Origin of the sequence: Variovorax sp. DAIF25, assembly GCF_050711835.1 — a bacterium.
Classification (GTDB): domain Bacteria; phylum Pseudomonadota; class Gammaproteobacteria; order Burkholderiales; family Burkholderiaceae_C; genus Variovorax.
On the sequence record NZ_CP136636.1, the window covers coordinates 6,852,250 to 6,965,830 of the forward strand.

At 70.4% G+C, this 113,581-nt stretch carries 102 protein-coding genes (2 of these 102 running past the window's edge); 48 read left to right on the forward strand and 54 right to left on the reverse strand.

Features of this window, described 5'->3' with window-relative positions:
• Positions 1–266: the 3' end of a sterol desaturase family protein gene (locus R0232_RS31685; protein WP_431510605.1), read on the forward strand. It extends 685 nt beyond the left edge of the window; 266 of the gene's 951 nt are visible here — the last part of the coding sequence; its start codon lies off the left edge, out of view; its stop codon occupies positions 264–266.
• A gap of 10 nt (positions 267–276) precedes the next feature.
• Positions 277–1,188, forward strand: a complete 912-nt coding sequence (rocF, locus tag R0232_RS31690; RefSeq protein WP_057594021.1) for an arginase — start codon at positions 277–279, stop codon at positions 1,186–1,188.
• Here the strand turns inward: rocF and R0232_RS31695 are convergent.
• From R0232_RS31695 to R0232_RS31715, 5 genes are all read right to left on the reverse strand, one after another.
• Positions 1,185–2,192, reverse strand: a complete 1,008-nt coding sequence (locus R0232_RS31695; protein WP_431510606.1) for an FUSC family protein — start codon at positions 2,190–2,192, stop codon at positions 1,185–1,187. The genes rocF and R0232_RS31695 overlap by 4 nt on opposite strands.
• Positions 2,193–2,196: 4 nt before the next feature.
• Positions 2,197–2,874, reverse strand: coding sequence for a DUF2242 domain-containing protein (locus tag R0232_RS31700; protein WP_296796248.1), 678 nt, complete (start codon positions 2,872–2,874; stop codon positions 2,197–2,199).
• A 112-nt stretch (positions 2,875–2,986) separates the two neighbouring features.
• Positions 2,987–3,616 (reverse strand): nucleoside/nucleotide kinase family protein, encoded by a 630-nt coding sequence (locus R0232_RS31705; RefSeq protein WP_431510607.1) that lies wholly within the window; start codon positions 3,614–3,616, stop codon positions 2,987–2,989.
• Between the two features lie 118 nt (positions 3,617–3,734).
• Positions 3,735–4,256, reverse strand: a complete 522-nt coding sequence (locus tag R0232_RS31710) for an alpha-ketoglutarate-dependent dioxygenase AlkB family protein (protein WP_431510608.1) — start codon at positions 4,254–4,256, stop codon at positions 3,735–3,737.
• 57 nt (positions 4,257–4,313) lie between these two features.
• Positions 4,314–5,588, reverse strand: a complete 1,275-nt coding sequence (locus R0232_RS31715) for a Glu/Leu/Phe/Val family dehydrogenase (protein ID WP_296787372.1) — start codon at positions 5,586–5,588, stop codon at positions 4,314–4,316.
• Positions 5,589–5,878: 290 nt separating this feature from the next.
• Between R0232_RS31715 and R0232_RS31720 the strand changes: the two genes are divergently transcribed.
• Positions 5,879–6,349, forward strand: coding sequence for a hypothetical protein (locus R0232_RS31720; protein ID WP_431510609.1), 471 nt, complete (start codon positions 5,879–5,881; stop codon positions 6,347–6,349).
• 28 nt (positions 6,350–6,377) lie between these two features.
• Here R0232_RS31720 and R0232_RS31725 read toward each other — a convergent pair whose 3' ends face one another.
• Positions 6,378–9,353, reverse strand: a complete 2,976-nt coding sequence (locus R0232_RS31725; protein ID WP_431510610.1) for an L-glutamate gamma-semialdehyde dehydrogenase — start codon at positions 9,351–9,353, stop codon at positions 6,378–6,380.
• Positions 9,354–9,463: 110 nt separating this feature from the next.
• Between R0232_RS31725 and R0232_RS31730 the strand changes: the two genes are divergently transcribed.
• Positions 9,464–9,931: an Lrp/AsnC ligand binding domain-containing protein gene (locus tag R0232_RS31730; RefSeq protein WP_057594014.1), complete on the forward strand. Its 468-nt coding sequence runs from the start codon at positions 9,464–9,466 to the stop codon at positions 9,929–9,931.
• A 10-nt stretch (positions 9,932–9,941) separates the two neighbouring features.
• Here the strand turns inward: R0232_RS31730 and R0232_RS31735 are convergent, their stop codons facing one another.
• A complete protein-coding gene (locus tag R0232_RS31735) occupies positions 9,942–10,643 on the reverse strand; it encodes a YggS family pyridoxal phosphate-dependent enzyme (RefSeq protein ID WP_398492322.1) in 702 nt (233 codons plus the stop codon).
• A 51-nt stretch (positions 10,644–10,694) separates the two neighbouring features.
• Between R0232_RS31735 and R0232_RS31740 the strand changes: the two genes are divergently transcribed.
• On the forward strand, positions 10,695–11,738 hold the full coding sequence (locus R0232_RS31740; RefSeq protein ID WP_093354394.1) for a type IV pilus twitching motility protein PilT: 1,044 nt from the start codon (positions 10,695–10,697) through the stop codon (positions 11,736–11,738).
• 22 nt (positions 11,739–11,760) lie between these two features.
• Positions 11,761–12,897 (forward strand): PilT/PilU family type 4a pilus ATPase, encoded by a 1,137-nt coding sequence (locus R0232_RS31745; protein ID WP_057594011.1) that lies wholly within the window; start codon positions 11,761–11,763, stop codon positions 12,895–12,897.
• A 146-nt stretch (positions 12,898–13,043) separates the two neighbouring features.
• On the opposite strand, the gene R0232_RS31750 is transcribed toward R0232_RS31745, so the two are convergent.
• A complete protein-coding gene (locus R0232_RS31750; RefSeq protein WP_431510611.1) occupies positions 13,044–14,594 on the reverse strand; it encodes an MFS transporter in 1,551 nt (516 codons plus the stop codon).
• Positions 14,591–15,076, reverse strand: coding sequence for a MerR family transcriptional regulator (locus tag R0232_RS31755; RefSeq protein WP_296796227.1), 486 nt, complete (start codon positions 15,074–15,076; stop codon positions 14,591–14,593). Before R0232_RS31755 ends, R0232_RS31750 begins: the two co-directional genes overlap by 4 nt.
• A gap of 104 nt (positions 15,077–15,180) precedes the next feature.
• On the opposite strand from R0232_RS31755, the gene R0232_RS31760 reads away from it, so the two are divergent.
• Positions 15,181–16,089 carry an NAD(P)-dependent oxidoreductase gene (locus R0232_RS31760; RefSeq protein WP_431510612.1) on the forward strand — a complete coding sequence of 303 codons (909 nt, stop codon included), beginning with the start codon at positions 15,181–15,183 and terminating at the stop codon, positions 16,087–16,089.
• 67 nt (positions 16,090–16,156) lie between these two features.
• Here the strand turns inward: R0232_RS31760 and R0232_RS31765 are convergent, their stop codons facing one another.
• From R0232_RS31765 to R0232_RS31780, 4 genes are all read right to left on the reverse strand, one after another.
• Entirely contained in the window at positions 16,157–16,951 is a 795-nt protein-coding gene (locus tag R0232_RS31765) for a BON domain-containing protein (RefSeq protein ID WP_256223022.1), read from the reverse strand.
• A 198-nt stretch (positions 16,952–17,149) separates the two neighbouring features.
• Positions 17,150–19,972, reverse strand: a complete 2,823-nt coding sequence (locus R0232_RS31770; RefSeq protein ID WP_431510613.1) for a CehA/McbA family metallohydrolase — start codon at positions 19,970–19,972, stop codon at positions 17,150–17,152.
• Positions 19,973–20,154: 182 nt separating this feature from the next.
• Positions 20,155–20,799 carry an SIS domain-containing protein gene (locus R0232_RS31775; protein ID WP_057594006.1) on the reverse strand — a complete coding sequence of 215 codons (645 nt, stop codon included), beginning with the start codon at positions 20,797–20,799 and terminating at the stop codon, positions 20,155–20,157.
• A 217-nt stretch (positions 20,800–21,016) separates the two neighbouring features.
• The gene (locus R0232_RS31780; protein ID WP_093354381.1) at positions 21,017–21,400 is read right to left on the reverse strand and encodes a YraN family protein; all 384 of its coding nucleotides are present in this window, start codon (positions 21,398–21,400) and stop codon (positions 21,017–21,019) included.
• A 54-nt stretch (positions 21,401–21,454) separates the two neighbouring features.
• On the opposite strand from R0232_RS31780, the gene rsmI reads away from it, so the two are divergent.
• Complete coding sequence (gene rsmI / locus R0232_RS31785; protein WP_431510614.1) at positions 21,455–22,408, forward strand: 16S rRNA (cytidine(1402)-2'-O)-methyltransferase; 954 nt, start codon at positions 21,455–21,457, stop codon at positions 22,406–22,408.
• Here the strand turns inward: rsmI and R0232_RS31790 are convergent.
• Positions 22,405–23,187: an IclR family transcriptional regulator gene (locus R0232_RS31790; protein ID WP_093354375.1), complete on the reverse strand. Its 783-nt coding sequence runs from the start codon at positions 23,185–23,187 to the stop codon at positions 22,405–22,407. The genes rsmI and R0232_RS31790 overlap by 4 nt on opposite strands.
• A 158-nt stretch (positions 23,188–23,345) precedes the next feature.
• On the opposite strand from R0232_RS31790, the gene R0232_RS31795 reads away from it, so the two are divergent.
• From R0232_RS31795 to R0232_RS31815, 5 genes are all read left to right on the forward strand, one after another.
• Positions 23,346–24,353, forward strand: a complete 1,008-nt coding sequence (locus R0232_RS31795) for a TRAP transporter substrate-binding protein (protein ID WP_431510615.1) — start codon at positions 23,346–23,348, stop codon at positions 24,351–24,353.
• A 26-nt stretch (positions 24,354–24,379) separates the two neighbouring features.
• On the forward strand, positions 24,380–24,823 hold the full coding sequence (locus tag R0232_RS31800) for a type II 3-dehydroquinate dehydratase (protein ID WP_093354370.1): 444 nt from the start codon (positions 24,380–24,382) through the stop codon (positions 24,821–24,823).
• A gap of 67 nt (positions 24,824–24,890) precedes the next feature.
• Positions 24,891–25,445, forward strand: a complete 555-nt coding sequence (locus tag R0232_RS31805) for a TRAP transporter small permease (RefSeq protein ID WP_296796209.1) — start codon at positions 24,891–24,893, stop codon at positions 25,443–25,445.
• On the forward strand, positions 25,442–26,722 hold the full coding sequence (locus tag R0232_RS31810) for a TRAP transporter large permease (protein ID WP_296778968.1): 1,281 nt from the start codon (positions 25,442–25,444) through the stop codon (positions 26,720–26,722). The genes R0232_RS31805 and R0232_RS31810 overlap by 4 nt, the downstream gene beginning before the upstream one ends.
• The gene (locus tag R0232_RS31815) at positions 26,722–28,164 is read left to right on the forward strand and encodes an ELWxxDGT repeat protein (RefSeq protein ID WP_431510616.1); all 1,443 of its coding nucleotides are present in this window, start codon (positions 26,722–26,724) and stop codon (positions 28,162–28,164) included. Before R0232_RS31810 ends, R0232_RS31815 begins: the two co-directional genes overlap by 1 nt.
• 83 nt (positions 28,165–28,247) lie before the next feature.
• Here the strand turns inward: R0232_RS31815 and pqqA are convergent, their stop codons facing one another.
• The 3 genes from pqqA to R0232_RS31830 form a co-directional block, all read right to left on the reverse strand.
• Positions 28,248–28,322 (reverse strand): pyrroloquinoline quinone precursor peptide PqqA, encoded by a 75-nt coding sequence (gene pqqA / locus R0232_RS31820; protein WP_093354476.1) that lies wholly within the window; start codon positions 28,320–28,322, stop codon positions 28,248–28,250.
• Between the two features lie 53 nt (positions 28,323–28,375).
• Positions 28,376–30,592, reverse strand: coding sequence for a PQQ-binding-like beta-propeller repeat protein (locus tag R0232_RS31825; protein WP_431510617.1), 2,217 nt, complete (start codon positions 30,590–30,592; stop codon positions 28,376–28,378).
• A 117-nt stretch (positions 30,593–30,709) separates the two neighbouring features.
• Positions 30,710–31,750: a ThuA domain-containing protein gene (locus R0232_RS31830; protein WP_281078201.1), complete on the reverse strand. Its 1,041-nt coding sequence runs from the start codon at positions 31,748–31,750 to the stop codon at positions 30,710–30,712.
• A gap of 793 nt (positions 31,751–32,543) precedes the next feature.
• Between R0232_RS31830 and R0232_RS31835 the strand changes: the two genes are divergently transcribed.
• Complete coding sequence (locus R0232_RS31835; RefSeq protein ID WP_431510618.1) at positions 32,544–34,454, forward strand: sialate O-acetylesterase; 1,911 nt, start codon at positions 32,544–32,546, stop codon at positions 34,452–34,454.
• Between the two features lie 76 nt (positions 34,455–34,530).
• On the opposite strand, the gene ssb is transcribed toward R0232_RS31835, so the two are convergent.
• Positions 34,531–35,070, reverse strand: coding sequence for a single-stranded DNA-binding protein (ssb, locus tag R0232_RS31840; RefSeq protein WP_296797105.1), 540 nt, complete (start codon positions 35,068–35,070; stop codon positions 34,531–34,533).
• 138 nt (positions 35,071–35,208) lie between these two features.
• On the opposite strand from ssb, the gene R0232_RS31845 reads away from it, so the two are divergent.
• The 9 genes from R0232_RS31845 to R0232_RS31885 all read left to right on the forward strand — a co-directional run bounded on the left by R0232_RS31845 (position 35,209) and on the right by R0232_RS31885 (position 45,929).
• Positions 35,209–36,576, forward strand: a complete 1,368-nt coding sequence (locus tag R0232_RS31845) for a chloride channel protein (RefSeq protein WP_093354358.1) — start codon at positions 35,209–35,211, stop codon at positions 36,574–36,576.
• A 47-nt stretch (positions 36,577–36,623) separates the two neighbouring features.
• The gene (gene uvrA, locus R0232_RS31850) at positions 36,624–39,719 is read left to right on the forward strand and encodes an excinuclease ABC subunit UvrA (protein WP_431510619.1); all 3,096 of its coding nucleotides are present in this window, start codon (positions 36,624–36,626) and stop codon (positions 39,717–39,719) included.
• 62 nt (positions 39,720–39,781) lie between these two features.
• A complete protein-coding gene (locus tag R0232_RS31855) occupies positions 39,782–40,669 on the forward strand; it encodes a DMT family transporter (RefSeq protein ID WP_431510620.1) in 888 nt (295 codons plus the stop codon).
• 94 nt (positions 40,670–40,763) lie between these two features.
• Entirely contained in the window at positions 40,764–41,003 is a 240-nt protein-coding gene (atpE, locus tag R0232_RS31860; RefSeq protein WP_057594681.1) for a F0F1 ATP synthase subunit C, read from the forward strand.
• A 233-nt stretch (positions 41,004–41,236) separates the two neighbouring features.
• A complete protein-coding gene (locus tag R0232_RS31865; protein ID WP_296797118.1) occupies positions 41,237–42,430 on the forward strand; it encodes an ABC transporter substrate-binding protein in 1,194 nt (397 codons plus the stop codon).
• A 166-nt stretch (positions 42,431–42,596) separates the two neighbouring features.
• Complete coding sequence (locus tag R0232_RS31870; protein ID WP_057594683.1) at positions 42,597–43,517, forward strand: branched-chain amino acid ABC transporter permease; 921 nt, start codon at positions 42,597–42,599, stop codon at positions 43,515–43,517.
• Entirely contained in the window at positions 43,514–44,464 is a 951-nt protein-coding gene (locus tag R0232_RS31875) for a branched-chain amino acid ABC transporter permease (protein WP_431510621.1), read from the forward strand. Before R0232_RS31870 ends, R0232_RS31875 begins: the two co-directional genes overlap by 4 nt.
• Entirely contained in the window at positions 44,461–45,216 is a 756-nt protein-coding gene (locus R0232_RS31880) for an ABC transporter ATP-binding protein (RefSeq protein WP_057594685.1), read from the forward strand. The genes R0232_RS31875 and R0232_RS31880 overlap by 4 nt, the downstream gene beginning before the upstream one ends.
• The gene (locus R0232_RS31885) at positions 45,213–45,929 is read left to right on the forward strand and encodes an ABC transporter ATP-binding protein (protein ID WP_281078207.1); all 717 of its coding nucleotides are present in this window, start codon (positions 45,213–45,215) and stop codon (positions 45,927–45,929) included. Before R0232_RS31880 ends, R0232_RS31885 begins: the two co-directional genes overlap by 4 nt.
• 7 nt (positions 45,930–45,936) lie before the next feature.
• Here the strand turns inward: R0232_RS31885 and R0232_RS31890 are convergent, their stop codons facing one another.
• Together R0232_RS31890 and R0232_RS31895 are read right to left on the reverse strand one after the other, a co-directional pair.
• Positions 45,937–46,548 carry a class I SAM-dependent methyltransferase gene (locus R0232_RS31890; RefSeq protein ID WP_431510622.1) on the reverse strand — a complete coding sequence of 204 codons (612 nt, stop codon included), beginning with the start codon at positions 46,546–46,548 and terminating at the stop codon, positions 45,937–45,939.
• Between the two features lie 82 nt (positions 46,549–46,630).
• A complete protein-coding gene (locus R0232_RS31895) occupies positions 46,631–47,848 on the reverse strand; it encodes a multidrug effflux MFS transporter (protein ID WP_431510623.1) in 1,218 nt (405 codons plus the stop codon).
• Between the two features lie 75 nt (positions 47,849–47,923).
• Here R0232_RS31895 and R0232_RS31900 point away from each other — a divergent pair, with 75 nt between their 5' ends.
• Positions 47,924–48,874, forward strand: a complete 951-nt coding sequence (locus tag R0232_RS31900; RefSeq protein WP_431510624.1) for a cupin domain-containing protein — start codon at positions 47,924–47,926, stop codon at positions 48,872–48,874.
• A gap of 6 nt (positions 48,875–48,880) precedes the next feature.
• Here the strand turns inward: R0232_RS31900 and R0232_RS31905 are convergent, their stop codons facing one another.
• From R0232_RS31905 to R0232_RS31960, 12 genes are all read right to left on the reverse strand, one after another.
• Positions 48,881–50,338, reverse strand: a complete 1,458-nt coding sequence (locus tag R0232_RS31905; protein ID WP_431510625.1) for a SulP family inorganic anion transporter — start codon at positions 50,336–50,338, stop codon at positions 48,881–48,883.
• 319 nt (positions 50,339–50,657) lie between these two features.
• Positions 50,658–51,368 (reverse strand): SDR family oxidoreductase, encoded by a 711-nt coding sequence (locus R0232_RS31910; protein WP_431510626.1) that lies wholly within the window; start codon positions 51,366–51,368, stop codon positions 50,658–50,660.
• 340 nt (positions 51,369–51,708) lie between these two features.
• Complete coding sequence (locus R0232_RS31915) at positions 51,709–52,317, reverse strand: glutathione S-transferase (RefSeq protein ID WP_431510627.1); 609 nt, start codon at positions 52,315–52,317, stop codon at positions 51,709–51,711.
• A 22-nt stretch (positions 52,318–52,339) separates the two neighbouring features.
• Positions 52,340–54,055 carry an FAD-dependent oxidoreductase gene (locus tag R0232_RS31920; RefSeq protein WP_431510628.1) on the reverse strand — a complete coding sequence of 572 codons (1,716 nt, stop codon included), beginning with the start codon at positions 54,053–54,055 and terminating at the stop codon, positions 52,340–52,342.
• A complete protein-coding gene (locus tag R0232_RS31925) occupies positions 54,055–54,801 on the reverse strand; it encodes an SDR family NAD(P)-dependent oxidoreductase (RefSeq protein ID WP_431510629.1) in 747 nt (248 codons plus the stop codon). The genes R0232_RS31920 and R0232_RS31925 overlap by 1 nt, the downstream gene beginning before the upstream one ends.
• 24 nt (positions 54,802–54,825) lie before the next feature.
• A complete protein-coding gene (locus tag R0232_RS31930) occupies positions 54,826–55,575 on the reverse strand; it encodes an SDR family NAD(P)-dependent oxidoreductase (RefSeq protein WP_057594692.1) in 750 nt (249 codons plus the stop codon).
• 28 nt (positions 55,576–55,603) lie between these two features.
• Positions 55,604–56,323 (reverse strand): ABC transporter ATP-binding protein, encoded by a 720-nt coding sequence (locus R0232_RS31935; RefSeq protein WP_057594693.1) that lies wholly within the window; start codon positions 56,321–56,323, stop codon positions 55,604–55,606.
• Entirely contained in the window at positions 56,316–57,092 is a 777-nt protein-coding gene (locus tag R0232_RS31940; protein WP_431510630.1) for an ABC transporter ATP-binding protein, read from the reverse strand. The genes R0232_RS31935 and R0232_RS31940 overlap by 8 nt, the downstream gene beginning before the upstream one ends.
• On the reverse strand, positions 57,089–58,054 hold the full coding sequence (locus tag R0232_RS31945; protein ID WP_208507741.1) for a branched-chain amino acid ABC transporter permease: 966 nt from the start codon (positions 58,052–58,054) through the stop codon (positions 57,089–57,091). The genes R0232_RS31940 and R0232_RS31945 overlap by 4 nt, the downstream gene beginning before the upstream one ends.
• 2 nt (positions 58,055–58,056) lie before the next feature.
• A complete protein-coding gene (locus R0232_RS31950) occupies positions 58,057–58,959 on the reverse strand; it encodes a branched-chain amino acid ABC transporter permease (protein ID WP_208507742.1) in 903 nt (300 codons plus the stop codon).
• 16 nt (positions 58,960–58,975) lie between these two features.
• Positions 58,976–60,187, reverse strand: a complete 1,212-nt coding sequence (locus R0232_RS31955; RefSeq protein ID WP_208507743.1) for an ABC transporter substrate-binding protein — start codon at positions 60,185–60,187, stop codon at positions 58,976–58,978.
• Positions 60,188–60,246: 59 nt separating this feature from the next.
• Positions 60,247–61,026: an SDR family NAD(P)-dependent oxidoreductase gene (locus R0232_RS31960; protein WP_203203137.1), complete on the reverse strand. Its 780-nt coding sequence runs from the start codon at positions 61,024–61,026 to the stop codon at positions 60,247–60,249.
• A 148-nt stretch (positions 61,027–61,174) separates the two neighbouring features.
• On the opposite strand from R0232_RS31960, the gene R0232_RS31965 reads away from it, so the two are divergent.
• Positions 61,175–61,897 (forward strand): GntR family transcriptional regulator, encoded by a 723-nt coding sequence (locus R0232_RS31965; RefSeq protein ID WP_431510631.1) that lies wholly within the window; start codon positions 61,175–61,177, stop codon positions 61,895–61,897.
• Between the two features lie 16 nt (positions 61,898–61,913).
• Here R0232_RS31965 and R0232_RS31970 read toward each other — a convergent pair whose 3' ends face one another.
• The 7 genes from R0232_RS31970 to gtdA all read right to left on the reverse strand — a co-directional run bounded on the left by R0232_RS31970 (position 61,914) and on the right by gtdA (position 69,480).
• Entirely contained in the window at positions 61,914–62,804 is an 891-nt protein-coding gene (locus R0232_RS31970; protein WP_431510632.1) for an acyl-CoA thioesterase, read from the reverse strand.
• A 126-nt stretch (positions 62,805–62,930) separates the two neighbouring features.
• Positions 62,931–64,271, reverse strand: a complete 1,341-nt coding sequence (locus R0232_RS31975) for an FAD-dependent oxidoreductase (protein WP_431510633.1) — start codon at positions 64,269–64,271, stop codon at positions 62,931–62,933.
• 8 nt (positions 64,272–64,279) lie between these two features.
• Positions 64,280–65,254, reverse strand: coding sequence for a Bug family tripartite tricarboxylate transporter substrate binding protein (locus R0232_RS31980; RefSeq protein WP_431510634.1), 975 nt, complete (start codon positions 65,252–65,254; stop codon positions 64,280–64,282).
• A gap of 68 nt (positions 65,255–65,322) precedes the next feature.
• Positions 65,323–66,309 carry a Bug family tripartite tricarboxylate transporter substrate binding protein gene (locus tag R0232_RS31985; RefSeq protein ID WP_431510635.1) on the reverse strand — a complete coding sequence of 329 codons (987 nt, stop codon included), beginning with the start codon at positions 66,307–66,309 and terminating at the stop codon, positions 65,323–65,325.
• A gap of 60 nt (positions 66,310–66,369) precedes the next feature.
• Entirely contained in the window at positions 66,370–67,623 is a 1,254-nt protein-coding gene (locus R0232_RS31990) for a 3-hydroxybenzoate 6-monooxygenase (protein WP_431510636.1), read from the reverse strand.
• Positions 67,624–67,634: 11 nt separating this feature from the next.
• Positions 67,635–68,339, reverse strand: coding sequence for a fumarylacetoacetate hydrolase family protein (locus tag R0232_RS31995; protein ID WP_431510637.1), 705 nt, complete (start codon positions 68,337–68,339; stop codon positions 67,635–67,637).
• Positions 68,340–68,403: 64 nt separating this feature from the next.
• A complete protein-coding gene (gtdA, locus tag R0232_RS32000) occupies positions 68,404–69,480 on the reverse strand; it encodes a gentisate 1,2-dioxygenase (protein WP_431510638.1) in 1,077 nt (358 codons plus the stop codon).
• A gap of 180 nt (positions 69,481–69,660) precedes the next feature.
• Between gtdA and R0232_RS32005 the strand changes: the two genes are divergently transcribed.
• The 8 genes from R0232_RS32005 to R0232_RS32040 all read left to right on the forward strand — a co-directional run bounded on the left by R0232_RS32005 (position 69,661) and on the right by R0232_RS32040 (position 75,871).
• Entirely contained in the window at positions 69,661–70,575 is a 915-nt protein-coding gene (locus R0232_RS32005; RefSeq protein ID WP_431510639.1) for a LysR family transcriptional regulator, read from the forward strand.
• 139 nt (positions 70,576–70,714) lie between these two features.
• Positions 70,715–71,164: an acyl-CoA thioesterase gene (locus tag R0232_RS32010; protein WP_203203155.1), complete on the forward strand. Its 450-nt coding sequence runs from the start codon at positions 70,715–70,717 to the stop codon at positions 71,162–71,164.
• 118 nt (positions 71,165–71,282) lie between these two features.
• Positions 71,283–71,804 (forward strand): phasin family protein, encoded by a 522-nt coding sequence (locus R0232_RS32015; RefSeq protein ID WP_296795332.1) that lies wholly within the window; start codon positions 71,283–71,285, stop codon positions 71,802–71,804.
• Between the two features lie 180 nt (positions 71,805–71,984).
• A complete protein-coding gene (locus R0232_RS32020) occupies positions 71,985–72,689 on the forward strand; it encodes a TetR/AcrR family transcriptional regulator (RefSeq protein WP_093354255.1) in 705 nt (234 codons plus the stop codon).
• Positions 72,690–72,725: 36 nt separating this feature from the next.
• Positions 72,726–73,544, forward strand: a complete 819-nt coding sequence (locus R0232_RS32025) for a hypothetical protein (protein WP_281078242.1) — start codon at positions 72,726–72,728, stop codon at positions 73,542–73,544.
• Positions 73,545–73,595: 51 nt separating this feature from the next.
• Positions 73,596–74,180, forward strand: coding sequence for a lipocalin family protein (locus R0232_RS32030; RefSeq protein WP_431510640.1), 585 nt, complete (start codon positions 73,596–73,598; stop codon positions 74,178–74,180).
• A gap of 58 nt (positions 74,181–74,238) precedes the next feature.
• The gene (locus R0232_RS32035; protein WP_431510641.1) at positions 74,239–74,913 is read left to right on the forward strand and encodes a helix-turn-helix domain-containing protein; all 675 of its coding nucleotides are present in this window, start codon (positions 74,239–74,241) and stop codon (positions 74,911–74,913) included.
• A gap of 55 nt (positions 74,914–74,968) precedes the next feature.
• The gene (locus tag R0232_RS32040; protein ID WP_431510642.1) at positions 74,969–75,871 is read left to right on the forward strand and encodes a DMT family transporter; all 903 of its coding nucleotides are present in this window, start codon (positions 74,969–74,971) and stop codon (positions 75,869–75,871) included.
• A 96-nt stretch (positions 75,872–75,967) separates the two neighbouring features.
• Here the strand turns inward: R0232_RS32040 and R0232_RS32045 are convergent, their stop codons facing one another.
• The 6 genes from R0232_RS32045 to R0232_RS32070 all read right to left on the reverse strand — a co-directional run bounded on the left by R0232_RS32045 (position 75,968) and on the right by R0232_RS32070 (position 86,348).
• A complete protein-coding gene (locus tag R0232_RS32045) occupies positions 75,968–80,683 on the reverse strand; it encodes a LamG-like jellyroll fold domain-containing protein (protein WP_431510643.1) in 4,716 nt (1,571 codons plus the stop codon).
• 163 nt (positions 80,684–80,846) lie between these two features.
• Positions 80,847–81,710, reverse strand: a complete 864-nt coding sequence (locus R0232_RS32050; protein ID WP_431510644.1) for a class I fructose-bisphosphate aldolase — start codon at positions 81,708–81,710, stop codon at positions 80,847–80,849.
• A 51-nt stretch (positions 81,711–81,761) separates the two neighbouring features.
• Complete coding sequence (locus tag R0232_RS32055; protein WP_057592539.1) at positions 81,762–82,742, reverse strand: aldo/keto reductase; 981 nt, start codon at positions 82,740–82,742, stop codon at positions 81,762–81,764.
• Entirely contained in the window at positions 82,739–83,668 is a 930-nt protein-coding gene (locus R0232_RS32060; protein WP_208509805.1) for an ABC transporter permease, read from the reverse strand. The genes R0232_RS32055 and R0232_RS32060 overlap by 4 nt, the downstream gene beginning before the upstream one ends.
• Positions 83,669–83,775: 107 nt before the next feature.
• On the reverse strand, positions 83,776–85,299 hold the full coding sequence (locus tag R0232_RS32065) for a sugar ABC transporter ATP-binding protein (RefSeq protein WP_431510645.1): 1,524 nt from the start codon (positions 85,297–85,299) through the stop codon (positions 83,776–83,778).
• Positions 85,296–86,348, reverse strand: a complete 1,053-nt coding sequence (locus R0232_RS32070) for a substrate-binding domain-containing protein (RefSeq protein ID WP_431510646.1) — start codon at positions 86,346–86,348, stop codon at positions 85,296–85,298. Before R0232_RS32070 ends, R0232_RS32065 begins: the two co-directional genes overlap by 4 nt.
• A 177-nt stretch (positions 86,349–86,525) precedes the next feature.
• Between R0232_RS32070 and R0232_RS32075 the strand changes: the two genes are divergently transcribed.
• The 4 genes from R0232_RS32075 (at position 86,526) to R0232_RS32090 (ending at position 90,905) form a co-directional block, all read left to right on the forward strand.
• Positions 86,526–88,052: an FGGY family carbohydrate kinase gene (locus R0232_RS32075; protein ID WP_093354240.1), complete on the forward strand. Its 1,527-nt coding sequence runs from the start codon at positions 86,526–86,528 to the stop codon at positions 88,050–88,052.
• Positions 88,049–89,806: a glycerol-3-phosphate dehydrogenase/oxidase gene (locus R0232_RS32080; RefSeq protein WP_296779095.1), complete on the forward strand. Its 1,758-nt coding sequence runs from the start codon at positions 88,049–88,051 to the stop codon at positions 89,804–89,806. Before R0232_RS32075 ends, R0232_RS32080 begins: the two co-directional genes overlap by 4 nt.
• On the forward strand, positions 89,803–90,558 hold the full coding sequence (locus R0232_RS32085; protein ID WP_208514000.1) for a GntR family transcriptional regulator: 756 nt from the start codon (positions 89,803–89,805) through the stop codon (positions 90,556–90,558). Before R0232_RS32080 ends, R0232_RS32085 begins: the two co-directional genes overlap by 4 nt.
• An 89-nt stretch (positions 90,559–90,647) precedes the next feature.
• Complete coding sequence (locus R0232_RS32090; RefSeq protein WP_057592544.1) at positions 90,648–90,905, forward strand: acyl-CoA-binding protein; 258 nt, start codon at positions 90,648–90,650, stop codon at positions 90,903–90,905.
• A gap of 13 nt (positions 90,906–90,918) precedes the next feature.
• Here R0232_RS32090 and R0232_RS32095 read toward each other — a convergent pair whose 3' ends face one another.
• On the reverse strand, positions 90,919–92,169 hold the full coding sequence (locus tag R0232_RS32095; RefSeq protein WP_431510647.1) for a CaiB/BaiF CoA transferase family protein: 1,251 nt from the start codon (positions 92,167–92,169) through the stop codon (positions 90,919–90,921).
• Positions 92,170–92,509: 340 nt separating this feature from the next.
• Between R0232_RS32095 and R0232_RS32100 the strand changes: the two genes are divergently transcribed.
• From R0232_RS32100 to R0232_RS32130, 7 genes are all read left to right on the forward strand, one after another.
• Positions 92,510–93,409 (forward strand): helix-turn-helix domain-containing protein, encoded by a 900-nt coding sequence (locus R0232_RS32100; RefSeq protein WP_093354231.1) that lies wholly within the window; start codon positions 92,510–92,512, stop codon positions 93,407–93,409.
• Between the two features lie 112 nt (positions 93,410–93,521).
• Complete coding sequence (locus tag R0232_RS32105; RefSeq protein ID WP_431510648.1) at positions 93,522–94,442, forward strand: ABC transporter substrate-binding protein; 921 nt, start codon at positions 93,522–93,524, stop codon at positions 94,440–94,442.
• Positions 94,443–94,468: 26 nt separating this feature from the next.
• Entirely contained in the window at positions 94,469–95,986 is a 1,518-nt protein-coding gene (locus R0232_RS32110) for a sugar ABC transporter ATP-binding protein (RefSeq protein ID WP_431510649.1), read from the forward strand.
• Entirely contained in the window at positions 95,983–96,963 is a 981-nt protein-coding gene (locus tag R0232_RS32115) for an ABC transporter permease (protein ID WP_431510650.1), read from the forward strand. The genes R0232_RS32110 and R0232_RS32115 overlap by 4 nt, the downstream gene beginning before the upstream one ends.
• Before the next feature lie 131 nt (positions 96,964–97,094).
• Positions 97,095–98,231, forward strand: a complete 1,137-nt coding sequence (locus R0232_RS32120) for an alcohol dehydrogenase catalytic domain-containing protein (protein WP_431510651.1) — start codon at positions 97,095–97,097, stop codon at positions 98,229–98,231.
• Positions 98,228–99,754, forward strand: a complete 1,527-nt coding sequence (locus tag R0232_RS32125; protein ID WP_431510652.1) for an FGGY-family carbohydrate kinase — start codon at positions 98,228–98,230, stop codon at positions 99,752–99,754. Before R0232_RS32120 ends, R0232_RS32125 begins: the two co-directional genes overlap by 4 nt.
• Before the next feature lie 163 nt (positions 99,755–99,917).
• Positions 99,918–100,655: an SDR family oxidoreductase gene (locus tag R0232_RS32130; RefSeq protein WP_431510653.1), complete on the forward strand. Its 738-nt coding sequence runs from the start codon at positions 99,918–99,920 to the stop codon at positions 100,653–100,655.
• Between the two features lie 12 nt (positions 100,656–100,667).
• Here R0232_RS32130 and R0232_RS32135 read toward each other — a convergent pair whose 3' ends face one another.
• Genes R0232_RS32135 through R0232_RS32145 form a run of 3 tightly spaced genes read right to left on the reverse strand, consistent with a single transcriptional unit; the run spans position 100,668 to position 104,186 of the window.
• A complete protein-coding gene (locus R0232_RS32135; protein WP_057592553.1) occupies positions 100,668–100,982 on the reverse strand; it encodes a polyhydroxyalkanoic acid system family protein in 315 nt (104 codons plus the stop codon).
• The gene (locus R0232_RS32140; protein ID WP_398499200.1) at positions 100,975–102,105 is read right to left on the reverse strand and encodes an aminopeptidase; all 1,131 of its coding nucleotides are present in this window, start codon (positions 102,103–102,105) and stop codon (positions 100,975–100,977) included. Before R0232_RS32140 ends, R0232_RS32135 begins: the two co-directional genes overlap by 8 nt.
• Positions 102,102–104,186, reverse strand: a complete 2,085-nt coding sequence (locus tag R0232_RS32145) for a molybdopterin-containing oxidoreductase family protein (protein WP_431510654.1) — start codon at positions 104,184–104,186, stop codon at positions 102,102–102,104. The genes R0232_RS32140 and R0232_RS32145 overlap by 4 nt, the downstream gene beginning before the upstream one ends.
• 81 nt (positions 104,187–104,267) lie before the next feature.
• On the opposite strand from R0232_RS32145, the gene R0232_RS32150 reads away from it, so the two are divergent.
• Positions 104,268–105,395: an ABC transporter substrate-binding protein gene (locus tag R0232_RS32150; RefSeq protein WP_093354213.1), complete on the forward strand. Its 1,128-nt coding sequence runs from the start codon at positions 104,268–104,270 to the stop codon at positions 105,393–105,395.
• A gap of 24 nt (positions 105,396–105,419) precedes the next feature.
• Here the strand turns inward: R0232_RS32150 and R0232_RS32155 are convergent, their stop codons facing one another.
• The 4 genes from R0232_RS32155 to R0232_RS32170 form a co-directional block, all read right to left on the reverse strand.
• Positions 105,420–106,532, reverse strand: coding sequence for a M14 family metallopeptidase (locus R0232_RS32155; protein ID WP_431510655.1), 1,113 nt, complete (start codon positions 106,530–106,532; stop codon positions 105,420–105,422).
• Positions 106,529–107,731, reverse strand: coding sequence for a M20 aminoacylase family protein (locus tag R0232_RS32160; protein ID WP_296779144.1), 1,203 nt, complete (start codon positions 107,729–107,731; stop codon positions 106,529–106,531). The genes R0232_RS32155 and R0232_RS32160 overlap by 4 nt, the downstream gene beginning before the upstream one ends.
• Positions 107,732–107,804: 73 nt before the next feature.
• Positions 107,805–108,308 carry a nucleoside deaminase gene (locus R0232_RS32165; RefSeq protein ID WP_431510656.1) on the reverse strand — a complete coding sequence of 168 codons (504 nt, stop codon included), beginning with the start codon at positions 108,306–108,308 and terminating at the stop codon, positions 107,805–107,807.
• A gap of 30 nt (positions 108,309–108,338) precedes the next feature.
• The gene (locus R0232_RS32170; protein ID WP_431510657.1) at positions 108,339–109,670 is read right to left on the reverse strand and encodes a nucleobase:cation symporter-2 family protein; all 1,332 of its coding nucleotides are present in this window, start codon (positions 109,668–109,670) and stop codon (positions 108,339–108,341) included.
• 109 nt (positions 109,671–109,779) lie between these two features.
• Here R0232_RS32170 and R0232_RS32175 point away from each other — a divergent pair, with 109 nt between their 5' ends.
• Positions 109,780–110,694, forward strand: coding sequence for a LysR family transcriptional regulator (locus R0232_RS32175; RefSeq protein WP_208514015.1), 915 nt, complete (start codon positions 109,780–109,782; stop codon positions 110,692–110,694).
• A 6-nt stretch (positions 110,695–110,700) separates the two neighbouring features.
• On the opposite strand, the gene R0232_RS32180 is transcribed toward R0232_RS32175, so the two are convergent.
• Positions 110,701–111,906, reverse strand: coding sequence for a glycerophosphodiester phosphodiesterase (locus R0232_RS32180; protein WP_431510658.1), 1,206 nt, complete (start codon positions 111,904–111,906; stop codon positions 110,701–110,703).
• 103 nt (positions 111,907–112,009) lie between these two features.
• Between R0232_RS32180 and argE the strand changes: the two genes are divergently transcribed.
• On the forward strand, positions 112,010–113,176 hold the full coding sequence (argE, locus tag R0232_RS32185) for an acetylornithine deacetylase (RefSeq protein ID WP_093354197.1): 1,167 nt from the start codon (positions 112,010–112,012) through the stop codon (positions 113,174–113,176).
• Between the two features lie 10 nt (positions 113,177–113,186).
• On the forward strand, positions 113,187–113,581 hold the 5' end (the start) of the coding sequence (locus R0232_RS32190) for a DUF445 domain-containing protein (protein ID WP_431510659.1). 871 nt of this gene lie beyond the right edge of the window; 395 of the gene's 1,266 nt are visible here — the first part of the coding sequence; it begins with the start codon at positions 113,187–113,189; its stop codon lies beyond the right edge, outside the window.

Below are 113,581 nucleotides of genomic sequence, written 5' to 3' on the forward strand. Positions count from 1 at the left end.
ACTCGCGCTCGCCGGCCGAGGGCAACCGCAACTACGGCGAGAACCTGGTGCTCTGGGACCTGCTGTTCGGCACCTGGTACCGCCCGGCGCGGCGGCCGCCGGCGGACATCGGCATCGACGGCGAGATCGCGGCCGGCTTCCTGGCGCAACTGGCGCAGCCCTTCACCGCGTCGGGCACGCGGCGGATCATGGGCCTGTCACCGGTTCCTCGGCACAATGGTCCGCCGAGCCCCCCGGATGCCGGGGACCGGATCGGCAGGACATGAAGGCCCACGCATGAACCTCACCCTCGAACTGATCGGCGCTCCCACCGACGTCGGCGCCAGCGTGCGCGGCGCGGGCATGGGCCCCGACGCGCTGCGCGTGGCGGGGCTGGCGGAGGCGCTGGTGCGCCAGGGCTTCGCGCTGGTCGACCGCGGCAACCTCGCGGGCCCGGCCACGCCCTGGGCGCCGCCGGCCAACGGGCTGCGCCATCTCGACGAGGTGATCGCCTGGAACCGCGCCGTGTACGCGGCGGTCGACGAGGTGCTGGGCGCGGGCCACGTGCCGCTGATGCTGGGCGGCGACCACTGCCTGGCGATCGGCTCGATCAGCGCCGTGGCCTGGCATGCGCGCAAGCGCGGCCGCAAGCTGCGCGTGCTGTGGCTCGACGCGCACTCCGACGTCAACACCGAGACCACCAGCCCCAGCGGCAACCTGCACGGCATGCCGGTGTCGTGCCTGCTGGGCCACGGGCCCGCGGTGCTGACCGGCTGGAGCGGCGAGCGCGCGGCGCTGCCGCCCGAGGCGATCCGCTTCATCGGCATCCGCAGCGTCGATGCCGACGAGAAGGAGGCGATCCGCACGCTGGGCCTCAACGTGTTCGACATGCGCCACATCGACGAGCACGGCATGCGCACCACCATGACAGAGGCGCTGCAGGACGTGGACGAGGACACGCACCTGCACGTGAGCTTCGACCTCGACTGCCTCGACCCCAACATCGCGCCCGGCGTGGGCACCGGCGTGCGCGGCGGACCGACCTACCGTGAGATGCAGCTGTGCATGGAGATGATTGCCGACACCGGCCGGCTCGGCTCGGTCGACGTGGTCGAGCTCAATCCCGCGCTCGACGTGCGCAACCAGACGGCCGAGATCGCGGTGGAACTGATCGAGAGCCTGTTCGGCAAATCGACGCTGGTGCGTTAGGCCGCAACGCGCGTGGCCTGCAGCGCGCGCACATCCTCGAGCAGCAGCGCGAGCGGCGCCGCCAGCAGCGGCCGGGCCGCATCGTCGCGCGACGCATGGCGCGCCGCGAGCCGCTCGAGCACCGACAGATCGGGCGCCATGGCCTTGCCTTCGAGCGCGTCCGCCAGCGCGGCGAGCGCGCCGGCCGAGGCGCGCGCGGCCTTCGCGGTCTCGTCGTGAGAGGCCGGCGGCTGCTGCCCGATCGCGCGGCCGAGCAGCGCCACGTCCTGCATCAGGCGTGCCATGGTGCGCGCGCGCTGCCGGTGCGCGTCCTTCGGCGCGCCGACCGTGCGGTGGCGCCAGGGCCAGCGCGATTCGAGGTCGGCACCGCCCGCCAGCACCGTGAGCCGCGCGAGCGCGGCGCGGGCACGCTCGCCGTCGCCCTCGGTCGCATCGCCCGCGGCCAGCGCCAGCAACCGCTTCGCCATGCCGCGCAGCAGCGCCGCGCAGCCCGCGTCGAAGCGCGCGCCGGCCCGGTACTCGGCCGTCACCAGCGCCATCGCGAGCGCCACGCCCACGCCGATGCCCATCTGCGCCATGCGCAGCAGCGCCACCTGCAGCGCCGAATGGCCCGGCAGGCTGCCGGCCGAGAGGATGATCAGCGCCGCCACCGGCGCGCTGCGCAGCCCCGGCACGGCGGCGCCAACGAAGGCCAGCAGCAGCACGATCGCGAGCGCGTCGGCCTGCATCGGCACGCCATGGTGCGCGAGCCACACGCCCGCGAGCCCGGCCAGCGCGCCCGCGAAGGTGCCGCGCACGCGGTCCCAGCCGGCCTCGAGCGTGGAACCGGCGCTCGGCCGCATCACGATCAGCACGCTCATCACGGCCCAGAAGCTCTCGGGCAGCCCGATCCCGCGCGACACGCTCCAGGCGATGGCGACCGCCGCCGCGAGCTGCGCGCCCGCGCGCCAGCGGCCGGGCTCGCGCAGGAAGGCCAGCCGGTCCGCGAACGGGAGGGTGGCCATGCCGTCAGCCGCGGTTGGGCGAGGTCGGCACCGGGAAGGTGGTGGCCGGGGCCGGGGACGGGGCCGGGGTGGCGGCGGGTGCCGGCGGCGCGGGCTCGGGCAGGTCCTCGGGCTCTTCCGCGCCCGGCTCCTGCCCTTCGAGGAAACGGTCGAGCAGCGCGAAGAAGCGGTCGTAGAAGCGCTCGTCGGTCAGCGTCTGGCTCGCCACCTTGACCATCGCGTCGTCGCTGCCCGTCAGCGGCAGCGACAGCGAGCCGAAGGCGCCCACGCCCAGGCTCGCCGAGTTGTTGACCTTCTTGAGGCCGTAGCGGTCCTGCAGCGCGGTCGCGAAAGCCACCGTGCTCTTCGGCCTGGCGCCCTTGCCGCCCCGGCCGCCCTCGGCCGCGCAGACCACGCGGAACTCGACCTCGACGTGCACCTCGGCCGCCGGCTGGAAGCTCTTGCGGCCGGTCACCAGGTCGGCATTGGCGGCCGTGACCATGTAGCCCTGGCTCAGCAGCGCGCGGCGCGCGGCCTCGCAGGTCTGGGCCTCGGTGGCCTCGTAGCTGCGCGTGTGGGTGGTGGTGGAGTCGAATTCCTCGGTGTCGTAGGCGACGCGGCGCGCACTGCTGCCGCAGCCCGCGAGCACCAGCGCCGACAGCAGCACCGGCAGGAGGACGAAGGAGCGGGAGCGAAGGGGCATCGAAGGCAGGGTCGGCATGGCGTGGCGGATGCTAACCGGCGGACGGCCGGCCTGCCTTCGAGCGCGATGAGGGCCGCGCGTTCCCTCGGCGATCCCCCGGATCAGGCGCCGGTCAGGAAAGCACGACGACGTGGTGCGCCCGCGCGCGCGTGGCCGCGATCAGCCGCGCGTTCGGCGCATCGGTCTGCGCCACCCACGCGCGCGCAGCCTCGGCGCTGCGGCCGAACTGCTCGTGCCGGCGCACCAGCCGCGCCTCGCGCAACGCGTCGTCGATGTCCACGTACCAGACCTCGTCGAGCAGCGCGGCCGCGCCGGCCCAGGGCCCGGTGTCGTGCAGCAGGTAGTTGCCCTCGGTGATCACGAGCTGCGTTTCCGGCAGCACCGCGATCGCGCCCGCCACCGGCTCCTCGATCTCGCGCCGGAACTCGGGCGCATAGACGATGTCGCCACCGGGCCGCTGCGCGCGCAGCCGCTGCAGCAGCGCCACGTAGCCGGCGCTGTCGAAGGTGTCGGGCGCGCCCTTGCGGTCGGCGCGGCCGAGCCGGCGCAGCTCGACGTTGGCGAGGTGGAAACCGTCCATCGGCACCACCTGCGCGCGCTCGGCGCCGAGCGCGTCGCGCAGCAGCGCCGCGAGCGTGGACTTGCCGGCGCCGGGGGCGCCGACCAGGCCGAGCAGCTTGCGCTGGCCGCCGGCAAGGAGTTTCTGGATGCGCGCGTTCTCGACGGAGCCAAGTGTGTTCACGAAATGAGCCTCGGGGGAGATGCCATTCAGGCAGGATGTCTCGGTGGTTTCGCCACCCCGCCGACGATAGCGCACCGCCCGTCGCACGCCGCCGATGCCCGCCGAATTCAGGCCGGATTCATCGGGCGATGGATCTGAAGGTGAGGCTGATCCGCTCGCCGACGCCTTGGACCTTGGGGATCGCGTGCAGCCAGTCCTGCTGGACGGCGTCCGACATGTACAGCAGCGATCCGTGCGGCAGCGGGAAGTCGTGCCGGACGCTGCTGTCGGCCTTGCTGCGGTAGACGATCGAACGCTCGCTGCCCACCGACACGATGGCCACGCCCGTGCCCGGGGAAAGAACCTCGGTGTCGTCGGAGTGGAAGCCCATCGACGAAGCGCCGTCGGGATAGTGGTTCAGCAGGCAGTTGTTCGGACGGAACCCCAGCCTCGCCTCGATCCGCTCGCAGAGATCGTCGAGCACGGACGGCAACGGCACTGCCTCGTAGCTGATCTGCGAATAGTCGTACGGCACGCCGAAGCTGGCCGTCTTGCGCGCCTTCATGCGCTCGTCCCACGTCACCGCGGCCTGGAGCCACCCGAGCAGGGCATCGGGCGACGCGACGAACGCGGGGTCGAGGTAGATCGGCGGACGGTTCATGAGCCCGCAGGATACAGACGCCGAGGCCGGCAACGGCCTCGGAACGACAGGCGTCGCTCAGGGGTACAGACCGCGCTCCTGCCGCGCCATCAGGATCCGCTCGCAAGCCACCGCGTAGGTCGCGGTGCGCAACGTGATCTTGTGCTTGTCGGCCGTGTCCCAGATCTGGTTGAGTGCGTTCATCATGATGCGGTCGAGGCGCACGTTGATCTCGTCCTCGTCCCAGAAGAAGGACGAGAAGTCCTGCACCCATTCGAAGTAGCTGACGGTCACGCCGCCGGCATTGCAGATCACGTCGGGCACCACCAGCACGCCGCGCTCGGCGAGGATGTCGTCGGCCTGCGGCACGGTGGGGCCGTTGGCGCCTTCGAGCACCAGCTTGGCGGTGGTCTTCTTCGCGCGATCGGCCGTGAGCTGGCCTTCGAGCGCGGCGGGGATCAGGATGTCGCAGGCGATGTCCCAGAAGTCCTCGTTCGGCACGATGTCGCCGCCGGCCTTGAAGCCGACCACGCCGTCGGTGCGCGAGATCGGCACCAGCTTCGCGAGGTCGAGACCCTTGTCGTTGACGATGGTGCCGGTGTGGTCCTGCACCGCGACGATCTTGGCGCCCGCTTCGGCGAACAGCTCGGCCGCGACCGAGCCCACGTTGCCGAAGCCCTGCACCGCGATGCGCGCGCCGCGCAGGTCGAGGCCGAGGCGGCGCGCGGCTTCGCGGCCGGTGACGAACACGCCGCGGCCGGTGGCCTTGACGCGGCCCAGCGAGCCGCCCAGGTGCAGCGGCTTGCCGGTGACGACGCCGGTGGCGGTGCCGCCGACGTTCATCGAGTAGGTGTCCATCATCCACGCCATGATCTGGGCGTTGGTGTTGACGTCGGGCGCGGGGATGTCGGTGTGCGGGCCGATGATGATGCCGATCTCGCTGGTGTAGCGGCGCGTGACCTTCTCGAGCTCCTGCAGCGAGAGCTTCTTCGGGTCGACGCGGATGCCGCCCTTGGCGCCGCCGTACGGCAGGTTGACGGCGGCCGTCTTGATGGTCATCCAGGCCGACAGGGCCATCACTTCCTCGAGCGTGACGTCGGGGTGGAAGCGCACGCCGCCCTTGCCCGGTCCGCGGCTCATGTTGTGCTGCACGCGGTAGCCCTCGAAGTGGGCGATGGTGCCGTCGTCCATCTCGATCGGCACGTCGACGATCAGCGCGCGCTTGGGGCGCTTGAGGGTTTCGACCCAGCGCGCGAGCGGGCCCAGGTAGGGCACCACGCGATCGACCTGCGACAGGTACGTGCCCCAGGGGCTGTTGGCCGTCGGCGTGACGAAGGAGAGTTTTTCGCTCATGAGAGTCCCTTGGTTGGAATGATGGGCGAACGATAGTCCCGTCTCGCGCGCCGCGCCATGGCTTATGCATGCCGCGACAGGCGGTTATGCAAGAGTCGCTTGACGCCCCCGCGCGGGGCTTTTTTGCGGCGGCGCGGCAGATGACGAAATCGTCATCGACGGGTTATCGATCGCCGGTTTGCCCTCCCTAGAGTCGGTGGCAAGGAAAGACGAAGACCACGAGGCCCACCGGCCCGCTTCGCTCCCACCGGGTTCAACCACCACGTCCCACCACTGAAAGGAACGACGACATGAAGACCTCGCAACACCGCACCGTCCGCACCACCCGCCTGCTGGGCACCGCCGCCTTCGCCGCGCTGCTGGCCGCCACCGCCGCGCCGAGCTTCGCGGGCAACTACGCCGAGGGCGATCCGCGCCCCGCGTCGTTCAGCTCGTCGACGACGCGCGAAGCCGTGACGGCCGAAGCGCGCCAATGGCTCAAGACCGCGCCCACGCAGGGCTACACCGACGGCACGCCGCAGCAGCAGGTGGCCACGGTGTCGGCCAACAGCCGCGCCGCGGTGGCCGCCGACACGCGGCTGTGGATGCAGTCGGGCCTGGCCGCGAAGCAGTCGGGCGAAGCGGGTGCCGACCCGACCCGCGCGGGCTATCGCCAGGCGCAGGCCGAATACACGCGGCTGCGCGCCAGCCCGGCCTACGGCGCGCTGATCGAGCAGCTCGATCGCCAGGCCGCCGCGCACGGCCAGAGCACGGTGCGCTGAGGTCGCGCGGTGGCGTGGCGCGACGGCGCTACGCCACCGTGCTCAGCAGCGCCGCATTGCCGCCCGCGGCCGTCGTGTTGACCGTCACGGTCTGCTCGGCACAGAAGCGCGGCAGGTAGTTCGGCCCGCCCGCCTTGGGCCCGGTGCCGCTGAGCCCTTCGCCGCCGAAGGGCTGCACGCCGACCACCGCGCCGATGATGTTGCGGTTGACGTAGACATTGCCCACGTGGGCGCGCACGGCCAGCGCCTGGGCGCGCGAATCGATGCGCGTCTGGATGCCGAGCGTGAGGCCGTAGCCGAGCGCGTTGATGCGCTCGATCACCTCGGCCGGATCGCTCAGCGCGCCCGAGCCCCAGCGCACGATCTGCAGCACGGGGCCGAAGATCTCGCTGCGCACGTCCTCGATGGCACCCACTTCATAGGCCGCCGGCGCGATCAGGGTGGACGACGCGTCGTCCGTTGCCGTGGGCGCCAGCACGCGCTTCGCTTCGCGGTCCAGCCGCACCAGGTGGCGGCGGATGTTGTCGGCCGCCTCGCGGTCGATCACCGGGCCGACGTCGGTCGCGAGCAGCGCGGGATCGCCGGCCGACAGCTCGGCCGCCGCGCCGCGGATCATCTCGATCACGCCGTCGGCGATGCCCTCGTGCAGCACCAGAAGCCGCAGCGCCGAGCAGCGCTGGCCGGCCGAGCGGAAGGCGCTCTGCACGACGGCATCGGCCACCTGCTCGGGCAGCGCGCTCGAGTCGACCAGCATCGCGTTGATGCCGCCGGTCTCGGCGATCAGCGGAACGATCGGACCGTCCTTGCCCGCCAGCGCGCGATGGATGATCTTCGCCACCTGCGTCGAGCCGGTGAACGCCACGCCGGCCACGCCGGGCGCGGCCACCAGCGCGGCGCCCACGGTCTCGCCGGGGCCGTGCAGCAGCTGCAGCGCGTCGGCCGGAATGCCCGCGGCCTGCAGAAGCGCGACCGCTTCGCGCGCGATGGCCGGCGTCTGCTCGGCGGGCTTGGCCAGCACGGTGTTGCCGGTGGCGAGCGCGGCCGCGACCTGGCCCGTGAAGATGGCCAGCGGGAAGTTCCACGGGCTGATGCAGACCCAGGGCCCGCGCGCGGTGAGCCGCAGCTCGTTGCGCTCGCCGGTCGGGCCGGGCAGCAGCACGGGCTGCATCAGGCGCTCGGCCTCGTCGGCGTAGTAACGCAGGAAGTCGATCGCCTCGCGCACCTCGGACACCGCGTCGCCCCAGGTCTTGAAGGCCTCCTTGACGAGCAGCGCGCACAGGCGCGGCAGTTGCGCCTGGAAGGCATCGGCCGCGCGGCGCAGCGCGGCGGCGCGCGTTGCCACCGGCGTGTTGCGCCAGGCGCGGAAGGCCGTCGCGCTCGTGGCCACGGCGCGCGCGGCGCTCGCGGGATCGGCCTCGGGCACGACCGGCACCGCGGTCGCGGCCAGCGCCGCGAACAGCGGCGCGCGCATGGCGTCGACCGTGAGGTCGAGCCCGTCGCTGTTGCGCCGCGCGGGCGCCGGGCCGTAGAGCAGCGGCGGCAGCGGCAGTTGCGGGCTCTCGCGTTCCAGCCACAGCGGCGAGACCAGCAGCGTGGCGATGGGCACGCCGGGGTCGCCGAGCTGGTTGACGAAGGAGGAGTTGGCGCCGTTCTCGAGCAGGCGGCGCACCAGGTAGGCCAGCAGGTCCTTGTGGCGGCCGACCGGCGCATACACGCGCACCGAGGCGCCGGTGTGCTTCATGACCTCGCGGTAGACGCCCTCGCCCATGCCGTGCAGCCGCTGCAGCTCGAACGGCGCGCCCTGCCGCTGCGCCATCTGCAGGATGGCCGCGATGGTGCCCGCGTTGTGGGTGGCGAACTGCGGATAGATCGCGTCGGGCGCGGCCAGCAGCGCCTGCGCGCAGGCCAGGTAGCTGACGTCGCTGTGGTGCTTGTGGGTGAACACGGGGTAGTGCGGCAGGCCGAGTTCCTGCGCGCGCTTGATCTCGGCGTCCCAGTAGGCGCCCTTGACCAGCCGGCACATCAGCCGCAGGCCGTAGCGGCGCGCGATCGCGGTGACGTGTTCGATCAGCTCGAGCGCGCGCGTCTGGTAGGCCTGCAGCGCGAGGCCGAAACCGCGCCATTGCGGATGCTCGGCCGCGACACGGGTCGCGAGCGCGTCGAACACGTCGAGCGAGAGCTCGAGCCGGTCGACCTCCTCGGCGTCGATGGTGAGGTTGATGTTGGCCGCGGCCGCGCGCTCGCACAGCAGCCACACGCGCGGCACCAGCTCGCGCAGCACGCGGTCGCGCTGCGCGTCCTCGTAGCGCGGATGCAGCGCGCTGAGCTTGATCGAGATGCCGTCGTTGCGCTCGGGCGCGGCGGTGGGATCGGCGCCCTGGGCGATCGCGGCGATGGCGCGGGTGTAGCTCTCGAGGTAGCGCAGCGCGTCCTCGTCGGTGCGCGCGCCCTCGCCGAGCATGTCGTAGCTGAAGCACAGGGCGGACTGCTTGCGGTGGGCGGCACGGGCCTCGTCCATCGCCTCGGCGATGGTCTGGCCCAGCACGAACTGCCGGCCCAGCAGTTGCACCGCGCGCAGCGTGGCGGCGACCACGGTGCGCGCGCCGAGCCGGGCCATCAGGCCGGGCGGATGGTCGGCCTCGGGCAGGAAGCGCTTCGACATCGCGATCGCGGCCGACGACAGGCGCGACAGCGTGGAATCGGCCGCGCCCTCGAAATCGGCGCGGCCGAGCTGGTCGGCCGTGAGCGCGATGGCGGTCTCGGCATCGGGCACGCGCAGCAGCGCCTCGGCCAGCCGCATCAGCGCGAGGCCCTCGGCGCTCGAGATCGGGTATTCGCGCAGCAGGCTCTCCATGGCCCAGAACGGCGGCGGATGGTCGCGCACCGCCTGCACCCAGGGCGTGGCAACGGTCGAGGCCGCGGTCCAGTCGAGCGCGCCCTCGAGCAGGGCGAGTCGATGGGCGACGACCTCGGTCTCGGGTCGGTAGGGGTCGGGCAGGCGCATGTCTTCTCCTTGGTTGGATTGGCTATGGTCCATGCCTTGATGACGAATCTTTCACCAAAATTCGACAGCATTTCCGGATAATTCACCAGAACCCTTGCCATCCCACTTCCATGACCGACCTGGACCGCGTCGATCTCCGGCTGCTGAAGATTCTTCAGGAAGACGGCCGCATCACCAACCTCAAGCTGGCCGAGGCGGTGGCGCTGTCGCCGACGGCGGTGCTCGCGCGCGTGCAGCGGCTCACGCGCGAAGGCTTCATCCAGGGCTACGAGGCGCGCCTCGACGCCGAGCGGCTGGGCCGCGGCTTCACGGTCTTCGTCGAGGTGCTGCTGGACCGCACCACGCCCAACGTGTTCGACCAGTTCAAGGCCGCGGTGCAGGTGCGCGAGGAGATCGTCGAATGCCACATGGTGGCCGGCGGCTTCGACTACCTGCTGAAGACGCGCATGGCCGACATGGCGGCCTACCGCGACTTCGCGGGCACGGTGCTGTGGCAGTTGCCGGGCGTGCGCGAGACGCGCACCTATGCCGTGATGGAGGAAGTGAAGAGCAGCGCGCGGATCCCGCTCGGGATCTGAGCCTTGCCGCTCAGGCCGCCTTCTTCGGGCGGCCGCCGAAGATCGCCGTGCCGATGCGCACCATCGTGCTGCCCGCGCTGACCGCCGCCTCGAGGTCGGCGCTCATGCCCAGCGACAGGGTGTCGAGCGCGATGCCGGCGCCGCGGATTTCATCGAACAGCGCCTTCGCGCGCAGGAACAGCGCGCGCTGGGCCTCGAAATCGGGTGCCGGTTCGGGGATCGCCATGAGCCCGCGCAGCACCAGCTGTGGCAACGCCGCCACAGCGCGCGCCAGCGGCAGCGCCTCCTCGGGCGTCACGCCGGACTTGTTGGCGCCGCCGTCGACGTTGACCTGCAGGCAGACCTGCAGCGGCGGCAGATGGGCCGGGCGCTGGGCCGAGAGCCGCTCGGCGATCTTGAGCCGGTCGATGCTGTGCACCCAGTCGAACTGCTCGGCCACGGGCCGCGTCTTGTTGCTCTGCAGGGGGCCGATGCAGTGCCATTCGAGGCCGGCGCGCAGGTCGGCCAGCGCGGCGATCTTGTCCAGGCCTTCCTGTACGTAGTTCTCGCCGAAGGCCGACTGGCCGGCCGCCTGCGCCTCGCGCACCGCCTCGGGCCCGAAGGTCTTCGATACCGCCAGCAGCCGCACCGCGCCGGGGTCGCGGCCGGCGTCGGCGCAGGCCTTCGCGATCCGCTGCCGCACGTGCTGGAGGTCGTCGCCAATCATCGTCATAATCGTCCAAATTCGTATCAAAACGTCACCGAAACCCGATCGAGGAGCCCCGTGGACATCACCCAACTGCTCGCGTTCAGCGTCAAGAACAAGGCTTCCGACCTGCATCTGTCGGCCGGCCTGCCGCCGATGATCCGCGTTCACGGCGATGTGCGCCGCATCAATGTCGATGCGCTGGACCACAAGGCGGTGCACGCCATGGTCTACGACATCATGAGCGACACCCACCGCAAGCACTACGAAGAATTTCTGGAGGTCGACTTCTCGTTCGAGATCGACGGCCTGGCGCGCTTCCGGGTCAACGCCTTCAATCAGGCGCGCGGGGCGGCCGCGGTGTTCCGGACCATCCCCTCGAAGATCCTCACGCTCGAGCAGCTGAATGCACCCAAGATTTTCGGCGAACTCGCGCTCAAGCCGCGCGGCCTGGTGCTGGTGACCGGCCCCACGGGCTCGGGCAAGTCGACCACGCTGGCCGCGATGGTCAACTACCTCAACGAGAACGAGTACGGCCACATCCTCACGGTGGAGGACCCGATCGAGTTCGTGCACGAGTCGAAGAAGTGCCTGATCAACCAGCGCGAGGTCGGGCCGATGACGCTGTCGTTCGCGAACGCGCTGCGCTCGGCGCTGCGCGAGGACCCCGACGCGATCCTGGTCGGCGAAATGCGCGACCTCGAGACCATCCGCCTCGCGATGACCGCGGCCGAGACCGGCCACCTGGTGTTCGGCACGCTGCACACCTCGTCGGCCGCCAAGACCATCGACCGGATCATCGACGTGTTCCCGGGCGAGGAGAAGGAGATGATCCGCGCCATGCTGTCGGAGTCGCTGCAGGCGGTGATCTCGCAGACCCTGTGCAAGACCAAGGACGGCCTGGGCCGCGTGGCGGCGCACGAGATCATGCTGGGCACTCCGGCCATCCGCAACCTGATCCGCGAGGCCAAGGTGGCGCAGATGTACTCCACCATCCAGACCGGCCAGGGCCAGGGCATGCAGACGCTGGACCAGAACCTCACGGATCTGGTGCGGCGCAATACGATCTCCGCCGCGGAAGCCCGCAGCAAAGCGAAGATCCCCGAAAACTTCCCCGGCTGACCCCAGCCCTCCGGAGCCCCTCATGGAACGCGATCAAGCCAGCCAGTTCATCAACGACCTGCTCAAGCTCATGGTGAGCCGCAACGGCAGCGACCTGTTCATCACGGCCGACTTCCCGCCCGCGATCAAGGTCGACGGCAAGGTCACCAAGGTCTCGCAGCAGGCGTTGGGTGCGCAGCACACGCTGGCGCTCACGCGCTCGGTGATGAACGACCGCCAGACGGCCGAGTTCGAGCGCACCAAGGAGTGCAACTTCGCGATCTCGCCGACCGGCATCGGCCGCTTCCGCGTCAACGCCTTCGTGCAGCAGGGCAAGGTCGGCATGGTGCTGCGGACCATCCCGGCCAAGCTGCCGACCATCGACGACCTGGGCATGCCGCAGGTGCTCAAGGACGTGTCGATGACCAAGCGCGGCCTGTGCATCCTGGTGGGCGCCACCGGCTCGGGCAAGTCGACCACGCTGGCCGCGATGATCGACTGGCGCAACGAGAACTCCTTCGGCCACATCGTCACGGTGGAGGACCCGGTGGAGTTCGTGCATCCGCACAAGAACTGCGTGGTGACGCAGCGCGAGGTGGGCATCGACACCGACAGCTGGGAGGCGGCGCTCAAGAACACGCTGCGCCAGGCGCCCGACGTGATCCTGATGGGCGAGATCCGCGACCGCGAGACCATGGAGCACGCCGTGGCCTTCGCCGAGACCGGCCACCTGTGCATGGCCACGCTGCACGCCAACAGCGCCAACCAGGCGCTCGACCGGATCATCAACTTCTTTCCCGAGGAGCGCCGCGCCCAGCTCTTGATGGACCTGTCGCTGAACCTGCGCTCGCTGGTTTCGCAGCGCCTGGTGCCGACCGAGGACGGCCTGGGCCGCGTGGCGGCGGTCGAGATCCTGCTGAACACGCCGCTGATCTCCGACCTGATCTTCAAGGGCGAGGTCGGCGAGATCAAGGAGATCATGAAGAAGAGCCGCAACCTCGGCATGCAGACCTTCGACCAGGCGCTGTTCGACCTGTTCGAGGGCCACGCGATCAGCTTCGAGGATGCGCTGCGCAATGCCGACTCGGCCAACGACCTGCGGCTGCAGATCAAGCTCAACAGCCAGCGCGCGCGCAGCACCGACCTGGCCGCGGGCACGGAGCACTTCGCGATCGTCTGAATTCGGGAGCGGACAGCCGAACGCAGAAGGAAGACCAAAGAGCGCAGAAGTCGCAGAAAAGAATTTTTAGAATTCTTCCTGCCTTCTTCTGCGACTTTCGCGAGACCTTCGCGCCCTCTGCGTTCGGCTGTCCGCTTCCGCTTTGGTCAGTCGATCTGCCGCTGCCAGGCGGCGAACACGCCCGCCGCGAGCGCGACCACGGCGATCGCCGTGAAGCCGTCGAGCGAGGCCATGAAGGTGGCCTGCTGCTCGAGCGTGCGCCACAGGGTGCCGAGCGCCATCGCATGCGCCTCGCCGGCCGCATGGCCGAGCGCCGCGAAATTGCGCGTCAGCGCCTCGAGCGCCTGCATGAAGCCCGCGTTGCCGGCGTTGGCCGATTCGGCGAGCCGGGTTTCGTGCAGCGCGAGCCGGTGCTGCTGCAGCGCGATCACGCTCGAGGTGGCGAAGGAGATCGCGAGCTGCCTCACCAGGTTCTTGAGCCGGTAGCCGTGCGCGAAGTCCTCGGCCGCGAAGGGCCGGAAGGTGAGGTTCGCGACCGGCAGCACCACGAACAGCATCAGCAGGCCGCGCAGCAGCAGCGGCCCGACCAGCGCCTCGCGCCCCGACTGCGGCGTGACGCGCGCGAGCCAGGCGGAAGCCAGCGCGGCGATCGCGAAGCCCGCGACGATCAGCCACTTCTTGTGCGCGAGGCGCGCCGAGTAGCGCAGGTAGACGAACACCAGCAGCCCGGTGGCGAGCGACATCGCGCCCGTGAAGTAGCCGGTGTTGCCCACGCTGAAGCCGAGCCCGCCTTCCATCAGCCGCGGCAGCAGGTAGCTGAAGCCGGTCGACAGGTAGTAGTAGACGACGTAGAGCGCGAGCCCGACGCGAAAGCCCGGCTGCCGCAGCGCATGCAGCCGCACCAGGGGCGCGGGATGGTGCCACTGGTGCCAGCCGAACCAGGCGAGCCCCGCGAGGCCGGCCAGCGCCAGCCCCACGAGCGCGGGCGAACCGGTGAACAGCTCGAAGTGGGTGCGCGTGAGCACCACCTGCAGCGCCGCCTGCGCCAGCGCGAACACCAGGTAGGGCGCATGGTGCGGCGCGGTACGCTCGTGCGGCTCGACGTCGCCGAGGTCGGGCAGCGCCCACAGCACCAGCAGGCCGATCAGCACCGCCGCCGGCACGGTGCAGCCGAACAGCCAGCGCCAGTCGAAGTTCGAGACCAGGAAGGCACCGGCCACCGGCGCCAGCGCGCCGCCGAAGACGATCAGCACCATGAAGGCCTTGAGCGCCTTGGCGCGGCGCTCGGCCGGCAGGCCGATCTGGATCAGGATGCGGCAGGCGCCGAGCATCGGCCCCACGAAGTAGCCCTGCACGCCGCGCGCCAGCGCGAGCTGGGTGGAACTGTCGGACCAGGCGGCGCCGAGGCCGCCCGCGGCGAAGGCGAACATGCACAGCGCGAGGTAGCGCCGGTAGCCGAGCCGCTCGATCCACGCATGCTGCTGCAGGATGCCGAGCACCGCGCCCAGCGCGTAGGCGCTCGAGGCCCACACCAGTTCGTCGGGCGAGGCGTTGACGCCGCCCGCGATGTAGCTCGCGAAGAACGCGAACAGCGCGTTGTCGAAGTAGTCGACCGCCGTGACCAGCCCGATCGCCCAGGGCATCCACGCCACGGCCGAGAGGCCGCGCGGTTGCCGGGCGAGGGCCGGTGCGTTCATGACGCCGGGCGCTCCGCGCGCCGCTGCGCGAGGGCCTCCTCCACCGGTTCGCCGGCCAGGCGGCGTTCGACGTAGTCGAGGTCGCGGCGCAACTGGGCCTGCAGGGCCGCGGCTTCCTTGAGCTCGCGGCGCACCTGGGCCACGCGCGCATCGAGCGTGGCGAGCTGCGCGCCCAGCGTCTCGCGCAGCGACTTGAGCGAGGCATTCGACAGCCGCGGCCGGCCGCCCTCGGCCGGCGCCTCCATCGGCTGGCGCAGCATCTCGGTGATGGTGGTGAGCGAGAAGCCCAGCGAGCGCATGCGCAGCACGCGCGCGAGCCGCTCGAGGTCGGCCGGTTCGTAGAGCCGGTAGCGGCCCTCGCTGCGCACCGGCACCACGATGCCCAGTTCCTCGTAGTACTTGAGCGTGCGCGGCGTCACGCCGAGCTGCGCCGCGGCATCGCGAACGGTGAGGGACTTGGGCGGGGGGGCCGGGGAGCTCATGGGGCGATTCTACTCCAACGTGTACGTTCACGTACAGGTTTGCACCGGCACGGCCATGTCCCCCAGGGTGCAGGCTGTCGCCGAATGGCTTTAAGCTCGGGCCCATGAGCAGCATCAACCCCCGCACCTACGAATCCACTCCCGCGCAGACGGTGGCCTTCCTGGGCCTCGGCGTCATGGGCGGGCCGATGGCCGGCCACCTGGCCAAGGCCGGCCACAGCGTCACGGTCTACAACCGCACCGAGGCCAAGGCCCGGGCCTGGGTCGACGAGTTCGGCGCCCCCGGCCGCCACGCGGCCACGCCGCGCGAAGCGGTGGCCGGCGCCACCCTCGTGTTCTGCTGCGTCGGCAACGACGACGACCTGCGCTCGGTGGTGCTCGGCGACGACGGCGCCTTCGCCGGCATGGCGAAGGGCGCGGTCTTCGTCGACCACACGACCGCCTCGGCCGACGTGGCGCGCGAGCTCTCCAAGGCCGCGCTCGAGCGCGGCCTGCAGTTCATCGATGCGCCGGTGTCGGGCGGCCAGGCCGGCGCCCAGAACGGCGCGCTCACCGTGATGTGCGGCGGCGACGCGGCCGCCTTCGATCGCATCAAGCCGGTGGCCGCGGCCTTCGCGCGCGCGGTCACGCTGCTCGGCGAGAGCGGCGCGGGCCAGCTCGCGAAGATGGTCAACCAGATCGCGATCGCGGGCCTGGTGCAGGGCCTGTCGGAAGCCATCGCCTTCGGCCAGCGCGCGGGGCTCGACATGCAGGCGGTGCTCGAGGTCATCGGCAAGGGCGCCGCCCAGAGCTGGCAGATGGACAACCGCGGCAAGACCATGATCGAGGGCAAGTTCGACTTCGGCTTCGCGGTCGACTGGATGCGCAAGGACCTGGGCCTGGTGCTCGACGAGGCCAAGCGCAACGGCGCGCGCGTGCCCGTGACCGCGCTGGTCGACCAGTTCTATGCCGACGTGCAGCAGTCGGGCGGCCAGCGCTGGGACACCTCGAGCCTGATCACGCGGCTGAAGTGACGACGTACACCCCGTGAATGACAAAGGCCCCTGAACGGGGCCTTTCTTCTTGGGGCACCGATACGCTTCAGCGGATCGGGCTGGTCGTCACGCCACCGGCCGGCGCGGGCGCCGGTGCCGACGAAGACGGCAGCGGCTCCATCGGCGGCAGCGGCACGCGCGACGAGGTGCCGGGCTGCGGCTGCGAGGCCGGCACCACGGGCGCGGGCGCGGAAACCCCGGTGCCGCCGCGCTGCGCGCCGGTCAGGTCGGCCTCGCTCACGATCTCGACCACGCGCACCACCTTCTGCACGCCGGTCACGCTGCGCACCACCTCGGTCGCGCGATCGGTCTCGCGGCGCGTGGCGATGCCCATCAGGTAGACCGTGCCGCGCTCGGTCACGACCTTGAAGGAGTTGGCGAAGATGTCCTTGGCGTCGAGCAGCGAGGCCTTGACCTTGCCGGTGACGTAGAGGTCGTTGGAGCGGTCCTGGAAGGTGCTCGGCGTGCCCAGCGTGAGTTCGTTGACCACAGAGCGCACGTTCTCGGCGCCGCGCACCACGTCCTCGACGCGGCGGCGATCGGCCTCGTTGCCCACCGCGCCGGTCAAGAGCACCTGGCGGTTGTAGCTGGTCACGCTGACGTACATCTGGTCGTTGGCGATGTCGCGCACGCGGGCCGCGGCGCGCAGCTCGATGCCCTGGTCGTCGAGCTGGGCGCCCGAGCTGCGGCGATCGGTCGCCACCATGCCCACGCCCACCGCCGCCGCGCCGCCGACCACCAGCGGCACGCAGGCCGAGAGGCCCGCGACCAATGCCGCGCCCGAGGCGAGTGCGAGAACGAGGCGGTGCATGGCGCGAGGCGTCGAGGCGGTCTTCTGCATGTGTGATTTCCCTGGAATGGAGGTGCGAGATGGGCGCTGCCGCGAGGCCCTGGCCCGGGTTCGCGGCGAGTTTAGCCCAGCGGATTTGCCGCTCCGTTACGGCTTGTTGGTAGAAATGAAGACGGCCGCGGAGTTCCCGAGGAACGCCGCGGCCCGCGCCGGATGCGGCCGCCGCCGCTTCTTCAGTTCGTCTTCAGCTCAGGGCTTCGCGAGCGACAGCAGGAACACCTGCTGCGTCGGATCGCGCTGCAGCCGCTGCGCATTGCGCGTGCTGGCGAACGCCACCTGGCCGCCCGCGGTCACGGGCCAGGTGTTGTTGCCGCGGGCCATCAGCAGGGTGCCGGGCTCCCAGCCGCTGTCGGGGCGGAACACCGCGGTCATCACGCGCCAGCGCCAGTCGGCCGAGCGCGAGTCGTACCAGACCGCGCGCACCGCGCCGTCGGCATCGACGCCCAGGCGCGGCCGCTCGCTCATGGTCTTGTCGTCGGCGCCGACCACCACCGGCGCCGCGAAGGACTTGCCGCCGTCGCCCGAGACCGCGGCGCGCACCGAGAGGTTGCGCCCGCTCGCGGCGAGCTCCTTGCTCTCCCAGACCGCGACCAGCTCGCCCTTGGCGCCGAACGCGATCTGCGGATGGCGGTCGGCGCGGTCCGAGGTGCCGATCTCGGCCGGCTTCGCGGCCCAGGCGCCACCGGCTTCGCGCACCAGCACCTGCACCTGCCAGTCGTCGGGCGTGGTGCCCTCGCCGTAGCTCGCGGCGCCGGTCCAAAGCGGATCCTTGTCGCTGCGGTCGTCCTGCCACGCCACGGCGACGCGGCCGTCGGCCGCCACCGCCACCGAGGGCAGCACCGAGGCCGGATAGCGCGGGGTGCGCGTGTCGCTGGCGATGCCCGGATCGGTCACCTTGCCGGCGGCCGACAGGTTGCGCGGCTGGACGTCGGTGCCGATCTCCTGCGCCATGATGTCGAAGGCCTGATGGGCCGCGATCTCCTGCCATGCGAGCACGGGCTTGCCGCCGGCCGACAGCGCGATCGCCGGATGCTCGGCGCGTCCCTCGACCGCGCGCACGGTCACGGTGGCGTCCCAGTTGGCGCCGCCGTCGGCCGAATGCCGCAGCTTGATCTCGGGCCGGTGCGGCACCTGCACCGCGTCCTCCTCCCAGGCCACCCAGACCTCGTTGCCGCGCGCGGCCACGCGCGGAAAGCGCGCCTGGCCCTGGCCGCTGAGCGTGCGGCCCGCGTCGCGCCACACGCCCTTGGCATCGCGCTGGCGATAGACCACGGTGCTGCTCGAGGCGCCATGCAGCTCGGCCACGAAGTGCAGCGCGCCGTCGGCGACCGCGATGTCGGGGAAGCCCGCGAAGCCGCCGCGCGCACCCGCCACGCGCAGCGCGCCGTCCTCGGTGCCGGCATCGGCGGGAATCGGCGTCGCGGGCTTGGCCTCGACCGGCGCGGGCGAGACGAAGATCGGCGACACGGTGGCCTTGACCTCGTCGACCGACACCGGCGCCCAGGGCTGCGGCGTGCTCATGCCGCGCACCTCGGCGCGGTACCAGTCGGGCTTGTCGCCGGCCGCGATGTCGACGATGAAGCTCTCGGCATCGGTCTTGGGCTTGAAGCTCTTGAGCGGGCCGGCGCTCTTGCCGGGCGCGCGGTAGACGAACACGTCCAGGCCCGCGGCGCGGCGCACGTCGATGCGCAGGTGGCCGGCGGTGCCGGCCGGCACGAACACCTCGTCGCCGCCGATCGCGGTGTAGCCGCCGCCGCGCAGGTCGGTGGCGATCGAGACGAAGGGGCCGTTCGGGTCGTACGAGAGGCTGGTGTGGCCGCGCTGCAGCGCCTGCACGATGGCGCGCTCGTTGTAGGCCCTGGACAGCAGTTGCGTGGCCGGCATGCCGGGATTCGAGATCGGATAGACCGTGCCCTCGCCGTCCCACAGCTCGCGCATGTGGCTGTCGCTCGCGCCCGCGATGCCGAAGCGGAAGCCCGTGTTCCACAGCTTCTCGGCATAGGCGTCGGCCAGCACGGTCTCGGGGCTCGGCGTGCCGTTCCAGGTCTCGACCAGGTCCACGCCCTGCACGTTGGCATAGGCATTGAACGAGCCGTCGGCATTGGTCTCGCCGTCGTTGGGATGCGCCACGGTCCAGTTCGCACCCTGGCTGTGCGCGTCCCAGATCGACTGCTGCAGGTGCGTGAAGGGCTGGCGGTCGGCGCGCGCGGCGCCCTGCACGATCGAGTCGACGCCGCCCTGCACCGTCGCGTGCGGGCTGCCGTTGGCCTCCTCGCCGCGCACCAGCAGCAGCGAGGGCGACTCCCAGTTCCAGTCGTAGTGCTGGTCGTAGGTGCGGTGGTCGGTCAGCGGCATGAACTCCAGGCCCATGCGCGTGCCCTGCCCGATCTGGTCGGCGACGCCGGTGTTGCCCGGCCCCTTGTCGTCGTTGAGCTGGCGCGCCGCACTGCCGTCGGACGAGTGGTCGTCGTGCACGTGCGTGTCGCCCTTGAGCCAGGTGCCGGCGGGGATCGACGGCGCGGCCTGCGTGAACTTCGCGGCGATGCGCTGCGCGGCCTTCACGGTCACGACGCAGCGCGTGTCGCCGCTCTCGCACGAGGTGCCCTGCCAGCCCGCGAACACGAAGCCGTGCGCGGGCGTGGCGTTGAGCGTGACGGTGCTGCCTTCGGCGTAGTCGGCGCTGGCGCCGGTGCAGCTGCCGGGGCCGCAGGCCAGCCTGGCATCGAGCGATTCGACGTCGCCGCTGCCCTCGACCGCGAGCGACAGCGCGAAGCTCGCGGGCTGCGCGCCGCCGTCCTGGCCGTTGTCGCCTTGCGCGGGGCCGCCGCCCGAGGGCGGCGCGAAGCCGAAGAAGCCGCCGCCGCCACCGCTGCCGCCACCGCAGGCACTCAGTGCCAGCACGCAGACGGCGCTCAGGGTGGCCAGCGCGGCGCGTGGCGTGCGGCGCGTGGAAGGGGCCGATGACAGCCTGCCGCGGACCGCGGGCAGGGAGGGGAAGTTCGGGAGTTTCATGGGGGGCGGCGCGCCGGAGAGTTGAGGAGCGAGCGCGCTCGGCCGCGATGCTAGGAAGCCGCCATGTCAATCACGTGAACTTTGTTCAACACATTTATGAAATCGTTCTGAGAAAAACTCAGACCCCGGCGCAGCGAAACGCATGCCCCCCCGCGCGCCGGGGAGCGTCATGCGTGAAGGGTTCAGCTCGACGGCGACAGCACGTCGCTGTCCGGATCGCCGAGCAGCTGCGCGTCCACGCCGTCGCACAGGCAATGCAGCGCGAGCAGGTGGATCTCGTGGATGCGCGCGCCGCGCTCGTGCGGCACGCTGATCTGCACGTCGGTCTCGCGCAGCGCGCGGCCGATCACGCCGCCGGTGCCGGGCGCGGCCGAGGCGCCCGCGTTGGCATTGCCGAGCAGCGCCACCACGGTCATGTCGCGCTCGTGCGCGGCATGCACCGCCGCGAGCACCGGGGCCGACTGGCCGCTGACGCTGAGCGCGAGCAGCACGTCGCCGGCCTGGCCGAGCGCGCGCACCTGGCGCGCGAAGCGGTCGCCGTCGACGGCATTCGCGCCGTCGGCCGCGGGGTCGGTGCTGTCGCCGGGCAGCGCGATGGCCGCGAGCTCGGGCCGCTCGCGCTCGAAGCGGCCGACGAACTGCGAGGCGAACTGCGTGGCCAGCAGGCCCGACACGCCCGACCCGCAGGCCAGCACCTTGCCGCCGCTGGTCACGCACGCCAGGATCGCCTGCATCGCCTGCGAAATGGGTTTGCTCAGAATCGGGCCGGCCTGGTACTTGAGGTCGGCGCTGTCGATGAAGTGCTGCTGAATCCGTTGCTCGAGCATGGGGCGGGATGATAACTGCGGGGATGCAGCGAAAGACCCCGCGCTGTGATCCGCCCTACACCTTCATGCATCGCGCGCCGGTGCGCGGGCCGCTCACAAGGTGTGAAGAAACCGTAGCGAGCGCCCCGAGGTCGCGCCGAGGACCGCAGCCGTACTCACGTACGGTGAGGACCACAGGTGCGAGATCGGGGCGCGCAGCAGGTTTATTCACACCTTGTCAGCCCGCGTCGAAAGCCGCGCGCAACCACGTGATGCGCTCCTCGACCAGCACCACGTCGAAGCGGCACGGCGGCGGCTCGCGCAAACGGGCGAGATAGTGGCGCGCCGCGAACACGATGCGCCGCTGCTTGGCCGCCGTGATGCTGCCGGCCGCGCCGCCATGGCCGGTGGAACTGCGCTGGCGCACCTCGACGAACACCAGCGTGCGGTCGCGCGGATCGCGCATGATCAGGTCGATCTCGCCGCCGCCGCGGCCCGGCGTCCGATAATTGCGCGCGACCAGCTGCAGCCCCGCGCGCTCCAGGTGCGCCAATGCGGCGTCCTCGGCCGCGTCGCCGCGGCCCTTGGTCGTGACGGCCGACGCCGTCGTCGTGGTCTTCATGACCGCTCCCTGTTCCCGTTTGTTCTTGTGTCGACGTCCCTCGGAGAAAAGCGCTTGGCCTCACTCGCACCCGCCTCTTTCGGTGCCGCCCTCGGGGCCGCGCGCGACGCCGCCGGTGCGCAGCATTATCCGCAGGGCACCCTCTACGTGGTCGCCACGCCGATCGGCAACCTGGCCGACATCACCTTGCGCGCGCTGCACGTGCTGCAGCTGGTCGACGCCGTCGCCTGCGAGGACACGCGCCACACGCAGAGCCTGCTGCGCGCCTACGGCATCGACCGCCCCGGCGCGCAATTGCTCGCGCTGCACCAGCACAACGAGGCCGAGGCCGCGCAGGCCGTGGTCGCGCGGCTCGCGCAGGGCGAGCGCATCGCCTACGTCAGCGACGCCGGCACGCCGGGCGTGAGCGACCCCGGCGCACGGCTGGTGGCCGCGGTGCATGCCGCCGGCCTGCGCGCGCTGCCGCTGCCGGGCGCGAGCAGCGTCACCACGCTGGTCGGCGCGGCCGGGCTGGTGTCCGATGGCAGCGGCGACAGCGCGAGCAGCGCCTTCGTGTTCGCGGGCTTCCTGCCGAGCAAGGCCGGCGAGCGCGACAGCGCCGTGCAGGCGCTCGCGCAAGAACCGCGCGCCGTGGTGCTGCTCGAGGCCCCGCACCGCATCGAGCCGCTGGCGCGCGCGCTGGCCGTGCTCGGCGAGCGCCGCGTCACCGTGGGCCGCGAGCTCACGAAGCAGTTCGAGGAGATCGCGACGCTGGCGGCCAGCGCCCTGTCCGGCTGGTTCGCGGCCGAGCGCGACCGCACGCGCGGCGAGTTCGCGCTGGTGCTGCACCCGGTGGCGGTGGCGGCCGACGACGGCGCCGAGGGCGAGCGCGTGCTGCGCCTGCTGCTGGCCGAACTGCCGGTGAAGACCGCCGTGAAGCTCGCGGCCGAGATCACGGGCGCGCCGCGCAACACGCTCTACGACGCGGCGCTGCGGATCCGCAACGCATCGGACGAAGACGCCGACTAAGCGCGCTTCTTGAACAGCGCCGAGGCCCCGCTCGCCGTGGCCACCTCGGCCGCCGCCTGCATCAGCGTGGGCCCGAGCGTCTCCATGCGCTGCGCCGTCAGCCGCACCGCGGGACCGGCGATGGTGATGACGCCGATGGCCGGGCCGGACGGGCCGAAGACCGGTGCCGCCATCGCGGTCATGCCGGGCGCGAACACCTCGTTGATCAGGCTGAAGCCGCGCTGGCGCGCCGCCTTCACGTAGACCATCACGGCCTTGAGCGTGGTCGGCGCCTTGGGGCCGAAGTCCTCGGGCTTGCCCAGGCCCTTCTTCGCGACCAGCGCCATCGCGTCGTCCTCGGGCAGGGTCGAGAGCCAGGCATGGCCGGCCGCGCTGCACGACAGCGCCACCGACAGGCCCATGTCCGGGTCGTAGCGCAGACCGTGGGTCGCACCCTGCGCCTTGGCCACGAAGGTGAGCTCGTCGCCGTCGACCACCGCGAGGCGCACCAGCTCGCCCGAGGCCTTGGCGAGCTGGTCGAGCAGCGGCTGCGCGACGTCGACCACGCCCGAGTTGCTGAGGAACGAGAGGCCGATCGACACCAGCTTGATGGTCAGCACGTAGTGGCCGTCGCGCTGCTCCTGCCGCACATAGCCGTAGCGGATCAGCTCCGTCAGCAGGCGGTGCGAGGCGCTCAGCGGGATCTGCAGATCGCCCGCCAGCAGGGACAGGGGCACGCCCTCGGGATGGGACGCCAGATATTCCAGCACCCTGAAGCTGCGTCCCAGCATTTCGCTCATGTCAGTACTCCCGGTTCATGTCGCGGACCGATGGCGACAGCCGAACTCTATCAGATGAAGGGAAGGGATTTCCATAGTGGAAAGATTTTCCGATTCGCCACAGAATTCCTCCCATCGCATCGGCCATGCCGTCTTCCGTCCTTCCCTGGAGCCCACCCGTGAAACTTCTTCGCACCTTCGCCCTCGCCAGCCTCTGCATCGGCCTCGCCGCGCCCGCCCTGGCGCAGCAGGAGCGCACCATCCGCTTCGGCCACCTCAACAACACCGACCATCCGGTGAGCCTGGGCGTGAAGCGCTTCGCCGAGCTGCTCGCGGCCAAGAGCGGCGGCAAGATGAAGGTGCAGGAGTACCCGGCCAACCAGCTCGGCAACGAGATGCAGCAGCAGTCGGCGCTTCAGGGCGGCGTGCAGCAGATGTCGGCGCCCGCGACCACCTCGCTCGCGGGCATCGTCAAGGAGTTCGGCCTGGTCGACTTCCCGTTCGCGGTCGCCAGCTTCGAGCAGGCCGACCAGCTGCTCGACGGACCGCTGGGCCAGGCGCTGATCGCCAAGCTGCCCGAGAAGGGCCTGGTGGCGCTCGGCTACTGGGACCTGGGCTTTCGCAACGTGACCAACAGCAAGCACCCGATCACCAGGGCCGAGGACCTGCAGGGCCTGAAGATCCGCGTGATCCCGAACCCGGTGTTCCTCGACACCTTCAAGGCCTTCAAGGCCAACCCGGTGCCGATGCCCTTCGCCGAGCTCTACGGCGCGCTCGAGTCGAAGGCGGTCGACGGCCAGGAGAACCCGTTCGCCGTGATCCTGTCGAACAAGTTCTACGAGGTGCAGAAGTTCGTGAGCGCCACCAACCACGTGTACGCGGCCAACATCGTGCTCGTGAGCAAGAAGTTCTGGGACCAGCTCTCGCCGACCGAGCAGAAGTGGATGCGCGAGGCCGCCGACGAGGCGCGCGGCTACCAGCGCCAGGCCAGCCGCACCGCGGCGCAGAAGGCCGTGGGCGAGCTGCAGGCCAAGGGCGCGCAGTTCAACGAGGTGGCGCCGAAGGAGCAGGTGCGCATGCGCGAGATCGCGCAGCCGGTGATCGACAAGTTCGCGGCCCAGTACGACCCGGCCATCGTCAAGCTCTACAACGACGAGCTCGCGCGCATCCGCGGCGCCAAGCAGTGAGCGCACCGCAACCGCGAGCATCCATCATGAAGTTCCTCGTCCTGCACGGTCCCAATCTCAACCTCTTCGGCCGCCGCGAGCCGCACATCTACGGCCGCACCACCCTGGCCGAGATCGACGCGCGCATCGACAAGCTCGCGCACGAGCTCGACATCACGGTGGCGACGATCCAGTCGAACCACGAAGGCGCGCTGGTCGACTTCCTGCACCAGCACATCGACGAGGCACAGGGCGCGCTGGTCAACCCCGCGGGCCTCACGCAGCACGGCGTGCCGCTGCACGACGCGATCAAGGCCATGCCGTTCCCGACCATCGAGGTCCACATGTCGAACATCGCGGCGCGCGAGGCCTGGCGCGCGCACTCGATCATCTCGCCGGCGGTGCGCGGCACAGTGCAGGGGCTCGGGCCGCAGTCCTATCTCGCGGCGCTGCGCGCGCTGGTCGAGATCGTGCGCGACGGCAAGCAGTGAGCCCGCGCGTGCGCCCAGTGCGCCCCGTGCACGGCGCACGCCCACCGACTGGATTGAAGAGGACGACATGAATCGATGGATCGATCGCGCCTGCCGCGTGGTGGAGGCGCTGATCGCGACCTTCCTGGCCGTGATGGTGGTGCTGGTGTTCGGCAACGTGGTGCTGCGCTACGGCCTCAACTCGGGCATCACCGTGTCCGAGGAGGTCTCGCGCTGGCTGTTCATCTGGATCACCTTCCTGGGTGCGCTGGTGGCGCTGCGCGAGCATGCCCATCTCGGCGTGGACATGGTGGTCGGCCGGCTGCCGCCGCTGGGGCGCAAGCTGTGCCTGGGCGCGAGCCACCTGCTGATGCTCTACATCCTGTGGCTGCTGTTCCAGGGCAGCCTGGCACAGACGCGGATCAACTGGGACGTGGAGGCGCCGGTCACGGGCGCCTCGATGGCCGTGGTCTATGCCTCGGGCCTGGTGTTCTCGGTGCTGGCGGCGGCGCTGCTGCTGATCGAGTTGCTGCGCCTGCTCACGGGCCAACTGGCCGACGACCAGCTGGTGGCGATCCAGGAATCGGAAGAAGCCGCCGCGCTCGCGCAGGTGCTCGAGGCCGAACGGGAGCGCCGCGCATGACGATCGCCGTCTTCCTCGGATCGCTGCTGCTGGCCATGGCACTCGGCATGCCGATCGCCTTCGCGCTGCTGGCCAGCGGCGTGGCGCTGATGTGGCAGCTCGACCTGTTCGATGCCCAGATCCTGGCGCAGAACCTGATCGGCGGCGCCGACAGCTTCCCGCTGCTGGCCGTGCCCTTCTTCATGCTCGCGGGCGAGATCATGAACGCGGGCGGCCTGTCGCGCCGCATCGTCGCGCTGGCGCTCGCGCTGGTGGGCCACGTGCGCGGCGGCCTGGGCTACGTGACGATCATGGCGGGCTGCCTGCTGTCGGCGCTGTCGGGCTCGGCCGTGGCCGACGCGGCGGCGCTGACCGCGCTGCTGCTGCCGATGATGGTCTCGGCCGGCCACGACCGCGCCCGCGCGGGCGGGCTGATCGCGGCCACCGGCGTCATCGGCCCGGTGATCCCGCCGAGCATCGGGCTCGTGATCTTCGGCGTGGCGGCCAACGTCTCGATCTCCAAGCTCTTCCTCGCGGCGATCGTGCCCGGCCTGCTGATCGGCGGCGCGCTGTGGGTGACCTGGGCCTGGCTGGTGCGGCACGAGAAGATCGAGCCGCCGCCGCGCCAGTCGGGCCGCCAGATCGTCGCGGCCGCGCGCGAGGCCGGCTGGGCGCTGCTGCTGCCGGTGATCATCCTGGTGGGCCTGCGCATGGGCGTGTTCACGCCCACCGAGGCGGCCGTGGTGGCCGCCGTCTACGCGCTCTTCGTGGCCACCGTGGTCTACCGCGAGCTGCGCTTTCCCGATCTCTACAAGATCTTCGTGAGCGCCGCCAAGACCAGCGCGGTCGTGATGTTCCTGATCGCCGCCGCGATGGTCAGCGCCTGGCTGATCACGGTGGCCGACCTGCCCGCCAAGGTGGTTGCGCTGCTCGAGCCCTTCATGGGCAACAAGATCGTGCTGATGATCGCGATCATGCTGCTGGTGATGGCGGTGGGCACGGCGATGGACATGACGCCGACCATCCTGATCCTCACGCCGGTGCTGATGCCGGTGGTGGTGGCGGCCGGCATCGACCCCGTCTACTTCGGCGTGATGTTCATCATCAACAACTCGATCGGGCTGATCACGCCGCCGGTGGGCGTGGTGCTCAACGTGGTGGCGGGCGTGGGCCGCATGCGCATGGACGAGGTCACGCGCGGCGTGCTGCCCTTCATGGTGGCGGAGTTCGCGATCATGTTCCTCATGGTGCTGTTCCCGCAGCTGGTGACGGTGCCCGCCAAATGGTTCGGCGGCTGATGCGCGCGCCCGCCCTCCTCCCTGCGCGCTGCCGGCTGCGCGCGCTCTGTGCCGCGCTCGCGCTGCTCGCCCCGCTGGCGGCGTCGGCACAGGATCCGGCGCGCGACGTGCTGCCCGAGCAGCTGCAGCCGCGCGCCTTCGTCGGGCCGACCGGCCTGGTGCGGCTGGGCCCGCGCGTGCTGTTCTCGGCCTTCCACGTGGCCACCGGGCAGGAGCTCTGGAGCAGCGACGGCACCACTGCCGGCACCGTGCTGCTGAAGGACATCCGCCCCGGCTTTCGCGGCGCCTTCCCGAGCTGGCAGACGCGCTTCGGCGCGCATGTCTACTTCACCGCCACCGACGGCGAACACGGCCTCGAGCTGTGGCGCAGCGACGGCACCGCGCGCGGCACGCAGCGCGTGACCGACCTGAACCCCGGCGAGGCCGACGCCATGCCGGCCGAACTGACGGCCTGGCGCGATGCGCTGTACTTCGTCGCCAACGACGGCCGCCACGGCTTCCAGCTCTGGAAGACCGGCGGCGATGCGCGCAGCACGCAACGCGTGTCCTCGGTCGACGCGGGGCCGGGCGCGGTGGTGCGCCAGCTCACCCCGGCCGGCCCGCGGCTGTTCTTCACCGCCACCAGCCGCGCGCACGGCCACGAGCTCTGGGTCAGCGAGGGCACGCCCCAGAGCACGCGGCTGGTGAAGGACATCCGCCCCGGCGCGGAGGACGGCAACCTCGAGAACCTCGTGGCGATCGGCGACCGGCTCTGGTTCACCGCGAGCGACGGCCGGCATGGCATCGAGCTCTGGACCAGCGACGGCAGCGAGGCCGGCACGCGCATGGTCAAGGACATCCGGCCCGGCGAGGGCGCGTCGCGGCCCGCGCATCTCACGGCCGTGGGCGGCACGCTCTACTTCGCGGCCGAGGACGGCACGCATGGCATCGAGCTCTGGCGCAGCGACGGCACCGAGGCCGGCACGCGGCTGGTGAAGGACCTGCGGCCCGGCGCCGCGAGCTCGGTGCCCGGCCCGCTCGCGGCCTTCGGCGGCCGGCTCTACTTCGCCGCCACCGACGGCGAGACGGGCGCCGAACTCTGGACCAGCGATGGCAGCGCCGCCGGCACCCGGCGCGTGAAGGACCTGGGGCCGGGACCCGGCAGCGGCTCGCCCGCACGTTTCGCGCAGGCCGGCGGCCGGCTGTGGTTCTCGGCGAACGACGGCGTGCACGGTGTGGAGCCCTGGTCCACCGACGGCAGCGCGGCCGGCACGCGGCTCGCGGCCGATGTCGCGCCCGGACCGCGCCATGCGATGCCGCTGGGCTTCGTCGCGCTCGGCGACGCGGTGCTGTTCGTGGCCGACGACGGCCTCGGCAACGAGCGCCTGTGGTCGCGCAGCACGAAGGGCGACGCGCGCCGCGCCACGCTGATCGGCGATCCGCTGCGCGAGCGGCTGCGCTGAACCGCGCCGTCTCGTCGGCCCCTTTCCTGCGCCAACGAAAAAGGCCCCGGTTCGCACCGGGGCCTTCGTTCGTTGCGCCGCGCTCAGCGCGCGGCGATGTACATCGTGATCTCGAAACCGAACCGCAGGTCCACGAACGCGGGCTTGCTCCAGGTCATCGCTTTGCTCCTTTCTAGGTGGGGGGAAATGAGGAAGAGGAACGCCCGCAGGCTCAGTACACGACGATCTTGCCGGTCGGTCGCGCGCTGTGGCAGTCGTTGTAGAAGTACTCGCCGGGCGTGTCGAAGCGGTGCTGCGCCGACTGGCCCGGTGCGAGCTTGAAGTCGAAGCGGCCCTCGAAGAACTGCGTGGCGCAGTGCTGGTTGGCATTGCCGGCGGGGTTGGTGAAGGTCACGGTGGTGTTCGCGGGCACGCGCATCCAGGTCGGCGTCATCGCGTTGACCGCGGTGCTCTCGCTGGCGCCGGGCGCGTTGGCCGCGGTCTGCACGCGCGCGAGGAACACGGTGTTGGGCGTGGGCAGCGCCGCGCCTTCCACCGGCTGGCCCGACACCGGCCGGCGCACCTCGGGCGGCTTCGGCGTGGCCGCCGGCGCCACCGTGCCGCCGACCTTGAAGGCCCAGAGGTAGTCGCCGCGCGGCGCCGAGTCGCCGTAGGGAATGCTGGTGCCGCCCGCATAGACCGCGATGTACTGCTCGCCGTCGACCTCGTAGGCCACCGGGCTCGCGGCGATGGCCGCGCCGGTCTGGAAGCGCCACAGCTCGCTGCCGTCGCCCGCGTCGAGCGCGAGCAGGTTGCCGTCGGGCTGGCCGATGAACAGCAGGTCGGCGGCCGTGCTCAGGATGCCGTTGCCGTGCGCCAGCGAATAGGGCATGAGCTTCTTCCACTTGACCAGGTTGGTGCTCGGGTCGACGGCCACCACCGCGCCCGTCATGTAGGTGCCCGGCGGGCGCAGGCCGTTGCTCGACTCGGTCAGCGAGTGCGCGGCCGAGACGTAGCCCATGCCGGTGTAGACCAGGCCGGTGCGCGGGCTGAAGGACTGGTGGTTCCAGTTGGCGCCGCCGCCGTGGCCCGGGATCGACAGCAGCGGCACGTCCCAGTGCGCGTCGTAGAGGCAGCCCTTGAGGTAGTTGGGCACGGCGCGGTTCGGGTCGCCGGGGATCGCGGTGCCCAGCGGCTGGTCGACGATGCAGGTCTCGGTCCAGGCGCCCTGGCGCGGGAAGGGCTGGGTCGGCCAGCTCGCCTGCCGGGCGTCCTGCTTGACCGGCATCTCGTCGATGCCCAGCGGCGCGCTGCCGTCCTTGCGGTCGAGGATGTAGTACATGCCGGTCTTGCTGCCGTAGATCACGACCTTGCGCTCCTGGCCCGCGATCCTCACGTTGGCCAGCACGGGCGACATCACGTTGTCCATGTCCCAGATGTCGTGGTGCACCGACTGGAAGTGCCACTTGTACTCGCCGGTCTTGAGGTCGAGCGCGACGATCGAGTTGGCGAACAGGTTCAGGCCCGGCCGCGTGGAGCCGTTCTGCGAGGAGCCGCCGCGCACGTTGCCGAAGGTCCAGTAGACGAGCCCCAGCTCGGGATCGACCGCGGGGTGGATCCACGGCGTGGCACCGGTGCGGTCCGACTCGGGCGCGCCGCCCCAGGTGTCGTAGCCGCGCTCGCCCGCGCGCGGCACGCCCCAGAAGGTGGAGAGCACCTTGCCGGTGGCCGCGTCGGCCGAGAAGGCGGCGCCACGGTTGCCGTCGTTGGTGCCCACGTAGAGGCGCTTGTCGTGATAGACCAGCGCCACCTTCTGCACCGCGCCCTGGTAGTCGGCGTCGGTGGCGCTGCTCGGGTACTGCTTGATCCAGACCGGCTTGCCGGTGTTCGTGTCGAGCGCCACCAGCCGGTTGCCCGTGGCCACGGTGTAGACCAGGCCCAGGTCCTTCGCGACCGCCGCGCCGCGGCGCGTGATCGCGCCGTAGGGCGTGGTCCATTTCCACTTGGTGACGCCGGTCTTGCCGTCGACCGCGATCAGGTTGCCGAGCGCCGATTCGATGTAGATCACGCCGTCGACCACCACCGTGGTGCTCTGGCTGTTGCCGGTGCTGGTGCCGCCCTCGATGCGGTTGAGCCAGGCACCGCCGAGCTGGCCGACGCGCGCCTTGTCGATCTTCGCGAGGCTCGAGTAGTTCTGGTTGCCGAGGTTGCCGCCCACCTTGGGGAAGTCGCGGTCGCCCGCGGTGCAGCAGTCGGCCAGTTCGGCGGCCGAGGGGCCGGCCGCGGGCGGTGCCGGTGGCGGGGCCGGCGGATTGGGTGCCGGCGGGGGCGCCGAGAACCAGGGAAAGGCGCCGCCGCCCGAGTCGCCGCCGCCGCAGCCGGAAAGCAGCAGGGGCGCGCCGATCGCGCCGCAGGCGAGCAGCGTCGCTGCCAGTGATGTGAGTCGCATGGTGAAGATCTCCGCTCCGAAGGAAGGGTTGTCCGCGATGGAAAGAGGAAGGCGGCACGCAGCACCGCGCGCACGGCGCCGGGGCGCCGTGCGGGCCACGAGGCCGGTGGGGTCGGGTCAGGTGCAGAAGGGCGTCAGGCCCATGGCCGACTTCACGCCCTGCACCACCAGCTTCTGGAACTGGTCCGCGCCGGGCCCGGTCGAGCTGGCGCTGAACGAGTGGTCGTTGTGGCCCAGCGTGCTGAGCCAGGCGCGGCCGCCGTCGTAGTACTGGCACCAGGCCACGGGATGGAAGTCCGCATGGCCCGGATGCGGCGGCGAGGTCAGCGGCTTGAGCGTGGAGGTGTCGACCTTGGCGAGGAACTTCACGTTGGTCGGGAAGGGCGCGAGGTTGTACCACTCGTCCTGGAAGGTGAAGCGCTTGGGCAGGTCCACGGTGGAGGGATCGTCGGCAATGATCTCGACGTCGCCCGAGCGGTTGGGCCCGTGGTTGTAGAAGTTGGCGTTGCCCAGCAGGCCTTCGTAGTAGGGCCAGTTGTATTCGGCGCCGAAGGCGTTGTGCAGCCCGACGAAGCCGCCGCCGCGGCGCATGTAGTTGCGCAGCGCCGTGCGCGCGGCGTCGTTGCTGGTCGCGACCGAGCCGTTCCACAGCGTGTCGCGGTTCGAGCTCGCGAAGATCACGGCCTTGTAGTTGTTGATGCGGCTGCCGAGCACCGCCACGTCCTCGGTCCAGTCGGCCGTGATGCCCGCGTCCTTGAGCATGCGCACCAGGCCGGCCTGCATCACGTTGTCGGGGTTCATGACCGGGTTGAGGCCCGTGCCCATCGGCGTGCCGAGGTTGGCATGGCGCGGCCCGGCGGTGCGCGAGTAGATCAGCACGCGGTCGGGCGTGGTGGCGAAGGCGCCCCAGTCGTTGTAGCACTTGGGGTCGGTGCCGCGGCAGACGTTGTAGTAGGTGTCGAAGCTGGTGTCGGGCGCCTCGGCCACGGGATCGGTGGGACGGTCGTCCACCGGTTCTTCGGGCGCCGCGGGCGGCGGCGCCACCGCGACCGGCACGAAGCCGGCACCGCCGCCGCTGCCACCGCCACAGGCGGTCAGGACCAGGGCGAGCACCGCGCTCGACACGAGGCCGAGGGTCAGGGAATGAGCTGATTTCAACGAAGTCTCCTACTTGTAGTCGTGGCCGGGGCCGCGCGGACGCGCCCTGCCGGGATGGCTCGGCTGCTTCCGGTGGCCGGGGAAGCAGCCGACGAAGCACCAAGGAATGCCGGCCTCAGACGGGAAAGCGGCGCCCTGCCTCGACCGGATGCAGCAAGCCGTCCTCCCTCGGCGAACGAAGGAAGCTGCGGTTGCGACGGCGGAAGAGGCGCGCGAAAGACGCGCGGGGACGCGGGCGAACGCTCAGGACGGCGCGTTCGGCACGCGCCGCAGATCGGACACGGACAACGGGCGAGGCAGTGGCACGGATCGTCTCCAGGGCAGGGAGTCAGGGCCGGAGGGCCCGACTGCGGGGAATCATAAGCAGAACTGGAAAATATTTCCAGTATAGAAATTCATTCCTATCTCCATGCTTACCCTCCTCTGCCCGGGTGGCTCGGGATGGTTGCGAGCCCGCGGCGGCGTTTCCGCATCCCCGCAGCGCGGATGCCTGGCGTGGGCCGGTCGGTCTCCCGATGTCCTCGGCCGCGAATTCGATCGTGGCTCGATCCAAGTAATTTCTTTTGGGAATGCAAATCGGATTTTAAAGAGCCGGATTTACCGCCTGCCACCAGCACCACCGATATCCAATGCAATTCGGACAGGCAGCGGAATTCAATCCCCAAGGAATCAATTCGAACCAGTAAGAAGACCGTCAGCCAATTGCCAAAGACTCCCGACCTCCAAAAAGGCCGCTTTTCGAATTCGAAAAAAGCGGCCCGCCGTATTGATCGGTAGCAAAAGGAGGCAAATCGTGAAATCTCTCAGGAATATTCTGGTCCGCGCGGCCGCATGCCTGATCCTTGCAGGATGCGGCGGCGGTGATACGAGCTTCGTCCCGATGCCCATCGCCGTGGCGCCGAATGGCGGCGATACCCGCGACCCCTGGCCGGGAACCGGCACGACGACCGATCCGGCGGTTCCGGAAACTGCAGCCGAAACAGGATTCGACGTCTTCCTGCTCGCCGGCCAATCGAACATGGTCGGCTGGGACAGGAATTTCGATCCGGTGCTGGATGCACCGGATCCGCGCATCCAGCAATTGGGCTTCTGGAACAACCACAGGAATTTCGTCATTCCCGCACTCGATCCGCTCGACCATCCGCAACGCGACAACGGAGTGGGCCTGGCCATGCAGTTTTCCAGGGCCTATCTCGAGACCCTTCCCAAGGGCCGCGGCATCCTGCTGGTGCCGTCGGCTTTCGGCGGCACCGGCTTTTACCAACAGCGCTGGAATCCCGGAAACGACCTGTTCGAACAAGCCGTGGAACGGGCCAATGCGGCCATGGCCACGCATCCGAACAACAGGTTCGCGGGCATCCTCTGGCATCAGGGGGAAGACGATGTCCGCTTCTGGGGCTCGCAGCCGGCCCGCTATGCGGCGGCGCTCGACGCGGCCATCTACGGGTTCCGGGCTCGCATCGCCGGGGCCGCTTCGGCGCCGATGATCCTGGGCAAGTTCACCGACAGCTGGGGACTGGTCGACACCACCTTCAACGCGGCCGGCGAAACGACGGCGGCCAAGGCGAACATCATGCAGGCCATCGACGAGACGCCGCGGCGCGTTCCGTTCACCGCCGTGGCCTCGTCCACCGGCCTGGCCTCTCCTCCCGGCGACCCCATCCACTTCAGCGCGGCGGGCCAACGGGAACACGGGCGGCGCTACTTCGCCCAACTGCCGCCGGCCCTGGCCAATGCCCCGACGGCCTTCACGCTGCCCGCGGCACCGACGGCCTTGAGCACCACCGCGGGAGCCACCTGGATCGAGTTGCGCTGGACCGCGCCCGCCCTGTCGGGCCGCAATGCCATCACGGGCTACCGGATCGCCCACCGCCTGTCCGGCGAGGCCGCCTGGACCGACACGGGATTCGCCACCAGCCTGGCAACCTCCATCACGCTGAGCGGCTTGAAACCCGACGCGAGCTACTCGGTGCGCATCGCCGCCGTGGGCCAGGCCGGCCTGGGCACCGCGGCCCAGCTGGATGCCGTGGCCACCTTGCCGGCGCAGACGGTCGGCGTGCCGCCGGCGGCTTTCGAATACACCTTCGAGGCCGGCAACCTGGCGAACACCGGCTCGCTGGGCGCCGCGATGAACGGCACGGCCGCCGGCAAGGGCGTCGGCTTCGTGGACGACGCCGTGCGCGGCAAGGTCATGCGGCTGTCGCAGGACACGGGCACGCCGGGATGGGTCACGGTGCCGCGCGCGATCAACGCCACGGCCTATACCAAGTCGGTGTGGGTGAAGTTCAGCAGCTACGCGGGCGCCCAGAACCTCGTGTCGAGCGACAACCAGGGACGGGCCGCCGGCCAGCACGCCTTCTTCCTGCCCCAGGGCAGGACGGTGTCGGCCGGCGGACATGGCCAGGGATTCGAGCTGGTGGCGGACCCGCTCGGTCCCCCCGCACTCGGCAACTGGTACCAGTTCGTCGCCACCTATGACGCGGCTGCCTCCGGCGGCATGCTGCGGCTCTACAGGAACGGCGTGAAGGTGTCGGAAAAGACGGGGGTCGCCGCCCTGCGCGACTCCGCCGGCGTCTTCACGATCGGCGCCTTCATGAACGCCAACGGGCTGGACGACGGCTTGCTCGACAACGTGCGCGTCTACGACAGCGCGCTCGACGCCGGCACCATCAGCGATGTCTACGCGAAGGAACGCCGCCCCTGAGCGGCAGCGCCCGGCAAGAAAAAAGGCCGGCTCCCTGGAGAGCCGGCCTTTGCCTTGGAAGGGATGACCCTTCGGATCAGAACGGAATGTCGTCGTCCATGTCGTCGAAGCCCGACGACGACTTGGCCGGTGCCTGGCGCGGTGCGGGCGCCGGTGCGCGCGGCGCGGCGGCCGGAGCACGTGCCGGTGCGGGGGCGTAGCCGCCACCACCACCGCCGCCGCCATTGCCCTGCGAGTAGCCGCCGTCGTCGTAGCCGCCGCCCGACGGGGCGCCCTGGCCCTGGCGGCTGCCGAGCATCTGCATCTGGTCGACGCGGATGTCGGTGGCGTACTTCTCGACGCCGTCCTTGTCGGTGTACTTGCGCGTGCGGATCTGGCCTTCGACGTAGATCTGCGAGCCCTTGCGCAGGTACTGCGCGGCGATTTCCGCCAGGCGGCCGTTGAACACGAGACGGTGCCACTCGGTGGCTTCGCGCATCTCGCCGCTTTGCTTGTCCTTCCACTTGTCGGTGGTCGCGAGGGTCGCGTTGCAGACCTGGTCGCCGCTCGGGAAGGTACGGGTTTCGGGATCGCGGCCGAGATTGCCGACGAGGATGACTTTGTTGACCGATGCCATGTGCGCTGCCCCTGATGAATGAGTAAGAGGAGGTTTGAAGGAAAAAGAAGGACACGCATTGTGCCCGATGGGCCGGGCGACGCGGCCTCCGCTGGCACGGCGGCCGGATACCGCGCGGCAGAATGGCGGGCTGGACCGATGAATCACGAGCCCGACTTCCTGCAGAACCTGCGCGCCGAGTTTTCGGGCTGGCGCCTGTGGATCGACCGCGCCATCGTGCTCGGCTACGCGGTGCTCGCGGGCCTGTTCGTGGTCGGTTTCACGCACGCAGCCGAATGGGCCTTCGCGCTGTTCGAGGGCCTGTTCCGGCGCCATCCCTGGGCCGTGCTGCTGTGGACGCCGGCGCTCACGGCCGCCATCGTCTGGGCCACGCGGCGCTGGTTCCCGGGCGCGGCGGGCTCGGGCATCCCGCAGATCAAGGCCGCGCTCGATCCCGATCTGCCCTCGGAGCGGCGCGGCCTGTTCGCCTCGCTGCGGCTGACGCTGGCCAAGATCGGGCTCGGCGCCGCGGGCTTCGCGGCCGGCCTGTCGGTGGGGCGCGAAGGGCCGTCGGTGCAGGTGGCGGCCGGCGTGATGCAGCACGCGAAACGCTGGCTGTCGCCCGGCAGCACCATCGACATGCGCGCGCTGCTGGTGGCCGGCGGCGCGGCCGGCATCGCGGCCGCGTTCAACGCGCCGCTCGCGGGCGTGGTGTTCGCCATCGAGGAGCTGTCGGGCCGGCTCGAGGCACGCGCCAGCGGCGTGATCATCACCGGCATCGTGCTCGCCGGCCTGGTGGCGGTGTCGGCCTTCGGCAACCTCAGCTATTTCGGCGTGATCCGCGTGCCGCACCTGGACTGGAGCCTGCTCGGCCCGGGCCTGGCGGTGGCGCTGCTCAGCGGCGTGGCGGGCGGGCTGTTCGCGCGCCTGCTGATCGCCTCGCTGACCGGCGCGCCGCAGCGCCTGAACCACTGGCGCCGGCGCTATCCGGTGCGCTTCGCGGCCGCCTGCGGGCTGGCCGTGGCCGTCATCGGCCTGGCCACGGGCGGCGTCACCTACGGCGCGGGCTCGGAGGCGGTCAAGCGGATGCTGCATGGCGAGGCCCCGCTCTCGCCGCTCTACACGCTGCTGAAGTTCATCGCCACCTGGCTCACGGCCTGGAGCGGCGCACCGGGCGGCATCTTCGCGCCCTCGCTGTCGATCGGCGCCGGCATCGGCGACGCCATCGCGCGGCTCGCGAGCCCCGAGTTCGGGCCGGCGCTGATCGCGCTCGGCATGGCCGGCTTCCTGGCCGCGGTCACGCAGGCGCCGCTGACGGCCTTCATCATCGTGATGGAGATGGTCGACGGCCACGCCATGGTGCTGAGCCTGATGGCCTCGGCCATGCTCGCGAGCCTGGTCTCGCGCATGATCAGCCGGCCGCTGTACGAGACGCTGGCCGAGCACATGGTGGGCGTGGCCACCGGGCGGCTCGCGGCGCAGCCGCAGGAGCCCGTCGCCCGCGAAGAACCGCCCCGCTCGCCATGACATCCCGGGCGGTCTATCATGTCCGGTTGCCCTCGGACGATCGCCCCTTGAATTCAAAAGCCACCGAAGACACTGCGCAAGCAGAAGCTGAACGCGAAAGCGAGCGCGACGCCCAACGCGAAGCGTACCTGGGCGCCGTGCTGGCCCAGCAGCGCATCAGCATCCGCGGCGCGCGCACCCACAACCTCAAGAACGTCGACCTCGACATCCCGCGCAACAAGCTGGTGGTGATCACCGGCCTGTCGGGCTCGGGCAAGTCGAGCCTGGCCTTCGACACGCTCTATGCCGAGGGCCAGCGGCGCTACGTCGAGAGCCTGTCGGCCTATGCGCGGCAGTTCCTGCAGCTGATGGACAAGCCCGACGTCGACGTGATCGAGGGCCTGTCGCCCGCGATCAGCATCGAGCAGAAGGCCACCAGCCACAACCCGCGCTCCACCGTGGGCACGGTGACCGAGATCCACGACTACCTGCGCCTGCTCTATGCGCGCGCCGGCACGCCCTTCTGCCCCGACCACCACCTGCCGCTGCAGGCGCAGACCGTCTCGCAGATGGTCGATGCGACCCTGGGCCTGGGCGAGGAACCGCGGCTGATGATCCTCGCGCCGGTGGCGCGCGAGAAGAAGGGCGAGTTCGTCGAGCTGTTCGCCGAGATGCAGGCCGCGGGCTACATCCGCTTTCGCGTCGATGGCCAGACCTACGAATACAACGACCTGCCCAAGCTCAAGAAGACCGAGAAGCACGACATCGACGTGGTGATCGACCGGCTGCGCGCACGCCCCGACATGCAGCAGCGCCTGGCCGAGAGCTTCGAGGCCGCGCTGCGCCTGGCCGAGGGCCGCGCGCTGGTGCTCGAGCTCGGCGGCGAGGGCCAGCCCGACCGCGAGCACCTGTTCAACGCCAAGTTCTCCTGCCCGATCTGCCACTACTCGCTGGCCGAGCTCGAGCCGCGGCTGTTCTCGTTCAACTCGCCCGTGGGCGCCTGCCCGAGCTGCGACGGCCTGGGCCACAGCGAGGTGTTCGACGCGGCGCGCGTGGTGGCCTTCCCCTCGCTGTCGCTGGCCAGCGGCGCGATCAAGGGCTGGGACCGCCGCAACGGCTACTACTTCAGCATGATCGAGAGCGTCGCGAAGCACTACAAGTTCGACGTCGACGCGCCCTTCGAATCGCTGCCGGCCTCGGTGCAGCAGGTGCTGCTGCACGGCTCCGCTGGCGAGGAGATCAAGTTCAACTACACCATGGAGTCGGGCAACTTCGCGGGCAAGAAGCTCACGAAGAAGCATCCCTTCGAGGGGATCATCCCGAACATGGCGCGGCGCTACCGCGAGACCGATTCGGTGATGGTGCGCGAGGATCTCGCGCGCTACCGCAGCTTCCAGCCCTGCCCCGAATGCGGCGGCTCGCGGCTGCGGCGTGAGGCGCGCAACGTGTTCCTGGTCGACGAGTCGGCACGCCCGGCCGATGGCGGCGAGCCGCCGCGCATGGCGATCTTCGAACTGAGCCGCCTGACCCTGCGCGACAGCCTCTCGTGGTTCCAGCGCCTGCAGCTGCGCGGCGCCAAGGCCGAGATCGCCGACAAGGTGGTGCGCGAGATCGGCCTGCGCCTCAAGTTCCTCAACGACGTGGGCCTCAACTACCTGAGCCTGGACCGCAGCGCCGAGACGCTGTCGGGCGGCGAGGCGCAGCGCATCCGCCTCGCCTCGCAGATCGGCTCGGGCCTGACCGGCGTGATGTACGTGCTCGACGAGCCCAGCATCGGCCTGCACCAGCGCGACAACGACCGCCTGATCGGCACGCTCAAGCATCTGCGCGACATCGGCAACAGCGTGATCGTGGTCGAGCACGACGAGGACATGATCCACGCCGCCGACCACGTGATCGACATGGGCCCGGGCGCCGGCGTGCACGGCGGCCGCGTGATGGCGCAGGGCAGCTTCGCGCAGGTGGCGGCCAACCCCGAATCGCTGACCGGCCAGTACCTGTCGGGCGCGAAGAAGATCGAGGTGCCGAAGCGCCGCACGCCGTGGCTGCCGGTGGTGAAGAAGGAAGTGCCCGCCGAGCCGCGCAAGGCCTCGCGCTTTCCGCAGAGCCCCGCGGCCGAGCGCCGCGCCGCGCGCGAGGCCGCGCACCTCGCCTCGCAAACCGCGCTGCAGGAGATCCGCGTGGTCGGCGCCAGCGGCAACAACCTCAAGAACGTGAGCGTGGCCTTTCCGGTCGGCCTGCTGACCTGCGTCACCGGCGTCTCGGGCTCGGGCAAGTCCACGCTGGTCAACGACACGCTCTACAGCGCGGTCGCGCGCACGCTCTACCGCGCCCACGAGGAGCCCGCGCCGCACGAGGCGGTCGAAGGCATCGAGTACTTCGACAAGGTCATCAACGTCGACCAGAGCCCGATCGGCCGCACGCCGCGCAGCAACCCGGCCACCTACACGGGCCTGTTCACGCCGATCCGCGAGCTGATGGCCGAGACCAACACTGCGCGCGAGCGCGGCTACGGGCCGGGCCGCTTCAGCTTCAACGTGGCGGGCGGGCGCTGCGAGGCCTGCCAGGGCGACGGCGTGGTGAAGGTCGAGATGCACTTCCTGCCCGACGTCTACGTGCCCTGCGAGGTCTGCCACGGCCAGCGCTACAACCGCGAGACGCTCGAGGTCCAGTACAAGGGCCGCAACATCGCGCAGATCCTCGACATGACGGTCGAGGTCGCGCACGAGTTCCTCAAAGCCGTGCCGACCATCGAGCGCAAGCTGCGCACCCTGCTCGACGTGGGCCTCAGCTACATCAAGCTCGGCCAGTCGGCCACCACGCTGTCGGGCGGCGAGGCGCAGCGCGTGAAGCTCGCGCTCGAGCTCAGCAAGCGCGACACCGGGCGCACGCTCTACATCCTCGACGAGCCGACCACCGGCCTGCACTTCGCCGACATCGAGCTGCTGCTCAAGGTGCTGCACCAGCTGCGCGACGCGGGCAACACCATCGTCGTGATCGAGCACAACCTCGACGTCATCAAGACCGCCGACTGGCTGATCGACATGGGCCCCGAGGGCGGTGCCGGCGGCGGCACGGTGGTGGGCGCGGGCACGCCCGAGGACCTGGCGGCGAACGAGGCGAGCCATACGGGGCATTACCTCAAGCGGCTGCTGCCGACCTGAAGGCGGGGCGCGCGGGCCCCTCCGCCTGCACGAAGCGCCGCGGCGCGCCACAATCGCGGCCCATGCCTTCCTTCACCCCGCGCCAGTTCGTCATCCTCGTCCTGCTGACCCTCGCCTGGGGCCTCAACTGGCCGGTGATGAAGCTCGGCGTGGCGGACTATCCGCCGCTGGCCTTCCGCGCGATCTCGATCTGGCTCGGGCTGCCGGTGCTGGGCCTGGCGCTGGCGTGGATGAAGGTGCCGTTCCGCGTGCCGCGCGGCGCCTGGCCCGAGCTGCTGTGGCTGGCCGCCACCAACATGTTCGTCTGGCACGCCTGCATCATCCTCGCGGTGAAGGCGCTGTCGGGCGGGCGCGCGGCCATCCTCGGCTACACCATGCCGGTGTTCTCGGCCGTGATCGGCGCGCTGCTGTTCTCGGCCGCGCTCTCGCGCCGCGCCTGGACCGGCGTGGGCGCCTGCGCGATCGGCGTGGGCCTGCTGCTGTGGCACGAGCTCACCGACCTCGCGGGCCGGCCCGGCTATGTCGCGCTCGCGCTGGTGGCCGCGGCCACCTGGGCGCTGGGCACGCAGCTGCTGCGCCACACGCGCATCGGGCTGCCGACGCTCACGCTCTCGTTCTGGATGACGGCGCTCACCGCGGTGGTGATGACGGTGCTGTCTGCGCTGTTCGAGCGCGACCAGTGGCGCTGGCCCGGCAGCGTGACCTGGGGCGCGATCCTCTACAACGCGGTGCTGATCTTCGGCTTCGCGCACGCGGCGTGGTTCTATCTCGCGCGCGGGCTGCCGCCCGTGGCCTCCACGCTCAGCGTGATGTTCATCCCGGTGCTCGGCGTGTTCAGCGGCGCCGTGTGGCTCGGCGAGGCGGTGCACTGGCAGGACTGGGTGGCGGTGGCGCTGATGATGGTGGCGATCGCCTCGGTGCTGTGGCCCTCGCGCGCCGCGCGGAGCTGAGCCGCCGCCGCGCGCGCATGACTCGCGAGGTCATGGACCCGGTGCAGTCGATGCGGGACAGTACGTCCAAGCATCAACCACTGGAGAAAGCACCATGAACGGCTTCAACATCCTCCCCCTCGCGGTCGCCCTGCTGATCGGCATCGCGGCACTGGGCTCGTGCATCGGCATCGCGCTGGTGGGGCAGAAGTTCCTCGAAGGAACGACGCGCCAGCCCGAGATGGTCGACACGCTGCAGACCAAGTTCTTCCTGGTCGCGGGCGTGACCGACGGGGCCTTCATCATCGCCACCGGCATCGGCCTGTGGTTCGCGACCGCCAGCCCCTTCGGCTGATCGACGCGAAAGAAGCGGCGCACCACGCAGGCGCCACGCCCTCTTCGAGGGCATCGCAGGCGGCATCGATCCGGATCGATGCCGCTTCTTTTTTTGGGGACATCGGGGCCGCGCACGTGCCGGCCACTGGCACCATTCGTGCTAGCACCGTTGACACCGAATTGTTTACGGCTAAAGTATTTAGCTATCAACGGTTCGACGCCGTTTCACCCCCATCCCTGCCGGAGAATCCGATGAGCCAACCGTCCCCGAAATCGTCCGCGCTGCCGCGCACCCTGCTTTCGCTGCTGCTGTGCGGCGCCGCGGCCTCGGCCATGGCCGCGCCGGTCAAGGTCGGCCTGGCGCTCGACATCTCGGGCCCGTTCGCGGCGCTGGGCGCCGAGGCGCGCGACGGCTTCGCGCTCGGCATCAAGCAGCTGGGCGGCAAGCTCGGCGGGCAGGAGGTGGAGTTCGTGCAGGCCGACATGGCCGGCAGCCCCGACCAGGCCAAGCAGCTGGTCGACCGCATGATCCAGCGCGACAAGATCGACATCTTCAGCGGCCCGATCGGCTCCAACGTGGCGCTGGCCGTCGGCCCGACGCTGTTCAACGCCAAGGTACCCTACCTCTCGGCCAATGCCGGCCCGAGCCAGTTCGCGGGCGCGCAGTGCAATGCCTATTTCTTCGGCACCGCCTACCAGAACGACCAGTTCCACGAGGCCGCCGGCAAGTTCGCGCAGGACCGCGCCTTCAAGAAGATCGTGCTGATCGCGCCCAACTATCCCGCGGGCAAGGACGCGCTCGGCGGCTTCAAGCGCCAGTTCAAGGGCCAGGTGGCCGACGAGCTCTACACCAAGCTCGGCCAGATCGACTACGCGGCCGAGCTCGCGCAGCTGCGCGCCTCCAAGCCCGACTCGATCTACTTCTTCCTGCCCGGCGCGATGGGCATCAACTTCATCAAGCAGTTCGTGGGTGCGGGCCTGTCGAAGGACATCACGCTGGTCACCAGCGGCTTCTCGGCCGACGAGGACGTGATCGGCGCCGTGGGCGAGCCGATGCTGGGCCTGTTCAACACCTCGCACTGGGCGCACGACCTCGACAACGCCGCCAACAAGGCCTTCGTGGCCGCGTTCCGCAAGGAGTACAACGGCCGCTACCCGTCGGTCTACGCCGCGCAGGCCTACGACGCCATCCTCGCGATGGACGCCGCCGTGAAGCAGGCCGGCGGCAACGCGCAGAACCGCGAAGCCGTGATCGCGGCGCTCAAGAAGGCCAACTACGCCTCGACGCGCGGCACCTTCAAGTACGCGAACAACCACTACCCGATCGAGAACTTCTACCTGCGCGTGATCGGCAAGGATGCGCAGGGCAAGGTCACGAACAAGCTGATCAACACCGTCTTGACCAACTACGGCGACAGCTACGCCGACAAGTGCCCGATGAAGTAAGCGGCGCCCGCGCCATTCGGATTCCCGAACTTCCGGACGCAGAGGACGCGAAGAATCCGCGAAGGACGCGAAAGAGACAGGGGAAAACTTTCGAGGTTTTCTTTTGCGTCCTTCGCGAAACCTTCGCGCCCTTCGCGTACGGCTGCCCGCATTCCACTCTCATCCAATGACCCCCATCCTCGTTCTCGAGCAGCTGCTCAACGGCCTCGGCTACGGCCTGATGCTGTTCCTGCTGGCCGCGGGCCTCACGCTGGTGTTCGGCATCATGGACGTGCTGAACCTCGCACACGGTTCGCTGTTCATGGCCGGCGCCTACGTCGCGGCCGAGGCGCACACGCGCACCGGCTCGTTCGCCGCGGCCATCGTCATCGCGGTGGCGGTCACCGTGGTGGTGGCGCTGCTGCTCGAGGTGCTGCTGATGCGCCGCCTCTACACGCGCGACCACCTCGCGCAGGTGCTCGCGACCTTCGGCGTGATCCTGGTGGCCGACGACCTGGTCAAGATGATCTGGGGCCCGTCGCCGGTGATGGCGCCGACGCCCGCCGCGCTCTCGGGCCCGGTCGAACTGATGGACGGCCTGCCCTATCCCTCGTACCGGCTGGTGATCCTGGTCGGCGGCATGCTGGTCGCGCTGGCGCTCTACCTGCTCGTGAACCACACGCGCATCGGCATGCGGGTGCGCGCGGGCGCCTCCGACCGGCCGATGGCCGAGCTGATGGGCGTGCGCGTGGGCCGCATCTTCAACGGCGTGTTCCTGCTCGGCGCGGCACTCGCCGCGCTGGCCGGCGCGCTGATGGGCCCGATCGTCGCGGTGCAGGTCGGCATGGGCGAACAGATCCTGATCCCGGCGCTGGTGGTGCTGGTGATCGGCGGCATCGGCTCGGTGCGCGGCGCCTTCGTGGCCGCGCTGCTGGTGGGCATCGTCGACACCATCGGCCGCGCCTTCGTGCCGATGCTGCTGCGCGCCACGCTGCCGCCGGCCACCGCGGCCGACCTCGGCCCGCTGGTGGCCGAGGTCGCGATGTATGCGCTGATGGTGGCAGTCCTTCTCTTCAGGCCCTCGGGCCTCTTCTCGGCACGCGCATGAAAACCCGTCACCTCGGCCTCGGGCTGCTCCTGCTGCTGCTCGCGGCCTTTCCCCTGATCGCACCGCTGTTCGGCTTCGAGTTCTACATCGGCTTCGTGCGCCGCGTGCTGATCGTCGCGCTGGCCGCGGCCAGCCTCAACTTCATCCTCGGCTTCGGCGGCATGGTCGCGCTCGGCCATGCGGGCTTCATCGGCGTGGGTGCCTACACGGTGGTGGCGCTCAGCGATGCCGGCACGACCTCGGCCTGGGTGCTGTGGCCCGCGGCCGTGGTGGCGGCCGGCCTGGCCGCCGCGCTGATCGGCACGGTGGCGCTGCGCACGCGCGGGGTCTACTTCATCATGACCACGCTGGCCTTCGCGCAGATGCTGTATTTCGTCGCGGTCTCGCTGCGCAAGTACGGCGGCGACGACGGCTACACGCTGATGAGCCGCCCCACCCTGCTGCCGGGCCTCGACCTCGGCAACGAGAGCAACTTCTACTGGGTGGTGCTGGCGCTGGTGGCGCTCGCGCTGTGGTGGCTGCAGCGCGCCACGCAGTCGCGCTTCGGCCATGCGCTGATGGGCATCCGCGACAACGAGACGCGCATGCGCGCGCTCGGCTACCCGGTGTTCCGGCTGCAGCTCGCGGCCTTCGCGATCGCGGGCGCCATCGCCGGCCTGGCGGGCGCGCTGCTCGCGGGCGGCAACGGCTTCGTGAGCCCGGCCACCATGCACTGGACGCAGTCGGCCACGCTGCTGGTGATGGTGGTGATCGGCGGCCTCGGCCGCAGCTGGGGCGGGCCGGTGGGCGCCGCCGTGTGGCTGCTGCTCGAGGAGGCGCTCAAGCAGCACACCGAACACTGGCACCTGCCGCTGGGCCTGCTGCTGATCGCCGTCGCCCTGTGGGCGCCCAAGGGACTGGCCGCGCTGTCGCGCCGCCGCGCACCGCTCGCAAAGGCCACGCCATGAGCCTGTTCAGGATCGAAGGACTGGTCAAGCGCTTCGGCGGCCTGCTGGCGACCGACCATGTGAGCCTCACGGTGGAGCGCGGCGAAGTGCATGCGCTGATCGGCCCCAACGGCGCGGGCAAGACCACGCTGGTGAACCTCATCACCGGCCTGCTCAAGGCCGATGCGGGCCGCATCCTGCTCGACGAGAAGGACATCACCGGCTTCAAGGACCACCAGCGCGTGGCCGCGGGCATGTCGCGCTGCTTCCAGGTCACGCGCGTGTTCGCCAAGGACACGGTGCACGACAACCTGATGCTGGCCGCGCAGGCGCACGCGGGCAGCAGCCTGCGCTTCCTCGCGCCGCGCTCGCGCGAGAAGGACCTGGCCGACCGCGCCGCCGCGCTGGCCGAGCGCGTGGGCCTGGCGCGCGAGCGCGACCGCATCGCCGGCACGCTGCCGCACGGCGCGCAGCGCGCGCTCGACGTGGCGCTGGCGCTCGCGGCCGAACCCAAGCTGCTGCTGCTCGACGAGCCGATGGCCGGCATGGGCCCCGACGAGTCGGCGCGCATGGTCGACCTGATCGAGTCGCTGCGCGCCTCGATGGCGATCCTCCTGATCGAGCACGACATGGATGCCGTGTTCCGCCTCGCCAGCCGGCTCACGGTGCTGGTGCAGGGGCGCGTGCTGATGAGCGGCACGGCCGACGAGGTGCGCGGGCATCCCGACGTGCAGGCGGTCTACCTGGGCACCGAAGCGGAAGGTCACGCATGAGTTCGACGACATTGCTCGAGGCGCAGGCCATCGAGGCCGGTTATGGCGCGAGCCAGGTGCTGTTCGGCATCGACCTGCGCATCGGCGCGGGCGAGGTGCTCGCGCTGCTGGGCCGCAACGGCATGGGCAAGAGCACCCTGCTCAAGGTCATCACCGGCATGCTCGCGCCGATGCGCGGCGAGCTGCGCTTCGGCGGCGCGGCCATCGGCGGCCACAAGCCCGACGCCATCGCGCGCCGCGGCGTGGCCATCGTGCCCGAGGGCCGGCACGTGTTCCCCAACCTCAGTGTGGACGAGCACCTGCGCGCCTTCGCGCGCCCGCGCCCCGGCAGCGCGCCGCGCTGGACCGTCGAGGCACTCTACGGCCTGTTCCCGCGCCTCGCGGAGCGCAAGGCCAACGCGGGCAACCAGCTCTCGGGCGGCGAGCAGCAGATGCTGGCGATCGCGCGCGCGCTGTCCACGCATCCGCGCCTCTTGATCCTCGACGAGGCCACCGAAGGTCTGGCACCCGTGATCCGCGAGGAGATCTGGCACTGCATCGCCACGCTCAAGTCCGAGGGCGAGGCGATCCTGGTGGTCGACAAGTACGTGCAGCGCCTGCTGCCGCTGGCCGACCGGCACGTGATCCTCGAGCGCGGGCGCGTGGTGTGGCAGGGCGACTCGGCCGCGCTCGATGCCGACCGCTCGCTGTGGACGCGCTACCTGGGCGTGTAGGCGGCGTTCATCCGCGCGGACGGCAGGCCAGGAAGCTGGCCCAGCGTACGTCCTCGCGGCCGATCCACTGCCGCTCCCAACCCAGCTGCAGCCCGGCCGCCGCGAGCTGCGCGGCGAACCGATCCCGGTCCCAATACACGGTCTGGTAGTCGCCGTTGGTCTCGCCCTCGCCGATGCGCATGCCCGCGAGGAAGACGCCACCGGGCGCGAGCGCGTCGAACACCTTGCGCAGCACCGGCGCGATCTGCGCGCGATCGACATGGATCAGCACGGCCATCGCGAGGATGGCGTCGTAGGGCCCGCCCAGCGGGTCGGTGACGACATTGAGCAGCGCGCCCTGCCTGCCGCGCTCAGCCTGCAGGTCGAGAAAGGCCTGCGTGGCATCGGTGCGCCGCACGCTCGCGCCCAGGGACTCGACGAAGTCGGCATCGCGCCCCGTGCCCGAGCCGACCTCGAGCACGCTGCCGCCCGCGGGCATGCACGCCACCATGCGGCGCAGCGCGTCCTCGATCTCGGGCGGCGGATGGTCCGCCACGATCGCGTCGTAGTCGCGCGCGGACGCCTCGTAGGACTGGAGGGTTCGCTGCATGCTGTCGAGCACCGGGGCGGGGATGTCCATGGGAGCCTTTCCGGTCCATCGGGCGCCGACGGAACGCACAAAGGCTAGGCCCAAGGCCGTGCCTTGCTCACGGGGCAATCACTTAGAACCCCTGCATGACACCGGGCACGCGCTGCACCGGCCGCAGGGTGCGCAAGGCCAGCGCCAGCACCACCGCGGCGCACGCCGCGATGCCCGCCACCATCGGCAGCGGCGTGCCGTCTGCAAACGGCGCGACCAGCGCCACCATCACCGCGCCGCCCGCGAAGTTCATCGTGCCGATCAGCGCCGAGGCCGTGCCCGCGAGCGCGGCATGGCCTTCCATCGCGAGCACGAAGGCCCCGGGCACGATCAGGCCGTTGAGGCCGAAGCCGATCATCAGCAGCGCCACCAGCACGGAGAGCCGGTCCATGCCCGCGAGGGTGAGCACCAGCAGCAGCCCGATGGTGGCGGCCTGCGCGATCACCGCCGTGCGCAGCACGCGCCGGATGCCGAAGCGCGCCACCAGCCGGCCGTTGGCCTGCGACAGCGCGAGCAGCGACACGGCATTGAGCGCGAACAGCACCGCGTACATGCGCGGCGAGACGCCGAAATGCGTGCTCATCACGAAGGGCGAGTTGGCCACGTAGACGAAGAAGCTCGAGACGGTGAACGAGGCCATGAAGGCCAGCGCCATGAAGTGGCGGTCGCGCAGCAGCACGCCGTAGCCGGCCATGGCGCTGCGGAAGTTGCTAGACAGCCGCGCGGTGGCGGGCCGGGTCTCGGGCAACAGGGCCAGCAGCATCGCGAGGCCCGCGAGCCCGACGGCGGCAACGGCGACGAACACGGCGCGCCAGCCCAGGCTCTCGGCCACGAGGCTGCCGGCCAGCGGCGCGAGGATCGGCGACACGCTGTAGACCATCAGCAGCAGCGACATCATCCGCGCCGCCTCGGGCCCGGTGTACAGGTCGCGCACCACGGCGCGCGGCGTGACCATGCAGGCGCAGGCGCCGAGCCCCTGCACGAAGCGCAACGCGACCAGCACGCCCGCGTCGGGCGCGAAGGCGCAGCCGATGCTGGCGAGCATGAACAGCACGAGGCCCGCGACCATCGGCCGGCGGCGGCCGAACATGTCCGACAGCGGGCCCGCGACCAGCTGGCCGGCGCCGACCGCGATGAAGAAGGCCATCAGGCTGGCCTGCATCGCATGCGGATCGGCGCCCAGCGCGCGCCCGATGGCGGGCAGCGCGGGCAGGTACATGTCGATGGCGAAGGGGCCGATGGTGGTGAGCAGGCCCAGCACGACGGCGTGACGGAAAACTGGAGCGTTCGAGGAGGACATGCACCGATGGTCGCGCGTCGGGCTGAATGATTGAATAATCATCAGCACGCATTTCCTATTCATTCGTACAGAATCATGGATCCCTTGTCCGACGTGCTCGCCATGCTCACGGTGAGCAGCACGCTCTCGTCGCGCTTCGAGGCGCGCGGCCGCTGGGCCTTCCGCTACGGGCACTACGCCTCGCACATCAAGCTGGGCTGCGTGCTCGAGGGGCGCTTCCGCATCGAGGTCGAGGGCACGGCCGCGCCGGTGATGCTGGAGGCCGGCGACTTCTTCCTGCTGACCAACGGCCTGCCCTTCTCGGCCGCGAGCGATCCGCCCGGGCCGCTGCAGGACGGCACGCGCCTGAGCCGGGAGCAGCGCGGCCCCGACGGGGTGCTGCGCCACGACGGGCTGGACGCGAGCGACGCGACGCGCGTGGTGCTCGCGAGCGGGCGCTTCGCGCTCTCGGGCGAGGCCGGCGAACTGCTGCTGCGCCACCTGCCGCCGCTGATCCACCTGCGCGCGAGCGATCCGGGCGCGCGGCCGCTCGTGGGCCTGCTCGACCTGATGGGCTGGGAGACGGCCGAGCTGCGCCCGGGTTCGACCCTGGCGCGCACCAACCTCGCGGCGCTGGTGCTGGTGCAGGCGCTGCGCGTGCACCTCGCGAACGCGCCGCAGCCCGAGGGCTGGCTCGGCGCGATGACCGATGCGCGCATCGGCACCGCGCTGTCGCGCATGCATGCCGACATCGCGCAGCCCTGGACGGTGGAGCGACTGGCGCAGACGGCCAGCATGTCGCGCACGGCCTTCGCGCTGCGCTTCAAGGCGCTGACGGGCTCGACGCCGCTCGACTATCTCGGCGGCTGGCGCATGACGGTGGCGCGCCACGCGCTGCGGCACGGCGACGAGGGCATCGCGCGCATCGCCGAGCGCGTGGGCTACCAGTCGGAGACGGCCTTCAGCGCGGCCTTCCGGCGCGCGGTGGGCGAGAGCCCGGGGCGCTTTCGCAGCCAGGTGCGCGCCGAAGCGGCCGCAGCAGTCTGAGCCGCTTCACTCGGGCGCCGCGTCGAGGCGCAGCACGAGGTCGCGGCTGGCCTGGTTCATGCCGCTCACGTCGACCGCGCTGCCATGCTTGCGCAGCCGCTCGACCACCTTGCGCAGCGCCGCCACGGCGGTCACGTCCCAGAAGTGCGCCTGCGAGACGTCGATGCGCACCGGCGCGCCGTCGATCTCGCGCACGTCGAAGGCATCGACCAGCATGTCGGCCGAGGCGAAGAAGACCTGGCCGCTCACGGCGAAGCGCCAGGCGCCCTCGTCGTCCTGCCGCCCCTGCACCCGCAGCAGCCGCGCCACCTTGAAGGTGAAGAAGACGCCGCTGAGCAGCACGCCGATGCCCACGCCCGCGGCCAGGTTGTCGGTGGCGACGGTGACGGCCACGGTGGCGAGCATCACGACACTCGACAGGCGTGGATGCCGCACCAGCGTGCGCAGCGAACCCCAGTCGAAGGTCGAGGCCGAGACCATCACCATGATCGCGACCAGCGCCGCCACCGGCACCTGCGACACCCAGGGCTTGAGCAGCACCATGAGGATCAGCAGGAAGGCGCCCGCGAACAGGGTCGAGAGCCGGCCGCGGCCGCCGTAGCGCACGTTGCTCACGGTCTGGCCGATCATTCCGCAGCCCGCGATGCCGCCGAAGCAGCTGGCCGCCACGTTCGCGAGGCCGAGGCCGCCGCACTCGCGGTTCTTCGAGCTCGGGGTGTCGGTGAGCTCGTCGACCACGCTCGCGGTCATCATCGATTCGAGCAGGCCGACCATCGCGATCGCGAAGGCGGGCAAGGCGATGATGCGCAGGGTCTCGAGGGTCAGCGGCACGGCGGGCAGCGCGAACATGGGCAAGGCATCGGGCAACTGGCCGAGGTCGGCCACGGTCTTGAGCGGCAGGCCCAGCCACTGGCCCGCGAGCGTGACCACCACGATGCACACCAGCGGCGACGGCACGGCGGTGGTGAGGCGCGGCAGCAGGTAGATGACCGCGAGCCCGAGGCCGACCATCGCCCAGGTGGCGGCATTGGCGCCGATGAAGTGCGGCATCTGCGCCGCGAAGATCAGGATCGCGAGGGCGTTGACGAAGCCGGTGCGCACCGACGACGACACGAAGCGCATCAGCACGCCGAGGCGCAGCAGCCCGAAGACGATCTGCATCGCGCCCGCGAGCAGGCCGGCCGCGAGCAGGTAGGCCAGGCCGTGCGCATGCACCAGCGGCGCGGCCACCAGCGCCACCGACCCGGCCGCGGCCGAGACCATGGCGGGGCGCCCGCCGGTGAAGGCGATGACGATGCCGATGACGAAGGAGGCGAACAGGCCCACCGCGGGATCGACGCCGGCGACGAAGGAAAAGGCGATGACCTCGGGAATGAGCGCGAAGGTGGCGACGGCGCCGGCCATCAGTTCGCGCGGAATGCTCGGGCACCACTCGGTGCGCAGGCGGCTGTAGCGGGAGGACATGGAGAAAACGGAAAGCAGCCCGCGTGCCGGCAAGGCATCGCGGGACGTTGGAAGGCATCGCGCCGGCTGGCGGCGCAAGGGAGAAAGCGGCGGGCGCTGCCGCCGCGCTTCATTCAATGCGCCAAGCTCAAGGGGGAGTCAGCCGCGAGCAGCCCGATTGCCGGGACTGGCTGTCGCGCGCGATGCGAGCGAGCGCATAGCAGGAGGCGCGCCGGCGGGCGTGCCGGCCGAAGAGGACGAGGTCCGCGCGAAGCGTGTTCGGGTGGCGGAACGTCCTCGGGCACATGGGCGCCGATTGTAGGCAGCGCCCATGACGGCCTCAGACGGAGCGCGTGATGCCCCCGTCGACGCGCAGGTTCTGGCCGGTGATGTAGCCCGCGCCGTCGGAAGCGAGAAAGCCGATGGTGGCGGCGATCTCGTCGCTGCGGCCATAACGTCCCATGGGAATGCGTTCGCGGAACACTTCCTTCTCGGGCAGGCTGTCGATGAAGCCGGGCAGCACGTTGTTCATGCGCACGTTGTGCTTTGCATACTGGTCAGCGAAGAGCTTGGTGAAGGCGGCGAGGCCGGCACGGAACACGCCCGAGGTCGGGAACACGGGATCGGGCTCGAAGGCGGCGAAGGTCGAGATGTTGATGATGGCGCCGCCACCCTGCTTGACCATGTGCGGCGTGACGAGCCGGCTGGGGCGCACGGCGCTCAGCAGGTAGACGTCCATGCCGCGGTGCCAGTCTTCGTCGGTGATTTCCAGAATGGGCGCGCGCGGGCCGTGGCCGGCGCTGTTGACGAGCACGTCGATGCGGCCCCACTCGGCGATCACGCGGTCGACGAGTTGCTTGAGGTCATCGTTCGATTGGTTGGAGCCGGTCACGCCAATGCCGCCCAGTTCCTTCGCGAGGGCCTCGCCCTTGCCCGAGGAGGAGAGGATGGCGACACGGAAACCGTCCTGCGCGAGCTTGCGGGCCGCGGCGGCGCCCATGCCGCTGCCGCCTGCCGTGACGATGGCTACCTTTTTTTGCTCAGAAGACATTCGGGGTCCTTGGTTTCTTGCGGAGGGTGGCATTTAGCCAAGGAATCGTCGGCCTTGCCAGGCTGGGCGTTTTTGTTCGGGGCGCGTGCACAGGACAGCGGGTACTTCCCTCCGCGAATGTCCCCCGCCTTCGGCTCCTCCTTTATTTCGCTGCGGGAAGCACCCACTGCCCTGTGCACGGGAGGCGCAGTGGTGGTGCCGGCCGCACAACGACCGTCGCGTCCAGGCTCACGCCGATGGGGTACTCCCCGCAGCGAAATCAAGGAGGAGGCCGAAGGCCGGGGGACATTCGCGGAGGGGAGTACCCCATCGGCGTGAGCCCACCCCCACCCACAAAAACTCAAGCCGTAGGCAACGTAGCCTGCATCGAAGCCCGCCGATTGAACGCATCGAACCACTCAGCGCTGCGAGGCGCCTGAGCACGCCAATCCACATCCGGAAACCGGAAGTCCATGTACCCCAGCGCACAGCCGAAGGCGATGGTCCCGATGTCCACACGTTCGCCGAATCCGGCCGCTTCCTTCTCGAGCCATTCGAGCCCGGTGCGCACCTTCGCGAGCTGGCCGTCGGTCCAGTCGGCCCAGCGGAATTCCTGCGGACGCAGCACGTTCTCGTAGCGCGCGAGCAGCGCGGCGGCGGTCATGCCGTCGGCCAGCGAGAGTTCGGTGAGACGGGCCCAGCGCTCCTTGCCCGAGGCGGGAAACAGCGTGCCGCCCTGCTGGTCGTTGAGGTACTCGCAGATCACGCGGCTGTCGAACAGCGCCTGGCCATCGTCGGTGAGGAAGGTAGGCACCTGGCCCAGCGGGTTGGTCGGCAGGATGGTCGCGTCGCGCTTCACCGGGCCGGCCGCGCTCGGCAGGCGCTCGATGCGCTCGGCGATGCCGAGCTCGTGCGCGACGACCATGCATTTGCGCACGAAGGGGGAAGCGGGGGAATAGAAGATCTTCATGATGGGTGTGAAGTGTGTGGGGTCAGGCGTGTTCGTCATGGCCATGGGCCAGGTGCATGCCGGCGGCCCAGCCGAAGGTCAGGGCCGGTCCGAGCGTGATGCCGGGCGCAGGATACTCGCCTCCCATCACCGAATGCATGTCGTTGCCGGCCACGTAGAGGCCCGCGATCGGCGTGCCGCGCGCATCGAGCACGCGCGCATGGCCATCGGCGCGCACGCCCAGGGCCGTGCCGATGTCGCCGGGATAGACCTTGACCGCATAGAACGGTGCCTTCGCGACCGGCGCCACGCAGGCATTGGGCTGGTGCTCGGGGTCGCCGAGGTAGCGGTTGTAGGCCGTGCTGCCCTTGCCGAAGGCCGGGTCCTCGCCGCGCGCGGCCGGTGGGTTGAAGGCGGCCACGGTGCGCGCGAGGCCGTCGGGGTCGACATCGGCCTGGCGTGCCAGCGCCTCGAGCGTGTCGGCGCGGTACAGGTAGCCGGCGCGCACCAGGTGCTCGCGCGAGCGCCCGCCCGGCAACGCGAGGCCCAGGCCCCACTTCTCCATGAAGTCGCTGTCGCACACCAGCAGCGCCGGAATGCTCGTGCCGGCCTCGTTGGCCTGGTACATGCCGCGCACGAACTCGTGGTACGAGCTAGCCTCGTTGACGAAGCGCTCGCCGCGCGCATCGACCGCGATCAGCCCGGGCTTGGCGCGGTCCCACACCAGGTGCGGATAGCGCAGCACGCTGCCGTCGGGGCGCTCCATCATCGACACCGGTGCCCACAGCGCCGGGCCCGTGTGGCCGGTGCCGAGCACGCCACCGGCCTGCCGCGCCATCGCGATGCCCTCGCCGACATTGCCCTGCGGCGACATCGAGTAGGGCCCGGTCGGTGCGGGATAGTGCTCCGCGCGCATCTGCGCATTCCACGGAAAGCCGCCGGTCGCGACCACCACGCCGCGCCGCGCCTGCAGCACGATCTCGCGGCCATCGCGCTTCACGCGCACGCCGGTCACCGCACCGCCCGCATCCTGCTCGATAGCCAGCGCGGGCGTCTCGAGCCAGAACGGGATCTTCTCCTTCAGCAGCCCGTGGAACAGCCGCCCCGCGAGCGCATTGCCCAGCAGCAGCCGCGTGCCGCGGTGGTGGCCGCCCAGGCGGTCGGCGAAGTAGCGCAGCACCAGCTTCATGCCGTGCTTCCACGACGCGAACGAGCGCGTGACCGCGAGCAGGTGCTTCACGTCGGTCATGTTGACCATCATCCCGCCGAGCACGCAGAACTCGGGCAGCGGATCGCGCAGGGCGCGGAAGTGCGGGCCGAGCAGCCGGCCGTCGAACTCGATGGGGTCGAGCGAACGACCGCCCATCGCGGCGCCCTCGCGGTCGGGGTGGTAGTCGGGCGAGTAGGTGCGCGCGGCGAGCTGCACGTCGGTGCGCTCGCGCAGGTAGCGCAGCGCGCGCGGCCCGGCCTCGAGGAAGGCATGGCGCAGCGCCTCGTCGCCGGCCGCGCCCACCGTGTTGCGCAGGTAGGTCAGCGCCTTCTCGGGCGTGTCGGGATGGCCCGCGGCCTCGGCCTGGTCGTTGAGCGGCACCCACACCGCGCCGCCCGAGATCGCGGTCGAGCCGCCGATGCGGTCGGTCTTCTCGATCACCAGCACGTCGAGGCCTTCGAGCTTCGCCGTCAGCGCGGCCGCGAGCCCGCCCGCGCCGCTGCCGATCACGACCACGTCGTAGCCGGTCTTCTCCTGGGACTGCGCCATCACGCCCCCGAGCCGCCGAGCGACTTGCCGCCGTCGACGAACAGCACCTGGCCCGTGACGAAGCCGGTCGCCGGCGAGGTGAAGAAGGCCACCGCCTGCGCGATGTCCTCGGGCCGGCCGGCCGCGCCCGTGGGCTGCAGCGCGAGCTGCGCGGCGCGGCGCTCGGGCGTGAGCGCGCGCAGCAGCGGCGTGTCGATCAGGCCCGGCGCGATCGCGTTCACCAGGATGCCGCGCGGCGCGAGCTCCATCGCGCTGGCGCGCGTGTAGCCCACCAGCGCGGCCTTCGAGGCCACGTAGTGCGGATGGTTCTTCGCGCCCAGGTAGGCGCGCGAGGCGATGTTGACGATGCGCGCGCCGTCGGCCATCTTGCGCGCGGCCTCCTGCGTGAGCGTGGCCACCGCGAGCAGGTTCACCTCGTACATGCGGCGGAAGTCGGCCGAACTCACGTCCATGAAGGCGCGCTCGTCGAAGATGCCGGCGTTGTTCACCAGCGCGGCGAGCGGCGGCAGCGACTGCACCATCGCGCGCACCGCGGCCTCGTCGGTCAGGTCGATGGCGCGGTAGTCGACGTCGAGGCCGGCGGCGCGCAGCACCTGGGTCTCGCGCTCGGCCAACTCGCCGTTGTAGTCGGCCATCACCACGCGCCAGCCGTCGCGCGCCAGGCGCTCGACGATCGCGCGACCCATGCCGCTGGCGCCGCCGGTCACCAGGACCAGCGGCTTGTTGTCATCACTGCTGTTGTTCATCGTTGTTCCGTCGAAGCGCGGCGCTCAGGCCGCGAGGTAGCCGCCGTCGACCGGCAGCACCACGCCATTGACGTAGCTGGCCATCGAGGAGGCGAGGAAGACCACCGGCCCGGCGATCTCGTCGGCCTCGCCGTGGCGCTTGGTGAGCACGCGGCTCATGTACCAGTCGGTGCCGTGCTCGGTCTCGCGCTGGCCGGCCGTCATGTCGGTCACCATGAGTCCGGGCGCCACCGCGTTCACGCGCACGCCCCAGGGCGCGAGGTCGCGCGCCAGCACCTGCGTGAGCGAACGCACACCGCCCTTGGCCACCACGTAGCCGGCCGAGGAGATGCCCGCGCCGAAGGCCACGATCGACGACAGGTTGACGATGCTGCCGTGCGTGCGCTTGAGCGCGGGCACGAAGGCCTGCGTGACGTTGAACACGCCCTGCAGGTTGACCGACAGCACGCGGTCCCAGGCCTCGCGCGCGCCGGGCTCGTCGAACTTCGAGCGCGCGGAGATGCCGGCGTTGTTCACCAGCACGTCGATGTCGCCGTGTGCCGCGGCGATGCGCGCGGCGAGCGCGTCGACCGCTGCCGCGTCGCTGACGTCGACGCTGTCGGCATCGGCACGACCGCCCGCGGCGCGGATCGAGGCCGCCACCCGTTGCGCGGGCTCGAGGTCGCGGTCGACCACCAGCACGTGCGCGCCTTCGGCCGCCATGCGGCGCGCGATGGCCTCGCCGAGGCCGCGCGCGGCGCCCGTGACGAGCGAGAGCTTGTCCTTCAGAAGCATGGGAATTCCTTTGCGAAAGCGGCGCCGTTCAGACGCCGAGGTAGGCGCGGCGCACGGCCTCGTCGTTGGCCAGCTGCGCGGCGGGGCCGTGCAGCGAGATCTCGCCGTTCTCGAGGATGTAGCCGTAGCTCGACACCGCGAGCGCGAGCTGCACGTTCTGCTCGACCAGCAGGATGGTGATCTTCTGTTCGCGGTGCAGCCGCTCGATGATCTCGAACATCTGCTCCACCAGCAGCGGCGACAGGCCCATCGAGGGCTCGTCGAACAGCATCACGCGCGGGCGCGCCATCACGGCACGGCCGATCGCGAGCATCTGCTGCTCGCCGCCCGACAGCGTCGCCGCCATCTGGCCCTGGCGCTCCTTGAGGCGGGGAAACATCGCATACACGGCCTCGAGGTCGTTGCGGATGCCCGCGCGGTCGCGCCGCAGGTAGGCGCCCAGGTCGAGGTTCTCGCGCACGCTCATGTCGCGGAACACCTGCCGGCCCTCGGGCACCTGCACGATGCCGCGCTGGACCAGCGCGTCGGAGCCCAGCCGGTCGATGCGCTCGCCGGCCAGCCGCACCTCGCCCTCGGTGCAGTCGACGATGTTCGAGATGCAGTTGAGCGTGGTGGTCTTGCCCGCGCCGTTGCTGCCGAGCAGCGCGACGATCTCGCCCTCGGGCACGTCGACCGAGACATGGCTCAGCGCCTGGATGCGGCCGTAGGCGGCCGAGATGGCGCGCAACGACAACAGCGATTCAGCCATGCGCGGCCCCCTTTGCACTTCCCTTGCCCAGATAGGCCTCGATCACGCGCGCGTCGCTGCCGATCTGCGCGGGCGTGCCCTCGGCGATCTTCTCGCCGAAGGCCATGACGGTGATGCGGTCCGAGATCGACATCACGAGCTGCATCACGTGCTCGACCAGCAGCACCGTGATGCCGTCGCGCGCCACCAGCTCCTTGAGCAGCCGGTCCAGGCTCTCGATCTCGCGGTTGCGCAGGCCGGCCGCGGGCTCGTCGAGCAGCAGCAGCTTCGGCTTGATGGCCAGCGCGCGCGCCAGCTCGAGCAGCTTCTGGCGGCCGAAGTCGAGGTCGCGCGCGGGCTGGTGGCGCTCGTCGGCCAGGCCCACGCGCTCGAGCAGGTGCAGCGCGAAGTCCTCGGTCTCGCGGTCGGGGCGGCGCAGCAGCCGGCCCAGCGTGCCGGTGCCGCGCGCATGGGTGCCGAGCAGCACGTTCTCGAGCACCGAGAGTTCGGCGAACAGCTCGAGGTTCTGGAAGGTGCGCGCGATGCCCAGCGAGGCCATGCGGTAGGGCGACACGCGCGTGAGTTCGCGGCCCTCGAAGACGACACTGCCGCTGCTGGGTGTGTAGAAGCGCGAGATGCAGTTGAAGGTGGTCGACTTGCCGGCGCCGTTGGGCCCGATCAGCGCATGGATGCGGCCCTGCTCGACCTGGAACGACAGGCCGTTGACCGCCTTGAGGCCGCCGAACACCACGCTGATGTCGCGCACGTCGAGGAAAGCACTCGTGATCATCGCGCGCCTCCCGCCGGGGCCGCGCGGCGCGTGGCCTTGCGTGCCGCGAACAGCGAGGCCATGCCCTTGGGCAGGAACATCATGAACAGCATCAGGATGCCGCCGTAGATGATCTCCTGGTAGGACGGTGCCTGGCGCAGCAGTTCCGAGGCCAGGCCGAACACGATGGCGCCCGCCACCGCGCCGCGCACCGAGCCCAGTCCGCCGACCACCACCATGGTGAGGATCAGGATGGTGGTCTGGAAGCCCAGGCTCTCGGGATGGATGAAGGAGGTGAACAGCGTGTACATGCCGCCGGCCACGCCCGCGAAGGCGGCCGACAGCACGAAGGCCGTGACCTTGACCGCGCGCGTGTTCACGCCCATCGCGATCGCCGCCACGTCGCTCTCGCGCACCGCGCGGAACGACGAGCCCAGCCGCGAGCGCGACAGCGCCACCGTGAGCCACAGCATCAGCGCCGCGATCGCGACCACGAAGGGATAGGCCTGCAGGTCGTTCATCAGCCGCAGGCCGCCGAGCGCGGCCGGCTTCATCTGCAGGCCGTTCGAGCCGTTGGTCACTTGCTCCCAGTTGAGGAACACCCATTGCATCGCCTCGCCGAAGGCGAAGGTGGCGAGCGCCAGGTAGATGTCGCGCATGCGCAGCGCCAGCAGGCCGATGACCCAGCCCAGCGCGGCCGCGAGCAGCGCACCCGCGAGGATCGACACCACGAACGGCGGCTGCCACTGGTTGTTGATGAGCCCGGCCGTGTAGATGCCGATGCCGAAGAAGGCCGCGTGCGAGAGCGCGAACTGGCCGGTCTCGCCGATCACCAGGTGCATGCCGAGCGCGAGCACGCTGAACACCATCAGCAGGTTGACCACGTAGAGCACGTAGCCGCTGGCCGCGAAGGGCAGCACCGCGAGCACCGCGGCCATGGCAAGCAGCACGCCGCGATCCCACCAGGGAGAAGTGGTCTGCATGCTCATACCTTCTTCACCTGCGGCTTGCCGCCGAACAGGCCCTGCGGCCGCACCAGCAGCACCACCATGATCGCGACGAAGGGCGCGACCACGATGGCGTTGGACGAGACGAACAGCCCCACCAGGTTCTCGACGATGCCGATGACGAAGCCGCCGACCACCGCGCCCGGCAGGCTGGTGAAGCCGCCGACGATGGCGGCCGCGTAGGCCAGGATCGCGATGTGGCCGATGTCGGGCGTGATCAGGATCTTGGGCGTGATCAGCAGCGCCGCGATGGCCGAGAGCAGCCCGGTCAGGGCCCAGATCTTCATGCGGATGGTGCCCAGCTTCACGCCCACGATCTGCGCGCCGCGCGGATTCATGCCGACCGCGCGCATGGCCTGGCCGGTGCGGGTGCGCGTGAACATCAGGTACAGCAGCACCATCACCACCACGGCGGTGCCGAAGATCGCGAGGTCGAGCAGCGTGAGCGAGGCCTGGCCGATGGTGATCGGGTCCTGCGGCACCAGCGAGGGCAGCGAGCGCGGCGTGTCGCCCAGCCCGGTCTTGCGCACCAGGCCCTTGAGCAGGTAGGCGAAGCCCAGCGTGGCGATCACGAGCTGCACGCCGACGCCGCGCGAGGCGGTCACGCGCTGCATCACCACGCGCTGGAACAGCGCGGCCACGAGCGCCGTGACCGCGAGGCTCGCGAGCACCGCGCCCCAGTAGGGCCAGCCCCACACCACCAGCGGGAACAGCGCGAGGTAGCCGCCGGCCATGAAGATCTCGCCCTGCGAGAAGTTCGGCACGTCGGTGGTCTTGAAGACCATGACGATCGCCACCGCGAGCAGCGCGTAGACGCTGCCGGTGACGATGCCGGACAGCACGCCCTGCTGCACGAACAGCCAGATGTCGGAAAGGCTCATGAGATCGCAGCCGTCCTCAGGGCTTGTACTTCCACACGCTCTTGTAGCTGCCGGGCACGAGCGTCATGTTGGTTGCGTCGAACTTGATGTAGATGGCCGCCTCCTGCGCCGCCCGGTCGTCGGGACCGAACTCGATCGGGCCGGCCATCACGCCGGAGTCGAACTTCATGGTCGACAGCGCCGTCAGCACCTTCTCGCGCGTGGGGCTGGGGCCGGCCGCCTTCAGCGCATTGACCACCGCCATGGCCGAGGGAATGCCGTAGGGCATGTAGGTCTGCGGGTAGCCGGGCTTGGCCGCCAGCTCGGGGTAGGCGGCCTTGTACATGTCGTAGACCCACTTGAGCTTGGGACCGCCGGGCACGTCGGCCAGCACTTCCTGGATGTAGACGTTCTTGAAGGCGTCCTTGTTGCCCACGTTCTCCACCAGCTGCTTGAGGTCGGCGGTGGAGTTCACGGCCAGCACGATCGGCTTGTTGAAGCCGAGCTCGAAGGCGCGCTTGACGATCAGGCTCACGGGCCGCGCGTAGGTGGTGAGCAGCAGCACGTCGGGGTTGGCGGCCTTGATCTTGAGCATCGGCGCCGTGACGTCGGTGATGTTCGGGTTGACCGACTGCACCTGCAGGTCGACGCCGCCGAGCGCCTTGGCCTGCGCCTGGGCCGACTCGAGGTTCCAGCCGCCGTAGGCGTCGTCGTGGTTGATGTAGCCGATCTTCTTCGCCTTCAGGTGCTCGCTCGCGAACTGCACCATCGAGCCGCCGACCGCATGCTGCGAGATCGAGAACGCGCCGTAGATGTACTTGGAAGGCGGGTACAGCGCGCCGTCGCCCGAGGCGTTGAGCATCACCAGCGGGATCTTCGCGCGCTCGACGTATTCGCGCGCGCCGACCACGGCGGCCGAGCAGGAGCCGCCGTTGAGCAGGAACACCTGGTCCTGCTCGGTGAGCTTCTTGACCGCGGCCAGCAGGTCGTTGGCGTTGCAGCGGTCGTCCTCCACCACGAGCTCGATCTTGCGGCCGTTCACGCCGCCTTCCTTGTTGATCTTGTCGTAGTACATCTTCGCGGCGTTGATGACGTCGAAGCCGTAGTTCATCGACGCACCCGACATCGGCGAGAACATGCCGATCTTGATGGTCTTGTCGGTCAGGCCGGGCTCGGCCTGCGCGGCGGCGGTGCCCGCCAGGGCGCACAGCGCGGCGCCGAATGCCAGGGCGAGAAAATTCTTCTTCATGACGTGTCTCCGTTGGTATGGGTGAGTGAAAGGCGCCGCCCGGTCGCTGGCGCCGGGCGTTACTGCATGCGGTAGCCACCGTTGACGTCGATCACGTTGCCCGTGATGTACGCCGCCTGCTCCGACACCAGGTAGTCGACCGCGCCGGCCACGTCGTCCACCGTGCCGATGCGCCCGAGCGGGATGTTGGCGGCCGCGGCCGTCAGCGCGCCGCTGCTCTGCACGGTGCCGCGCAGCATCTCGGTGTCGATCAGGCCCGGCGCGACCGAGTTGACGGTCACGCCCAGGTGCGCCGACTCGCGCGCCATGGCCTTGGTCAGGCCCAGCACCGCGGCCTTGGCGCCGATGTAGGTGGCGCTCGAGCGGTAGCCGCCGAGCTGCGCGGCCACCGAGCCGAAGGTGACGATGCGCCCGTGCGCCACCGGCCGAGCCTCGCGCCGGCGCAGGTAGGCGCGGCCGCAGAGGAACACGCCGCGCGCGTTCACGGCGAAGGTGCGCTCCCAGTCCTCGAGCGAGGTGTCCTTGATCGGCGAGCGCTCGCCGCCGGGCATCAGCAGCAGGCCGGCCACGCAGACCACCACGCCGACCGGGCCGATGCCGGCCTCGATGTCCTCGAAGGCGGCCTCGACCGCGGCCTCGTCGCTCACGTCGAACTGGCGTGCATGGTGGCCCGCGCCGAGCGAGGCGGCCACCGCACGCGCGTTGTCGCCGTCGATGTCGGCCACGACGACGCGCAGGCCGCTGGCCGCGAGGCGCCGGCACACGGCCTCGCCGATGCCGCGGCCGCCGCCGGTCACGAGGGCCAGCCGGCCGGGGGCTTGTGCATGATGTTCCGCCATGGGATGCGAGGTCTCCGAAGCCGCGTCGGATGCGGCGTGAAAGTGAATCGAGGACCGCATTGTGTATACATGCTCATCTTTGGACGCCCTCGTTTTCCCTTATTCGACGACTATTGAACCAGTTTCCACGGCATCATGTATACCTGACATGGACACACTCTCCCAACAAGTCACCGAGACGCTGCGCACCTGGATCCTGCACGGACGGCTCACGCCGGGCACGCGGGTGGAGGAGGTGCCGATCGCCGAAACCCTCAAGGTGTCGCGCACGCCGGTGCGCGCCGCGCTCGCCGCGCTGGCGATGGAAGGGCTGATCGATCACCAGCCGAAGAAGGGCTACCTGGTGCGCGCCTTCGCGCTCGAGGACATCCTGGCCGCCTACGAGGTGCGCTCGGTGCTCGAGGGCCTGGCCTGCCGGCGCTTCGCGGCGCTCGGCGTGGACGACGCGACCGCCGCGCTGCTGCGCGACTGCCTGCGCACCGGCGACGAGATCCTGGCCAAGGGACGGCTGCTGCTCGACGACCTCGCGCCCTACCAGCAGATGAACGTGACGCTGCACAACACGCTGATGCAGGGCGCGCGCAATCCGTGGGTGGTGCGCTTCGGCGCGCAGGCGCAGGCCGTGCCCTTCGCCTCCGACCGCATCATGCTGTGGCACGACCACGGCGTGATCCTGCGTTCGCACGACGACCACCACCGCATCGTGCAGGCCGTGATCGACGGCGACGCGGCGCGCGCCGAGCAGCTGATGCGCGAGCACGTGTACTACGCGGGCATCCTGCTGCGCGACAACTACCAGCGCGTGCTCGACGAGCGCGCGGGCAGCGCGGTCGCGCAGGACCCGCCGCTGGCCTTGAGCAACGGCGCCTAGGAGGCGCCCTGCGCGGCTACTTCTTCAGCGCCCGGATGCGCAGCATGCCTTCCTGCGCCGTCGAGGCCACGAGCCGGCCGTCGCGCGTGTAGATGCTGCCGCGGCACAGGCCGCGCGCGCCGCTCGCGCTCGGCGAATCGAGCACGTAGAGCAGCCAGTCGTCGAAGCGGAAATCGCGGTGGAACCACATCGCGTGATCGAGGCTCGCGGGCCGCACCTGGCCGGTCATGAAGCTCAGGCCGTGCGGCAGCATGGCGGCGCGCAGCAGGCCGTGGTCGGAGGCGTAGGCCAGCAGCGCGCGGTGCACCATCGGGTCGTCGGGCAGCGGCGCGATCGCGCGCATCCAGATCGCGCTGTCGGACGCGGGCCGCGGCACCGGCGCGAGCAGGTCGTCGGGCTGGACCCGGCGGTACTCGATGCCGTGCGGCTCGATCGCCTTGCTGCGCCAGGGCTCGGGCAGCCGGTCGCCGAGCGCGATGCGCTGGTCGAGCTCGCTGACCAGGCCCTCGGGGCCGGCCACCTCGGGCATGTCGATCTGGTGCTCGACGCCGTCGTCCACGGTCTGGAACGAGGCCGACATCTCGAAGATGATGCGCTCCTGCTGGCGTGCCACCACGTGGCGGGTGGTGAAGCTGCGGCCGTCGCGCACGCGGTCCACGCTGTACTCGATGGGCGCATGCTCGCCCGGCAGCAGGAAGTAGGCGTGCATCGAATGCACGGGCCGGTCGGCGCCGACCGTGAGGTTGGCCGCCATCAGCGACTGTCCCAGCACCTGGCCGCCGAACACGGCCGGCGTGCCGATGTCCTCGCTCTGCGCCAGGAAGCGGTCGCCGCCCTGGGGTTCGAGCTGCATGAGGGCGACGAGTTCGTCGACGAGGCGGGCGGCGGTGGCGGGATCGGGGGTCATCGGGAGCGGCTGGACGAAAAGAGAGAGCCGCAAACGATAGCAAACATGGGGCCAGGGGGCTGTCGCGCGCGCTTCGCGCGCCCCCTGCGCGCACTTCGCGCGCCCCCTGCCCCCCGCTGCTGCCCCTCAACGGTCCAGGTCGACCCCGTCCGCCGCCAGCTTCGCCTGCAGCGCCGCCACGTCCACGTCGGCGAACGCGCCGCTGCCGAGCGTGGCCGCCGCCGTGCCCGCGGCCTGCCCCATCACGAAGCAGCCGCCGCTGGCGCGCGCGGCCGACTGGCCCTCGTGCGTCATCGAGGCGCAGCGGCCGGCCACCAGCAGGTTGGCGACCGTGCGCGGCACCAGCATGCGCCAGGGCAGGTGGTTGTAGGCGTTGTCGGCATCGCGCGGGAAGGCCCACTCGATGCGGCCATCGGCATGCATCTCCATCGGCCAGGCATTGAGGCCGATGGCGTCGTCGAACCTGGCCGACGACAGGATGTCCTCGCGCTCGAGCGCGTACAGGCCCTGGATGCGCCGCGTCTCGCGGATGCCGACCTGCGGCGCGATCTCGACGATGGCCGACTGCGCGAAGCCCGGCACCTCGGCCTTGAGAAAGCGGAAGTACTCGGCGATCTGGCGCCGGCCCTCGAGCTCGCCCTCGGTGAGTTCGCGCGCGTCGACGCCGTTCATCGCGCGGCCTTCGGAATTGCGGATCTGCGTGACGTTGGCACGCCATTCGCGCGGGTCCTTGTTGGGGCGCAGGATCGCGCCCTCGCGCGGGAAGCGGTAGGCGCCGGGCTTGCTCGCCTCGGCGCGCGCCATGAAGTCGTTGATGGCCTTGAACTCGCCCACCGCCTCGAGCGCGGCCGGCGCGTCGACCTGGCCGATGCGGAACATGGTGGTCGGGAACAGGCCGCTGCCGTGGCCGTCGCCGACCTCGAAGGGCACGCCCGCGAAGGCCGCCACGTCGGCGTCGCCGCTGGCGTCGACGAAGGCATTGGCGCGGATCGCCTGCCGGCCCGACTTGGTCTCGACCACCAGCGCGGCGATGCGCTCGCCGTCGTGGATCACCGAGGCCGCGAGCGCATGGAACAGCAGCTTCACGCCGGCCGCCTCGAGCAACTGGTCGGCCGCGAGCTTGTAGGCCGAGGTGTCGTACGAGCGCACGCGGATGCGCCCGCCCATGCCGTCCTGCGGATCGTTCATGCCGTTGAGCGCGACGATGCGCTCGACCAGTTCGTCGACCACGCCGCGCACCAGCTGCGTCATCTGGCCGCGGCGCTTGCCGTACAGGCCCGCGAAGTTGGTGACGCCGCCCGCCGTGCCCATGCCGCCGAGGAAGCCGTAGCGCTCCACCAGCAGGGTGCTGGCGCCGTGGCGCGCAGCGCTCACGGCGGCGGCGATGCCGGCGGGACCGCCGCCGACCACCACCACGTCGTAGCTGCCGAAGACCGGCAGCGAACGCGACGGCTCGGCCATCGTCATTGCAGCCGTCATTGGAGAGTGATGCCCTTGGTCGAGATGATCTTGGTCATGATCGCGGCCTCGTCGTTGACGCGCGCGCGCATGCCGTCGGGCGAGGTGCCCACGGCCTGCCAGCCCTGCTCGAACAGCTTCTGGCGCACCTCGGGCTGCTTCATCACCACCTCGAGTTCGCGCCCGATGCGCGCCTGCGCGGTCTTCGAGAGGTTGGACGGGCCCAGCAGCGCCACCCACACCTCGAGATTGAAGTCGCGCACGCCGGCATTGGCCAGCGGCGGCACCTCGGGCACCAGCGCGCTGCGGCCGGCGGTCAGGCCGATGGCCTTGAGCTTGCCGGCCTTGATCTGCGGCATCGCCACGCCGGGCGGGATCAGGCCCATCTGGATCTGGTCGCCGAGCATGCCGGTGATGACCTGCGGATTGCCCTGGTAGGGCACGTGCTCGGGGTTGAAGCCCGGTACGCGGCTCTTGAGCAGCTCCATGCCCAGGTGGCCGACCGAGCCGATGCCCACCGAGCCGTAGTTCCACTTGTTGCCCGCCTTGCGGCCGGCGTCGAAGAAGGCCTCGCCCGAGGGCAGGTTGTTCTGCGCCACCAGCACCAGCGGCGCGGTCGCGATCAGCGAGAGGTAGGTGAAGTCCTTGACCGGGTCGTAGGGCAGCTTCGGATAGAGCAGCTTCGACGAGGTCAGGTTGCCGTTGATGACGATGCCCAGCGTGTGGTCGTCGCTGGCCTTGGCCACCGTGTCGGCCGCGATGTTGCCCGAGGCACCGGGCTTGTTGTCGACCACGATCGGCTGGCCCAGCGCCTTCGACAGCGGCTCGGCGATGGTGCGCGCGGCGATGTCGGGCGTGGAGCCGCCCGGGAAGCCGACGAGCAGGCGGATGGGCTTGGTGGGCCAGGCGGGCGCCTGCGCGCTCGCGGCCAGCGGCAGCGTGGCGGCGGCGAGGCCGCAGGCGATCAGGAGGGCTCTCTTGGTGGCTTGCATGAAGAGGAATTGTCAAAAAGTGTCAAAACAGGCGGGCAGCTTAACTGCCCCAAGCAAGGCACGGGCCGCTATTCGAGGCTGATGTTGCCCCTGCGCACCAGCTCGCCGTAGACCTTGGACTTGGCCTCGGCCTGGCGCTCGATCTCCTCGGGCGACCAGGCCAGCGGCTCGAAGGCGAAGGTGTCGAAACGGGCGCGGATCTCGGGGTCGGCGATGACCTTCGCCACGTCGGCGTTGATCTTCGCCTTGATGGCCGCCGGCACGCCCTTGGGCGCGAGCAGCGAGACGAAGGAATTGACCTCCAGCCCGGCCGGGCCGCCGGCCTCGGCCATGGTCGGCACATCGGGCATCTGCGGGATGCGCTTGGGCGCGGCCACCGCGATGTAGCGCAGCTTGCCGGCCTTGTAGATGCCCTGGCTCGAGGGAATGCTCGCGAAGGCCCATGGCACTTCGCCGGTGCCCACGTTCGAATACAGCTGCGAGACCTCGCGGTAGGGCGCGTGGCGCATGCGGATGCCGGTCAGCGCCTCGAGCTGCTGCGCGCCCAGGTGGCCCGGGCTGCCCACGCCCCAGGAGCCGTAGACGATGGCGTCGGGATCGGCCTTGGCCGCGGCGATCAGGTCGGCCATGGTCTTCCACTTGGAGTCGCTGCCCACGGCCACGAAGAAGGGCGTGCGGAACAGCGAGGCCACCGGGTCGAAGTGCTGCAAGGTCACGAAGTTGCGCGACTTGTACAGGTGCGGCAGCGCCGCCACGTGCTCGCTGTCGAGCTGCAGCAGGGTGTAGCCGTCGGGCGCGGCGCGCCGGGCCTGGTCGATGGCGATGAAGCCGCCGCCGCCGGGCCGGTTGTCGATCAGCACGCGCTGGTTCCACAGCCGCGAGAGCTTGTCGGAGACCAGCCGCAGCACCGCGTCGGGGCCGCTGCCGGCCGCGAAGGGCGTGACCAGCGTCACGGGCTTGTTCGGATAGTCGCCGGCCTGGGCCGCCGCGCCGCCGGCCATGGCCAGCGAGGTCAGGGCGAGAAGGCCGGTCAGCAGTGCGCGCGGGAAGTTCATGGTCGTTTGTCTCCGTGGGCCTGGGGCCTCGATGGTTGTGGATCTTGAAGGCGTCGGGTGTCAGTGCGGCGAAAGCGCGGCGGCCTCGGCGCGTGCCGATCGGCGCAGCGCCTCGGGCGCGTCATCCAGGCAGCGCTCGGGCCGCCAGGCATAGAGCCACTCGACCGCATCGTAGAAGCGCTCGGGCGTGCGGCCGGTCCAGAGACTGTTGCGCACCAGGCGCTCCACGCCCCTGGCATGGTAGAGCCGCCCCATCTCGCGCACCGACAGCACCACGCGCGCCGTGCGCGCCACGCGCGCCGCCTCGTAGAGCCGGAAGGCGGCCGGCAGGTCGAAGTCGCAGGCCTTCACGGCCTCGCCGAGCGTCACCGCGTCCTCGAGCGCCATGCAGGCGCCCTGCGCCAGGTACTGCATCATCGGATGCGCGGCATCGCCCAGCAGCGTGGCCGCGCCCTCGCTCCAGCGCTCGACCGGATCGCGGTCGGCGGTGCTCCAGCGGCGCCACGAGGTCGGGCGATCGAGCAGCTGGCGCGGGCGCGCATGCACGCCCTCGAAGTACGACAGCACCTCTTCCTTGCTGCCGTCGGTCACGCCCCATTCCTCGCGCTCGCGGCTGTGGAAGGTGACGACCAGGTTGTATTGCTCGCCATGGCGCAACGGGTAGTGCACCAGGTGGCAGTTCGGGCCGGCCCAGACCACGGGCGCGTTCCAGCGCAGGTCCGCCGGCATGTCGGCCGCCGGCACCACCGCGCGGTAGACCACGTGGCCCGAGACGCGCGGTGCGTCGCCGATCAGCGCCGCGCGCACCACCGACTTCACGCCGTCGCAGCCGACGATGGCATCGGCCTGGAAGCGCCGGCCGTCGCGCGTGACAGCCACCACGCCCTGCCCCCGAGTGTCGAGGGTCTCGACCTGCGCCGAGGTATGGAAACGGATCAGCGGATGCTGCTTCACGGCCTCGTGGATCGCGCCGTGCAGGTCGGCGCGATGGCTCACGGCATAGGGGTTGCGAAAGCGCGCGCGGAAGGCCTCGCCGACCGGCACCGAAGCCACTTCCGAGCAGTCGACCGCATCCATCATCACCAGCCGGTCGGTGAACACCGAGCCCCGGCGCACCGCCTCGCCCACGCCCAGCGCGTCGAGCGCGGCGAAGGCATTGGGGCCGAGCTGCAGGCCGGCGCCGATCTCGCCGATGGCGGCGCTCTGCTCGAGCAGGTCGATCGACACGCCCAGGCGCGCGAGCGCCAGCGCGGCGGCCATGCCGCCGATGCCGCCGCCGACCAGCAGCACGGTGGGGGAAGGGGTCGGGCTCATGCGCGGCTCGCTCAGTCGATGCGCACGCTCAGCGACGGCAGCCGCTCGATGCTGACCTTGATCGTCTGGCCGGGCTTCACCGCGCCCACGCCTTCGGGCGTGCCGGTGAAGATCAGGTCGCCGGGCTGCAGCGCGAACAGGGTCGACAGGTTGGCGATCACTTCGTTGACCGACCAGATCAGGTGCGTGATGTCGCTCTTCTGGCGCACCTCGCCGTCGACCTCGAGGCGGATCTCGCCGGCATCGATCTCGCCCACCTCGGCCAGCGTGCGCAGCGGCGCGATCGGCGCCGAGAAGTCGAAGGCCTTGCCGATCTCCCACGGCCGGCCCTGCTCGCGCATCTTCATCTGCAGGTCGCGGCGGGTCATGTCGAGGCCGACGGCATAGCCGTGGATGTGGCTCGCGGCCTGTTCCACCGGGATGTCGCGGCCGCCCTTGCCGATGGCGACCACCAGCTCGGCCTCGTAGTGGTAGTTGGCGGTCAGCGCCGGATAGGGAATGGCGCCGGTCGCGCCCTCGGCCACCGGCACCACCGAGGCGTCGTCGTTGGGCTTGCAGAAGAAGAACGGCGGCTCGCGGTCGGGATCGAAGCCCATCTCGCGCGCATGGGCCGCGTAGTTGCGGCCCACGCAGTAGACGCGGCGCACGGGGAACTGCTTGTCGCTGCCGACGATGGGCAGGCCGACGATGGAAGGGGGCGTGAAGACGAAGGACATGAGGGCTCCTGCCGCGTGGGGCGGCAACGGTCGAGGGAAAGGAAAAAAACGAAAGGGCCGGGGCTCAGGCGTTCTCGAGGAAGGCTTCGCGCAGGATTCCCATGGCCTGCTGCACGGGCCGGTCCGAGAAGCTGAAGAGCACGCAGTCGCCGTTGGGCGCGTGCAGCGTGAGCGGCGCCCACGAGGGCACGACGAAGGTGTCGCGCGGCCCGAACTCGAAGCGCTGGCCCGCGATCTCGGCGCTGCCATGGCCTTCGACCACGCTGTAGACGCTGCCGTCGGTCGCGCGGTGCGTCTTGCCCGCGAAGCCCTTCGGCAGCAGCTGCAGATTGGTCGAGATGGTCGGCATCGGCGAGCCGCCCGTCAGCGGGTTGATGTAGCGCAGCTTGTGGCCCAGCCACGCATCGGGCGCTTCCTGCTTCTGCAACTGCGCGAGCGCCTCGCGGCTGCGCGCATAGGGGTAGTTGAAGATCGGCGAGGTGGCCGACACGTGGTCGTGCCGCACCGGCACCATGTTGTGGCCGAAGCGCGCAAGGCTGTGGCCCTCGGGCCGCGCCACGTGCTGCACCTTGGCGTCGTCGTTCTCGGCGAAGCCGGCGTCGAAGAAGCGCAGCATCGGGATGTCGAGGCCGTCGAGCCAGACCACCGGCTCCACCACGCCTTCGATGCCCTCGTTGCCATGGTCGTGCCAGGCCCACGAGGGCGTGATGATGAAGTCGCCCGGGTACATGGTGGTGCGCTCGCCGCCCACCGTGGTGTAGGCCCCCTGGCCGTCGACGATGAAGCGCAGCGCCGACTGCACGTGGCGGTGCGAGGGCGCCACCTCGCCCGGCATGATCAGCTGCAGCCCGGCATAGATCGACTGCGTGATCGAGGAGTTGCCGGGCAGCGCCGGGTTCTCGAGCACCAGCACGCGGCGCACGGCCTCCTCGGCCGTGATCAGGTCGGCCGACTCCATCAGCAGCGGGCGGATCTCGTCGTAGCGCCACAGCGCGGGCACGCAGGGCGTCTGCGGCTCGCGCGGCACCAGCGCATGCAGCGATTCCCACAGCGGCGTGAGGTGCAGCGGGCGGATGCGGTCGTAGTAGTCGCGGCGCTCATCCGCATTGGAAGGCGCGGCGCGGGCGGTGGAGGGGTTCATGGCGTGTCTCTCGCGGTGCATGGCGCGGCGGCGACTTGGGGCGCCGGCCTGGTTAGAACTTCCGAATCAATGGGATCATCCGCCCGCACTACTATTGGCGCAATGGGGGACCGGCGATAGCTCCGATCCTGTTTTTCGATAATGGTGGCCCGCGGGCCGCAGACCACGAGGGCCGCGCCCATGGCACAACTCGATCTGGAATGGCTCTTGGTGTTCGACGAGGTCTACAAGACCGCCAACGTCTCGAGCGCCGCCGAGCGGCTCGGCATCTCGCAGTCGGCCGCGAGCACGGCGCTCGCCAGGCTGCGCACCCACTTCGGCGACAAGCTGTTCGTGCGCACCTCGCGCGGCATGGAACCCACGCCCTATGCGCGCCAGACCCAGCCGCTGGTGCTCGACATCCTCGACCGCCTCAACCGCGCCAAGGGCGGCCGCGCGGTGTTCGACCCCGCCACGGCCGAGCGCAGCTTCCGCATCTGCATGACCGACATCAGCGAGGTGGTGCTGCTGCCGGGCCTGCTCGACCACCTGCGGCAGGTGGCGCCGGGCGTGCGCATCGAGACCGAGATCATCTCGACCGAGAGCGGCCGCCGGCTCGAGGACGGCGCGGTCGACCTCGCGGTGGGCTTCATGCCGCAGCTCGAGGCCGGCTTCTACCAGCAGACGCTGTTCATGCAGAACTTCGTCTGCCTGGCGGCGCGCAACCATCCGCGCGTGGGCGCCCGGCTGACGCGCAAGCGCTTCGAGGCCGAGGCGCACGCGGTGGTGGCCTCCTCGGGCACCGGCCATGCGATCGTCGACAAGACCATCGCGCGGCTCGGGCTGCGGCGCCACGTGGTGACGCGGCTGTCGAGCTTCCTCAGCGTGGCGCGGATCGTGGCCCACACCGAGCTGCTGGTGGTGGTGCCGCGCATCCTCGGCCAGGTGCTGGCCACGCAGGAGCCGGTGCAGCTGCTCGAGCCGCCGTTCGAGCTGCCCTCGTACGCGGTCAAGCAGCACTGGCACGAGCGCTTCCATGCCGACGCCGGCAATGCCTGGCTGCGGCGCACGCTGGCGCAGCTGTTCAACGAAGGCGAGGCGGCGGGCCCGGCCTGAGCCGGTGGCATGGAGCTTGCGGCCCGGCGGGCATGCCTGGACGACGGGCGGCGGCCGAACCGTCATGCGCGCCCTCGCATAATCGCCTCCCCCACGTCCCGGCCCCCACGGCCCCTTCCCGAAAGCACAAAGGCACAGCATGTCTTCCATCACCCTGCGATTCCTCGCCGAGCCCAACACCGTCAACTTCGGCGGCAAGGTCCACGGCGGCACGGTCATGAAGTGGATCGACGAGGCCGGCTACGCCTGCGCCACGAGCTGGGCCAAGCGCTACTGCGTCACCGCCTTCATCGGCAGCATCCGCTTCCACCGCCCGATCATGATCGGCGACCTGGTCGAGGTCGAGGCGCGCATGGCCTACACCGGCAAGACCAGCATGAACATCTCGGTCGAGGTGCGCAGCGGCGACATGAAGGGCGGCGCGATGGAGAAGACCACCGAGTGCCTGATCGTCTTCGTCTCGGTCGACTCGCACGGCCGGCCGCTGCCGGTCGAGGCCTACGTGCCGGGCACGCCGGGCGAGATGGCGCTGGCCGAGCGCGCGCGGGCGCACCTCGACGCGAGCCGCGCGGCCTCGGGCAACCCCTGAGCGGTCCGCAAAGACCTGAATAGGCAAAAGGCTCTAACCGCGCGCGGCCGGCGCGGCTAGAGTTCGGCGGTTTCCGGCAGACCGCCCCTCCCCGCTTCCCCCTTCATTCGGACCGCACATGGCCACCCAGGACGACGACCGCTTCGACAAGACCTCCGACCGCATCAAGGATTCCGCGCAGCAGATCTGGCTGGCCGGCCTCGGCGCCTTCGCCAAGATGCAGCAGGAGGGCAGCAAGGCCTTCGAGTCGCTGGTCAAGGACGGCGCGGGCATGCAGAAGCGCACCCAGCAGGCGGCCGAGGAAACCCTGTCGCAGGCCCAGGCCCGCATGGCCGGCTTCGCGAACGAGTTCGGCACCAAGGCCGCGGGCCAGTGGGGCAAGCTCGAGAACATCTTCGAGGAACGCGTGGCGCGCGCGCTCGACAAGCTCGGCATGCCGCCGCCGGCCGAGGTGGCCGCGCTGCAGGCGCGCGTGACGGCGCTCGAGGCCGAGCTGGCCGCCCTGCGCGGCGCGGCCGGCACCGCGAAACCCGCCGCCAGTCCGGCGCGCGGTGCGCGCGCCGCGCGCCACGCCAAGTCGGTCGAGACACCGGCACGCAAGGCCACGGTGCGGCGCAACAAATCGAGCGGCGCCGAATAAAGCGGCTTTCCGGCCTCGAAGCGGCCGATTCCGGCGCCGAATGCGCGCCGAGGCGCTGCCAGGCGCATCGCGCATGCGGCACTGCACAAACGCAGTGCCCCGCAAATCAATGTCCCCTGCGCGCTTCGCGCGGCGTTCCTGCGCTAGAGTGTTTCCAAGAGACAACCCGGGAGCACCGACATGGCCAGGAAAGCGCCACGCCGCACTGCACAACGCATTCTCGAAGCCGCGCTGGACCTGTTCAACCGCTTCGGGGAGCCGAACGTCTCCACCACGCTCGTGGCCGGCGAGCTCAACATCAGTCCCGGCAACCTCTACTACCACTACCCGGCCAAGGAAGAGCTGATCAACAAGCTCTACGAGGGCTACGAGACCGAGCTCGGCGAGCTGCTCCATGCGAGCGAGGGCATCCACGACGTGGAGGACGCCTGGTTCTTCATGCACAGCCTGTTCGAGCTGATCTGGCGCCACCGCTTCCTCTACCGCGACCTCAACGACCTGCTGAGCAAGAACCGGCACCTCGAGACCCAGTTCCAGCTCGTGCTCAAGCACAAGGTGCGCGCGATGCGCCAGCTGATCGCCGGCCTGGGCCGCGCCGGCCACCTCGAGATCGACGCGCAGGAGGTCGACACGCTGGCGCAGAGCATGGTGGTGGTGCTGACCTACTGGCTCAGCTACGAGTACGTGCGCAACCCGCGCCAGGCGCTCGAGCCGGCCCATGCGCAGGCCGCGCTGCTGCGCGGCGCCCGCCACACCCTGCACCAGCTCGCGCCCTATCTCGGCGCCGAGCAACGGCGCCATTTGCTGACACTGGGCCAGGCCTACGGCGGCGAAGATGCCGCCAGCAGCCCTTCCGCCTCGTCCCCTGCCGATATGGCCGCCTGAACCATGTCCCCCCACGATTTCAAACCGCTCCCGCTGATGTCGACCGCGACGGCCGGCGGTACGCCCGGCACCGCCGGTTCCAGCCCCTGGGCGCCGCTGCCCTACGCCGACGTGCCGCGCTTCGATGCGCGCAGCCTGATCGCGCACTGGGCGCGCTTGCATGCCGGCCACGAGATGCCGGCGCCCGAGCACAACGAGGCCCTGGCCGAGGGCTGGGCGCTCTATCACAGCGGCGAGTTCGAACGCGCCGCGGCCATCGGCCTGCTGCACGGCGCCGAGGGCCTGGCGCTGGCCAACCAGGCGACCGCGATCTATGCCAACTACCTCGAGCCGCGCGAAGCCGTGCGGCTCGCGATGTTCCGCCAGGTGGTGGAACGCGCCGGCGCGCAGGTCGCGGCCGAGCCCGACGATTGCCAGGCGCTGTACTGGCAGGCCTATGCGATGGGCCGCTACAGCCAGGGCATCAGCGTGGCGCGCGCGCTCGCGCAGGGCCTGGGCACGCGGCTCAAGGAGGCGCTCGAACGCGTGATCGCGCTCAAGCCGCGCCATGCCGACGCCCACGTCGCGCTCGCCGCCTTCCATGCCGAGGTGATCGACAAGGTCGGCGCGCTGGTCGGCCGCATGACCTACGGCGTGCGCGCCGAGACTGCCGTCGAGCTGTTCGAGCACGGCATCGCGCTGCATCCGCATTCGGCCAGCGCGCTGATGGAATACGCGCGCGCGCTGCTGATGCTGCATGGCGACGCGCGCATGGCCGAGGCCACGCGGCTCTACGAGAAGGCCGCGGCGCTCAAGCCGGCCGACGCGAAGGAGCGGCTGGACGTGGAGCTCGCGCGCGCCGGCCTGTCCGAATAGGCCGCCGCCACGGCGGGGGATCCAGTCGGCGCGCGGCTGCGTACTGACCGGATGACCCGCCTTCCACACACCCCTCCCGAACGCGCCCCCGCGGCGCGCCCCAGGCACCCGCTCGGCTGGCTGGCCCTGTGCGCGTGCGCCGCGCTCACGGCCTGCGCGACGCCGGCACCGACGATCGCGCCGGTGCCGGCGGTCGACATCGCGCGCTTCATGGGCGACTGGTACGTGATCGCGCACATCCCGACCTTGCCGGAGAAGAACGCGTTCAACGCCGTCGAGTCCTACGCGCAGCGGCCCGATGGCCGCATCCAGACCGACTTCCGCTACCGCGACGGCAGCTTCGACGCGCCGGTCGAGACCCTGCATCCCGTGGGCACCGTGCGGCCCGGCACCGGCAACGCGGTCTGGGGCATGCAGTTCATCTGGCCGATCCAGGCCGAGTACGTGATCGCCGACGTGTCGCCCGACTACCGGAGCACCATCGTCGCGCGCAGCCAGCGCGACTACGTCTGGCTGATGGCGCGCACGCCCGAGCTGGCGCCCGAGGCCTACGCGCAGGCGCTGCGAAAGATCGAGGCCCTGGGCTACGACATGGCGAAGCTGCGCCGGGTGCCGCAGCGCTGGCCGGAACGCTGAGCCGGCCGCCGGCACGCGGGGCACGCGGGGTTCGCGGGGGCTGGGCACAATCGCGGGCATGCACAGTCCGCTCGTCTCCGGGATCGCCTACAGCGTGCGCAGCTACGCGGGCGAATACGCCGGCCACGACCATGCGCACGCGCAGATCATGTTCGCGCTGGACGGCCGCATGGAGCTGGAGATCGGCGGCCGCGCCGCCTTCACCGACACCTCCTGCGGAATGATCATTCCGGCCGGCGTGGCCCACACCTTCATGTCGCCGCGCGGCGTGCGCATGGTGGTCATCGACACGCCCCCCGCCACGGGCGTCGACCGCATCCGGCGCTTCGCGGTCACGGCGGCCTGCAGGAACGACGTCGACCCGGCCCGGGCCGCGCAGCACCTGGCGCACGTGCTCGAGGCGCCCTCCATCCTCGCGCGCCGCAGCATCGACCTGGCACGGCTCGACACCGCCCTCGGCGGCGCGCTGCACGAGCCCTGGAACACCGCGCGCATGGCCGCCCTGTTCTTCCTGAGCCCGCAGCGCTTCCATGCGCGGCTGCTCGAACTGACGGGGCTGTCGCCGCAGGCCTACCTGCGCGCGCGCCGGCTCGACGCCGCCCAGCGCCTGCTGCGCGGCGGCCTGCCGCTCGAAGCGACGGCCCTGCGCACGGGCTACCGCTCGGCCAGCGCCCTCGGCTTCGCGCTGCGACGCGACCGCCAGTCGGGCGCCCGACACGCGCGCGCGGGCTGACGAGGTCGAGAGTCTCTCGACAGTTGCCGCGGCCGCGGCGCTGGAGGATGCGCGCATGACAAAGCACGCTTCCCTCACCGGCGCCGGCATGGTGCTTGCCGCCGCCGCGCTCTGGGGCACGACCGGCACCGCCCAGAGCTTCGCGCCCCTGGACACGTCGCCCTTCTGGATCGGCACGCTGCGCATGGCGATCGCCACGCTGTTCTTCGCGGCCTTCATCGGCTGGCGACGGCAGCGCGGCGAGCCCGTCGCGCTGTCGATGGCGCCGGCCACATGGCGCTGGGTGCTGCTCGCGGGCCTGTGCATGGCCGGGTACAACCTGAGCTTCTTCGCGGGCGTCAGGGCCACGGGCGTGGCCATCGGCACCGCGATCGCCGTGGGCAGCGGGCCGGCCTGGGCCGGATTGCTGCAGGCGCTCGTGTCTCGCACGCCACCCGCGCCGGCCTGGTGGGCGGGCACCCTGCTCGCGATCGGCGGTGGCGGCCTGATGGTGATGTCGGGATCGGGCGCAGGCTCGCGCGTCGACCTCGCCGGCCTGGCGCTGTGCCTGGGCTCGGGGCTCTGCTACGCCATCTACACGCTGGTCAGCCAGCGCCTGGTGCGCCGGTCGCCGCCGGCGACGGTCACGCTGTGGCTCTTCGCGACGGCCTCCGTGGCGGCCATGCCGGCCGCGCTGCTGATCTCCGGCCCCTTCTCGACCACGCCCGCGGGCTGGGTCCTCGTGGCCTACCTGGGCCTGGTGTCGACCGGCATCGCCTACCTGCTGTTCAGCCATGCGCTGCGGCACATCTCCGGCGCCTCGGGCGTCACGCTGGCACTGGCCGAGCCCGTCACGGCCTTCGGGCTCGCCCTGGTCGTCCTGCACGAGCGCCCGGGCCCCTGGGCCTTCGCGGGGCTCGCGATGGTGCTGGCCGGCCTGCTGATCGTGGTGTGGACCGAAGCGCGCCGGGCCCGGTGACACCGCCCCGCGCCCGCGCCCGACCTTGGCCAAGGCCCGACGGGCGCAAAAAAAAGCGCGCCCGCAGGCGCGCCCTCCCCGGTCAAGGCCGCCCGCTCAGGGCAGCTGGGTCCAGTTCTGGTTGTTGCCCCCGTTGCAGGTCCAGGTGATCAGCGCCGTGTCCTGCGTGGTGGATCCGTTCGGGACGTCGAGGCAGGATCCGGAGGCGCGGTTGCGCAGGGTCGAGCCGACCACCGTCCACTGCGTCGCATTGCCGGCCGTGCAGGCCAGTTGCACCACGGCGGCATTGGTGGTCGCGTTGCCGCTCTGCGCCAGGCACAGGCCGCTGTGCTGCGCCACGAACTGCACGTAGCCGCCGCTGCTGGTCACGGTGAACTTCTCGTTGGCGTCGTTGCCGCAGGGCCACTGCACCGCGGTGGCGCCGCTGGCGGTCGACACGCCCTTGATGTTCACGCACAGGTTGCTGGCGTCGGAGCGGATGCGCGCGACCAGCGGCGGCGCAGTGTCGAGCGAGCGCACGTACTCGCGCAGCGCCACCACGTCGGCCGGCGGCAGGCCGTTGGCGTTGCCGTGGCCGCTGTCGAGCACCGCCTGCAGCGAGGCGGCCTGGCCGTTGTGGAAGAACGAGGTCACGCTCCAGGTGCCCGACAGCGTCGGCGTGTCGAAGCCCACGCCCGCCAGCGGCTGGTTGCCGCCCTTGCCAGACGAGAGCTGGATCGTGCCCACGTCGTGCCGCTGGCCGTCGCGGAAGGTGCCGCCGGTGTGGCAGGTCGCGCACTGCGCGGTGTTGAACACCGTCTGGCCGCGCGCGGCCTCCACGCTGAGGTTGCCGTCGGCCGTGCGCGCCGGGCTGCGCATGAACTTGTCGAGCGACGAGAGGTAGGCCGCGAGGTCGTCGAGCTGCGCGTTGCGTCCGGCCTTGGGCGTGCCCAGCGGATTGGAGGTGGCCGCGTAGTCGGCATTGCTCAGGAAGCCGGTGCCGCCGAACTCGTTGCGGATGTCGTTCTCGAAGTCCTGCACCTCGTCGAAGTTGGCGCTCCAGTGCAGCCGGCCATGGCTCGTGCCGCGCCGCCCCTGCAGGCTGATGGTGCGGCGCAGGCCCTCGCCGCGCTGGGTGAAGTCCCACACCATGCCGTCGTCGCCGCCATCGGCATGACAGCTCGCGCACGAGATGTAGTTGTCCTTGCTCATGCGCCGGTCGGCGGCGTTGTAGAACACCTGCTTGCCGCGCAGCGCGGCCGCGGCCAGCGGCTCGGTCGCCACGGTCTGCACGTTGCGCACGAAGACCGCCGCGTTGCTCTCCGAGGCCAGCACCGCCGCCACGTCGTGCACCGACACCGAGCGCGCGAGGAAGTTGTTGACGAACAGGCGCTTGCGCGCGGCGTCGAGGAACAGGCCGTGCGGCGCGCTGCTGGTGTCGATCTCGCCGCGCACCGAGCGCGTGTAGGGATCGACGATCGCCACCCGGTTGCCTTCCATCTGCGCCACGAAGATGTAGTCGCCCGCGGGCGAGAACAGCGCGGCGCGCGCCGGCGCGCGGTCGTCGAAGTCGATCTGTTCGCCGGCCACGTGGGCCGCCGACTGCAGGTCGACCTGCGACAGGATCGAGCGCACGGTCTGGTCGTGCACCAGGTCGCGGCCGTCGCGGAAGCGGCCGCGCACGATGTTGTCCTTCTTCGAGGGCAGGATGGCGCGCTTGCCGTCGGGCGAGATCACGACCTGGCTCAGGTAGTTGGCCACGCCGCGCGCGCCGGCCTCGGTGTCGACGGTGGTGGTGTCCACCGGCAGCGCGATGGTCGACAGCGCGCTCATCGAGGCCAGGTTGACCTTGTAGAGCTCGCCGCCGGTCATCTTCGACTTGAAGCGCGTGACGTAGGCGATCTGGGCGTCGCCCGTGACCGCGATGCCGCGCACCGTGCCGTCGAGCGGCAGGGTGGCCGTGACCGCCCCGGTGGAGGGATTGAAGCTCACGAGGCGCGACTTGCTCTCCAGCGTCAGCAGGCCCTTGGCGCCGTCGGGCGTGAAGACCACGCCGTAGGGACCGCTGCCGTAGTCGAAGGGCACGGTGACCGAGACGCTGCCGTCGGCGGCGTTGAGCGCGACCAGCTTGTCCTCGCCCTGCACCGCGACCCAGACCCGGCCGTCGGGGCCGAGCGCCAGCGTCTTGGCCTCGCTGCCCACCGACACCTCCCACAGCTTGGCCAGGCTCTGGGCGTCGATCGCCGCCACCGTGCCGCTGTCGGGATTGACCGCGTAGACCCGGTTCGCGTCGCCCGCGATGTTGCCGGTGTGCCGCGGCGCGCTCGCGGTGACGGGCGCGATGATGGTCACGTTGTAGGTGTAGTAGGTCTCGCGGCCCGCGCTGTCCTTCACCGTCAGGGTCACGGTGTAGTGGCCGGGCGTGGTGTAGGTGTAGCTGTAGCCGGCCTGGCTCGAGAAGGCCGTGACGGTGCCGTTGCCGAAGTTCCAGCGGAACTGCGCGCCGCCGCTGCCGAGCGTGGACGGGTTGAAGTTCAGCGTGCCGTTGACCACCTTGGGCCCGCTGCCGATGCCGGGGTCGCCGATGACCGCCTGGCCGCGCAGGGTCGCGACCTCGGCGTCGCCGAGCACGCGGTTGAACACCCGCACGTCGGCCAGCGTGCCCTTGAAGAAGTCGGCATTGCCCTGGATCTGGCCCAGCCACTGGAACTTGTTCGCGAGGCCCTTCACGCCGGTGAGGCCGCTCGAGCTGGTCTTGGCGCCGTCGATGTACATGGTCTGCGCGCCCGAGCCCGCGTCGCGCGTGAGCACCACGTGGTGCCAGTTGCCGTCGTTGACCGGCGAGGTCGAGCGCGTGCCCGGGTTGTTGGTGGCCGCGTTGGCCACCGACAGGTTGAGCCGGCCGGTGTTGTCGAGCCAGCCCCAGAACACGTCGTCGGCGCCGCCCGACTGGTCGCGCCCGAAGATGCCGGGCGCGGTCCAGGCGTTGGCGCTGCCGTTCTGCGTGGTCTTCATGTAGAAGCTCAGCGAGGCGGTGCCGCCCAGCACGGTGGCCACGCTGTCGTTCTTGAGCTGCACGCCGCCCGCGCGGTTCGCGAAGTTCAGGCCGATGCTCTCGAAGGCGTCGCCACTGGCGGGCGTGCCGTCGTTGTTCGAGATCGGGTCGCTGAGCTTGCCGTTGAGCGCCCAGTGGTAGCTCAGGCCCACCTCGGCCGCGTTGCCGGTGTTGAAGGTGGACTTGAAGTCGGCGCCGATGGCGTTGCCCGCATAGTCCTTCACGCCGTTGGCCGGCAGGAACACCTCGTAGCTGGTGCCCGGCTGCAGCGGCTGCGTGGGATGGAAGTTGACGATGCCGAGCTGCACGCTGTAGGTGCCGGCCAGCGTGTTGCCGCCCACGGGCCGCACGATGAAGGTGTTGGCGTTGACGCTCTCGGGCCGGATGTTGTCGGTCATGCCCAGGCCGATGCGCGAGGTCAGCGCCTGCTGCTTCGCGCCGTTGGCGGGGGAGACCTGCTTGACCTCGGGCCGGGTGGTGTCGGGGTCGACCTGGTGCACGACGAATCCGCTGCCCGAGCCGTGGTCGTTGCCCACGAACACGAGGTTGCCGAACATCGCGACCTGGCCGTTGTCCGAATGCGAGAAGTTCGGATCGTCCTCGCGCAGGATGCTGCCGCGGCCCACCTCCACGTGATTGAGCGGATTGCTCACGTCGACCTTGTGGATGCGCGTCTGCGCGCCCTGGATCACGTAGTGGTCCTGCGTGGCGCAGTACAGCTGCTCGTCGATGACCAGGCGGTTGTCCTCGGCCACGAATTTCGAGCGGTCGCTCAGGTCGTAGCTGTACATCTTCGCGCCGCTGTTGCGGGTGGAGACATGCAGGTTCCGGCCGTCGAAGCAGGTCGCATAGTAGAACGGCGTGGTGCCCACGATGGAGTCGAGCACCTTGGGATTGAGCGGATCGGAGATATCGAGGCTCGCGAAGCCGCCGTTGCTCTCCATCGCGGTCAGCACCATGTGGTTGCCCATCGTGAAGATCGGGCCGATGCGAAAGCCGCCGAGTTCGCCGGTGGACACCGGGTTGGACTTGCCGGCGCCGCGGTTGGCGAGCACGGCGTTCGCGGGGTCGGCGGCATCGACGATGAACATGCCCCGGCCCGCCGAAGCCACGTACAGGTAGGGCGCCTGCCACCAGAGCTGCCAGGCGACGTTCTCGTAGTCGCCGGCGTTGACGCCGGGCAGCGCCAGCTTCTTCACCTGCTTGATGTCGTTGACGTCGGTGAAATCCCAGAACTCCACGCCGTTGATGCTGGGCAGCACCACGTAGGTCTTGTCGCCGATCCGCGCGGTGCCGAAGGAGTGCGTCTCGCGGAACTCGCTGGTGCGCCCCTCGGGCTCGTAGATCTTCTTGACCAGCCGGAGCTGGCGCGGGTTCGACACGTCGTACAGCAGGAAGCCGCCCGGGCCGAGGCCGCTGTCGGGGGCGAAGGACGTGAGGAAATAGCCGTTGACCATGATGCCGGCGTTCATGCCGTAGTCCTTGCGGCCCGGGTAGGTGGCGGGCACCTCGCGCGACTCGTTGGCGTTGCTGTGCGCGGGGTCGAGCGGATGCGCCGGGCTGGTGATCACCGACACCGGCTTGAACAGTTCCTCCGAGGTGTAGGTGAGGTTGCCCAGCCCCGGCCCCTGCAGCGGGAGGGGATCGGCGACGGCCTCGGACACCGCGGTCGCCATGTTGCCGAGGGTCGTCATCGGACTGACCCCGGTGATCGCCGCGTGCGTCAACAGGGTGACGAACGGCACCATCAATGCCATCAGGTAATACCGGATCTTCATCGTTTGCCTCCAAGTGTTGTTGGAAGTTCGCAGGGGAATCTGCTGACTCGTTCTTCTCTGGCTCGAATCACGACATGCGCGCGCAGCGCGCACCCCGGCGGGCGACGGGCGTCGCCTGCCGTGACGAAAAAACCTGTTCGCCGGAAGCCGCGCGAAAGCCGCGCTATCGGCTTCGCGCCGCGCCGCCCGATTCGTAGAGGGCCCAGGCCGCTTCCGCGCTGGCGCCCTCGTGGATCATCGCCATCAGCGCGCTCACCACCGCAAACGGGTTGGCGTGCTGGTAAACGTTGCGCCCGTAGACCATGCCCACCGCGCCCTGGTCGAGCAGCACGCGCGAGCGCGCGAACACCTGCTGCAGGTCCTCGCGGCCGCCGCCGCGCACCAGCACCGGGCAGCGCGCGGCCTGCACCACGCGGTGGAAGTCCTTGGGGTCGCTGGTCGGGTCGGCCTTGACGATGTCGGCGCCCATCTCGCGCGCGAGCCGCACCAGGGTCACGATCTTCTCGGCGTCGCCGTCGACCATGTAGCCGCCGCGGCCCGCGCCGTGCGCCTGCATCACCAGCGGCTCGATCATCAGCGGCATGCCGTAGCGGTCGCAGTCGGCGCGCACGCGCGCGATGTTCTGCACGCACTGGCGGAACAGCTCGGGCTCGTCGGGCAGCATGAACAGGTTGACGACCACGCAGGCCGCGTCCATCTGCACCGCGGGCAGCACCGGGTCCTGCTCGTTCTGCAGCACGGCCCACATCGAGCGGTGGCGCGTGGCGTTGTAGGGATTGCCCATGTCCAGCCGCATCACCAGCGCCGGCCGCTCACGGCCCGGGCGCAGCTGCAGCAGGTCGGCCTGGCCGTAGTTGAGCTGGATCGCATCGGGCGCCGCGGCCACCAGGCGGTCGATGACGCCCGGCATGTCCTCGAGCCCGTCGAGGAAGCTGGGCTCGTTGCACACGCCGTGATCGAGCGCGATGTCCAGGCCGCGACCGGCCTTCAGCAGGCGGGCGATGCGGACCTCTTTGCCTTTCGACATACGAAAGAACTCCTTGAAGGTGGAAGATGGTTCGAGGGGGCGGGACGCGTCTCAGCCGAGCGCGCCCAGGTGCCGCTTCGCGGCGGTGTCGATCTGCAGCAGCGCGTCGGCGCCGAGCGCGAGCGTGCCGGCCGCGGCGTTCTGTATCGCCTGCTGCCGGTTGCGCGCGCCGCACAGCGACAGCGAGACGGCGCCGTGCTCGAGCGTCCAGGCGATCATCATTTCGGAGAACGAGCAGCCCAGCGCGGCGCGCAGCGGTTCGAGGTCGGCGAAGAAGGCCGCGAGCCGCGCGCGGTTGTCGGCGCTGAAGCGCGGATTGCTCGCGCGCTGGTCGTCGCCCGTGAAGGCGCGCGCGGGATCGATCGGCCCCGCGAGCAGGCCCAGCGCGAGCGAGGAATAACCCATCACCGCCACGCCGTGCTCCTTGCACAGCGGCACCAGCGTGGCCTCGATCTCGCGGTCGATCAGGCTGTAGCGCTCCTGCGCCGCATCGACCGGCCCATGGCGCAGGTACTCGGCGAGCGTGGCGGCATCGACGTTGCTCACGCCGATCGCGCGGATCTTGCCCTGCTTCTTCAGGTCGAGCAGCGCGCCCATGGTCTCGGCCACCGGCGTGGTGGCGTCCTGCCAGTGCGTGATGTAGAGGTCGATGTAGTCGGTCTGCAGGTTCGCGAGGCTCTGCTCCACTTCGTATGCGATCGCATCGCGGCCGAGGTAGCGGTAGACGGGGTGGCCGTCCTCCTCGAAGAAGTGCGTGCCCTTCTGCGTATGCCACACCAGGCCGCACTTGGTGGCGATCACGGCCTCGTGGCGCCGGCCCTTGAGGGCGGTGCCCACCAGCCGCTCGGAGCGGCCCAGGCCGTAGGCCGGCGCGGTGTCGATCAGCGTCACGCCCGCGTCGAGCGAGGCCTGGATCGCCAGCGTCGCGCCCGCGTTGTCGCCGCCGCCCCACATCCATCCGCCCATGGCCCAGGTTCCCAGGCCGATCGCCGAGCAGCGTATGCCCGACGGTCCCAGCGTCGTCGTCTTCATCTCTTGGTCTTCCTCACGTTGAGCAGGTGGTCGATGGTCACGGCCACGAGCAGGATCAGTCCCTTGATCACGTCCTGCCAGTAGGGCGAGACGTCGAGCAGGATCAGCGAGCTCGTCACCACCGACAGCAGCGCCAGGCCGAGCACCGCGCCGAGCACGGTGCCCGAGCCGCCCTTGAGGCTGGCGCCGCCGATCACGGCGGCGGCGATCACGTTGAGTTCCATGCCCATGCCGAAGGTGGGCGTGGCGGCGCCGAAGCGCGCGGTGTAGATCACGCCGGCCAGGCCAGCCGAGGCCGAGCACAGCACCGTGACCCAGAACTTCACGCGGCCCACGCGGATGCCCGAATAGAGCGCGGCCTTCTCGTTGCTGCCGACGTAGAACACCTTGCGCAGCAGCGTGGCGCGGCGCAGCACGAAGTCGCTGATGGCGACGATCGCGACGAAGATCAGGATCACGGCCGGGATGCCGAACAGCGTGCCCTGGCCGATGAACTTGAACTCGGCCGGCAGCGAGAACAGCGACTGCGGCGTGCCCTGCGTGAAGGCCAGGCACAGGCCGCGCACGATCACCATGAAGGCCAGCGAGGCGATGAAGTGGTTCAGCCCGATGCGCGTGACGCAGCCGCCGATCATCGCGCCGATCATCGCGCTGGCGCCGATCGCCATCGCGCTCGCGAGCCAGGGGTCGACGCCCATGAGGAACAGCTTGCCGGTGATCACCATCGCGAGGCACACCACCGAGCCCACCGAGAGGTCGATGCCGCCCACGATCAGCAGGATGGTCATGCCGACCACCACGATGCCCTCGATCGAGAACGACAGCAGCATCGCGCGGATGTTCTCCCAGGTGAGGAAGTACGGCGACGCGAAGCTCATGCCCACGCACAGCACCGCGATGATCAGCAGCAGGCCGGCCTCGCGCATGCTGCCGAGTCGGAAGGGAAGGTTCACGGCGTCTCCTTTGGCCCCCGCCGCCGTGCCGGTGCCGGCGGTGCTCGCGGGGTTGGTGCCGTCTATTCTGAATTGGTAGCTCACTGCATCTCCTGTTCGCCCAGTCCCGAGGCCAGCCGCAGCAGGCCCTCTTCCGTCATCTCGGCCGTGCCGAGCTCGCCGGCCAGCCGACCTTCGCGGATCACCAGCGCGCGGTCGCACAGGCCGATGATTTCCGGCAGTTCCGACGAGATCACGATCACCCCCACGCCCTGGTTCGCGAGCGCGCGCAGGATGTGGTGGATCTCGGATTTCGCGCCCACGTCGACGCCGCGCGTGGGCTCGTCCATCAGCAGCACCGACGGCTTGGTGGCCAGCAGCTTGGCGATCGCCACCTTCTGCTGGTTGCCGCCCGACAGGCTCGCGACCTCGATCGCCACGCCGTCGGACTTGAGGTTGAGCTGCGCGCCGAGGTCCTGCGCCAGCTTGCGCTCGGCCGCGCGTTCCATCAGGCCGAAGCGCGAGCTCACGCGCCGCAGCGCCATCGCGCAGACGTTCTGCGCGATCGGCAGGTCGAGGAACACGCCCGCGGCCTTGCGGTCCTCGCTGAGGTAGGCGATGCCGTGGCGCAGCGCGTCGGCGTACTTGCGGATCGCGAGCGTCTTGCCGCCGAGCCGCACGCTGCCGCGCCGCGCGGGCCGCAGCCCGCAGACGGTTTCGGCGAGTTCGCTGCGCCCGGCGCCCATGAGGCCCGCGATGCCGAGGATCTCGCCGCGCCTGAGCGCGAAGGAGATGCCCTGCACGCGCTCGCCATCGGCGATGTCGTCGACCTGCAGCAGCGTCTCGGGCGCCTCGGGCAGCGTGGCGCGCGGCGGGTAGTAGTTGCCGAGGTCGCGGCCCACCATGCGGCGCACCAGCTCGTCGGGCGTGGTGCCCGCGAGCGCGCCGCAGTGCACGTTGCGCCCGTCGCGCAGCACGGTGGCGCGGTCGCAGTTGGCGAAGATCTCGGCCATGCGGTGGCTGATGTAGATGATGCCGATGCCCTGTGCCTTGAGGTCGTGCAGCACGCGGAACAGCGCGGCCGACTCGAGCTCGGTGAGCGCGGCCGTGGGCTCGTCGAGGATCAGCACCTTGCAGTCGAGCGTGAGCGCCTTGGCGATCTCCACCAGCTGCTGGCTCGAGATGCCGAGCTCGTCGACGCGCGCGGCCGGGTCGATGTCCTGGCCGAGCCGGCGCAGCACCTTGGCGGCGCGCGCGTTGAGGCCGCCGTAGTCCATGAAGGCGCGGCCGCCCGCGTTGATCTCGGGCATGAAGATGTTCTCGGCGACGGTGGCGTCGCCGCACAGCGCGATCTCCTGGTGCACCAGGCCGATGCCCAGCCGCATGGCATGGGCCGGGCCGTCGATGCGCACATCCAGCCCGTCGAGCGCGATCGTGCCCTCGTCGGGCTGGTGGATGCCGTCGATGATGTTCATCAGCGTCGACTTGCCGGCGCCGTTCTCGCCGCACAGGGCGTGGATCTCGCCGGCACGCAGCGAGAAGTCCACGCCCGCGAGCGCGCGCGAAGCGCCGAAGCGCTTGCTGATGCCGCGCAGCGAGAGCAGCGGCTTCGGGTCGTCGCTCACTCGCCGATTCCCTTGGTGCCGCGGCGCGCCAGGTACTTGTCCCAGTAGAAGTCGTCGGCGTTGGCCTTGCTCACCACCGACAGGCCGTTGTCGAGGAAGGGCACCGACATCGGGTTGGTGCCGTTGCGCTTGGCGTCGTTCATCGGGTCGATGAGCTGCGGGTTCTTGGCCAGGAACAGCATCATCATCCCCATGTAGCCCTGCATGCCCTGGTTGGGATTGATGGCGCCGAACACGTCGCCGGCCTTGATCATGTCGAGGATCTTGGCGTTGACGTCGCAGCACATCACGCGGATGTTCTTCTTCGATTCGATCTTGGCCTGCGCCGCGCCGAGCGCCGAGTTGGCCTCGGGCATGAACAGCGCGCCCAGGTTCGGGTTGGCCTGCGCCAGGCTCAGCACCGCCTGGTAGGCCTTGCTCGGGTCCTGGTTGCTGGCCGCGCGGCCCGCGAGCTTCATGCCCGGGTGCTTGGTCTTCATGCGGTTGACGAAGGCGGCGATGCGGCGGTCGTGGTTGTCCTGGCCCGGGTTCTCGAGCACCGCGTACTCGCCCTTGCCGCCGAGCGCGGCGGCGATCGCGTCGGCCGCCTGCGTGCCCTCGCGGTCGTTGTCGGAGGTGATGAACGAGGCGCGCTTGGAGTTCGGCGAGTCGGCCGCGAAGGTCACGACCGGGATGCCCGCCGCCACGGCGCGGTTGATCGGCTCGATGAACGGGTCGGGGTTCATCGGGTGCAGCAGGATGCCCGCGGGCTTGCGCGCGAGTTCCTGCTCGAAGGACGCGAGCTGCTTGTTCACGTCGTACTCGGGCGTGCCGGTGTAGCGGGTGCGCACGCCCAGCGTGCGGCCCAGCTGTTTCATCATTTCGTAGACCGGAAACCAGTACTCGACGCCCGAGACCATCACGTTCATCACGTAGACGTCGTTCGGGTTGCCGCGCAGGCCGGTGGCCGCCGGTGCGGCGGGCTGCTGGGCGAAGGCGCTGGAGCCGGCCAGGCCCAGGCCGGTGGTGGCTGTGGCGGCCGCCGCGGACTTCAGGAAATCTCTTCTCACTTCTGTCTCCTCGTGTTGCTCAGACCTGGCAGATGGGCCGCCTTGGAGGGTGGCTTTGGATCTCTAGTCGTCATGCATGTTGTCATGACAGGTCAGAATGTATGCGGCTCGTTTTGGCTGGAATACTAGGGGAAACGCTACTGCGATCCGAACCAAATTGCCCGAAGCTGTTATGACATGACAACGAACATCTACCTGGGTATAGACATGGGGTCGAGCAGCCTGAAGGCGCTCGCGCTCGATGCCGACAGCGGGCGCACGGTGGCGCTGGCGCGCGCCGCGCTGCCGCACGACCGGCGCCCCGGCGGCGGTTGCGAAGTGGCCGAGGCGGCGATCCATGCGGCGCTGGGCCGCGTGCTCGGCGCCATCGCGGGCCAGCTCGGCCCGCTGGCCGCCGCGGTGCGCGCCATCGGCTGCACCGGCCACGGCGCCGGCCTCTATGCGCTCGACGCGGCCGGCCGGCTGGTCGGCGGCAGCGCGGTCGCCTCCACCGACCAGCGCGCCACCGCGCGTGCGCTGAAGCTCGCACGGAGCCACGGCGCCGCGCTGTTCGACGACGTGGGCTGCGGGCCCTGGCCCGGACAGCCGACGCTGATCGCGGCCGAGCTGTTCGGCCACGACGCGGTGCAGCGCGGCGAACTGCAGCGCCTGCTGTTCGCCAAGGACTACCTGGGCTTCCTGCTGACCGGCGAGACCGCCACCGACCTCAGCGACGCGAGCACCGCCGGGCTGGTCTCGCTGGCCAGCGGCCGCTGGTCGCAGCAGGCCTTCGACGCCGCGGGCCTGTCGGACCTGTCGCCGCGCACGCTCGGGCGCATCGTGCCCAGCGGCGAGGTGTACGGCCGGCTGCTGCCCGCGCAGGCCGCGGCCTGCGGCCTGCCCGCGGGCGTGCCGGTGGCGATGGGCGCGATCGACCTGCTGGCCTCGATGACTGCGATCCGCGCCGAGGCGCGCGGCCATGCGGTGGCGGTATTCGGCACCTGGAGCGTGAACGCCGCGATCGGCCCGGCCACGCCCGCGGGCGCGCCCAAGCCGCCGGTGGCCGCGGTGGTGAACTTCGGGCCGGCCGAGCGCCGGCTCTACATGGAGAACAGCCCCTCGTCGATGGCCAACATCGCCTGGGCCGCCGAGGCGCTGGGCTTCGGCAGCGAGCAGGCCGTGATCGATGCCGCCATGGGCTCGCCGCTGGGCGCGCACGGCGTGCGCTTCCTGCCCTTCGTCAACGGCGGCAGCGCGCCGCCGGGCGCGAGCGCGGGCTTCGTCGGTCTGCGCAGCCACCATGGCCGCGCCGACATGGCGCGCGCGGTGGTCGACGCGGTGGTGGCGCTGCATGCGCGCCACCTGGGCCGGCTCGCGGCCCACGGCCTGCTGCCCGAAGCGCTCACGATGCTCGGCGGCGGCGCGCGCGACGCGCGGCTGGCGCGGCTGCTGGCCGGCTTCCTCGGCCGGCCGGTCGCGCGCTGCGGCGACGACGAGACCGGCGCGCGCGGCGCCGCGCTCTATGCCGCCATCTCGCAGGGCCTCGATCTCGACGCGCCCGCCAACGCCCACCTGCTCGCGCCCTGCGAGACCCTCGCGCCCGAAGCGGGCGACATCCCGGCCTGCGCCGATTTCCTGGCCGGCTTCGATGCGCTGCTCGACAGCCTCGCACCGGCCTTCACCCTGACCACCGGCACCACCCGCATGCCGGATTCCGCACGATGAGCGCCTGGCAACTGCCCTTCACCCGTCCCGCCTCGCTCGCCGGACGCCATTTCTCCACCGTCATCGTCGGCGCCGGCATCAACGGCGTGGGCGTGTTCCGCGATCTCTCGCTGCAGCGCGTGGACTGCCTGATCGTCGACAAGGGCGACTTCGGCGCCGGCGCCAGCAGCGCGCCCTCGCGCATGATCCACGGCGGCCTGCGCTACCTCGAGAACGGCAGCTTCTCGCTGGTGGCCGAGGCCACGCGCGAACGCAACCTGCTGCTGCGCAACGCGCCGCACCTGGTGAAGCCGCTGAAGACGGTGGTACCGCTCGCGAGCCTGTTCGGCGGCATGCTGGGCAGCGCGCTGCGCTTCCTCGGCCGGCCGGCCTCGCCGCGCACGCGCGGCCTGCTCGCGGTGGCGCTGGGGCTGCGTCTCTACGACCTGCTGGGCCGGCGCCAGCGCGTGATGCCGGGCCACCGCATCGACCGCGTGCCGCCGCGCGACCGCCAGCTGTTCCGCGCGGCGATCCGCTGGACCGCCACCTTCTTCGACGCCTGGATCAGCCATCCCGAATGGCTGATCCTCGAGCTGATCGCCGATGCCTGCCGCGACCAGCCGCGCTCCACCGCGGTCAACCACTGCCGCGTGATGGGCTGCGCCGGCAACATCCTCACCCTGCGCGACGAGATCACGGGCGAGCTGGTGCGCGTGACGGCCGACACGGTGGTCAATGCCAGCGGCGCCTGGCTCGACCGCAGCACCGCGGTGCTCGGCGGCAGCGGCCCGCGCGTGATGGGCACCAAGGGCTCGCACCTGGTGCTCGACCATCCCGCGCTGCGCGACGCGCTCGACGGCCGCATGGCCTACTTCGAGGCGATGGACGGGCGCGTGTGCATCGTCTATCCCTTCCTCGACCGCGTGCTGGTCGGCTCGACCGACATCCCGGTGGAAGACCCCGACCAGATCGCCACCGAGCCCGAGGAGGTCGACTACCTGCTCGAGGTGCTGCGCGAGGTGTTCCCGAACCTCGCCTTCGACCCGGCCGACGTGGTCTACACCTATGTCGGCGTGCGGCCGCTGGCGCGCTCCGATGCCGACAAGCCGGGCCAGATCTCGCGCGACCACTCGGTGGCCATCGATCCGCCCAACGCCACGCGCGACATCCCGATCGTCTGCCTGGTGGGCGGCAAGTGGACCACCTTCCGCGCGCTGGCCGAGGAGGCCACCGACGCGGTGCTGCGCCACCTCGGCCGCGCGCGCACCGCCTCCACCGACATGCTGCCGATCGGCGGCGGCGCCGAATTCCCGGCCGACGCGGCCGCCACCGAGCGCCTGCTCGAGCGCCTGATGGCCACCGGCGCGAGCCGCCGCCGCGCCCAGGCGCTGTTCGCGCGCTACGGCGCCAAGGCGCTGCCGCTGGCGCAGCGGCTCGCGGCCTCGGGCGACGTGCCGCTGCGGCATGCGCCCGACCACTCGGTGGCCGAGATCGGCTACCTGTGCCTCGAGACCGGCGTGATCCACCTGTCGGACCTGGTGGTGCGCCGCACCCTGCTGGCGATCCGCGGCCAGGTCACCGACGCCGCGCTGGCCGAGATCGCCGGCATCGCGGCCGAGGCCCTGGGCTGGGATGCGCAGCGCCAGCGCGAGGAGCTCCATGCCTGCGCCACCGCGCTGCGCGAACGCCACGGCGTGCGCCTGCAGACCGCCGCCCCGGCAGCGGATTCCCCTTTGGATGCATCATTGATGGCCTCGAAGCCCGTCCTCACGTGAACAGCCCGACCTTGACCGCGCCCGCCCTCGACCGGAATTCCGAATCGCCCCTGTGGGCCCAGTTTCGCGACGCCGTCCGCCTGCAGATCCTGCAGGGCGAACTGCCGATCGGCGCCAAGCTGCCGTCCGAGGCCGAACTCGGCGACCAGTACGGCATCTCGCGCATCGTGGTGCGCGAGGCGCTGGCCGACCTGGTGCGCAACGGCCTCATCTACAAGATCAAGGGCCGCGGCGCCTTCGTCGCGGCGCGCGAGCGCGACGAGGACTTCGTCTCCACCGTGCTGGGCTTCTCCGACGAGATGGAGCGCAAGGGCCGCTCGGTGCGCACCCAGATCCTGACCCAGGAGCTGCGCCTGCCCACCGCGCTCGAGGCCGGCGCGCTCGGCCTGACCGAGGACACGCAGGTGGTGGCGCTCAAGCGCCTGCGCAGCGTGGACGGCGAACTGCGCCTCTTGGTCGAGACCGTGGTGCCGGCCGATATGGCGCCGGGCCTGCACCGCATCCGGCTCGAGGACCGCTCGCTCTACGACGTGCTGCGCCGCCAGTACGGCCTGCGCCTGGTGCGCGCCGAGCGCTGGATCGACGCCGTGCTGCCCGACGCCCGGACCTGCGAGCTGCTGAACCTGCCCGCGCCCGAGCCGCTGCTGCGCATCGAATCGATCGCCTACGGGCTCAACGGAAGGCCGCTCGAGCACTACCGCGCGCTGCATCGCTGCAAGTCGAGCCGGCTGCACGTGCAGACCACGACCTGAGGCCCTTCACGCGGCGCGGACTCGAACGCGGGTGACTGTCGGGTCAGTAAGATGCCCGATTCTTTCCACCCACTTCCGCATCCCCCGCCATGTCCGACCTCGACGAACGCTTCCAGACCGCCCAGGCCAATTCCAAGCTGCTGGCCGAGCGCCCCGACAACCCCACGCTGCTGAAGATCTACGGCCTGTTCAAGCAGGCGACCGAGGGCGACAACACGGCCAAGAAGCCCAGCTTCAGCGACATCGTCGCGCGCGCCAAGTGGGACGCCTGGACCTCGCGCAAGGGCCTGAGCGGCGACGAGGCGAAGGAACAGTACATCGCGCTGATCGAGTCGCTGCGCGGCTGAGCGCCGCCTTCCCTCACGCCCCGCCGATGATCCCGCGCTCGCGCAGCGCCGCGATCTGGCCGGCGGTCAATCCGATCTCCTCGAGCACCGCGTCGGTGTCCGCGCCCAGCGCGGGCGCGTTCAGGCGGTGCGCGGCCGGCGTGCGCGAGAGCTTGGGCACGAAGCCCGGCACCGACAGCTCGCTGCCGTCGTCCATGCGCAGCCGCTGCAGCATGCCGCGCGCCGCGTAGTGCGGGTCGGCCGCGATGTCGGCGATGGTGTAGATGCGCCCCGCCGGCACGTGCGCGGCATCGAGCGCGGCCAGCACCTCGTCGACGGTGCGGCTGGCGGCCCAGTCGCCGATGGCGGCGTCGAGCAGTTCCACCTGCGCCACGCGGCCGGTGTTGTTCGCCAGGGAGGGATCGGCCGCCAGATCGGGCCGGCCGATGCAGCCCATGAGGCGGCGGAAGATGCTGTCGCCATTGCCCGCGACGATGGCATAGCCGCCGTCGGCGCAGCGGTAGGCATTGGTCGGCGCGATGCCCGGCAGCGCGCTGCCCGCGGCCTCGCGCACCGCGCCGAAGGCGCCGTACTCGGGTAGCAGGCTCTCCATGCAGTTGAAGACGGCCTCGTAGAGCGCCACGTCGACCACCTGGCCCAGGCCCTTCGGATGCTCGGTGCTCACGGTGGCATGGCGATGCTGCAGCGCCATCAGCACGCCGACCACGCCATGCAGCGAGGCCAGCGTGTCGCCGATCGACACGCCCACGCGCACCGGCACGCGGCCCGGCTCGCCCGTGAGGTGGCGCAGCCCGCCCATGGCCTCGGCCACCACGCCGAAGCCGGGCCGGTCGCGGTAGGGCCCGGTCTGGCCGTAGCCGCTGATGCGCAGCATCACGAGCGCGGGATTGGCCGCCAGCAGCGCATCGGGGCCCAGGCCCCAGCCCTCCATCGCGCCGGGGCGGAAGTTCTCGATCAGCACGTCGGCCTCGGCCGCGAGCTGGCGCACGATGGCCTGCGCCTCGGCCTCGCGCAGGTCGAGCGCCAGCGAGCGCTTGTTGCGCGACTGCACCTGCCACCAGACCGAGGTGCCGTCCTTCATCAGCCGCCAGCTGCGCAGCGGATCGCCCGCGCCCGGCGGCTCGATCTTGACCACCTCGGCACCGAAGTCGGCCAGCGTGCGGGCCGCGAAGGGGCCGGCGATCAGCTGGCCGAGCTCGATGACCTTGAGGCCGGCGAGCGGGCCGGCGGCGGGAGCGGAGGAGGAAGCGGTGGATGTCGTCATGGCCTGCGAGTGTGCCGCGCGCCGTCGCGAGCGTTCCGCGAGGCTTCGGGGCGGGAAAACACCTATGAATTCTTGACGCCGGCACGGCGCGGTCGCGCCCGCCCTTCCGCGCCGCAGCAATCCCGGCCCGCCCGGGCCGTTTCCCTCGGGGAGAAAGCCCTTTGCTGCGCCGCAGCGCGGGCCGCGATGCGCGCCACCCGCCCTCGCCCCCGCATCAAAAAAGTATCGATTCGAGCCGCCATCTCTGGTTGTTGGCATCGGGAGCGATTCGTACAGTCCGCCCCAGCTGTCACGCATCCCGAAGAACCGCCCAGCGGCAGAGACAAGGAAACCGAGCCCCATGCAACCCGATCTGGAAATCGTCGAAGTCCGCGGTGACGAATCGTTCGCCTGCTGGGCCCACGGCTATCCCTACCGCACCGTGCGCTGGCACTTCCATCCGGAGTACGAGATCCAGCTCATCGTCGAGACCCAGGGCGTGTACTTCGTGGGCGACCACGTCGGCCACTTCGAGCCCGGCAACCTCGTGATGATGGGTCCCGACCTGCCGCACAACTGGATCAGCGACGTGCCCGCAGGCCAGAGCGTGGAGCGGCGCGGCATCGTGATCCAGTTCCCGGCCGGCCTGGTGCAGCGCATGGCCGCGAGCTTCCCCGAGTTCGCGCGCATCGCGCCGCTGATCGCCGAGTCGGGCGCGGGCCTGCTGTTCTCGGCCGAGACCGCGGCGGCCGCCAAGCCGCTGATGGAGGCGCTGCTCGAGGCGCGCGGGCTGCGCCGCGTGATCCTGCTCTTGTCGCTGCTCGAGCTGCTGGCCGCGAGCCAGGACCGCCAGCGGCTCGCGAGCCCGGCCTTCAAGCCCGATCCCAAGGCCTTCATGTCGCACGCCATCAACAACGTGCTGGCCCACATCGCGGCCAACCTCGGCGACGAGCTGCGCGAGCCGATGCTGGCCGAGCTGGTGGGCCAGAGCCCGAGCGCCTTCTCGCGCGCCTTCCGCAAGCACACGGGCCAGTCCTTCGTGCGCTACGTGAACCGGCTGCGCATCAGCCGCGCCTGCGAGCTGCTGACCAGCAGCGAGAAGCCGGTGCTCGACGTCTGCATGGACGTGGGCTTCAACAACGTGTCGAACTTCAACCGGCAGTTCCTGCTGCACAAGCGCATGCCGCCGACCAAGTTCCGCAACTTCCACCGCATGCAGGCGGCGCAGGCCGCGCACCTGCGCGGCGCCAGCCCGCCGTAGGCGGCCCGCCCCCCGTTTCCCGCATCGCCATCGGCGCGGGCCCGTTCGGGCACCGCGCGGGGCGAAGCCTTGCCCGCGTCCTTTCCACCGTCATCACCCAAGGAGACATGCCATGAAGAAGAACATCCTCGCCACCGCCACCCTCGCCGCGCTGCTGTGCGCCGCCTCCGCCGCGCAGGCCCAGGCGCCGAAGCAGCCGCTGCGCATCGGCATGAGCTTCCAGGAGCTCAACAACCCCTACTTCGTGACCATGAAGCAGGCGCTCGAGGAAGCGGCCGCGAGCATCGGCGCCAGCGTGGTCGCGACCGACGCGCGCCACGACGTGGCCAAGCAGATCGGCGACGTGGAGGACATGATCCAGAAGAAGGTCGACATCCTGCTCTTGAACCCGACCGACTCCACCGGCGTGCAGTCGGCGGTGCGCTCGGCCAAGAAGGCCGGGCTGGTGGTGGTGGCGGTCGATGCCAACGCGCAGGGCCCGGTCGACTCCTTCGTCGGCTCGAAGAACACCGACGCGGGCCGGCTGGCCTGCGAGCACCTCGCCAAGGCCATCGGCGAGAAGGGCGACGTGGCGATCCTCGATGGCATTCCGGTGGTGCCGATCCTCGAGCGCGTGAAGGGCTGCCGCGAGGCGCTCGCGAAGTACCCGGGCATCAAGGTGGTGAGCACGCAGAACGGCAAGCAGGAACGCGCCACCGCGCTCACCGTGACCGAGAACATCCTGCAGGCCAACAAGGACCTCAAGGGCATGTTCAGCGTCAACGACGGCGGCGCGATGGGCGCGCTCGCGGCCATCGAGGCCAGCGGCAAGGACGTGAAGCTCACCAGCGTCGACGGCGCGCCCGAGGCCATCAAGGCGATGCAGAAGCCGGGCTCGAAGTTCATCGCCACCACCGCGCAGTACCCGCGCGACCAGATCCGGCTGGCGATCGGCATCGCGCTCGCGAAGAAGTGGGGCGCCAACGTGCCGGCGACGGTGCCGGTCGACGTGAAGCTGATCGACGCCGAAGGCGCCAAGAGCTTCAGCTGGTAAGGCGCGGACGGACCCTGGCCGTGACCATGAACGACACCGCCGAGATGCTGCGGCTGGAGGGCGTCTCGAAGCGCTTTCCCGGCGTGCAGGCGCTCTCGGGCATCGACCTCTCGATCCGCAAGGGCGAGGTGCATGCGCTGCTCGGCGAGAACGGCGCGGGCAAGTCGACGCTGATGAAGATCCTCTGCGGCATCCACCAGGCCGACGAGGGCCGCATCTACATCGACGGCAGCGAGCGCCGCTTCGCGGGCTATGCCGACGCCATCGCTGCGGGCGTGGGGATCATCTTCCAGGAGTTCAGCCTGATCCCGCACCTGGACGCGGCCGAGAACATCTTCCTGGGCCGCTACCCCACGCGCCGCTTCGGCCTGATCGACAAGGCCGCGATGCGGCGCGCGGCGCAGCAGCTGTTCGACGAGCTCGGCGTGCGCATCGACCTGCGCGTGCCGGTGTGCCGGCTCTCGGTGGCGCAGCAGCAGTTCGTGGAGATCGGCAAGGCGCTGTCGCTGAAGGCGCGCCTGCTGGTGCTCGACGAGCCGACCGCCACGCTGACGCCGAACGAGGCGGACCACCTGTTCCGGATCATGCGTTCGCTGCGCGACCGGGGCGTGGCGATGATCTTCATCTCGCACCACCTCGACGAGATCTTCGAGGTCTGCGACCGCATCAGCGTGCTGCGCGACGGCGCCAACGCGGGCCATGCGGAGGTCGGCGCGACCGACATCGACGCGCTGGTCGAGATGATGGTGGGCCGGCGCATCGAACAGAGCTTTCCGCCCAAGCCGCAGCCGGCACCGCATGCAGCCGGCGCGCGCAAGCTGCTCGAGGTGCCCGCGATCCAGCTCGCGAAGGGCGGGCCGGTCAATGCCTTCGAACTGCATGCGGGCGAGATCCTCGGCTTCGCGGGCCTGGTCGGCTCGGGCCGCACCGAGCTCGCGCTCGGCATGATGGGCGCCGACCGCGCGCACCGCAAGACGGTGCTGCGCAACGGCACGCCCGTGCGGCTCGACGATCCCACGCAGGCGCTGGCGCACGGCATCGGCCTTTTGCCCGAGAGCCGCAAGGTGCAGGGGCTGATCACCGACTTCACGATCCGCTTCAACATCACGCTCAACAACCTGGGCCGGCACCGCCGCGCGGGCCTGGTGCGCGAGGGCGCCGAGAAGCGCGAGGCCGCCGAGCTCGCGCGCCGCGTGGGCGTGAAGGCGCCGGACCTCGAGACCCGCGTGGCCACGCTCTCGGGCGGCAACCAGCAGAAGGTGGTGATCGCGCGCTGGCTCGGCCACTCCTGCGAGGTGCTGATCTTCGACGAGCCCACGCGCGGCATCGACGTCGGCGCCAAGGCCGAGATCTACGCCCTCATGCGCGAGCTCACGCGCCAGGGCAAGGCGGTGCTGATGATCTCGAGCGAGCTGCCCGAGATCGTCGGCATGTGCGACCGCGTCGCGGTGTTCTCGGGCGGGTCCATCGTGGCCACGCTCGAGGGCGCCTCCATCCACTCCGGCGACATCATGCGCCACGCAACCACAGGGGGTTCGCCATGAACGCCACCGCCAGCCATCCCGCGCCGCCCGCTCCCGCCGGCGGATTCCTCACCGAGCTGCGCCGCTCCACGGCCTTCCTGCCGATGGTCGGACTGGTCGCGATCTCGGTCTTCATGATCGTCGCGACCGACAACTTCCTGTCCTGGGGCAACCTGCAGAACATCGCGCTGCAGTCCTCGATCAACGCCATCATCGCGGTCGGCATGACCGCGGCCATCCTCACCGGCGGCATCGATCTCTCGGTGGGCGCGGTGGTGGCGCTGTCGGGCACCTTGGCCTCGGGGCTGATGGTGCAGTTCGGGCTGCCGCCGCTGCTCGCGGTGCCGCTGGGCCTGGCCGTGGGCGCGGTCATCGGCCTGTTCAACGGCTACTGCGTGGCCTACCTGCGCATGCCGCCGATCATCGTGACCCTGGCCACCATGGGCATCGCGCGCGGCATCGCGCTGATCTACACCGGCGGCTACCCGATCGATGGCCTGCCCGAGTCCTTCGCCTTCCTCGGCGGCGGCACGCTCGCGGGCATCAAGGTGCCGATCCTGCTCATGCTCGCCACCTACCTCGCGGCCTACGTGCTGCTGAGCATGGCGCCCTTCGGCCGCTACGTCTACGCCATCGGCGGCAACGAGGAAGCGACGCGGCTGTCGGGCGTGCGGGTGGCGCGCTACAAGCTGCTGGTGTATGCGCTCAGTGGCTTCACGGCCGCGGTCGCCGGCATCGTGCAGGCCTCGCGCGTGACCAGCGGCCAGCCCGGCGTGGGCGTGGGCTTCGAGCTCGACGCCATCGCCGCCGTGGTGATGGGCGGCACCTCGATCGCCGGCGGCCGCGGCGCGATCGTCGGCACCCTCGTCGGCGCGCTGCTGCTGGGCGTGCTCAACAACGGGCTCAACATGATCGGCGTCTCGCCGTACCTGCAACTGATCATCAAGGGCGGCATCGTGCTGCTCGCGATCTTCATCAGCCGCGAAGCAAAAAGATGAGCTCGCCCCCAGGCTTCGCGCACTTCGTGTCGCTTCTCCCACCCCCTGCCGGGGGCAACACCAGCGGCCCGGCAAAGCCGGTTCCGCGGTGTTCCGCGAAAGAACCGCAATCCTTCTGACCAGAAAGAACCATGAGCTACCAGAAACTCCAGCCCGGTACGTCGGGCGCCATCTCGCAACTCGCTTCCATGCAGGCCGTCGTCTGCCACGGCCCCAAGGACTACCGCCTCGAGACCGTCGAGGTGCCCGCCATCGGCGCCAACGAACTGCTGATCTCGATCGCGGCCTGCGGCATCTGCGCCTCCGACTGCAAGTGCCATTCGGGCGCGAAGATGTTCTGGGGCGGCGACGGCCAGCCCTCGTGGGTCAAGGCGCCGGTGATCCCGGGCCATGAATTCTTCGGCTACGTCGAGGCGCTCGGCGAAGGCGCGGCCGAGCACTTCGGCGTGAGCAAGGGCGACCGCGTGATCGCCGAGCAGATCGTGCCCTGCGGCAAGTGCCGCTTCTGCACCTCGGGCAAGTACTGGATGTGCGAGGTGCACAACATCTTCGGCTTCCAGCGCATCGTGGCCGACGGCGGCATGGCCGACTACATGCGGCTGCCGCCGACCGCGCGCGTGCACAGGATCCCCGACGGCATCTCGCTCGAGGACGCGGCCATCATCGAGCCGCTGTCGTGCGCGATCCATACCGTGAACCGCGGCGACATCCAGCTCGACGACGTGGTGGTGATCGCGGGCGCCGGCCCGCTCGGCCTGATGATGACGCAGGTGGCGGCGCTCAAGACGCCCAGGCAGCTGATCGTGATCGACCTCGTGCCCGAACGCCTCGCGCTCGCGAAGCAGTACGGCGCCGACGTCGTCATCAACCCGAAGACGGAGAACGCCGACGCCATCGTCAAGGGCCTGACCGAAGGCTATGGCTGCGACGTCTACATCGAGACCACGGGCGCGCCGATCGGCGTGACGCAGGGCCTGGAGATGATCCGCAAGCTCGGCCGCTTCGTCGAGTTCAGCGTCTTCGGTTCGGAGACCAGCGCCGACTGGTCGATCATCGGCGACCGCAAGGAGCTCGACGTGCGCGGCGCCCACCTCGGGCCCTACTGCTACCCGATCGCCATCGACCTGCTGGCGCGCGGCCTCGTGACCTCGAAGGGCATCGTCACGCACGACTTCCCGCTGACCGAATGGGAGCGCGCCTTCGCGCTCGCCAACTCGCTCGACTCGATCAAGGTGCTGCTCAAGCCGCAGCCGCGGACCGCCCCATGAAGTACGTGATCGGCGTCGACATCGGCACGCAGAGCACCAAGTGCCTGCTGGTCGGCATCGACGGGCGCGTGCGCGCGCAGGCCGGCGTGGCCTACCAGCCCGAGACGCCGAAGCCGCTGTGGGCGCAGCAGGACTGCGCCGTGTGGTTCGATGCCGTGTGCGAGAGCGTGCGCGCCTGCGTCGCGAAGAGCGGCGTCGCGCCCGCCGACATCGCCGCGATGTGCGTGAGCAGCCTCTATGGCGGCGCCGGCATCCCGGTCGACGAGGCCATGCAGCCGCTGCACCCCTGCCTGATCTGGATGGACCGGCGCGCCACCGCACAGGTCGATGCGGTGAACGCGACGGTCGACGTCCAGAAGCTGCAGGCGATCACGGGCAACGGCGTGGACAGCTACTACGGCTACACCAAGATGCTGTGGATCCGCGAGCACCGGCCCGAGGTGTGGAACAGGACGCGCTGGTTCCTGCCGCCCAACAGCTACGTCAACTGGCGCCTCACCGGCGAGCTCGCGGTCGACCACAGCTCGGCCGGCAACATCGGCGGCGTGTACGACGCGGCGCGGCGCGGCTGGTCCCACGAGGCGCTCGGCATGCTGGGCATTCCGGCGCGCATGATGCCGCCGCGGCTGGTCGAATCGAGCGACGTGGTCGGCGGCCTGAAGGCCGAATGGGCCGCGCGGCTCGGCCTCGCCGAAGGCATGCCCCTGATGGGCGGCGGCGTGGATGCCGCGGTGGCCACCTTCTGCGCGGGCGTGACCGGCAGCGGCGACCACGTCGCGATGATCGGCACCAGCATGTGCTGGGGCTTCGTGAGCCCGAGCGTGGATGCGCGCCACCGGCTCATCGGCATGCCGCACGTGTACCGCGGCGCGGACCGCAGCTACGTGTTCGGCGGCGCGATCGCCGCGGGCGCGGCCGTCACCTGGTTCCGCGAGACCTTCTGCCAGGCCGAGCTGGCCGAGGCCGCGCGCACCGGCGAGGACGCGCATGCGCTGATCGAGCGCCAGGCCGTCGACGTGCCGCCCGGCGCGCAGGGCCTGGTGTTCCTGCCCTACCTGATGGGCGAGCGCAGCCCGATCTGGGATGCGCAGGCCAAGGGCGCCTTCATCGGCCTCTCGCTCGCGCACGGCCGCGCCCACCTCTACCGCGCCGTGCTCGAGGGCGTGAGCTTCGCGCTGCAGCACAACATCGAGGCCGGACGCCAAAGCGGCCAGCCGCTGGACCCGCGCCTGATCGTGGTCGGCGGCGCGGCCCACTCCGACCTCTGGATGCAGATCGTCGCCGACATCACCGGCTACCCCGTGTTCACCATCGAGGAAGAGGTCGAGGCCGCCCTCGGCGCGGCAATGCTCGCGGCGCTGGGCGCCGGGCTGGTCGATGCGGCGACGGCCGAGCGAGGCTGGGTCACGCTGGTGGAACGCGCAAGGCCCGAGCCCCAGGCGCAGGCCGTCTACCGCGAGCGCTTCGAGATCTACAAGTCCCTCTACCCCGCATTGCGCGATGCGATGCACCGGCTCCAATGAACGCACGACGACAGCACCGGCTGCACCACGACGACGCCTCCCGTGCACAGGGAAGCGGGTGCTTCCCGCAGCGAAATCAAGGACGAGGCCGAAGGCCGGGGGACATTCGCGGAGGGAAGTACCCGCTGTCCTGTGCACGCCCCCCGAACAAGAGCCACCCGACATGACCCTCACCTTCGATTTCAGCAACCGCAAAGCCCTGGTCACCGGCGCCAGCAGCGGCATCGGCCACGCCGTGGCCACGCGGCTCGCGCGCTCGGGCGCCGCCGTGACGGCCGTGGGCCGCAACGCCGAGGCACTTCACGAACTGGCAGCGCAGGCAGGCTGCACACCGCGAGTGCTCGACGTGGCCGACCCCCAAGCCCTCGACCAGGCATTCGCCGAGTTCCCCGCCTTCGACCTCGTGGTGAACTGCGCCGGCATCGCGCTGCTCGAACCGGCGCTCGAACTGCAGGCCCGGAGCTTCGATACCGTCATGGCCGTCAATGCGCGTGCCGCCGCGCTGGTCGCCGCGCGCTGCGGCAAGGCAATGGCCGCGGCCGGCGTGCGCGGCAGCATCGTCAATGTCTCGAGCCAGGCCGCGCTGGTCGCACTCGATGCGCACCTCTGCTACTGCGCCTCGAAGGCCGCGCTCGATGCGATCACGCGCTCGCTGTGCCTCGAGCTCGGGCCGCACGGCATCCGCGTCAACAGCGTCAATCCCACGGTCACGCTCACGCCCATGGCCGAGCAGGCCTGGGCCGATCCGGCCAAGAGCGCGGCCGCCATCGCGGGCATTCCGCTCGGCCGCTTCGCGCGCGTGGAGGAAGTGGTCGCGCCGATCCTCTTCCTGCTGAGCGAGGGCGCGTCGATGATCAGCGGCGCGGCGCTGCCCGTGGACGGCGGCTACACCATCGCCTGAAACGGCGGCGCTTCAGGCGAAGCGGTTGCCGCCCTCGGCCGGCCCCAGCAGCGCATCGAGGTTGCGGCTGATCTTCTGCTCGATCATTTCGCTGAAGCTGCTGAAGAGGAATCCCAGCGTCGCATCGAAGGTGAGGGTCTGGGCCGTCACCTCGACCGTGCCGTCGATGCCGGCGCGCGTGAAGGTCGCCACGTCGCGCTCCTCGCCCTCGGTGTAGACGCAATCGAGCCCGAACTCCTGCTCGGCCTGCCGCACCCACTTGCGTGCCACCTGGCGTGCGCGGGCGATGCCCAGGGTGTGTTGGCGTTCGATATGGATGTCAGGCACCGTCGTGTTCTCCGTTGTTGTCGTGGCCGCGGCCGCGCCGCGTCTGCAGGATGCCGCTGGCCGTGGCGAGCGCCTGGCGGCGCTCCTCCATGGTCGGCAACCGGCCGATGCGGCGGACCTCAGTGTAAAAGCGCGGCCAGCTCCTGCCCTCGCGTTCGAACAGCGCCTCGAAACTCGGCACCAGGTCGTCGTAGGCGCCCTGCGCGCCGAAGGCCGCGTTGTTGGCGCGCGCCACCCAGCCGTCGTAGGCATGCTGGCGCGGGCCGGCCCAGCCCTCGCGCAGCGCCGCGTAGCGGGCGCGGAAGTCGTCCATCGCGGCCTGCTTCATCGCGGCCACGGCCTTCCAGTCCTGGGCCTTGGCCTCGGGCGATTCGTAGACGCGCGTGAGCGCGCGCCGGGTGTCGAGCGCGAGCGCGCGGAACTGCTGGCGCTGGGCGTCGAACTGCGCGTACTCGCGGCGCGCCGGCTCGCCGGCCTCGCGCTGCAGCCACAGCGCGCCGCCGATGCGCTCGACCGCCGTCGCATAGGACTCGTTGAACACCGTGTCGCCCGCCACGTAGAGCACCTGGTGCGCGAGCTCGTGGAACACCAGCCGCGCGAGCTCGCCCTCGGGGTAGCCGATGAAGGTCGACAGCAGCGGATCGCCGCCGGCCCAGTTCATCCAGCCCAGCGTGGAGTAAGCGGGCACCGGGTAGACCGAGACCTCGAGGTCCTGCCGCTTCTGCGCCTCGGCCTCGGCCTTGGCCGCCTCCTCGCTGTAGTAGCCGCGGTAGCCCACGCAGCCCGCCACGGGGAAGCACCAGCTCTTGAGCGTGAGCGAATACGGCGGCGCCGCCACCACGTTCCACACCGCGGCCGCGCGGTGCAGGTCGGCGTAGGCGGTGTAGCTGGGGTTGTCGGGCAGGCCCAGCTCGTCGCTCGCGAAGCGGCGGATGCGCTGCGTGAGCTCGAGCTTGGCCTTGAGGGCCGCGGGCACCGCGGGATCGGCCAGCCAGTCGGGCACCGGCTTGGCGGCGCGCATGATGCCGATGTGGCCGCTGGCCGACTGCCAGTAGTAGCGCAGGTCGGCGCAGCCGCCGAGCAGCAGCGCGCCGGCCAGCACCGCGATGGAGGCGGCCCTCACGCCGTCGCCGCCTGCGTGCCGGCCACGCGCTCGACCTCGACCAGGCAGTCGTAGAAGGTCGGGCCGCGGCCGATGTCGGTCAGGCGCTGGCTCGTGAGCTGGTTGACGTTGGTGCCGTCCATGCCGAGCTTGCGCCACCAGATGCCCATGCCGTTGACCACGCCGGGGCGCGCGCGGCGCGAGACCTCGGCGCGGCAGCGGTGCTCGCCGCGGCCGTTGAACACGCGCACCAGCGCGCCGTCCTCGATGCCGCGCACGGCCGCGTCGTCGGCGTGGATCTCGAGCAGCGGCTCGACCTCGATCGCGCGCAGGCTGGTCACGTTGACGAAGGTGGAGTTGAGGAAGTTGCGCGCCGGCGGCGAGATCATCGCGAGCGGGAATTCGGTGGAGCTGCCCGCCGGCTCCCAGTTGGGCACGTGGTCGGGCAGGCCGTCCATGCCCATGGCCGCCAGGCGCGCGCTGTAGAACTCGCAGCGGCCCGAGGGCGTGGGGAAGCGGCCCTCGGCGAACGGCGCCTCGGCCAGCTTCACGCTGGTGAAGCCCTGCGCCAGCAGCTGCGCGAAGTCGATGCTCCCCTCGGCGAAGGCGGTGCGGCACAGCGACTCGTCGCTCTCGGCGAAGCAGGGCTCGTCGAAGCCCATCCGGCGCGCCAGCTCGCGGAACACCCAGGCATTGCTGCGCGCCTCGCCGCGCGGTGCCACGGCCGGGCGGTTCAGCAGCACGTCGGTGTGGCCGTAGCTGCAGTGGATGTCCCAGTGCTCGAGCTGCGTGGTGGCCGGCAGCAGGTAGTCGGCGTAGTCGGCGGTGTCGGTGCGGAACTGCTCGAGCACCACGGTGAACAGGTCCTCGCGCGCGAAGCCCGCCGCCACCTTGGCCGATTCGGGCGCCACCGCCACCGGGTTGCTGTTGTAGACCACGATCGCCTGGACCGGCTTCGCGGTGTCGAGCAGCGCGTCGCCGATGGTGCTCATGTTGATGGTGCGCGGCCGGCGGCCCGCCAGCAGGTCGGGTCGCTGCAGCGCGGCGCGGTCGACCGGGTAATGGCCCGAGCTGCTCAGCAGCAGCCCGCCCGCGCGATCGCGCCAGGCGCCCACCAGTGCCGGCAGGCAGGCGACGGCGCGCGCCGCGTTGCCGCCGCCGCGCACGCGCTGCATGCCGTAGTTCAGGCGGATCGCGGCCGGCTTCGTGGTGCCATAGGCCCGGGCCAGCGCCACGATCTGTTCCTCGGGCACGCCGCACACGCGTGCCGCGCGCGCGGGCGGCCATTGCAGCGCGCGCTCGCGCAGCTGCTCCCAGCCCAGCGTGTGGTTCGCGATGTAGTCGTGGTCGAGCCAGTCGTGCACGATCAGCTCGTGCATCAGCGCCAATGCCAGCGCGGCATCGGTGCCCGGCAGCAGCGCGATGTGCTCGTCGCACTTGTCGGCGGTCTCGGTGCGGCGCGGGTCGATGCACACCAGCCGCGCACCGGCGCGCCGGGCCGCCTGGGCATGGCGCCAGAAGTGCAGGTTGCTCGCGATCGAGTTGCTGCCCCAGATCAGGATCAGCTTCGCCTCGGCGAAGAACTCGATGCGCATGCCGACCTTGCCGCCCAGCGTGTGGACCATGGCCTCGCCGCCGGCCATCGAGCAGATGGTGCGGTCGAGCAGGCTGGCGCCGAGCTTGTGGAAGAAGCGCCGGTCCATCGATTCGCCCTGCACCAGGCCCATCGTGCCCGCATAGCTGTAGGGGAGAATGCTGTCGGGATCGGCCTGCAATGACCGAAGATGCGCGGCGATGCCGTCGAGTGCGGCCTCCCAGCTCACCGGCTCGAAGCGGCCGCTGCCCTTGGGGCCGACGCGCTTGAGCGGCTGGACCAGCCGTTCGGCATGGTCGTTGCGTTCGATGTAGCGGGACACCTTGGTGCACAGCACGCCGCCCGTGTGCGAATGGGCCGGATTTCCCTGCAGCTTGACCGCCACCCCGTCCTTGACGGTGGTGACGAGCGCGCAGGTGTCCGGGCAGTCGTGGGGGCAGGCGCCGAGCACCGTGGCGGCAGCGGCAGGCGAGGAGTCGTGGGGGGTGTCGTTCGAGGCGTGGGCCATCGGGCGAGTCTAAAGTTTTTGGCGTTTTCAGGGCATGCGGCGGGTTCGGCGCATGACGTATGGCAGGAGGGGGTTTTCGCAATGATGAATCGCAGGCATTTCTCGATGGCGGCCGGTGCCGCCGCGCTCGGCGGTTTCGCCGCCGTCGCCCGGGCCCAGGGCGACGGCCCGATCGTGCTCGGCCAGTCGGCGCCGTTCACCGGCCCGGCGGCGCAGCTGGGCATCCAGTTCCACCAGGGCGCCAAGGTGTTCCTCGACGCCTACAACGCCCAGTCCGGCCGCCGCGCGGTGCAGATCAAGACGCTCGACGACGGCTACGAGCCCGAGCGCTGCGCCGCCAACACGCAGAAGCTGATCGACGAGGACGTGTTCGCGCTGTTCGGCTACATCGGCACGCCCACCAGCCTGGCGGCGCTGCCGCTGGCGGTGAAGGACAAGGTGCCGTTCGTGGCGCCCTTCACCGGCGCGATGGCGCTGCGCGAGCCCTTCCACAAGAACGTGTTCCACCTGCGCGCCTCGTACAACGACGAGACCGCGCTGATGGTCAGGCAGCTCACCCACCTGGGCCTGAAGAAGATCGCGGTGTTCCACCAGAACGACGCCTACGGCAAGGCCGGCCTCGACGGCGTGACGCTGGCGCTGGCCGAGCAGCAGCTCAAGCCGATCGCGCAGGCCACGGTGGAGCGCAACTCGGCCGAGGTGGCGCCGGCCGTGAAGACGCTGCTGGCGGCGCGGCCCGACGCGGTGGTCCAGGTCGGCGCCTACAAGGCCTGCGCGGCCTTCATCCGCGAGGCGCGCAAGGCCGGCTTCGGCGGCACCTTCTTCAACCTCTCGTTCGTCGGCACCCAGGCGCTGTCGGACGAGCTCGGCAAGGAGGCCGCGGGCGTGCTCGTGACCCAGGTCGTGCCCTCGCCCTACAGCCAGGCCAACGCGATCGCGCGCGAGTTCACCGAGGCGGTGCGCAAGGCCGGCAACGGCGCCAGCGCCAATTTCTCGAGCCTCGAGGGCTATCTCGCGGCCAAGGTGCTGGTCGAGGGCCTGCGCAAGGCGCCCGGCAAGCTGTCGCGCGAAGGGCTGATCACCGGCCTCGAGAGCATCGACCGGCTGCAGCTCGGCGGCTTCGAGGTCTCGTTCTCGGCGAAGAACCACGTGGGCTCGAAGTTCGTCGAGCTCTCGATGCTCACGGGCGACGGCAAGGTGCGGACCTGAAGCGGTCCGCCCGGTTCGAGCGGCTCAGCGCCCGCTGAGCCCGTCGGCGGCCTGGAACATGGCCTGCCGCGCCTGGCTCACGATCTGGCCGCGCCAGGCATCGGTGTCGGTGTAGAAGGCCTCGAGCGTGCGCCGGCGGATCGCATCCGACAGGTCGGCCGGCGCCTCGGGATGGCGATGCAGCCAGTGGTCGCCGCGCAGCGCGGTCAGCACGTCGAGCACCGGCACGGTGCCGTACTCCATCGCGATGCCGGTGTACTCGGCCTGCGGGCATTCGTCGTAGACGGCATCCCACATCAGGCCGCGCAGCAGCGCCGAGGTCGAGGAGCCGTCGTAGATCGAGGTGACCGGCGCCGCGTCGGCCTGGCCGGCACCGTTGCCCCACCAGGCGTTGGCGCGCTCGTAGGCGATCTTGTCGTCGCGGCAGGCGAAGATGCGCTCGCCGATGCCGTTCGGGCCCAGGCCGGTGTGCAGGTCGATCCAGGCCAGCCGACGCGTGCGCCGCGTATGGCGGCGCAGCACGGCGCGGATCATCCGGTGGCTCCAGGTCGGGGCCTTGCCGCCGAAGAACAGGCCGTCCTCGAACTGGTACTGGCCGCCGCTCACCGCGGTCTGGTAGGCACCGATGCCGTTCTTCTCGATCCAGGCATCGACCGCGGCCTGGTTCTCGGCCGTGGGCGGCCAGGTGTCGGGCACGAGCAGCGCATGCAGTTCGGCATAGGCGGCATTGACCGGCAGCGGCTGCGTGAAGTCGACGAAGTTGCGGTTCAGGTCGACGTTCTCCTGCGTCACGCGGCGGCCGAACGAGAAGCCGTGCGGATTGAGCGCATGCACGTAGAGCACCGCCACGCCGGCCGAGCGCGCCTTCTCGCACCACTCGGCGTCGTGCAGCGCGAACACCTGAACGCCGCTGCCGCAGTGGCCTTCCACGCCGTGGCAGCCGCTGCTGAGGATCAGCAGCCGGTCGGCGTCGGGCGCGCCGTCGAAGGCCACGTCGCACGAGAGTTCCTCGCCGTCGCGCCCGCGCATCGGCAGCAGATGGGGTTCCACGGTCAGGCCCGCGCTCAGGCAGGCCTGCAGGAATTTCTGGCGCGCCTGCGCATAGCGCGGCGCGAAAGCCTCGCCGATGCCGATCATTTCCGAGCGGCGCCGGTGGCGAGGTACTGCTCGGCGATCTGCACCCAGCAGGTGGCGCCTAGCGGGATCAGGTCGTCGTTGAAGTCGTAGCTGGCGTTGTGCAGCGTGCACGGGCCCTCGCCGTGGTGCACGTCGCGGTGCGCGCCGTCGCCGTTGCCGATGAAGGCATAGGCGCCGGGCTTGGCCTGCAGCATGAAGGCGAAGTCTTCCGAGGTCATGGCGGCTTCCTGCTTGAGCACGTTCTCGGGGCCGACGATGCCGCCCATCACGCGGCGCGCGAAGTCGGCCTCGGCCTCGGTGTTGATGGTGGGCGGGTAGTAGCGCTCGAAGCGGAACTCGCAGGTGGCGTCGTGCGCCGCGCAGATGTGGTCGCAGATCTGCTTCATGCGCGCCTCGATCATGTCGAGCACCTCGAGCGAGAAGGTGCGCACCGTGCCCGACAGCTCGCAGTTGTCGGGGATCACGTTGTTGGTTTCGCCGGCATGGATGGTGGTGACCGAGATCACGGCCGAGTCGGTCGGCTTCATCTTGCGCGTGAGGATGGTCTGGAAGGCCTGCACGATCTCGCAGGCGATCGGCACCGGGTCGATGCCGGTCTGCGGCAGCGCCGCATGGCCGCCCTTGCCCACCACGTTGACGTAGAACTTGTTGCCCGAGGCCATCACCGGGCCCGGGCTCACCGCGAACTGGCCGGCCTTCATGCCCGGCCAGTTGTGCATGCCGAACACGGCGTCCATCGGGAACTGCTCGAACAGCCCCTCCTTGATCATCTCGCGCGCGCCGCCGCCGCCCTCCTCGGCCGGCTGGAAGATCAGGTAGACCGTGCCGTCGAAGTTGCGGTGCTTCGCCAGATGCTGCGCCGCGGCAAGCAGCATCGCCGTGTGGCCGTCATGGCCGCAGGCGTGCATCTTGCCGTGGTGCTTGCTCGCATGCGCGAAGGTGTTGAGCTCGGTGACCGGCAGCGCATCCATGTCGGCACGCAGGCCGACCGCGCGGTTGCTGGTGCCGTTCTTGACGATGCCCACCACGCCGGTCGTGCCGAGGCCGCGGTGGATCGGGATGCCCCATTCGGTGAGCTTGCCCGCGACCACGTCGGCGGTGCGGACTTCTTCGAAGCAGAGTTCGGGGTGGGCGTGGAGGTCACGTCGGACGGCGGCGATGCCGGCCGCCTGCGTGACGAGCGAATCGATGAGTTTCATGGCTTGCTCTCAAAACGCCAGTCTATCCACTAAGGCATTTCCGGGCACGTCGGAAAACACCGATCCACGGGCTTCAGGGGCCGTCGTGCCAGAAGCCGCGGTGCGGCGCGGCCGCCTCGTCCTCGAGCAGCGGCCCGATCACTTCGATGCGGCGCTGGCCGCGCACGAAGACCTTGCGGCAGGGCAGCGAAAAGGTCGGGTTTTCCGGATGGTCGCCCGTGAGGCCGAGCAGTGCGTGCTCCGACAGCGCATAGACCACGCGGCCGATGTTGGTCCAGTAGATCGCGCCGGCGCACATGCAGCAGGGCTCGGCGCTGGTGTAGAGCGTGCAGCGCGCGAGCGCTTCGGGCGTGAGCAGCCGCGCCGCCTGCGCGGCCGCGACCAGCTCGGCATGCTGCGTGGGATCGCCCTCGGGCGGCATCGAGTTGTTGCCGGCCGTGACGACGACCTCGCCATGCTCGTTCGCCACCAGCGCGGCGAAGGGATGGCGGCCGCGGGCCTTCGATTCCTCGGACAGCGCGATCGTCATGCGCAGCAGTTCGAGGTCGCGTGGGGACAGGGAGGGAGCTGTGTTCATGTCGGTGGAATTCATTGTGAAGGTCTGGGATCAGTGCGTCGCGGCCGCCGGTGCTTCCTGCTCGGCGGCACCGCGGTTGAGCAGCAGGTTCAGCAGCACCGCCGTGATCGCGGCCAGGAAGATGCCGCTCTCGAGCACCAGCTTGAGCGGCCCGGCGGCCTGCGCGAACAGCGCCGGGAACGACATCGGCAGCACGCCCACGCTGACCGACACCGCCACCACTATCGCGTTGCGCGTGCCCTCGAAGCGCACGCGCGAGAGTTCCTGGATGCCCGCCACCGTGGTCATGCCGAACATCACGATCGCGCAGCCGCCGAGCACCGGCCGCGGCACCGAGGCGATCAGGGCACCGAGCTTGGGAAACAGGCCCATCAGCACCATGATCGCGCCGGCCGATGCCACCACGTAGCGGCTCTTGATGCCCGACAGCGCGATCAGCCCGGTGTTCTGCGTGAAGGCGTTGTACGGAAAGCTGTTGAAGACGCCGCCGATCATGGTCGACAGCCCGTCGGCGCGGAAGGCGTTGCCGAGCGTGGCCGGCGTCGCGGGGCGGCCGACGATCTGGCCGATGGCCAGGCAGTTGCCGGTGGTCTCGGCCATGATGACCATCATCGCGAGCGTCATGATCAGGATCGGTGCCAGCCCGAACGCGGGCAGGCCGAAGGCGAAGGGCGCGCTGAATTCGAACCATGCCGCGTGGCCCACCTGCGCGAAATCGGTGAGCCCGAAAACCGCAGCAATCGCCGTGCCCGCCACCAGCCCGAGCAGCACCGCGAGGTTGCCGACGAAGCCGCCGAAGCGCGCATAGATGCCCAGCGTGATGGCGACGGTGGCCAGGCCCAGCAGCAGGTTCGGCGCGCTGCCGAAGTCCGGCGCGTCGGGGTTGCCGCCGCCGAGCCAGATCGCGGCGGCCGGCATCAGCGAGATGCCGATCACGGTGATCAGGCTGCCGATCACCACCGGCGGGAAGAAACGCAGCAGCCGGCTGATGGCCGGTGCCAGCAGCACCGTGATCGCGCCACCCGCGATGACGGCGCCGAACACGTGCGGCAGGCCGTACTCCTTGCCGATCATGATCATCGGCGCCAGCGCGATGAACGAGCAGGCCTGCACCAGCGGCAGCCGCGCGCCGAACCTCCAGAAGCCCAGGGTCTGGATCAGGGTGGCGATGCCCGAGGTCAGCAGGTTGGCGTTGATCAGGGTCACGACCTGCGCGGGCGTGAGGCCGAGCGCACCGCCCAGGATCAGCGGCACCGCCACCGCGCCCGCGTAGAGCACCAGCACGTGCTGCAGGCCGTAGCTGGCCATCTGCTGCGGGGGCAGCACTTCGTCCACGGGGTGGACGCCGGAAGAAAGGGTCATCGAAAAGTCTCCGCGTTGGTGTTGTGGGTCGGGTCGCGGCCGGATGATCGATTTCCTCCGTCATGGGTCAAAGTTAATATCGATCGTTTTTTTCGATGGAAGACGGACCGTGCGCTATTCGCTGGACCAGCTCGAGACCTTGGCCGCCGTGGCGCGCGCCGGCTCCTTTTCGGCGGCGGCACGCCAGCTCGGCAAGACCCAGTCGACCGTGAGCGCGGCCATCGGCAACCTCGAGGTCGACCTCGGCGTGGCGCTGTTCGACCGCGCGACCAAGATCCCCGCGCTGACCGAGGCCGGCCGCCGCCTGCTGCGCGAAGCCCACGGCGTGCTCGACCGCTGCCTCGCGCTCGAGGGCCATGCCCAAAGCCTCGCCGACGCGGTCGAGGCCAGCCTCACGCTGGCGATCGAGATTCCCTACAACGTGCTGATGCCGGTGTTCTCGGCCTTCGCCGAGCGCTTCCCGCATGTCGACCTCGAGGTGCGGCATCCGCTGCACGGCGACGTCAGCGTGCTGGTGCGCCAGGGCGAGGCGCAGCTGGGCATCGGCTTCGCGCAGCCCGGCTATGCGCGCGAGCTGGCGTTCGTGCAGATGGGCAAGCTGGTGATGGCGCACGTCGCGGCGCGCACGCATCCGCTCGCGGCCCTGCCCACGGTGAGCTTCGGCGAGTTGCACCGGCACCGCCGGCTCGCCTTCAGCGCGCACAGCGAGCGGCTGCCCACCACCGAATACCTCGACGCCACGCGCTGCTGGCGCGCCGAGAGCTACCTCGCGCTGCTCGAGATGACGCACGCGGGCCTGGGCTGGGCCACGCTGCCGCGCCTGCTGGTGCGGCGCGAACTGGCCGCGGGCGAGCTGGTCGAGCTGCAGCTCGAGGCCTACCCGCACACCGACTGGCTGCTGGGCGTCGACCTGCTGTGGAACAAGGCGCGCCCGCTGGGCCAGGCGGGCGGCTGGCTGCGCGACGAACTCGCGCGCCTCAAGGTGTCGGAGACCGACAGCGGCGGCCATCCGACCGCCTTCTGAACGACCTCAGCGGCCGATGCTCTTCAGGTACTCGGCGCGCGCGGCCAGCGCGGTGTCGGTGAAGTCGGTGAACACGCCGTCCACGCCGAGCTGGTAGTAGAGGCGGTACTCGTTCCTGCCGTCCTTCTTGTAGTCGGACGCGAGGCGGCGCGACTCGTCGCGGAAGGTGAAGGGGTGCACGAACAGGCCGGCCTTGTGGGCGTCGGCGATCAGCGTGGTCGGCGCCATCGAGGTGGCGTCGGCATCGTTGACCTTGCCGTCCTTGTCGACGTCGACCGGCTTGCCGTCGGGGCCGATGGTGCCCTTGATGCTCACGATGTAGCGCTTCCACGGCCCGATGCCGTCGGCATAGGTCTTGATCTCGGCCAGGCCCGCGGGCGTGACCATGACGTCGAAGTTGCGCTTGTCGCCGGCCTTGGTCCATTCGTAGGGGCGGTCCACCGGCACGGCATAGGTCATGGCGCCGGTCTTGAGGTCGATGCCGTCGCCGTCGATCAGCTGGATGATCTTCGTGTTCAGGCCCTTGCTCTTCATGTACTTGAGGCTGCCGGGCTCGAAGGACTGCACGTAGATCGGCGCGGTCTTGCTGTTCCAGCCGGCCGCGTTGATCGCGGCGATGACCTTGTCCTCCATCGGCATCCCGAGGTCGCGGAAGTAGGTCGGGTTCTTGGTCTCGGGATAGATCGCGATGGTGCGGCCGGTCTCCTTCGACTTGGCCTTCGCGAAATCGATGATCTCCTGGAAGGTCACGACCTTGAACTTGCCGTTGAACTCCTGCGGCCGCTCGGCATCGGTCGAGATGCCGCCCAGGGTCTTGATCTCGGCCAGCGTGAAGTCGTTGCTGAACCAGCCGGTCTGGGTCTCGCCGTCGACCTTGATGGTCTTCTTGCGCGCGGCGAAGCGCGGGTGCCTGGCCACGTCGGTGCTGATCGCGAGGTTGGGATCGTGGCGCGCGATCAGCACGCCGTCCTTGGTCGACACCAGGTCCATCTCGATCACGTCGGCGCCCAGTTCGATGGCGCGCGCATAGGCCTCGAGCGTCTGCTCGGGCAGGTAGCCCGAGGCGCCGCGGTGCGCGATGACCAGCGGCGGCTTGCCGTCGAGCGTGAGCAGCTTGCCCGGACCGCCGGAACCGATGGTGCCGCAGGCGGCGAGGACCAGGGTGGCGGTGGCGAGGGCCGTGGCGTTGAAAACGATCCGAACAGTGCGCATGATCCTGTTTCTCCGTCCAAAAGGAAGGCGCAGGGTATCCGCTTCGTGTGACGACCTCGACCGCCGTGCACGCGCCGCGCCGAGTTCCGGGAGAATGTGTTGCATGTCCCACACGCTTTCCCCCCAAAGCCTCGCGCTGGCCCAGGCCCTGGTGCGCATGAACACCATCAGCGCCAACAGCAACCTCCAGCTGATCGACTTCGCGCAGGCCCATCTCGCCGCCCTCGGCGTGAAGAGCCGCATCACCTACAACGCCGAACGCACCAAGGCCAACCTGTTCGCCACGCTGGGCGAAGGCAAGCCGGCCGGCGTGATCGTCTCGGGCCACACCGACACGGTGCCCTGGGACGGCCAGGACTGGAGCGTCGACCCGCTCTCGGCCACGGTGCGCGACGGGCGCCTGTACGGCCGCGGCTCGGCCGACATGAAGAGCTTCATCGCGGTGGCGCTGGCCAATGCGCACCGCTTCCTCGAGAGCGAGGCCCCCTTCGCGGTGCACTTCGCGTTCAGCTACGAGGAGGAGATCGGCTGCTTCGGCGTGAAGGAGCTGATCGCCGACATGCGCGACGCGGGCATCAAGCCGCTGGCCTGCATCGTGGGCGAACCCACGAGCATGGTGCCGGCCATCGCCCACAAGGGCGTGTACCGCTACAAGTGCTGCGTGCGCGGCAAGGAGGCGCACTCCTCGCTCACGCCGAAGTCGGTCAACGCCATCGAGATGGCCGCGCGCGTGATCGGCAAGGTGCGCGACATGGCCGAGGGCTTCGAGCGCGACGAGCCGCGCTACGAGGGCTTCGACGTGCCCTTCAGCACCGCCAGCGTGGGCCAGTTCCACGGCGGCATCGCCGACAACGTGGTGCCGCGCGACGCCGAGTTCCGCTACGAGTTCCGCGACCTGCCGACGGCCGACGCGAAGCGCATGCAGCAGGAGGTGCTGGCCTATGCGGGCTCGCTCGAGCCGGCGATGAAGAAGGTCGCGCCCGACGCCGGCTTCAGCTTCGACACCATCTGCGAGATCCCGAGCTTCCTCGGCAGCGCCAACGACGCCATCACCAAGCTCGCGCAGCGCCTGGCGGGCGAGGAGCGCACCACGCTGGTGGCCTTCGGCACCGAGGCGGGCCTGTTCAAGAACGCCGGCATCCCCACCGTGGTGTGCGGCCCCGGCAGCATCGAGCAGGCGCACCAGCCCGACGAGTACGTGAGCCTCGACCAGCTCGCGCGCTGCGAGCTGTTCATGCACCGCCTGGCGTCCTCGCCGGCCATCGGCTGAACAGGCTGCGTTGACGACCCCGGCCCCCGACGGCGACGACGCGCTGCGGCGCATGAAGCGCGTGGCGCTGGGCCTGCTGTGCGCCGCCGCGGCGCTCTACGCGGTCGCCACGGTGCTGCACGACCGGCACCCGGTCTTCGGCTACCTCGCGGCCTTCGCCGAGGCCGCGATGGTCGGCGCCATCGCCGACTGGTTCGCGGTGGTGGCGCTGTTCCGCCATCCGCTGGGGCTGCCGATCCCGCACACCGCGATCATCCCGAGCAACAAGGACCGCATCGGCGCCAAGCTCGCGGGCTTCATCTGCAACAACTTCCTGAGCACCGCACAGGTGCTCGCGAAGCTGCGCGAGTTCGATCCGGCCGGCCGCATGGCCGAGTGGCTCGCGCGGCCGGCCAGCGGCGAGCG

Bases quoted from the DNA above. Each gene is read 5' to 3' on its own strand.
- R0232_RS32155 (WP_431510655.1), bottom strand. From the start codon at position 106,532: ATGATCGGCATCGGCGAGGCTTTCGCGCCGCGCTATGCGCAGGCGCGC.
- R0232_RS31985 (WP_431510635.1), bottom strand. From the start codon at position 66,309: ATGAACTTCCCGCGCGCACTGCTGACCGGCCTTCTCGCCCTGACCTCG.
- R0232_RS32020 (WP_093354255.1), top strand. From the start codon at position 71,985: ATGGCCAGGAAAGCGCCACGCCGCACTGCACAACGCATTCTCGAAGCC.
- R0232_RS31700 (WP_296796248.1), bottom strand. From the start codon at position 2,874: ATGCCCCTTCGCTCCCGCTCCTTCGTCCTCCTGCCGGTGCTGCTGTCG.
- R0232_RS31815 (WP_431510616.1), top strand. From the start codon at position 26,722: ATGCGCGCGCCCGCCCTCCTCCCTGCGCGCTGCCGGCTGCGCGCGCTC.
- R0232_RS31750 (WP_431510611.1), bottom strand. From the start codon at position 14,594: ATGAACGCACCGGCCCTCGCCCGGCAACCGCGCGGCCTCTCGGCCGTG.
- R0232_RS31735 (WP_398492322.1), bottom strand. From the start codon at position 10,643: ATGACGATGATTGGCGACGACCTCCAGCACGTGCGGCAGCGGATCGCG.
- R0232_RS31880 (WP_057594685.1), top strand. From the start codon at position 44,461: ATGAGCCTGTTCAGGATCGAAGGACTGGTCAAGCGCTTCGGCGGCCTG.
- ssb (WP_296797105.1), bottom strand. From the start codon at position 35,070: ATGGCATCGGTCAACAAAGTCATCCTCGTCGGCAATCTCGGCCGCGAT.
- R0232_RS31910 (WP_431510626.1), bottom strand. From the start codon at position 51,368: ATGTCTTCTGAGCAAAAAAAGGTAGCCATCGTCACGGCAGGCGGCAGC.
- R0232_RS31845 (WP_093354358.1), top strand. From the start codon at position 35,209: ATGAATCACGAGCCCGACTTCCTGCAGAACCTGCGCGCCGAGTTTTCG.
- R0232_RS32010 (WP_203203155.1), top strand. From the start codon at position 70,715: ATGTCTTCCATCACCCTGCGATTCCTCGCCGAGCCCAACACCGTCAAC.
- R0232_RS32005 (WP_431510639.1), top strand. From the start codon at position 69,661: ATGGCACAACTCGATCTGGAATGGCTCTTGGTGTTCGACGAGGTCTAC.
- R0232_RS31760 (WP_431510612.1), top strand. From the start codon at position 15,181: ATGAGCAGCATCAACCCCCGCACCTACGAATCCACTCCCGCGCAGACG.
- R0232_RS31715 (WP_296787372.1), bottom strand. From the start codon at position 5,588: ATGAGCGAAAAACTCTCCTTCGTCACGCCGACGGCCAACAGCCCCTGG.
- R0232_RS32095 (WP_431510647.1), bottom strand. From the start codon at position 92,169: ATGACGACATCCACCGCTTCCTCCTCCGCTCCCGCCGCCGGCCCGCTC.
- R0232_RS32110 (WP_431510649.1), top strand. From the start codon at position 94,469: ATGAACGACACCGCCGAGATGCTGCGGCTGGAGGGCGTCTCGAAGCGC.
- R0232_RS31780 (WP_093354381.1), bottom strand. From the start codon at position 21,400: ATGAAGACCACGACGACGGCGTCGGCCGTCACGACCAAGGGCCGCGGC.
- R0232_RS31915 (WP_431510627.1), bottom strand. From the start codon at position 52,317: ATGAAGATCTTCTATTCCCCCGCTTCCCCCTTCGTGCGCAAATGCATG.
- R0232_RS32075 (WP_093354240.1), top strand. From the start codon at position 86,526: ATGACAACGAACATCTACCTGGGTATAGACATGGGGTCGAGCAGCCTG.
- R0232_RS32055 (WP_057592539.1), bottom strand. From the start codon at position 82,742: ATGAAGACGACGACGCTGGGACCGTCGGGCATACGCTGCTCGGCGATC.
- R0232_RS31975 (WP_431510633.1), bottom strand. From the start codon at position 64,271: ATGACGATGGCCGAGCCGTCGCGTTCGCTGCCGGTCTTCGGCAGCTAC.
- R0232_RS31695 (WP_431510606.1), bottom strand. From the start codon at position 2,192: ATGGCCACCCTCCCGTTCGCGGACCGGCTGGCCTTCCTGCGCGAGCCC.
- R0232_RS31825 (WP_431510617.1), bottom strand. From the start codon at position 30,592: ATGCGACTCACATCACTGGCAGCGACGCTGCTCGCCTGCGGCGCGATC.
- R0232_RS31935 (WP_057594693.1), bottom strand. From the start codon at position 56,323: ATGGCTGAATCGCTGTTGTCGTTGCGCGCCATCTCGGCCGCCTACGGC.
- R0232_RS31960 (WP_203203137.1), bottom strand. From the start codon at position 61,026: ATGGCGGAACATCATGCACAAGCCCCCGGCCGGCTGGCCCTCGTGACC.
- R0232_RS31890 (WP_431510622.1), bottom strand. From the start codon at position 46,548: ATGGACATCCCCGCCCCGGTGCTCGACAGCATGCAGCGAACCCTCCAG.
- R0232_RS31765 (WP_256223022.1), bottom strand. From the start codon at position 16,951: ATGCAGAAGACCGCCTCGACGCCTCGCGCCATGCACCGCCTCGTTCTC.
- R0232_RS31970 (WP_431510632.1), bottom strand. From the start codon at position 62,804: ATGACCCCCGATCCCGCCACCGCCGCCCGCCTCGTCGACGAACTCGTC.
- R0232_RS32170 (WP_431510657.1), bottom strand. From the start codon at position 109,670: ATGACCCTTTCTTCCGGCGTCCACCCCGTGGACGAAGTGCTGCCCCCG.
- R0232_RS31745 (WP_057594011.1), top strand. From the start codon at position 11,761: ATGGAACGCGATCAAGCCAGCCAGTTCATCAACGACCTGCTCAAGCTC.
- R0232_RS31905 (WP_431510625.1), bottom strand. From the start codon at position 50,338: ATGTCCTCCCGCTACAGCCGCCTGCGCACCGAGTGGTGCCCGAGCATT.
- R0232_RS32050 (WP_431510644.1), bottom strand. From the start codon at position 81,710: ATGTCGAAAGGCAAAGAGGTCCGCATCGCCCGCCTGCTGAAGGCCGGT.
- R0232_RS32035 (WP_431510641.1), top strand. From the start codon at position 74,239: ATGCACAGTCCGCTCGTCTCCGGGATCGCCTACAGCGTGCGCAGCTAC.
- R0232_RS31940 (WP_431510630.1), bottom strand. From the start codon at position 57,092: ATGATCACGAGTGCTTTCCTCGACGTGCGCGACATCAGCGTGGTGTTC.
- R0232_RS31870 (WP_057594683.1), top strand. From the start codon at position 42,597: ATGACCCCCATCCTCGTTCTCGAGCAGCTGCTCAACGGCCTCGGCTAC.
- R0232_RS32125 (WP_431510652.1), top strand. From the start codon at position 98,228: ATGAAGTACGTGATCGGCGTCGACATCGGCACGCAGAGCACCAAGTGC.
- rocF (WP_057594021.1), top strand. From the start codon at position 277: ATGAACCTCACCCTCGAACTGATCGGCGCTCCCACCGACGTCGGCGCC.
- R0232_RS31800 (WP_093354370.1), top strand. From the start codon at position 24,380: ATGAAGTTCCTCGTCCTGCACGGTCCCAATCTCAACCTCTTCGGCCGC.
- R0232_RS32040 (WP_431510642.1), top strand. From the start codon at position 74,969: ATGACAAAGCACGCTTCCCTCACCGGCGCCGGCATGGTGCTTGCCGCC.
- R0232_RS32030 (WP_431510640.1), top strand. From the start codon at position 73,596: ATGACCCGCCTTCCACACACCCCTCCCGAACGCGCCCCCGCGGCGCGC.
- R0232_RS31710 (WP_431510608.1), bottom strand. From the start codon at position 4,256: ATGAACCGTCCGCCGATCTACCTCGACCCCGCGTTCGTCGCGTCGCCC.
- R0232_RS31955 (WP_208507743.1), bottom strand. From the start codon at position 60,187: ATGAAGAAGAATTTTCTCGCCCTGGCATTCGGCGCCGCGCTGTGCGCC.
- R0232_RS31950 (WP_208507742.1), bottom strand. From the start codon at position 58,959: ATGAGCCTTTCCGACATCTGGCTGTTCGTGCAGCAGGGCGTGCTGTCC.
- R0232_RS31770 (WP_431510613.1), bottom strand. From the start codon at position 19,972: ATGAAACTCCCGAACTTCCCCTCCCTGCCCGCGGTCCGCGGCAGGCTG.
- R0232_RS31790 (WP_093354375.1), bottom strand. From the start codon at position 23,187: ATGAGCGAAATGCTGGGACGCAGCTTCAGGGTGCTGGAATATCTGGCG.
- R0232_RS32080 (WP_296779095.1), top strand. From the start codon at position 88,049: ATGAGCGCCTGGCAACTGCCCTTCACCCGTCCCGCCTCGCTCGCCGGA.
- R0232_RS31945 (WP_208507741.1), bottom strand. From the start codon at position 58,054: ATGCAGACCACTTCTCCCTGGTGGGATCGCGGCGTGCTGCTTGCCATG.
- R0232_RS32115 (WP_431510650.1), top strand. From the start codon at position 95,983: ATGAACGCCACCGCCAGCCATCCCGCGCCGCCCGCTCCCGCCGGCGGA.
- R0232_RS31980 (WP_431510634.1), bottom strand. From the start codon at position 65,254: ATGCAAGCCACCAAGAGAGCCCTCCTGATCGCCTGCGGCCTCGCCGCC.
- R0232_RS31930 (WP_057594692.1), bottom strand. From the start codon at position 55,575: ATGCTTCTGAAGGACAAGCTCTCGCTCGTCACGGGCGCCGCGCGCGGC.
- R0232_RS31855 (WP_431510620.1), top strand. From the start codon at position 39,782: ATGCCTTCCTTCACCCCGCGCCAGTTCGTCATCCTCGTCCTGCTGACC.
- R0232_RS32165 (WP_431510656.1), bottom strand. From the start codon at position 108,308: ATGAACACAGCTCCCTCCCTGTCCCCACGCGACCTCGAACTGCTGCGC.
- R0232_RS31990 (WP_431510636.1), bottom strand. From the start codon at position 67,623: ATGAGCCCGACCCCTTCCCCCACCGTGCTGCTGGTCGGCGGCGGCATC.
- R0232_RS32150 (WP_093354213.1), top strand. From the start codon at position 104,268: ATGATGAATCGCAGGCATTTCTCGATGGCGGCCGGTGCCGCCGCGCTC.
- R0232_RS32160 (WP_296779144.1), bottom strand. From the start codon at position 107,731: ATGAAACTCATCGATTCGCTCGTCACGCAGGCGGCCGGCATCGCCGCC.
- R0232_RS31865 (WP_296797118.1), top strand. From the start codon at position 41,237: ATGAGCCAACCGTCCCCGAAATCGTCCGCGCTGCCGCGCACCCTGCTT.
- R0232_RS32180 (WP_431510658.1), bottom strand. From the start codon at position 111,906: ATGCGCACTGTTCGGATCGTTTTCAACGCCACGGCCCTCGCCACCGCC.
- R0232_RS32060 (WP_208509805.1), bottom strand. From the start codon at position 83,668: ATGCGCGAGGCCGGCCTGCTGCTGATCATCGCGGTGCTGTGCGTGGGC.
- R0232_RS32130 (WP_431510653.1), top strand. From the start codon at position 99,918: ATGACCCTCACCTTCGATTTCAGCAACCGCAAAGCCCTGGTCACCGGC.
- R0232_RS31925 (WP_431510629.1), bottom strand. From the start codon at position 54,801: ATGAACAACAGCAGTGATGACAACAAGCCGCTGGTCCTGGTGACCGGC.
- R0232_RS32105 (WP_431510648.1), top strand. From the start codon at position 93,522: ATGAAGAAGAACATCCTCGCCACCGCCACCCTCGCCGCGCTGCTGTGC.
- R0232_RS31805 (WP_296796209.1), top strand. From the start codon at position 24,891: ATGAATCGATGGATCGATCGCGCCTGCCGCGTGGTGGAGGCGCTGATC.
- R0232_RS31810 (WP_296778968.1), top strand. From the start codon at position 25,442: ATGACGATCGCCGTCTTCCTCGGATCGCTGCTGCTGGCCATGGCACTC.
- R0232_RS32145 (WP_431510654.1), bottom strand. From the start codon at position 104,186: ATGGCCCACGCCTCGAACGACACCCCCCACGACTCCTCGCCTGCCGCT.
- R0232_RS31895 (WP_431510623.1), bottom strand. From the start codon at position 47,848: ATGTCCTCCTCGAACGCTCCAGTTTTCCGTCACGCCGTCGTGCTGGGC.
- R0232_RS32025 (WP_281078242.1), top strand. From the start codon at position 72,726: ATGTCGACCGCGACGGCCGGCGGTACGCCCGGCACCGCCGGTTCCAGC.
- R0232_RS31900 (WP_431510624.1), top strand. From the start codon at position 47,924: ATGGATCCCTTGTCCGACGTGCTCGCCATGCTCACGGTGAGCAGCACG.
- R0232_RS32090 (WP_057592544.1), top strand. From the start codon at position 90,648: ATGTCCGACCTCGACGAACGCTTCCAGACCGCCCAGGCCAATTCCAAG.
- R0232_RS31920 (WP_431510628.1), bottom strand. From the start codon at position 54,055: ATGGCGCAGTCCCAGGAGAAGACCGGCTACGACGTGGTCGTGATCGGC.
- R0232_RS31995 (WP_431510637.1), bottom strand. From the start codon at position 68,339: ATGTCCTTCGTCTTCACGCCCCCTTCCATCGTCGGCCTGCCCATCGTC.
- R0232_RS31775 (WP_057594006.1), bottom strand. From the start codon at position 20,799: ATGCTCGAGCAACGGATTCAGCAGCACTTCATCGACAGCGCCGACCTC.
- R0232_RS31755 (WP_296796227.1), bottom strand. From the start codon at position 15,076: ATGAGCTCCCCGGCCCCCCCGCCCAAGTCCCTCACCGTTCGCGATGCC.
- R0232_RS32045 (WP_431510643.1), bottom strand. From the start codon at position 80,683: ATGAAGATCCGGTATTACCTGATGGCATTGATGGTGCCGTTCGTCACC.
- atpE (WP_057594681.1), top strand. From the start codon at position 40,764: ATGAACGGCTTCAACATCCTCCCCCTCGCGGTCGCCCTGCTGATCGGC.
- R0232_RS32100 (WP_093354231.1), top strand. From the start codon at position 92,510: ATGCAACCCGATCTGGAAATCGTCGAAGTCCGCGGTGACGAATCGTTC.
- gtdA (WP_431510638.1), bottom strand. From the start codon at position 69,480: ATGAACCCCTCCACCGCCCGCGCCGCGCCTTCCAATGCGGATGAGCGC.
- R0232_RS31725 (WP_431510610.1), bottom strand. From the start codon at position 9,353: ATGCGCCTGCCCGACCCCTACCGACCCGAGACCGAGGTCGTCGCCCAT.
- R0232_RS31875 (WP_431510621.1), top strand. From the start codon at position 43,514: ATGAAAACCCGTCACCTCGGCCTCGGGCTGCTCCTGCTGCTGCTCGCG.
- R0232_RS32120 (WP_431510651.1), top strand. From the start codon at position 97,095: ATGAGCTACCAGAAACTCCAGCCCGGTACGTCGGGCGCCATCTCGCAA.
- R0232_RS31885 (WP_281078207.1), top strand. From the start codon at position 45,213: ATGAGTTCGACGACATTGCTCGAGGCGCAGGCCATCGAGGCCGGTTAT.
- R0232_RS31965 (WP_431510631.1), top strand. From the start codon at position 61,175: ATGGACACACTCTCCCAACAAGTCACCGAGACGCTGCGCACCTGGATC.
- R0232_RS32015 (WP_296795332.1), top strand. From the start codon at position 71,283: ATGGCCACCCAGGACGACGACCGCTTCGACAAGACCTCCGACCGCATC.
- R0232_RS31730 (WP_057594014.1), top strand. From the start codon at position 9,464: ATGACCGACCTGGACCGCGTCGATCTCCGGCTGCTGAAGATTCTTCAG.
- R0232_RS31720 (WP_431510609.1), top strand. From the start codon at position 5,879: ATGAAGACCTCGCAACACCGCACCGTCCGCACCACCCGCCTGCTGGGC.
- argE (WP_093354197.1), top strand. From the start codon at position 112,010: ATGTCCCACACGCTTTCCCCCCAAAGCCTCGCGCTGGCCCAGGCCCTG.